The 114364-nt window shown below is 65.6% G+C and carries 102 protein-coding genes and 1 tRNA gene (2 of these 103 cut by a window edge); 28 read left to right on the top strand and 75 right to left on the bottom strand.

Translation table 11 applies throughout. From position 1 onward, the window contains the following. The 24 genes from EKG36_RS07110 to EKG36_RS07000 all read right to left on the bottom strand — a co-directional run. Window positions 1-767: the 5' portion of a polysaccharide deacetylase family protein gene (locus EKG36_RS07110; RefSeq protein ID WP_185827500.1), read on the bottom strand. Its footprint begins 259 nt before the window's first position; 767 of the gene's 1026 nt are visible here — the first part of the coding sequence; the start codon lies at window positions 765-767; its stop codon lies off the left edge, out of view. Then, window positions 751-1875, bottom strand: a complete 1125-nt coding sequence (locus EKG36_RS20450; protein ID WP_185827499.1) for an ATP-grasp domain-containing protein — start codon at window positions 1873-1875, stop codon at window positions 751-753. Before EKG36_RS20450 ends, EKG36_RS07110 begins: the two co-directional genes overlap by 17 nt. Continuing rightward, window positions 1856-2986 carry a glycosyltransferase family 4 protein gene (locus EKG36_RS07105; protein WP_126482487.1) on the bottom strand — a complete coding sequence of 377 codons (1131 nt, stop codon included), beginning with the start codon at window positions 2984-2986 and terminating at the stop codon, window positions 1856-1858. Before EKG36_RS07105 ends, EKG36_RS20450 begins: the two co-directional genes overlap by 20 nt. Further along, window positions 2983-4125: a hypothetical protein gene (locus tag EKG36_RS07100; protein ID WP_126482485.1), complete on the bottom strand. Its 1143-nt coding sequence runs from the start codon at window positions 4123-4125 to the stop codon at window positions 2983-2985. The genes EKG36_RS07105 and EKG36_RS07100 overlap by 4 nt, the downstream gene beginning before the upstream one ends. After that, the gene (locus tag EKG36_RS07095; RefSeq protein WP_126482483.1) at window positions 4122-5405 is read right to left on the bottom strand and encodes a DUF4910 domain-containing protein; all 1284 of its coding nucleotides are present in this window, start codon (window positions 5403-5405) and stop codon (window positions 4122-4124) included. Before EKG36_RS07095 ends, EKG36_RS07100 begins: the two co-directional genes overlap by 4 nt. Next, window positions 5402-6409, bottom strand: coding sequence for a polysaccharide deacetylase family protein (locus EKG36_RS07090; RefSeq protein WP_185827498.1), 1008 nt, complete (start codon window positions 6407-6409; stop codon window positions 5402-5404). The genes EKG36_RS07095 and EKG36_RS07090 overlap by 4 nt, the downstream gene beginning before the upstream one ends. Before the next feature lie 26 nt (window positions 6410-6435). Then, the gene (locus tag EKG36_RS07085; protein ID WP_126482478.1) at window positions 6436-7260 is read right to left on the bottom strand and encodes an SDR family oxidoreductase; all 825 of its coding nucleotides are present in this window, start codon (window positions 7258-7260) and stop codon (window positions 6436-6438) included. Further along, a complete protein-coding gene (locus EKG36_RS07080) occupies window positions 7257-8597 on the bottom strand; it encodes a polysaccharide pyruvyl transferase family protein (protein WP_126482476.1) in 1341 nt (446 codons plus the stop codon). The genes EKG36_RS07085 and EKG36_RS07080 overlap by 4 nt, the downstream gene beginning before the upstream one ends. After that, window positions 8590-9504, bottom strand: coding sequence for a Gfo/Idh/MocA family oxidoreductase (locus tag EKG36_RS07075; protein ID WP_185827497.1), 915 nt, complete (start codon window positions 9502-9504; stop codon window positions 8590-8592). Before EKG36_RS07075 ends, EKG36_RS07080 begins: the two co-directional genes overlap by 8 nt. Window positions 9505-9556: 52 nt before the next feature. Next, window positions 9557-10423 (bottom strand): class I SAM-dependent methyltransferase, encoded by an 867-nt coding sequence (locus EKG36_RS07070; protein ID WP_126482472.1) that lies wholly within the window; start codon window positions 10421-10423, stop codon window positions 9557-9559. A 57-nt stretch (window positions 10424-10480) separates the two neighbouring features. Further along, window positions 10481-11278 (bottom strand): SDR family NAD(P)-dependent oxidoreductase, encoded by a 798-nt coding sequence (locus tag EKG36_RS07065; RefSeq protein WP_126482470.1) that lies wholly within the window; start codon window positions 11276-11278, stop codon window positions 10481-10483. Beyond that, on the bottom strand, window positions 11259-11975 hold the full coding sequence (locus EKG36_RS07060; RefSeq protein ID WP_126482468.1) for an acylneuraminate cytidylyltransferase family protein: 717 nt from the start codon (window positions 11973-11975) through the stop codon (window positions 11259-11261). The genes EKG36_RS07065 and EKG36_RS07060 overlap by 20 nt, the downstream gene beginning before the upstream one ends. A gap of 51 nt (window positions 11976-12026) precedes the next feature. Beyond that, window positions 12027-13094, bottom strand: a complete 1068-nt coding sequence (locus EKG36_RS07055; RefSeq protein WP_126482466.1) for a nucleotidyltransferase family protein — start codon at window positions 13092-13094, stop codon at window positions 12027-12029. Between the two features lie 14 nt (window positions 13095-13108). After that, window positions 13109-14305, bottom strand: a complete 1197-nt coding sequence (gene neuC, locus EKG36_RS07050; RefSeq protein WP_126482464.1) for a UDP-N-acetylglucosamine 2-epimerase — start codon at window positions 14303-14305, stop codon at window positions 13109-13111. Next, window positions 14302-15321, bottom strand: coding sequence for an N-acetylneuraminate synthase (gene neuB, locus EKG36_RS07045; protein WP_126482462.1), 1020 nt, complete (start codon window positions 15319-15321; stop codon window positions 14302-14304). The genes neuC and neuB overlap by 4 nt, the downstream gene beginning before the upstream one ends. Next, window positions 15318-15944, bottom strand: a complete 627-nt coding sequence (locus EKG36_RS07040; RefSeq protein WP_126482460.1) for a NeuD/PglB/VioB family sugar acetyltransferase — start codon at window positions 15942-15944, stop codon at window positions 15318-15320. Before EKG36_RS07040 ends, neuB begins: the two co-directional genes overlap by 4 nt. A 34-nt stretch (window positions 15945-15978) precedes the next feature. Further along, complete coding sequence (locus EKG36_RS07035) at window positions 15979-16989, bottom strand: NAD-dependent 4,6-dehydratase LegB (protein WP_126482458.1); 1011 nt, start codon at window positions 16987-16989, stop codon at window positions 15979-15981. Window positions 16990-17102: 113 nt separating this feature from the next. Further along, a complete protein-coding gene (locus EKG36_RS07030; protein WP_126482644.1) occupies window positions 17103-18935 on the bottom strand; it encodes an ABC transporter ATP-binding protein in 1833 nt (610 codons plus the stop codon). A gap of 91 nt (window positions 18936-19026) precedes the next feature. Beyond that, entirely contained in the window at window positions 19027-19818 is a 792-nt protein-coding gene (locus EKG36_RS07025; protein WP_185827496.1) for a phytanoyl-CoA dioxygenase family protein, read from the bottom strand. Window positions 19819-19842: 24 nt separating this feature from the next. Next, window positions 19843-20274, bottom strand: a complete 432-nt coding sequence (locus EKG36_RS07020; protein WP_126482454.1) for a GNAT family N-acetyltransferase — start codon at window positions 20272-20274, stop codon at window positions 19843-19845. A 36-nt stretch (window positions 20275-20310) separates the two neighbouring features. Next, window positions 20311-21000: a WbqC family protein gene (locus tag EKG36_RS07015; RefSeq protein ID WP_126482452.1), complete on the bottom strand. Its 690-nt coding sequence runs from the start codon at window positions 20998-21000 to the stop codon at window positions 20311-20313. Then, complete coding sequence (locus tag EKG36_RS07010; RefSeq protein ID WP_126482450.1) at window positions 20997-22088, bottom strand: DegT/DnrJ/EryC1/StrS family aminotransferase; 1092 nt, start codon at window positions 22086-22088, stop codon at window positions 20997-20999. Before EKG36_RS07010 ends, EKG36_RS07015 begins: the two co-directional genes overlap by 4 nt. Further along, window positions 22085-22954 carry a glucose-1-phosphate thymidylyltransferase RfbA gene (gene rfbA, locus EKG36_RS07005; RefSeq protein WP_126482448.1) on the bottom strand — a complete coding sequence of 290 codons (870 nt, stop codon included), beginning with the start codon at window positions 22952-22954 and terminating at the stop codon, window positions 22085-22087. The genes EKG36_RS07010 and rfbA overlap by 4 nt, the downstream gene beginning before the upstream one ends. A gap of 113 nt (window positions 22955-23067) precedes the next feature. Next, complete coding sequence (locus tag EKG36_RS07000) at window positions 23068-25404, bottom strand: polysaccharide biosynthesis tyrosine autokinase (protein WP_126482446.1); 2337 nt, start codon at window positions 25402-25404, stop codon at window positions 23068-23070. A 611-nt stretch (window positions 25405-26015) separates the two neighbouring features. On the opposite strand from EKG36_RS07000, the gene EKG36_RS06995 reads away from it, so the two are divergent. Beyond that, window positions 26016-26276 carry a hypothetical protein gene (locus EKG36_RS06995; protein ID WP_126482444.1) on the top strand — a complete coding sequence of 87 codons (261 nt, stop codon included), beginning with the start codon at window positions 26016-26018 and terminating at the stop codon, window positions 26274-26276. A gap of 353 nt (window positions 26277-26629) precedes the next feature. On the opposite strand, the gene sthA is transcribed toward EKG36_RS06995, so the two are convergent. The 9 genes from sthA to EKG36_RS06950 all read right to left on the bottom strand — a co-directional run bounded on the left by sthA (window position 26630) and on the right by EKG36_RS06950 (window position 36337). Beyond that, complete coding sequence (gene sthA / locus EKG36_RS06990; protein ID WP_126482442.1) at window positions 26630-28021, bottom strand: Si-specific NAD(P)(+) transhydrogenase; 1392 nt, start codon at window positions 28019-28021, stop codon at window positions 26630-26632. 146 nt (window positions 28022-28167) lie between these two features. Further along, window positions 28168-28425, bottom strand: a complete 258-nt coding sequence (gene nqrM / locus EKG36_RS06985; protein ID WP_126482440.1) for a (Na+)-NQR maturation NqrM — start codon at window positions 28423-28425, stop codon at window positions 28168-28170. A gap of 171 nt (window positions 28426-28596) precedes the next feature. Beyond that, complete coding sequence (nqrF, locus tag EKG36_RS06980) at window positions 28597-29829, bottom strand: NADH:ubiquinone reductase (Na(+)-transporting) subunit F (protein ID WP_126482438.1); 1233 nt, start codon at window positions 29827-29829, stop codon at window positions 28597-28599. A 66-nt stretch (window positions 29830-29895) separates the two neighbouring features. Further along, window positions 29896-30513 carry an NADH:ubiquinone reductase (Na(+)-transporting) subunit E gene (nqrE, locus tag EKG36_RS06975; protein WP_126482436.1) on the bottom strand — a complete coding sequence of 206 codons (618 nt, stop codon included), beginning with the start codon at window positions 30511-30513 and terminating at the stop codon, window positions 29896-29898. A gap of 1 nt (window position 30514) precedes the next feature. After that, window positions 30515-31183, bottom strand: coding sequence for an NADH:ubiquinone reductase (Na(+)-transporting) subunit D (locus tag EKG36_RS06970; protein ID WP_126482434.1), 669 nt, complete (start codon window positions 31181-31183; stop codon window positions 30515-30517). Between the two features lie 2 nt (window positions 31184-31185). Then, window positions 31186-32004 carry a Na(+)-translocating NADH-quinone reductase subunit C gene (locus tag EKG36_RS06965; protein ID WP_126482433.1) on the bottom strand — a complete coding sequence of 273 codons (819 nt, stop codon included), beginning with the start codon at window positions 32002-32004 and terminating at the stop codon, window positions 31186-31188. Continuing rightward, window positions 32004-33230 carry an NADH:ubiquinone reductase (Na(+)-transporting) subunit B gene (locus tag EKG36_RS06960; protein ID WP_126482431.1) on the bottom strand — a complete coding sequence of 409 codons (1227 nt, stop codon included), beginning with the start codon at window positions 33228-33230 and terminating at the stop codon, window positions 32004-32006. The genes EKG36_RS06965 and EKG36_RS06960 overlap by 1 nt, the downstream gene beginning before the upstream one ends. Next, window positions 33230-34579, bottom strand: a complete 1350-nt coding sequence (locus EKG36_RS06955) for a Na(+)-translocating NADH-quinone reductase subunit A (RefSeq protein ID WP_126482429.1) — start codon at window positions 34577-34579, stop codon at window positions 33230-33232. Before EKG36_RS06955 ends, EKG36_RS06960 begins: the two co-directional genes overlap by 1 nt. 294 nt (window positions 34580-34873) lie before the next feature. Next, window positions 34874-36337, bottom strand: coding sequence for a glyceraldehyde-3-phosphate dehydrogenase (locus EKG36_RS06950; RefSeq protein WP_126482427.1), 1464 nt, complete (start codon window positions 36335-36337; stop codon window positions 34874-34876). 181 nt (window positions 36338-36518) lie between these two features. Here EKG36_RS06950 and mfd point away from each other — a divergent pair, with 181 nt between their 5' ends. Together mfd and EKG36_RS06940 are read left to right on the top strand one after the other, a co-directional pair. Next, the gene (gene mfd, locus EKG36_RS06945; RefSeq protein ID WP_126482425.1) at window positions 36519-39968 is read left to right on the top strand and encodes a transcription-repair coupling factor; all 3450 of its coding nucleotides are present in this window, start codon (window positions 36519-36521) and stop codon (window positions 39966-39968) included. Window positions 39969-40106: 138 nt separating this feature from the next. After that, a complete protein-coding gene (locus EKG36_RS06940; protein WP_246007448.1) occupies window positions 40107-41165 on the top strand; it encodes a L,D-transpeptidase family protein in 1059 nt (352 codons plus the stop codon). A 147-nt stretch (window positions 41166-41312) separates the two neighbouring features. Here the strand turns inward: EKG36_RS06940 and EKG36_RS06935 are convergent, their stop codons facing one another. Together EKG36_RS06935 and EKG36_RS06930 are read right to left on the bottom strand one after the other, a co-directional pair. Further along, complete coding sequence (locus EKG36_RS06935) at window positions 41313-41576, bottom strand: Lpp/OprI family alanine-zipper lipoprotein (RefSeq protein WP_126482421.1); 264 nt, start codon at window positions 41574-41576, stop codon at window positions 41313-41315. A gap of 176 nt (window positions 41577-41752) precedes the next feature. Beyond that, window positions 41753-42367: a L,D-transpeptidase family protein gene (locus tag EKG36_RS06930; protein WP_126482419.1), complete on the bottom strand. Its 615-nt coding sequence runs from the start codon at window positions 42365-42367 to the stop codon at window positions 41753-41755. Between the two features lie 171 nt (window positions 42368-42538). Between EKG36_RS06930 and EKG36_RS06925 the strand changes: the two genes are divergently transcribed. Next, window positions 42539-44953: a phosphoketolase family protein gene (locus EKG36_RS06925; protein WP_126482417.1), complete on the top strand. Its 2415-nt coding sequence runs from the start codon at window positions 42539-42541 to the stop codon at window positions 44951-44953. Here the strand turns inward: EKG36_RS06925 and EKG36_RS06920 are convergent. Continuing rightward, window positions 44937-46199 carry a GspE/PulE family protein gene (locus EKG36_RS06920; protein WP_126482415.1) on the bottom strand — a complete coding sequence of 421 codons (1263 nt, stop codon included), beginning with the start codon at window positions 46197-46199 and terminating at the stop codon, window positions 44937-44939. The genes EKG36_RS06925 and EKG36_RS06920 overlap by 17 nt on opposite strands. Window positions 46200-46273: 74 nt before the next feature. Beyond that, window positions 46274-46738, bottom strand: coding sequence for a 2-hydroxyacyl-CoA dehydratase (locus tag EKG36_RS06915; RefSeq protein ID WP_246007447.1), 465 nt, complete (start codon window positions 46736-46738; stop codon window positions 46274-46276). Between the two features lie 178 nt (window positions 46739-46916). On the opposite strand from EKG36_RS06915, the gene EKG36_RS06910 reads away from it, so the two are divergent. Continuing rightward, on the top strand, window positions 46917-47369 hold the full coding sequence (locus tag EKG36_RS06910) for an ion channel (RefSeq protein WP_126482413.1): 453 nt from the start codon (window positions 46917-46919) through the stop codon (window positions 47367-47369). Window positions 47370-47411: 42 nt separating this feature from the next. Here EKG36_RS06910 and EKG36_RS06905 read toward each other — a convergent pair whose 3' ends face one another. The 5 genes from EKG36_RS06905 to EKG36_RS06885 all read right to left on the bottom strand — a co-directional run bounded on the left by EKG36_RS06905 (window position 47412) and on the right by EKG36_RS06885 (window position 55994). Continuing rightward, the gene (locus EKG36_RS06905) at window positions 47412-49001 is read right to left on the bottom strand and encodes an ABC-F family ATPase (RefSeq protein ID WP_126482411.1); all 1590 of its coding nucleotides are present in this window, start codon (window positions 48999-49001) and stop codon (window positions 47412-47414) included. Window positions 49002-49093: 92 nt separating this feature from the next. Beyond that, window positions 49094-49558 carry a DUF6586 family protein gene (locus EKG36_RS06900; protein ID WP_126482409.1) on the bottom strand — a complete coding sequence of 155 codons (465 nt, stop codon included), beginning with the start codon at window positions 49556-49558 and terminating at the stop codon, window positions 49094-49096. Continuing rightward, window positions 49555-52200: a type I DNA topoisomerase gene (gene topA / locus EKG36_RS06895; protein WP_126482407.1), complete on the bottom strand. Its 2646-nt coding sequence runs from the start codon at window positions 52198-52200 to the stop codon at window positions 49555-49557. The genes EKG36_RS06900 and topA overlap by 4 nt, the downstream gene beginning before the upstream one ends. Before the next feature lie 238 nt (window positions 52201-52438). Beyond that, window positions 52439-54964 carry a DUF3141 domain-containing protein gene (locus tag EKG36_RS06890; protein ID WP_126482405.1) on the bottom strand — a complete coding sequence of 842 codons (2526 nt, stop codon included), beginning with the start codon at window positions 54962-54964 and terminating at the stop codon, window positions 52439-52441. A gap of 124 nt (window positions 54965-55088) precedes the next feature. Continuing rightward, window positions 55089-55994 (bottom strand): biotin carboxylase N-terminal domain-containing protein, encoded by a 906-nt coding sequence (locus EKG36_RS06885; RefSeq protein WP_185827495.1) that lies wholly within the window; start codon window positions 55992-55994, stop codon window positions 55089-55091. 94 nt (window positions 55995-56088) lie between these two features. Between EKG36_RS06885 and EKG36_RS06880 the strand changes: the two genes are divergently transcribed. Together EKG36_RS06880 and lipA are read left to right on the top strand one after the other, a co-directional pair. Then, window positions 56089-57075 carry a LysR family transcriptional regulator gene (locus EKG36_RS06880; RefSeq protein WP_126482401.1) on the top strand — a complete coding sequence of 329 codons (987 nt, stop codon included), beginning with the start codon at window positions 56089-56091 and terminating at the stop codon, window positions 57073-57075. Between the two features lie 147 nt (window positions 57076-57222). Further along, window positions 57223-58284 carry a lipoyl synthase gene (gene lipA, locus EKG36_RS06875; protein WP_126482399.1) on the top strand — a complete coding sequence of 354 codons (1062 nt, stop codon included), beginning with the start codon at window positions 57223-57225 and terminating at the stop codon, window positions 58282-58284. A 127-nt stretch (window positions 58285-58411) separates the two neighbouring features. On the opposite strand, the gene lipB is transcribed toward lipA, so the two are convergent. From lipB to EKG36_RS06820, 11 genes are all read right to left on the bottom strand, one after another. Beyond that, entirely contained in the window at window positions 58412-59053 is a 642-nt protein-coding gene (lipB, locus tag EKG36_RS06870; protein ID WP_126482397.1) for a lipoyl(octanoyl) transferase LipB, read from the bottom strand. Window position 59054: 1 nt separating this feature from the next. After that, the gene (locus EKG36_RS06865) at window positions 59055-59369 is read right to left on the bottom strand and encodes an HP0495 family protein (protein WP_126482394.1); all 315 of its coding nucleotides are present in this window, start codon (window positions 59367-59369) and stop codon (window positions 59055-59057) included. An 83-nt stretch (window positions 59370-59452) separates the two neighbouring features. Further along, the gene (locus EKG36_RS06860; protein WP_246007446.1) at window positions 59453-60670 is read right to left on the bottom strand and encodes a D-alanyl-D-alanine carboxypeptidase family protein; all 1218 of its coding nucleotides are present in this window, start codon (window positions 60668-60670) and stop codon (window positions 59453-59455) included. Between the two features lie 59 nt (window positions 60671-60729). After that, on the bottom strand, window positions 60730-61731 hold the full coding sequence (locus EKG36_RS06855; protein ID WP_126482390.1) for a septal ring lytic transglycosylase RlpA family protein: 1002 nt from the start codon (window positions 61729-61731) through the stop codon (window positions 60730-60732). Continuing rightward, window positions 61728-62792, bottom strand: a complete 1065-nt coding sequence (gene mltB, locus EKG36_RS06850; protein WP_126482388.1) for a lytic murein transglycosylase B — start codon at window positions 62790-62792, stop codon at window positions 61728-61730. Before mltB ends, EKG36_RS06855 begins: the two co-directional genes overlap by 4 nt. Window positions 62793-62837: 45 nt before the next feature. Continuing rightward, on the bottom strand, window positions 62838-63992 hold the full coding sequence (gene rodA, locus EKG36_RS06845; RefSeq protein WP_425459580.1) for a rod shape-determining protein RodA: 1155 nt from the start codon (window positions 63990-63992) through the stop codon (window positions 62838-62840). 7 nt (window positions 63993-63999) lie between these two features. Then, a complete protein-coding gene (mrdA, locus tag EKG36_RS06840) occupies window positions 64000-65904 on the bottom strand; it encodes a penicillin-binding protein 2 (RefSeq protein ID WP_126482384.1) in 1905 nt (634 codons plus the stop codon). A gap of 33 nt (window positions 65905-65937) precedes the next feature. After that, window positions 65938-66405 carry a 23S rRNA (pseudouridine(1915)-N(3))-methyltransferase RlmH gene (rlmH, locus tag EKG36_RS06835; RefSeq protein WP_126482382.1) on the bottom strand — a complete coding sequence of 156 codons (468 nt, stop codon included), beginning with the start codon at window positions 66403-66405 and terminating at the stop codon, window positions 65938-65940. Then, on the bottom strand, window positions 66402-66770 hold the full coding sequence (gene rsfS, locus EKG36_RS06830; protein ID WP_126482380.1) for a ribosome silencing factor: 369 nt from the start codon (window positions 66768-66770) through the stop codon (window positions 66402-66404). The genes rlmH and rsfS overlap by 4 nt, the downstream gene beginning before the upstream one ends. Window positions 66771-66846: 76 nt before the next feature. Beyond that, complete coding sequence (gene nadD / locus EKG36_RS06825) at window positions 66847-67473, bottom strand: nicotinate-nucleotide adenylyltransferase (protein ID WP_126482640.1); 627 nt, start codon at window positions 67471-67473, stop codon at window positions 66847-66849. A gap of 29 nt (window positions 67474-67502) precedes the next feature. Next, a complete protein-coding gene (locus EKG36_RS06820; RefSeq protein ID WP_126482378.1) occupies window positions 67503-68801 on the bottom strand; it encodes a glutamate-5-semialdehyde dehydrogenase in 1299 nt (432 codons plus the stop codon). 82 nt (window positions 68802-68883) lie between these two features. Between EKG36_RS06820 and EKG36_RS06815 the strand changes: the two genes are divergently transcribed. Genes EKG36_RS06815 through EKG36_RS06805 form a run of 3 tightly spaced genes read left to right on the top strand, consistent with a single transcriptional unit; the run spans window position 68884 to window position 72121 of the window. After that, complete coding sequence (locus EKG36_RS06815) at window positions 68884-69753, top strand: hypothetical protein (protein ID WP_126482376.1); 870 nt, start codon at window positions 68884-68886, stop codon at window positions 69751-69753. After that, entirely contained in the window at window positions 69746-70681 is a 936-nt protein-coding gene (locus EKG36_RS06810; RefSeq protein ID WP_126482374.1) for a diguanylate cyclase domain-containing protein, read from the top strand. The genes EKG36_RS06815 and EKG36_RS06810 overlap by 8 nt, the downstream gene beginning before the upstream one ends. Before the next feature lie 36 nt (window positions 70682-70717). Continuing rightward, on the top strand, window positions 70718-72121 hold the full coding sequence (locus tag EKG36_RS06805) for a bifunctional DedA family/phosphatase PAP2 family protein (protein WP_126482372.1): 1404 nt from the start codon (window positions 70718-70720) through the stop codon (window positions 72119-72121). 4 nt (window positions 72122-72125) lie between these two features. Here the strand turns inward: EKG36_RS06805 and EKG36_RS06800 are convergent, their stop codons facing one another. The 3 genes from EKG36_RS06800 to mpl are packed head-to-tail and all read right to left on the bottom strand — an operon-like array spanning window position 72126 to window position 74787. Further along, window positions 72126-72749 (bottom strand): LysE family translocator, encoded by a 624-nt coding sequence (locus EKG36_RS06800; RefSeq protein WP_185827494.1) that lies wholly within the window; start codon window positions 72747-72749, stop codon window positions 72126-72128. 51 nt (window positions 72750-72800) lie between these two features. After that, window positions 72801-73415, bottom strand: coding sequence for a flavin prenyltransferase UbiX (locus tag EKG36_RS06795; protein ID WP_126482370.1), 615 nt, complete (start codon window positions 73413-73415; stop codon window positions 72801-72803). Continuing rightward, window positions 73408-74787 carry a UDP-N-acetylmuramate:L-alanyl-gamma-D-glutamyl-meso-diaminopimelate ligase gene (mpl, locus tag EKG36_RS06790; protein ID WP_126482368.1) on the bottom strand — a complete coding sequence of 460 codons (1380 nt, stop codon included), beginning with the start codon at window positions 74785-74787 and terminating at the stop codon, window positions 73408-73410. Before mpl ends, EKG36_RS06795 begins: the two co-directional genes overlap by 8 nt. A gap of 244 nt (window positions 74788-75031) precedes the next feature. On the opposite strand from mpl, the gene EKG36_RS06785 reads away from it, so the two are divergent. Next, complete coding sequence (locus EKG36_RS06785) at window positions 75032-76291, top strand: 6-phosphofructokinase (RefSeq protein WP_126482366.1); 1260 nt, start codon at window positions 75032-75034, stop codon at window positions 76289-76291. Between the two features lie 81 nt (window positions 76292-76372). On the opposite strand, the gene EKG36_RS06780 is transcribed toward EKG36_RS06785, so the two are convergent. After that, on the bottom strand, window positions 76373-78088 hold the full coding sequence (locus EKG36_RS06780; protein WP_126482364.1) for a bifunctional protein-serine/threonine kinase/phosphatase: 1716 nt from the start codon (window positions 78086-78088) through the stop codon (window positions 76373-76375). A gap of 220 nt (window positions 78089-78308) precedes the next feature. On the opposite strand from EKG36_RS06780, the gene ppa reads away from it, so the two are divergent. Beyond that, on the top strand, window positions 78309-78839 hold the full coding sequence (ppa, locus tag EKG36_RS06775; RefSeq protein ID WP_126482362.1) for an inorganic diphosphatase: 531 nt from the start codon (window positions 78309-78311) through the stop codon (window positions 78837-78839). A gap of 68 nt (window positions 78840-78907) precedes the next feature. Here ppa and EKG36_RS06770 read toward each other — a convergent pair whose 3' ends face one another. Next, complete coding sequence (locus tag EKG36_RS06770; protein WP_126482360.1) at window positions 78908-80146, bottom strand: DUF2333 family protein; 1239 nt, start codon at window positions 80144-80146, stop codon at window positions 78908-78910. A 190-nt stretch (window positions 80147-80336) separates the two neighbouring features. Between EKG36_RS06770 and dsbD the strand changes: the two genes are divergently transcribed. From dsbD to purH, 7 genes are all read left to right on the top strand, one after another. Further along, window positions 80337-82202 carry a protein-disulfide reductase DsbD gene (gene dsbD / locus EKG36_RS06765; RefSeq protein WP_126482358.1) on the top strand — a complete coding sequence of 622 codons (1866 nt, stop codon included), beginning with the start codon at window positions 80337-80339 and terminating at the stop codon, window positions 82200-82202. 205 nt (window positions 82203-82407) lie between these two features. Further along, a complete protein-coding gene (gene accB, locus EKG36_RS06760) occupies window positions 82408-82872 on the top strand; it encodes an acetyl-CoA carboxylase biotin carboxyl carrier protein (protein WP_126482356.1) in 465 nt (154 codons plus the stop codon). Window positions 82873-82900: 28 nt separating this feature from the next. Then, window positions 82901-84241: an acetyl-CoA carboxylase biotin carboxylase subunit gene (accC, locus tag EKG36_RS06755; RefSeq protein ID WP_126482354.1), complete on the top strand. Its 1341-nt coding sequence runs from the start codon at window positions 82901-82903 to the stop codon at window positions 84239-84241. 84 nt (window positions 84242-84325) lie between these two features. Further along, on the top strand, window positions 84326-85240 hold the full coding sequence (prmA, locus tag EKG36_RS06750) for a 50S ribosomal protein L11 methyltransferase (protein ID WP_126482352.1): 915 nt from the start codon (window positions 84326-84328) through the stop codon (window positions 85238-85240). Between the two features lie 96 nt (window positions 85241-85336). Further along, entirely contained in the window at window positions 85337-86395 is a 1059-nt protein-coding gene (gene dusB, locus EKG36_RS06745) for a tRNA dihydrouridine synthase DusB (protein WP_126482350.1), read from the top strand. After that, complete coding sequence (gene fis / locus EKG36_RS06740; protein WP_126482348.1) at window positions 86392-86727, top strand: DNA-binding transcriptional regulator Fis; 336 nt, start codon at window positions 86392-86394, stop codon at window positions 86725-86727. Before dusB ends, fis begins: the two co-directional genes overlap by 4 nt. 83 nt (window positions 86728-86810) lie before the next feature. Continuing rightward, window positions 86811-88388, top strand: coding sequence for a bifunctional phosphoribosylaminoimidazolecarboxamide formyltransferase/IMP cyclohydrolase (gene purH, locus EKG36_RS06735; RefSeq protein ID WP_126482346.1), 1578 nt, complete (start codon window positions 86811-86813; stop codon window positions 88386-88388). A gap of 242 nt (window positions 88389-88630) precedes the next feature. On the opposite strand, the gene EKG36_RS06730 is transcribed toward purH, so the two are convergent. From EKG36_RS06730 to folE, 3 genes are all read right to left on the bottom strand, one after another. Next, window positions 88631-90091, bottom strand: coding sequence for an NAD-dependent succinate-semialdehyde dehydrogenase (locus EKG36_RS06730; protein WP_126482344.1), 1461 nt, complete (start codon window positions 90089-90091; stop codon window positions 88631-88633). A 118-nt stretch (window positions 90092-90209) separates the two neighbouring features. Beyond that, on the bottom strand, window positions 90210-90620 hold the full coding sequence (folX, locus tag EKG36_RS06725) for a dihydroneopterin triphosphate 2'-epimerase (protein WP_126482342.1): 411 nt from the start codon (window positions 90618-90620) through the stop codon (window positions 90210-90212). Window positions 90621-90631: 11 nt separating this feature from the next. Further along, window positions 90632-91189, bottom strand: coding sequence for a GTP cyclohydrolase I FolE (folE, locus tag EKG36_RS06720; RefSeq protein WP_126482340.1), 558 nt, complete (start codon window positions 91187-91189; stop codon window positions 90632-90634). Between the two features lie 278 nt (window positions 91190-91467). Between folE and EKG36_RS06715 the strand changes: the two genes are divergently transcribed. Further along, entirely contained in the window at window positions 91468-91995 is a 528-nt protein-coding gene (locus EKG36_RS06715; RefSeq protein ID WP_126482338.1) for a TraB/TrbI/VirB10 family type IV secretion system protein, read from the top strand. Window positions 91996-92067: 72 nt separating this feature from the next. Here EKG36_RS06715 and EKG36_RS06710 read toward each other — a convergent pair whose 3' ends face one another. Together EKG36_RS06710 and EKG36_RS06705 are read right to left on the bottom strand one after the other, a co-directional pair. Continuing rightward, window positions 92068-93057, bottom strand: coding sequence for a serine/threonine protein kinase (locus tag EKG36_RS06710; RefSeq protein WP_126482336.1), 990 nt, complete (start codon window positions 93055-93057; stop codon window positions 92068-92070). 68 nt (window positions 93058-93125) lie between these two features. Then, window positions 93126-93842: a ComFC family protein gene (locus tag EKG36_RS06705; protein WP_185827493.1), complete on the bottom strand. Its 717-nt coding sequence runs from the start codon at window positions 93840-93842 to the stop codon at window positions 93126-93128. Between the two features lie 70 nt (window positions 93843-93912). Here EKG36_RS06705 and bioB point away from each other — a divergent pair, with 70 nt between their 5' ends. From bioB to bioD, 5 genes are read left to right on the top strand one after another with little or no spacing between them, the layout of a single operon-like run. Next, window positions 93913-95010 (top strand): biotin synthase BioB, encoded by a 1098-nt coding sequence (bioB, locus tag EKG36_RS06700; protein ID WP_126482334.1) that lies wholly within the window; start codon window positions 93913-93915, stop codon window positions 95008-95010. 6 nt (window positions 95011-95016) lie between these two features. Then, complete coding sequence (gene bioF, locus EKG36_RS06695) at window positions 95017-96177, top strand: 8-amino-7-oxononanoate synthase (RefSeq protein ID WP_126482332.1); 1161 nt, start codon at window positions 95017-95019, stop codon at window positions 96175-96177. Then, the gene (locus EKG36_RS06690) at window positions 96174-96908 is read left to right on the top strand and encodes an alpha/beta fold hydrolase (protein WP_126482330.1); all 735 of its coding nucleotides are present in this window, start codon (window positions 96174-96176) and stop codon (window positions 96906-96908) included. The genes bioF and EKG36_RS06690 overlap by 4 nt, the downstream gene beginning before the upstream one ends. Beyond that, complete coding sequence (locus tag EKG36_RS06685) at window positions 96905-97708, top strand: methyltransferase domain-containing protein (protein WP_126482328.1); 804 nt, start codon at window positions 96905-96907, stop codon at window positions 97706-97708. The genes EKG36_RS06690 and EKG36_RS06685 overlap by 4 nt, the downstream gene beginning before the upstream one ends. Before the next feature lies 1 nt (window position 97709). Beyond that, window positions 97710-98456: a dethiobiotin synthase gene (gene bioD, locus EKG36_RS06680; protein WP_126482326.1), complete on the top strand. Its 747-nt coding sequence runs from the start codon at window positions 97710-97712 to the stop codon at window positions 98454-98456. A gap of 275 nt (window positions 98457-98731) precedes the next feature. Here bioD and EKG36_RS06675 read toward each other — a convergent pair whose 3' ends face one another. The 4 genes from EKG36_RS06675 to EKG36_RS06660 all read right to left on the bottom strand — a co-directional run bounded on the left by EKG36_RS06675 (window position 98732) and on the right by EKG36_RS06660 (window position 101978). Beyond that, window positions 98732-100492 (bottom strand): potassium channel family protein, encoded by a 1761-nt coding sequence (locus tag EKG36_RS06675; RefSeq protein WP_126482324.1) that lies wholly within the window; start codon window positions 100490-100492, stop codon window positions 98732-98734. A 66-nt stretch (window positions 100493-100558) separates the two neighbouring features. Beyond that, window positions 100559-100942: a DUF6394 family protein gene (locus EKG36_RS06670; RefSeq protein WP_126482322.1), complete on the bottom strand. Its 384-nt coding sequence runs from the start codon at window positions 100940-100942 to the stop codon at window positions 100559-100561. Window positions 100943-100998: 56 nt separating this feature from the next. After that, on the bottom strand, window positions 100999-101244 hold the full coding sequence (locus tag EKG36_RS21000) for a hypothetical protein (RefSeq protein ID WP_126482320.1): 246 nt from the start codon (window positions 101242-101244) through the stop codon (window positions 100999-101001). Window positions 101245-101893: 649 nt separating this feature from the next. Then, a tRNA-Leu gene (locus EKG36_RS06660) sits at window positions 101894-101978 on the bottom strand. Window positions 101979-102199: 221 nt separating this feature from the next. Here EKG36_RS06660 and bioA point away from each other — a divergent pair. Further along, complete coding sequence (gene bioA / locus EKG36_RS06655; protein WP_126482318.1) at window positions 102200-103471, top strand: adenosylmethionine--8-amino-7-oxononanoate transaminase; 1272 nt, start codon at window positions 102200-102202, stop codon at window positions 103469-103471. Between the two features lie 139 nt (window positions 103472-103610). On the opposite strand, the gene EKG36_RS06650 is transcribed toward bioA, so the two are convergent. Together EKG36_RS06650 and EKG36_RS06645 are read right to left on the bottom strand one after the other, a co-directional pair. Further along, window positions 103611-105632 (bottom strand): CocE/NonD family hydrolase, encoded by a 2022-nt coding sequence (locus tag EKG36_RS06650; protein WP_126482316.1) that lies wholly within the window; start codon window positions 105630-105632, stop codon window positions 103611-103613. Between the two features lie 36 nt (window positions 105633-105668). Then, window positions 105669-106970, bottom strand: a complete 1302-nt coding sequence (locus EKG36_RS06645) for an ATP-grasp domain-containing protein (protein WP_126482314.1) — start codon at window positions 106968-106970, stop codon at window positions 105669-105671. Window positions 106971-107195: 225 nt separating this feature from the next. Between EKG36_RS06645 and EKG36_RS06640 the strand changes: the two genes are divergently transcribed. Then, entirely contained in the window at window positions 107196-107489 is a 294-nt protein-coding gene (locus EKG36_RS06640) for a winged helix-turn-helix domain-containing protein (protein ID WP_126482312.1), read from the top strand. A gap of 18 nt (window positions 107490-107507) precedes the next feature. On the opposite strand, the gene EKG36_RS06635 is transcribed toward EKG36_RS06640, so the two are convergent. Then, entirely contained in the window at window positions 107508-107855 is a 348-nt protein-coding gene (locus EKG36_RS06635; protein ID WP_126482310.1) for a GFA family protein, read from the bottom strand. A 163-nt stretch (window positions 107856-108018) separates the two neighbouring features. Here EKG36_RS06635 and EKG36_RS06630 point away from each other — a divergent pair, with 163 nt between their 5' ends. Further along, window positions 108019-108567 carry a thioredoxin family protein gene (locus EKG36_RS06630; RefSeq protein ID WP_126482308.1) on the top strand — a complete coding sequence of 183 codons (549 nt, stop codon included), beginning with the start codon at window positions 108019-108021 and terminating at the stop codon, window positions 108565-108567. A gap of 59 nt (window positions 108568-108626) precedes the next feature. Here the strand turns inward: EKG36_RS06630 and EKG36_RS06625 are convergent, their stop codons facing one another. The 5 genes from EKG36_RS06625 to EKG36_RS06600 form a co-directional block, all read right to left on the bottom strand. Beyond that, window positions 108627-109661, bottom strand: a complete 1035-nt coding sequence (locus tag EKG36_RS06625) for an HTH domain-containing protein (RefSeq protein ID WP_126482306.1) — start codon at window positions 109659-109661, stop codon at window positions 108627-108629. A 24-nt stretch (window positions 109662-109685) separates the two neighbouring features. Next, on the bottom strand, window positions 109686-110186 hold the full coding sequence (locus EKG36_RS06620) for a 2-thiouracil desulfurase family protein (protein ID WP_126482304.1): 501 nt from the start codon (window positions 110184-110186) through the stop codon (window positions 109686-109688). A gap of 228 nt (window positions 110187-110414) precedes the next feature. Continuing rightward, on the bottom strand, window positions 110415-112226 hold the full coding sequence (locus EKG36_RS06615) for an acyl-CoA dehydrogenase C-terminal domain-containing protein (RefSeq protein WP_126482302.1): 1812 nt from the start codon (window positions 112224-112226) through the stop codon (window positions 110415-110417). Window positions 112227-112686: 460 nt separating this feature from the next. After that, the gene (locus EKG36_RS06605; protein WP_126482298.1) at window positions 112687-113454 is read right to left on the bottom strand and encodes an SDR family NAD(P)-dependent oxidoreductase; all 768 of its coding nucleotides are present in this window, start codon (window positions 113452-113454) and stop codon (window positions 112687-112689) included. 16 nt (window positions 113455-113470) lie between these two features. Beyond that, a protein-coding gene (locus EKG36_RS06600; protein ID WP_126482296.1) for an AMP-binding protein crosses the window boundary here: on the bottom strand, window positions 113471-114364 show its 3' portion. Its footprint extends 780 nt past the window's final position; the window shows 894 of its 1674 coding nt (coding positions 781-1674); its start codon lies beyond the right edge, outside the window — the gene reads right to left on this strand; its stop codon occupies window positions 113471-113473.

Below are 114364 nucleotides of genomic sequence, written 5' to 3'. Positions count from 1 at the left end.
TGAAGCCCGAGGAAGTGCTCCAGATCCGCCCGACAGCGGGCAATCTCGCGCCGGGCCTCGGCAAGCGAGACGCGCCCCAGCAGGGCATGCGAGTAGCCATGGCCACCGATCTCGATGCCATTGGCCTGCAGCAGACGGGCGTCGTCCCAGTTAAGCATGCGGTCGCTGGGGGGCTCGATGCCCAGCCGTTCCGCCAGCGTCTCGATCACGGCATCCCGATCTTCGCGGCCTCGGGTGACGATGCCCGCCTTGACGCGCTGACAGGCGGCGCGACGCTGCACGGGGCGGGTCAGGGGCCAGGGTCGCCCCCCCAGCAGGGGGTGCGTTATCGCCGGTACCCGCGTGCGCTGGAAGAGCACACCCAGACGCTCCGACCAGGGCAACTCACCGGTGGTCAGCGACCGCGTCACCACGAAGATAGTCGCCGGGACACGATAACGTTCCAGCAGCGGAAAGGCGTGCTCCAGATTGTCGCGAAAGCCATCGTCGATGGTCAGCACCACGGATCGGGCCGGTACGGCACGGCCTTGCTCCAGGCAGCCAACCAGGGTCGACAGCGGAATGATCTCGTAATGACGGGTCAGGTAGGCCAGCTGGGCCTCGAACCAGGCCGGATTCAATCCCTGCAGGTAGCCCTCGTCATCGTCACGGAAACGATGGCCATAAAGGATCATGGTCCCCTCGTCGCGCCTCAGCCGCCGTCCCAGGGCGCTGAGGCCGACGCCCACCACGCCGCGACTGGCCAGGTCTCTAATGAGCTCTTTCATGACGGTATCGCTCCAAGGCGTAGCGCAGACGTTCATTGGCACAGGCGTTACGGGCATAGTCACCAGCCTCGAAGCGCCACCCATCGGCGCCGTCGCGTACCATGCGGCCGGGCCTGCCATCCAGGCGCAGCTGGTCGATGCTGACGCTGGCGCCAAAGATGGTCTGCAGCTCGTTGACCAGCAGGGTGCCATCCGGCGTTTCGAAGAGGTCAATGTCCATGCTGCGGAATCCCGCCGCTTCGGTGATCGCGTGCAGCAGCTCGAGATGGCGGTGTTCCGGTGGCGCCCACTCCACCCGCCCGGAGCCACTGTGTAGCCCTCCCACGCTGCCCTTGAGATGGCCGAAATAGGAGTCGCCGATGCGCACCATGCGCCATTCGCGCACCTCGGGCAGGTATTCCTGCAGCAGCAGGCTCCCCCACTCGCGATCGCGCCTGTCATGACCGGCCGGGACGTGCCCCCCGGCGAAGGCGCACCTGACGATCCGCATCAGGTCCCGGCGGCGATGCACGATGCGCACGCCGCAGGCCGCCGCGCCGAAACGGGTCTTGAAGACGATCGGCAACGGGCAGTCGAGTGCAAAACGGCGTGCTTCGGCAACGTCGAAGAAGATCCAGGTCCGAGGGTGAGCGATGCCATGCACCACCAGCCAGTCGCGTGTACGGATCTTGTCCTCGTACATCCAGGCCTCGGCGACGCCGGGCATTACAGGCAACCCCAGCGCCTGCTCGATGAGCGCGCAGCGATCCTTGTAGAGCCGCGCGTAAGGCCCCAGGCTGGCGTCCGGCCAGGCCAAGAAGAGCCCGCAGCCGCTGGCCCCGACCCGCTCGAACCAGTCGTCACAGGCGATGTCGATCACCCGGAACGGCACGCCCATTTCCTGACAGGCACGCACGTAGTGGGTATGCCGCTGAACGCGGTTCTTGAAAATGCCGACGCGCACCGGGCTGCCGTAGCGGTTGACGTCGCCGGCGGTCACACCGGACAGCGGGTCGCGCCGGGCGAAGTAGCGACGTTTGACCTCCGTCAGCGAGACGTGATGCTGCACGGCACGCCGGAGATCGCGCGGCACCCAGCGCCGGGCCAGGTCAACCCAGTCGACGGACATTCTCGCTCCCCAGCATATCCGTATAGAGATTCAGGTAATCATCGATGAAGCGCGCCTGGTGAAACCAGTCAATGGCCAGGCGCCGGGACTGCCGCCCCATCCGCTGACGCTCGTCCGGCGCGGTCAGCAGCATCCGCTCCATGGCGTCGGCGATCGACTCGGGATCGGTCTCGTCGAAGACGAAGCCGTTGTCGGCGCGCTCGACGATCATCGGCAGGTCGGACACCCGCCCGACCAGCAGTGGCAAACCGCAGGCCATGCCCTCTGCCACGGCATTGGGAAACCCCTCCTGAAGCGACGCATGAATCAGCACGTGGGCCCCCTGGTACGCTCGCTCGACATCGCGTGTCTCGCCATGGAAGGTGACCAGCCGCGCGATACCCAGCCGCTCGGCCAGCCCCCGGGCACGGCGATAGGCCGCCGATGGGTGATGGTCGCCCTCCAGCCCCAGGCGTCCATACCAATCGAGCCGGAACACCGCGCCACAACGCCGGTATACCCGCCCGGCGGCCTCGACGACGCGTTCCGGGTTCTTGACGGCATAGGCGCTCCCCACTGCACAGAATCGCAGGGGGGATGTCGGCAGGCAGGTGGGCGGTGGCTGAAAGCGCGCCAGATCCAGGCCATTGCGCACCACGGCCACGCGTCCGCGCAGCCAGGGAGCCAGGCGCTCGAGGCTGCGACGATTCATGTCGGTCTCGGTGACCACTCCATCGGCGAACCCAAAGAGACACAGCGCGATCCACAGCGACGGCTTGCGCCGTCCATAGGTGGCGGTAGAGAAGTCGCTCACCAACACCCGGCACGGCATCCGCGCATGCCGGGCCAGGACGGCAACGCCGGAGGCCCGTTTCATGAAGGCGTGCACAACCTGGGGAGCGAACGCGTCCAGCCAGCGTCGCGTCAACGCGATGCTCTCCAGGCGACTGCTGGCCTCGGCGGTGCGCACCACCACGCCTTGAGCCACGAGCTCCGCGTCGAATGCCGACGCGCCCCGGTAGCAGAGCACCTCCACCCGGTGGCCCTGCTGTGCCAGTCCCGCGGCGAGGCGCATCAGCTGGCGCTCGGCCCCCCCCTGCTCGAGCCGCGCAACCACCAGGCCGATCTTCATGCGTTCTCCCCCAGCAAGTCGTCCTGCTCGGTCCCCGCCTGCGCCCAGTCGAGCGCGGCGTCCTGATGAAAGAAGCGATGCGGGTCTCTGACATGCGCGCGGAAATAGGCATAGCAATCGCGCATGATGCGAGTCTCCCCATTGCAAGGCTTCAGCTGCCTCTCATCGGGTTCAAAGACATCGAAGGGAACCGCGCCGGCGAAAATCGTATGACAGGTCTGGAAGGCGCTCGAGTAGAGCATCCCGACCCTGGCCGGCGGGCATTCACAGCGAATCAGCTCGATCTCGACCGGTCCCGAGCGCTTGGCCAGCTCGATCCCCGCGGCGGCGGCGAGGCTGCCGAGGCAGGTGGGCCACTCTCGCGGATGGGGCAGGTAGCGCAACCGACGTCCTCGATAGACGTTCGTGGCGATGCTGCGGATGAGCTCGGCGTAGGCCGTGGCGGATATCACGCCGAATTCGACCAGTGGCTGGCCAAGGAACCAGATATCGTCGGCGCCCCGCGAGCTGTCATAGCGTCGCGACACTTGCGCGCGCAGATAGGAGTAGGTATTCAGCAGCAGGCGGTGCTGCCTGCGCCCCTGCGGATAGGCGGTGTACCACCAAGCATGTGCCAGCGGATCATGCCGAATGCCGATCATGCGCTTGCGCAGCTGGCGGCTGCGCGAATTGACGGCGGGATCGAAGACCGCGCTCGCTGTGCCGTCGTCGCAGATCAGCAGTTCGTCCGCTGCGCTCTGGGCCGCGAAGTCCTGATGGATGACCTCGTAGGGATTGCCGATGACCACCAGCTCGAGCGGCGGCCAATCCTCGAGCATGAGGCCGATCCGGCGATGGGCCTGCCGATCTGTGAGCAGATCGACCAGGCAGCGCACATAGCGACCGGCGCGCTGCTCCGGCAACTGCGTGCCGGCCGGCACCACCTCCACGCGCCGCCAGCTGGCGAATCCGGGGAGATCGGCGAAATCGAGAAGGTTGTAGAACGCTTCCTGTATTGCTAAGTAACGCTCCCGACACGCCAGCTCCTCGACCAGCTCCAGGGCGTTCAAGTATTGCAGGGGTGTCGAGACAATCACCCCGACGGTCCGCTGCTTCATGGCCGCAGGCATTGCCATGATGCCGGCGTATCGACTGTTCATGACAACTCCACCAGGCCGCGCCGGGCCCACTCGCCGAGGTATTCCTCGACCGTCGAGACCGGCAGGCCCACCCGCTCGGCCAGCAGGGCCACTCCGGTGGGTCGCGTCAAGGTGGGCACCAGCTCCATCAGTTGGCGCAGCTTTCGGCGCCGCTCGTCTGGAACGTCGCCGAAGGCCACCTGCCCGGGATCGACGTAGAGATCGTAATCGGGGTGTGACAGGCAGATGTTGCCGGTGAAGCGCTTGCGGACCACCGCTCCCGACTCGAGCAACTCGACCGCCTCTTGCAGAACCGCGACCGCCTCCTCGAGGCGCTCGGGCCGGATCCGCTCGACGCTGTCGCGATCACAGTGGTACTCGGGATACGGATAGCGCGAGAGCGAGGCCATCGGGATGCCATAGGCCTCCCAGATGTACTCATCATTGATCAGCCAGCGGGCGAATGCGCCGGTACGGTGGCGGCAGTCTCGCCTTTCCAGTACCGCGGCCAGGGCGAGCTCGAGGTTGGACTGCTGTCCCCGGGAGAACTGCAGCGTCAGCTCGGTGGATGAACCGAGCATCTCCAGCATCACCCCCTCGAGCAGGCACTCGCGCTGCTCGCGAGGCAAGTGTCCAAGATAGTATTCGTTGCCCATGATCCCCGGCGCCAGCACCAGCCGGTAGCCGAATCGGGCCGGCTCCCGACGCCGTATCAGCGCCTCGAACAGGGCGATGCCCACCGCCACCCCCGACAGGCCGTCATTGGCGACGCCGGGATGATCCAGGTTGGCACCGAAGACGACGGTATCACTGGTGCGTCCGGGCAAGTCGAGGGTCAGCGCCTTGAGGGTACCCGCGCCCTCCTCCGTCTCGATGATCACTTCATAATCGCCCTCGGCCAGCTCATCGTAGAAGGTCTGCGGAACGCAGAACCCCCAGTCGCGCTGCCAGCTGCGGAACAACTGCCGGAAATGGAACGGGATGGCGTCCGGATAGCGATGGTCATAATGCAAATGGCGTCGCAGCTCCTCGCGGTCAACCGTGCCCTCGAACGAGGTCGAGAGCGATATCACCGCCAGCGGATGGTGACGACCGTCATAGATCACGCGTCCCCGGTGGATGATCTGCGCCCGCCTGACGTCCCAGCTTGGCGGGATCACCCAGCCGTTATAGGGTACGTCGGCGGGATAGGTATGCTCCTGGAACGGCAAGCGCTCCTTCAGGTAGGCCACGGTGACATCCATGTCGCGGGAACAGATCACCCGATTGAGGGGGGTCAGATCCCTGAGCAACGTCATCATGACGAGACTCCCGCTCCCCAGCGGCTCGAAGAGGCTGCCACCCAAGCCCACTCCCCGGGAACGGCATCGGCCTGTGCCGGCAAGTCATTGGTATCCACCCGTGGCAGCCGCAGCGGATCGTGGCGCCAGACATCGGCCAGGTCGACTTCCACGGTCAGCCCCAGCGCACAGCCACGCTCACGCAGCATCGCCAGCAAGCCGTCGTCATAACCTCCATAGGGGTAACACATCACCCAATCGTGTCGTGGCACCCCCAATTCGCCCAGAAACGCCAGACTGGCGTCGACCTCCTGGCGCTGCCATTCACCAGGCAGGGTGTTCAACCAACGATGCCGATCGCCGTGACTGCCGATACACATACCCATCGCGTGAATTTCGCGCAATTGATCGACGCTCATGTAAAGATCGGCCGCGAAGTCAGCCTCGTCGGTGGTCACGAAACGGCGGAACAGACGTTCGATGACCCGTTCCCGCAGGCCGTCGGGCAATCCCTTCTGCAACATCCGTTTTACGAAGGTGACCTCAGGGCCGTCGTAGCGGCTCTCGTGGGCATAGGTCCCGAAGTAGGCGGCATTGTCGGCCAGGTCATGCTCGCCGCGATGCTCGTCCAGCGCCGCGAAGATTGCCTCGACCAGGCACCCCGGCTCCTCGACGCTGGCGAGGGTGAAATGGACCTTGTTGACGTCGAGCACCCTGCCCTCACGCACCGCACATGCCGGCGGGAAGAAACTGCCTTGCCAGCCCCTTTCCACCAGCAGCGGCACCACATGCTCGTAATGGTCCCGATAGCCGTCATCGAAGGTCAGCAGCAGGGGCCGAGGTGGCAGCGGCTCGCCCCGTGTGGCAGCGATTACCTGCTCCATGTCGACGACCGTATAATGGCGGCCGATGAAGTCGAGCTGACCGCGGAAGCAGGACAGTTCCAGCGCCTTGAGCTCGGGATAGCGGCTCCTGTGCAGCGGACGCACGTAGTGGTACATCACGATGGTCAATGGGTTCGACATCGGGCATTTCTCCCTGGGTCGTGTCATTACCAGGCGCTGAGGCCGCCATCCACGAACAGGTATTGGCCGGTGACGTAGCACGAGGCGTCGGAGGCGAGATAGAGCAGCGCACCGACAAGGTCGTCGGCCTCGCCCATCCGGCCCAAGGGCACACGTTGCGAGTAACGGGCGACGAACTCGTCGTTCTGGCCGCTGCGCACGCCGCCGGGCACCAGCGTATTGACGCGGATCCCGTGTGCCGCCCAGGCGGTCGCCAGGTAGCGCGCCAGTCCCGCCACCCCGGCCTTCGAAGCCGCATAGACGGGTGGGGTGTTGATCGCTTGCCCCAGGTACTCGGAGCCTGCATAGATACGAGCATCGGCTCCCAGCTGGCCATAGATGGAACCGGTATGAATGATGCTCCCGCCTCTTCCCTGCTCGATCATGCGCCGCCCTACCGCCTGCGAGACCAGGAACACGCCATCCAGGTTGACCGCCATGATCCTGCGCCACTCGTCCAGCGAGTAGTCCTCGGCCGGAGAGAAGAAGGCCGACAGGTCGTCGGACTTGCTGGCGGCGTTGTTGTGCAGGATGTCGATGCCGCCGAAACGCCCTACCGTGCGCGCGACCAGCTCATCGACAGACGCGGGTTCGGCAACGTCGCATGCCCAGCCGGCGCAGGCGACCCCGGTGATCTCGCTCAACTCGTCGGCCCAACGCGCGGTGTCCTCTCCGTCGAGGTCCGCGACCACGACATGGGCGCCGAACTCCGCCAGGGCACGACTGAAGTGCCGGCCGAGAACCCCTACGCCCCCGGTGACGACGGCGACTCGCCCCCGAAGATCGAAGAGCCGGTGATAGGGAGCGCTCATGAGATCACCATGGAGTGGGAGACACGCTGGGCATGTCGGGCGGCGAGGATGCCGACGTTCTGCTCGGCATAGCAGGCACTTCGCCTGGCAGTGGCCCGAAGCCTCTCGCGCAGTGCCTCGCCCTGATCGATCAGGTCCCGCGTCTGGCGAATGATCGCCGCCGACTGAGACGCCAGTGCGAAGGGGTCGAAGGGCTCGCCAGGCAGCCCGGCATGATGCAGGAGTGCCTGCATCTTGGGAGTGTAGGCGCCCAGGGCGACGGTGGGCGTGCCACCGGCATGGGCAAAGACGCCGGAGTGCCAGCGCCCCCCGACATAGGCCAGGGCGTTACCGATGATGTCGATGGCCTGCTGCACGGGGGTGGCGATCCCCACCAGCGGCATGTCCAGTTCGGCGGCGACCGCCCGAAAGATGCGCTCGTCCTGCCAGGAGGCGGCCACCAGCAGCACCGGTGCTATATCGGCCGCCAATCTCCGGCATAGCGCCACATAACCGGCCACGGGATCGATCGATCGGTGTCCCCGGCGCAGATAGCTGGAACTACCGCCGACGCATACATAGGGCCGTGCGGGGTCGAAGCGTGCGGCCCGGGACGGCCAGCCATCGAAGTAGCCCGGACGGGCGGCAATCGGCAACCAGGCCTCAGGCGGCGCCGGCGTCAGCCGATAGGCGGCATCGGCCGCGATTCGCGGGCGGCACCAGTCGCCGCAGGCGCGGGCGGAATCCGCCTCGCGGAAGACCACCTCGTCGAGGCGGGGATAGACCTCCCGGGCAATCGCGGACAGCACTGGATGTGCCAGATCCGCGCTGTGGTTGACCAGTGCCGTTTCCTTGTCCAGCCAGCATCTGGCCAGGTAGGCGATGAAAAACAGCATGCGGCTCTGTCGCAGGTTGCCATAGATACATCCCTCGCCGCTGATCATTACCAAGTCGCTGTTCGTCAGCGCCTGGCGAATATCCCGCAAGGCTCGTCCGTCCATCACCGCTCGCGCCTTGGCATCGAACTCTGCCCAGCATGCGGGTACCGCGTCCGGGTAATAGCGGGCCAGGCGATTCAGCACGCCCCGCCCGATACGCCGGGGGGCGGCACCGCCGGGAAGGCGGCCGGCCACACCATCCAGGCTGCGACGGTCGGCGTATTGCGGTGCCGTCAGGCGCGACTCATAGAGCGTGTGTTCGACGGTCCCGCCTGCCTCATGGATCAGCGTTCTCAGGGCCTGCGACGTGGCCCGTGCTCCCCAGTTGTGGGTATTCGAGGTGTCGTTGACCAGGCATACCCGAATGCGGTGGGATGGCTCGTGCTCCTGCCGATTGGGTGACGATGTGTTGTCATTCATGGATCAGGACCTCACGACGGCTATCCAGCGCTTCCTGACCGGCGATCAGTGTGCGGAGGATATCGAGCGTATTGACGGGATCGATGATGGGTATCCCGCCACGCACCTGGTGGGCAAACGCCCACAGCATTCGCCGAAACATGCCGAAGTTGTCGGTGATCGCATGGCGAGTGATTCGCTCGCTGCCGTATAGCGCCAGCTCGAAGTGCGGTGGCACGCTGCCCAGCGCATCGACGGTTATCCGACTGCCATCCTGGAGCAGGATCGCCACCCCCTGATGGATGCCAGGCAGCGGCTGGACGCTCTGTGGCCGTGACGCCACCAGCGACAGACTGGCTTCCAGCATATGGATGCCGTATTTTTCCCAGTCGTTGAGAATAGTGCCGCACACCAGCTTCAGCTCGCCGTACTCGGCCAGCCGGCTGCGCGGGACATCGAGTTCGGTGGCGTAACGCATCGCCGAACAGGACATCAGCTGTCCGGCTTCGAGGTATGGCGTGAAATGGTCCAGGTCCCGGCGATCCAGTGTCAGGGGCTTGTCGATCAGCACCGGCATCCCCGCCTCGAGGAAGGGGTCGGCCAAGGAGCGATGGCTTTCGACATCGTCGCGGGCGATGATCACGGCATCCACCTCACCCAGCATGTCCTGGGGATGCCTCAACGCATGCTGGATATCAGCGGTGCGACACAGGGCCTGCGTCACTTCCTCCGCCTGGGTCCAGGCATGAGTCACACGGAGATCCGCCACCCCGAAATCGGCAGGATCGCGACAGGTGATATAGTCGTGGATGACCGGCCAGCCGGACTCCCTGAGGCCCGCATAGCAGTAGCCGTTGATGATGGCGGAATAGGAGAAGGGATGCCCATTGCCCGGACTGCACCCCAACATTCCGATCCGAATGCCCATGCCGTTTCGCTCCCTTGCTCGATCGAGCCAGTCCAGCTCGACGGTTCCAGCGCTACTTCGTACCCACCAGGCGAATGCCCAGCACCGCTCCGACCGCTCCCCCTCTGACGAGCGCCTTGCGCCAGGCATGGGGCAAGCCTTCCAGCAGCCGTTCGCAAGCGCCGACCAGACTCAGGGGGCACCGCAAATACCGACCTCGCGCGCCGATATAGACGGTGACGCGCGAGAATCCGACCTGCCGGAACAGCCGTTGCAACTCGATGGTCGTGTATTCCTTCAGATGGAGTCCTGTCGCCACGTCGTCGAAGTACTTCGAGACATCGTGCGGCCCGCTCAGGCGGTTGGGCGTGATACAGACGTAGTGCCCCCCGGCAGCCAGCGCCTCATATATGTTCCTGAGCTGCTGCCAGGCATCGTCCGGATGCAGGTGCTCCATCAGCTGATTGCTGTAGGCCACATTCACGCATCCCGGCGGTACCGGTACACTGCTGCCATCCGACAGGAAGAGCTCGAAGTTCTCGGGGCGAGTTGCATGTCGGGTGATCGCATCGGAGACATCCACGGCATAGACCCGCCGAACACGTCCAGCCAGTTCGAAGGAAAGCGCACAATCACCGGGGCCAATCTCCAGGAAGGTATGCGCTTTGTCCAGGAAGCGACTCAGGAAGGACAGCTGCGCCTCAACGGCCTGTTGGACTTCCGAGGGAGAAGACTTGCGAGTCAGCTGAGGGTGCTGCGGCACGCGCCGATAGAGTTCATCGTAGAGCGATGAGTACAGCACTCGCCGCTCCTCTGGCAAGGCGTCGCGCAACCGCCTTGCCAGCGCCTTCTCGACTTGATAGTGGGCTCGAATCATCTCCTGCGAACGCCGGTTCGTGCTCCTTGCTGGCCGGTGCTGCCCCATCGGCTGCTTCAGCATGACATTCCTCCTCCCCCCAGTACCCAGCTTCGTCCCTCAGCAACGTCCGAAGCCGCGTCACCAGACAGCCCACCCTCCATCCACGCAGATGTTCTGACCGGTCATGTAGGATCCGGCGTCACTGCACAGCAGCGCTACTACCCCTTTCAACTCATGGGGTTCGCCCAGGCGTCCCAGTGGGGCCTTGGCCTCGAGGCGTTGCATGAAGGCCTCGTTCTCGCGGGTCACTGCGTGGGGGAAGGCCCCCGGGCTAATGGCATTGACGCGAATGGCATCGGGCGAGAGGAAGCTTGCCAGATAGCGAGTGAACTGCAGTACGCCAGCCTTGGCCGCGCCATAACTGGGAGGATTGGCATGGTCGGTCCCGAGATAGAGCCGATAGTCCGGCGCCACATGCCCGTACATCGAGGCGATGTTGACAATGCAACCCGACCGCGCCTTGAGCAGGGGATAGCACCGCTTGACCATGCGGAAGACCGAATTCAGGCTGATGTCGATATCGAGGTACCAGTCGTCCTCCTCGATGCTTTCCCAACTGTTCTTGCGTCCCGACCATGCATTGTTGATCAGGATATCCAGGCCACCATAGTGATCCCGCACATGCTGGACAGCATCGGTGACTGACACCGGGCTCGTGACGTCCAACTCCAGGGCCAGGTGTCGTCCCTGAGGCCAGCTGTCCAGCAGAGATGCCACCTGTGCCCGGCAGCGTTGGCCGTCACGGCTGGCGACCACCACGTTGGCTCCGAGCTCGGCCAGAGCCTCACAGATGCTGCTGCCCAGGTAGCCAGCACCACCGCTCACCAGGGCAGTGCGTCCGCCGAGATCCAGTAGATCATGGAGTGACTTGGTCATGCTGCAGCTCCCTTGCCATGAGTTCTGCCAGGCAGAAGTCGCATTCGTTATCGATGTCCAGGGAATGCTTACCAGAAACCATCACGGCACCCGCATGGCCGAACAGCATACCGGGCGTAGAGGGGGTGAGGCGGTCTCGCCTAAACGCATAGACATCACCACTGAGCTGATAGGCCACGGGCAACTGCTGGCGAGGAAGCCAGGGTACGCTTCCCTCTATGTAGCTGCGCGGTACATCGTCATCGATGTGCCAGGCCCGGTGGGGATTGAGCTCCGCAGGCTTGAAGGTCGCAACGGAGTCGAGATTCTGTTCATGCAATCGACGGAGACAGCGCAAAACGTCTCGCTCCTGACGCAGGGGTGAAGTCGGCTCGAGCAGCAAGGCGTACCGAGCGCTCTCCCCTGCTCGGTCCAACCACTGGGAGAGCTCCAGGACGGTCTCTATCACCAGTGCCGTATCGCTGGCCAGATGGGAACTCCGTTCATGGATTTCGGCTCCATGTGCCTCCGCGATGTTGGCAATATCGCCGCAATCTGTGGAGACAATGATGCGGTCGATCGCGTCGATGTGTCTGGCAAGATCGATCGTCCAGGCGATCAGCGGCTTTCCCAGAAGGGGCCGGATATTCTTCTGGGGTATATTTTTGCTTCCACCCCTGGCTGGGATGATGGCTATGACTCGTTCGCTATCGATCATCATGGTAATCCTTAACTGGCAAGTCTTCAGGCACCAGGAGAGCAGAAACGATCAGGCCGGTGTAGACCTTAGCTGAGCCATCGTGTCACAGTACTGCTGCCACTCGCCGGTATCCAACCATGCCTTGTCACTGATCGGATAGACACCGACGCGTCCACCGCGTTGTTTAACGCTTTCGATCAACTCGGTGAGGTGGTAGAAACGATCTGAAGGAATGTCATCCAGAACCGAAGAATTCAACACATACAACCCTGTGTTAACCAGAAAGTTGTAGCGAGGCTTTTCACGCATTCCACACAGCTGCCCATTATCGACGATCTCACAAATCCCATAAGGAATATCATAGTTCCTCAGAGACACGACCATCGTAATGTCATTTTGTTCACGCCTGTGATGCTCCACCAATGCATGATAGTCCGTCTTTATGATGACATCGCAGTTGGTAACAATTAGATCACCTTGAACTCTACCTGCCAAGGCATGAAGGCCACCACCAGTACCCAGAGGCTTATCTTCATAAAGATAATTAAGTCGATATGAAGGCTCAAGCTCCTCGAAAAAGGCCTGAATCAGTTTCGATTTGTAGTTAACCGATAAATAAAACTCATCGATACCATAGTCGGCGAAGGAGTCGATGATGACTTCAATTGCCGTGCGATCACCAACTGGAATCAATGGTTTGGGCAGCACATTGGTAAAGGGTGCCAGGCGCGTCCCTTTTCCTCCAGCCATGACCACAACGGGCATACTCAATGAGACGCTGGTTTTTAACGGCTCTTCCTCCTTGAAGAGATGATCCCAGAACAGGACACTCAAGATATGACCATCATCGTCCAGAATGGGAACGGACGTGATATGCTTTTCTAACATGGTTTTCTTGATCAGGGACTGATCTTGCTCCTTCGTTGCAGCGTATGGCGCACGATTACAGACATCCCCAACGATACCGTCCAGGTCTCCTCCTCCAAGAATCCAACGTCTTACATCTCCATCGGTCAGGGTGCCCAGTAGGCGTCGGTCTTGGTCTGTGACGTAAAGAATCTTTCTTTGCGTCTCTTCGAGTTGGTGCAAGGCATCCAGAACATTTCGGCCTTCCGCTATCAGTATTGAATCAAGCATGATTGTCTCCCCCTTCACTCCAGGAAATCAAAGGGCTCAAGATCAAAGAATGATTTGATCCTCAATGACTGTCCCAGTGGCGTCTTCTTCAGGGCATCCTTAATTGCCTGTGAGACGTTCCCCTTACTGTCACCTTCATAAGGGTTATGCATTCCCTCCAGGCTTTTTCGAAATTCTACACTCCTTGCCCGAACAACCCCCTGACGAATACTCTCTGGATCGCAGGTGACAGAGATGATATTATCGGCCTGAATTCTTCCCTCCTGACGCCTTCCAATATTGACAACCGGCAGACCGAAGGATGGTGCCTCCAATAAACCACTGGAAGAATTTCCGACCATCAAGTCCAGATGAAGAAGGCAGCTCATGTACCATCGGTGCCCCAAGTTATCGAACAGCCGGCTTCGATATGGGAATAGCGCACACCACTCTTCCAGCCTTGCATTGATCATCCGCCCCTGAGTATCGGCATTGGCCTTGGAAAAAACGACAAAGAGGTCATCGACGGCTTCCAACGCCTCTAACAACGCATCGATCTGCTGTTCTGCGGCCCCGTCGGCTTCACCCGTAACCGGGTGATAGGTTACGATGGCAGTGGGCTGATCAAGAGGCAGTTGCAGAGCATCACGTAATGCATCTCGATTCGGCAATGCCGTACGGTGCAAATGATCAAGTCCCGGCGCGCCGAAATTGAACGTCAGGTCTGGATTCTCCCCCATCTGCAAAATCCGGCGTCGATAGGCCTCGGTGGCCACGAAGTGGATACTCGCCAGCTTTGTCACGGCATGCCGGAAGTATTCGTCCAGCGCTCCACGGCTGGTCTCTCCCCCGTGCAGATGCGCCACGGGGATCCCCTCGACCACCGCTGCCAACGCCACCGGCACGATTTCGAAGCGGTCTCCCAATACCACCACCAGGTCGGGTCGATCCTGCGCCAAGGCATCGCCGAAACTGGTCATGGCCAGGCCCATGGCCCGCGTCATGGCAGTGCGAGTGTCCGATGCCAGCAAAATCTCGATACGCCGATGAATGCGGAAACCGTCGTTCTCGATTTCCCGGACCGTCAATCCGAACTCCGTGGACAGGTGAGAGCCTGTCACCACCAGCTGAAGCTCGAGCTCAGGATCCTCGTCGATTTCACGCATCAGCCAGTACAGGAGTCCATAGTCGGCCCGTGTGGTAGTCACTACATACAGACGTCGATGATTCATGCCAGGTCACCCCAGTCGATGAGCTCATCTGCCTCGATTCGGCGCGATGCGCGGCGTCCAACTACGGCGTCCAGGCATTGGGGTGACAGCCCCGAGCCGGGGCGCTTCAAGGTCAGGTGCGTACGTGTAATGACCTCCCCCTGCACGATCTCTCGACTCGCGGTAACGCTCTTGCGTACGACTTCGAGATTGAGCATTTCGCAGGGTGCTGGACGCTTGCGACCATCCCCCCTGGCACTTTCGACATGCCGGATGGCCTCCACCATGCGCCTGAAATCGCCGGGAGGCAGAGAGGCGGCATGGTCCGGTCCCGACATGTCCGGATCGAGTGTGAAATGCTTCTCGATCACGGAGGCTCCCATCGCCACAGCAGCAAGAGGAATCTCGATTCCAGCCGTGTGATCTGAATATCCCACTCTTGTCCCGAAACAGGCACCAAGAGTCTGCATGGCCGACAGATTGATTTCGTCATAAGGGGCCGGGTATTCGGTGACACAGTGCAGCAAGTCGATCCTGCCTGCACCGGTCCGGGACAAGGTCTCGACGGCGGCTTCGATCTCGCCCAGCCAGCTCATGCCCGTTGAGAGGATCACTGGCTTTCCAAACCGGCCGATGGTCTCCAGCAAGGGAAAATTGGTGATTTCCCCCGACGGTACCTTGAACAAGCGCATTCCCAGTCTATCCAGGAAGACTGCGCTCTGCTCATCGAAGGCACTCGACAGGAATTCGATGTTACAGGCACGACAATGGGCCTCGATAGCCACAAAGTTGGCTTCCGACATTTCCAGGGCTTTCAGCATCTCATACTGTGACCTAGCCTGCGGGACGGCGCGATACTGATAAGTGGCACTGGTGGCTTCTTTGGTGACCATCAGATCCGTACTGAAGGTCTGAAACTTGACGGCATCCGCGCCGCACTCCCGGGCCTGCTCCACCAGTTCCAACGCCAGGTCCAGCGACCCATTATGGTTCACCCCAGCCTCAGCGATGATGAAACAGGCAGCGGTATCGTTCATGCGATCCTCCTGGCAGGTATCCCAACGTAGACCCCGGGTGCGGTGATATCCTGAATCACGGTGGCCCCTGCACCGATCATGCAGTCCGCGCATACACGGACAGCGTGAATGAGATTGGCTCCAGTGCCAATCATGCAGTGATCGCCTACTTCGACACCGCCGCTGAGTGTTGCTCCTGGCGCGACATGCACGTCATCTCCCAACACACAGTCATGATCGACCGTGGCATTGGTATTGATGATACAGGCACGTCCAAGCTGACTCCCAACTACGACGACGGCGCCATCGAGCACCACAGTGCCATCTCCCAAGCAGACGCCGGCATGACAGAGCGCACCAGCTGAGACAACCGGAGGCAAGCGGATACCCACGGCCTGTATTTTTTCGAACAGCGCTAAGCGCTCACTCTCGATCACCGTCTTTCCCACGCCCAGGGCAGCACAGCTCGGAAGCATCACATGTAGCGATGCGAGAACATCGTCGTTCCCCAGATAAGGGGTCTGAACCAACTCTCCCTCGTCAGCCAATGCCGTATACCCACGAACGTCATGACCAAGAGCCTTGAGGGTATAAATCAGCACGCGAGCATGACCGCCGCCGCCAATCACCAGGAAATCACTCACGTTATTCAATGATCCTAAGGGGCCATCACATCAGCTAGAGGCTATAAAGATGCGACTTGTACCGGGCCAGATGATCGGGATCTCGGAACCACTCAATGGTCTTTCCAAGGCCATGGCGCAGGCCCGCCACGCCCTCGTGTTCGGGCCTGTGGTCCAGAAGACGTTGCGCCTTATCAGTGCCGGCCAACAAGCGATCGACCTCGCTTGCTTCTGGCCGCAGACGTTGGGCATCGGTCTCGATCATGATCTCGCATTCCATCAGTTCGGCAATCAGTTGTGCCGTCTGTCCGATGCTGATCTCGAAACCACTGCCGATATTGACGACTTCCCCCACGGCATCGTCGCACTGGGCGACACGTATGAATCCGGCGACCGTGTCGGAGACATAGCTAAAGTCGCGTGTCGGGTGAAGCGCCCCCAATTGCAGGCAATGGTTGCCTGAGGCCAACTGGGTAATAATGGTGGGGATCACGGCCCGCGCAGACTGGCGAGGCCCATAGGTATTGAATGGGCGGATCAGAGACACCGGTGTCGAGAAGGAGCGATGAAACGACAGGGCAAGCTGATCTGCTGCTATCTTGGAGGCGGAATAAGGGGATTGGGCCTGCAGCGGATGCTCCTCTGTGATAGGAACGAAGTGGGCGGTACCATAGACTTCACTGGTGGAGGTATGAATCACCCGAGACACTTCCAGCTCACGCGCCGCCTGGAGGACGTTCAAGGTACCCAAGATATTGGTATCCACGTAGCTGTCGGGGGAGCGGTAGGAGTATGGTATGGCAACCAGCGCGGCGAGGTGGAACACGACATCGCAGTCACACATGGCCTGGCGGATACCATTCGGGTCGCGAATGTCACCCGCAATGACCTCAATATCACGTCGAACCAGTGGTGAGGCCTGCTCAAGCCATCCCCAGCTGTTGAAGGCGTTGTACATCACCAAAGCCTTGACGTCGTGGCCGCCCTCCACGAGCGCCTCGGTGAGGTGTGAACCGATGAATCCATCGGCTCCCGTGACTAAGATCCTTGCTTTCTTCAAGTCCATACTCCCTTCTCCCGGTCACTTCTTTGATCACCTTATGTAGACTTGTTCCGTGGGGAGCAAATCCGGATCCCGTAAGGCCTTTTGACCAACAACCTGACTAGGGAAAATCGGCGTTATACCAGCTTGGCCATGCGCTTGAAGGTGTCATTACGTTCGGCCAATTCGTCATACCGCCCTTGATCTATAACCCGACCATCCGAGAGCAGGTAGATACAATCACACTGACTCACCGTCGCCAGACGATGCGCAATCAAGACGATCGTCTTGCTGCCGGAGAATGCATGAATGGCATTCATCACCTGTTTTTCGGTAATTCCATCGAGCGCACTAGTTGCTTCATCCAGGACCAGGATGCTGGCATCGAAATACAAGGCCCTGGCAATACCGATACGCTGGCGTTGTCCCCCGGACAGCTGGATACCGCGCTCGCCGACGGGCGTGGCAAGCCCCTGCGGCAAAGAGGCAATCAATTCATCGAGATACGCCAGACCTGCGGCCTTCTTGACACGGCTCTCGTCGATCGCCTCCGGCGCGATCCCGAAGGCGATATTCTCAGCAATACTGGCATCCGACAGGAAGATACTCTGGGAAACATAGCCGATAGTGTATCGCCAGGCCCGCTTGTCGACTTCGGGGAGGGGAACACCGTCGACCAAAACCTGACCATTATCCGGGTAGATGAGTCCTAGCAGAATATCGACGGCCGTGGACTTTCCGGACCCTGAGGCGCCGACCAGACCGATCACCTTATTGGCGGGAATATCGAGGCTCAGGCCATTCAAGGCCGGTTCATCCTTTCCAGGGTAGTGAAAGACGATATTAGACAGCCGAATGCCGATGTTCAGTGTTAACCTATGACATGCCACATCATCATGACATGGAACGTGAGTTTCTTCAGGTTGTTGCTGATCGTTTCCCGAAGATTCTCGGGAAGCCATCAGGTCATCGTGAATGACTTCGAATGCCGCAATATTACTGCGGATACTGGAAACTCCCTGATAGATCTGCTGGAAGGCGGGCAAAATTTTAAAACCAGCCAATGCATAGACTGACATGATCGGCAGCATTTTTCCCAGATCACCCTCGTGAACGGACAACAAATACAAGACCAGAAAGATGATAGAGCCGAATGCGATCAGTTCCATCGCGTAGCGTGGCAGCTGAGTCAACAATTGAGTAATACCGTTGACGCGGGCAAAATCATCGCTTGTCTGACGGAATCTTTCGATAAAGCTATGCCCCCTACCCAACACGAGGGCGTCTTTTATACCACCAAAGCCGTCAGACATGGTCTTGTAACGTAATGTCTGGATGCGCGATATCGACCTACCATTGTTCGTGAGCTTACGTCGTACCGTCACATAAAGTAGAAAATAGGAAGAGGAGAAAATCAGGAGACCGAACAACGCCACTCCAGGATTGTATATGACAAGCGTCAGGGCCATCATTGAACTCATCAAAAGCTTGGCATTGACATCGATGACAGGCTTGATGATACCCAGGCTGACACGTTGGCATTCCTGTGAAATATGTTTCGTCAGAGTACTGCTGCTTCCCTGTACATGAAACAACCAAGGTTGCCTCATGTAATAATCAAACAATCGGCTACTGATATCGACACCTATCTTGGCACCGTACATACACATGCGCCAAGTCGTATATATGGAAATCAGCGCCGCCGATACCAGAATCGCCAAGACCACGACGCCCAGCCAGAACAGGAAATCCAAGGGATTGCTGATCCCAGAGGCATGATAGATATCGGCCAGGACACCCTGCCCTTTGAGACGCTCAATATCGCCGACAATGGCCATGAAGGGGCCAATTGACAGCACACTGAGAATCTGGGCAATCGACATGATGACAATCAGAATTTGCAAGCGCAGCAATTTATTCCGCTGCTCTCTGGTCAGCAGGGAATAGAGAATCCTGAGTGAACCCAACATAGTCTTCAATAAGTTCCACGTTGAAGCCGGTGAGGTGACAATGTCATAGAAGGCGATACAAAGAAGCATCAACACTGGGAGAATTCAGAAATTAGCCCTGGCCTGCCTTGTACAAACGTTGATCCACCGGCTTGTACCACTCTTCATGACTCGTCGGAACTCTGCAGTTATAACCCAGTACCTGACGAGTGAGTTCCGTTAGCCCTTCGCCATATTCTTCACCCAGCATCCTGGCATAATCCAGCTGCGGTTTCAGGAAGGCACGCCCAAAACTCAAGGTGAGGGCTACCCTGTTGCGGCTTGTGATGTTTATACCTCCCTTATGCCATAAGTAGGAATTGAACAATGCCACTGAACCGCCGGTTGCCAGCAGAGCATCACACTTGGCGTCGAATTCTTCGTCGGTGGGTTTTTCTTCTTTCATATGCGAACCGGTCATAACCTTGGTGGCACCATTGTCGAGATTAAAGTCATCCAACATGACCAACATATTGACTCTCAGTGAATATCCTGGAATGAATGAGCCGACATCACGGTGAAGCTTGTGAATGTAAATATTTGTATCAGGAAAGCCTCCTACCGGGGTACAGGCATTGAGCGCATATGGCTTTCCATCAAAAAATCGAGACAGGTAATCATGGAAAAGATGACTATCCAGAAACTCATCTATGCTGTCCTGACCTCCCACTGCCTGGTGGGCTGTACCATCCCCCACTTCATTTATCTTATTCACAACCTGATAGTAGGTACAAATATCGATCCATTTTAGACAGTCTTTTCTCAGCCGATCGACAAACTCCTTGTCAATGACATTATTGAATATCACCCAACCATCGTCGCTCATTTTCTTGTCAAACAAAGTGCTATCCATAAACTCAGACATTGGCTTCATCCTCATTTATGAAACCTACTTGGATACCGATTCACATACGGGCAACTCGAGACCATAGATGTCTAGCTCCTCATATTTGACCTCGAAGCCACGGTTCTCATAAAAATGCAGGGCTCGTTCATTGCCTTTCCTAACTTCAAGAGCAAGGGCTTCCATCTGGTTCTTTCTTGCCCAACCAATCGCCTGATCTAGCAACACATCTGCCAGGCCGCTTCCACGCGACTCGGGTGAAACGATGATCAGGCTCAAGAATGCTGTTCGTGTCTGGCTGTTATTACAGTAATAGGCGATACAACCGATCATTCGACCACGACTGTAATGTGTCAATATCTCCGCCATGCTCACCAGTTTTTTCACGTAAGCATCGACATCCGATATTGCAATGAAGTCTTCTTTACGAGCGGCCAATTCATTTTTGACCAGCAGCTTTATATCGTCTTCCAGCATACTTGATGGCGACCAAATCCTTCAGGATTGAAAGAGCTATACAATATCGTACTCATCGAGAAGCGCCATCGCCTGATCCTTGGAACACCACATCAAAACGTCGATCATTGACAAGTTGGGAACGAACTCGTTCTTTCCTTGATTATAGTGGACTTCTCGAGGCTCCAGGAATGAAAGGTTATAGCCACAAGAAGAAAACTCTTTCTTATCGTAAATCAATCTACCGCCAGGACTGTTCACGTATTCACACGCACCCAGTGAAGAACATATTTCCATCAAGTTTTGCGATCTCCCTGGATGTTTATTGTATTCCATACGACTGGATCTGAGCAGCGGAGTCCCAATCTCCAAGTAATCGAGCACCTCTCTAATGCCACTGCTGCACATGTCCGTTATGTCTCTATCCTCTCTTTCCAACACCTCCTCTACCATGGGAAACACTGCATCAAAATACGGGGCTTTGGAATACGCATGCCGAATGCTCTGCAATACACCACTGACGTTTCTTGAAAAGCTCAATGTGTAAATTTTCTTGTGAATGGAAGCTCCCATAACCGGCACCGTGAATCGCCATTTACGACCTTGGTAGAGTATGTAGTTGCGATTGATATACCCTCTAGGTATATAATTGACATCATCGTAAAGAACAAGCGTATCAACACACTTGGCCAGTTGATAATAACCCAAATAGGGAAACAAGTAAGGTTGCATGACTGCAACTTTCATTTCACTGCCTGACGCGTCAGCTCAATGATACTCTCTACATCGCCTAGTCCAAGCTCAGGGTACAGTGGCAGACAAAGCACCTTCTCGGACACCGCCCTCGAGTTGCTCAAGCAATCCTTACCAATTTTGTTCGAAAGCGTTTCAAGAGATGGGTAGAAATATCGCCTTGGGAAATAACCCGCTGCTTCAAGGATGGCTTTCGCATCACACAGAATGGCTTCATTCTCGAAGACGATGGGAAAATAAGAGTAATTGATCTCACAATTCGGAGTTATTTCTTGGAGTTGAAAGGTGTCCTTGAGCCCGGCCTGGTACCGCCCCCAGATTTCGGCGCGTCGCTCCAAGATATCTGCCATGTCATCCAGCACGCAAAGTCCCATAGCCGCTTGGAACTCATTCATCTTGGCATTGATTCCCAATCCTTCCACCTTGCCATCGCTGGACTGGCCATGATTGATCATATGACGTGCACGTTCGAAGTCTTCCCGGTTCCGGAAGACAATGGCACCACCCTCAATCGTATGAAACAGCTTAGTGGCATGAAAGCTCAGGGTCGTCGCATCTCCGTACCGCAAAAGACTTTTGCCGCGATACTTGACGCCGAAGGCATGGGCACCGTCATAAATGAGCTTGAGTTCATGGCTGGCAGCGATCTGCTCCAATGTCTCCACGTCGCAAGCATTACCGAACACATGGACAGGCACCAAAATCCTGCTGGACTGATCCAGGGCCGCGGTCACCCGACGAGCGTCCAGACACCAGCCTCGCGCGTCAATATCAACATATATCGGGTCGATGCCTTCCCAGCGGAGTGAACTGGTGGTGGCAATGAAACTGAAAGGCGTCGTGATTGCCGTCGCATCTTTCGCCCGGGAGGGAATGGCTACAGCGCGATAGGCGATCTGCAATGCGAGAGTTCCGTTGGCCACCAACAGGAGGTTCTCGACGGACAAGTGGGATTCCAGTCGGGATGTCAACTCCTCGACCAGAGGGCCCTGATTGGTCAGCCTGCTACGTGAATAGATCCCGTCGACGTAGCGGGCGAACTTCTCCTGGCTCGGCAGGTACGGTTTTGTAACAGGAATCATTGCTCTTTCACCAGCTCAAGCAAATACTTGCCATAGCCATTTTTGGCATAATCGTTTCCCGCTCTTGACAGCGCATTGGCCGACAACCAGCCATTATTGAATGCAATCTCTTCCAGGCAGGCTATCTTGAATCCTTGTCGCTTCTCGATTGTCTCGACAAACTGGGAAGCTTCCAGCAAACTTTCATGCGTACCGGTGTCAAGCCAGGCAAAGCCACGCCCTAAAAGCTCTACCCTCAAGTCACCGCGATCCAGATAGGCTTGGTTGATGCTGGTGATCTCCAGTTCGCCCCTCTCGGACGGCATCACCTGCTTGGCGAACTCCACCACGTCATTGTCATAGAAATACAAACCAGTCACTGCATAACGTGATTTGGGATTTTTTGGCTTTTCCTCAATCGAGATGGCTCGCCTGTCTCGATCGAACTCTACGACGCCGAAGCGTTCAGGATCCTTTACCTGATAGCCAAAAACTGTCGCACCGGCTTCCCGCGCGGCCGCTTTCTGCAGTATCGGCGAGAACCCATGCCCATAAAAGATATTGTCTCCAAGAACCAGACAGACACTGTCGTCTCCAATAAATGACTCACCGATAATGAAAGCCTGGGCTAGGCCATCGGGATTCGGTTGAACTGCATACTCCAGTGTCAAGCCGAACTGACTGCCGTTACCAAGTAGGCGCTTGAAGCAATATTGCTCTTCCAAGGTCGTGACAAGCAATACCTCACGAATGCCAGCCAGCATCAATACGGAAAGCGGATAGTAAATCATCGGCTTGTCATAAACAGGCAGAAGCTGCTTGGAAATCCCCATGGTTATAGGGTACAGGCGAGTACCGGAACCTCCAGCGAGTATTATCCCCTTCATGAGAACTCCTTGACGCCCAGCGCCTGTTAGACACAGACAGCAAACATTCACCTAAACTAGTGCTGTGCCAAAGTGAATCTACCACTCATAAATCAGACAAGCCCCGTCCTTAATCAAACCACCCTCTTCCTTTCAGAAGCATGCCTCCTTGTTAAATATTGATAGTGATAATATCCATAACCATATGTCGTTGCAGCTTTCCGCTGAACACCATTGATTATGCAACCTTTCACTTCAACACCAACATGTTCGAGGCGACTGTAAGCAAGCCTGATTTCTTTGGGTGGATTCACTTGAAAGCGCGCAACCATCAGCGTCGTTCCCGCATGTCTGCCAATGATGCCCGCATCGGTGACTGCCAGCACAGGAGGCGTATCCATGATCACCAAGTCATAATCGCTACTGACTTTACTTATCAGGTTCGAGAACCGGTTGCTCATCAATAACTCTGATGGATTGGGTGGGGCGATGCCGCGTGACAGGAAATCCCACCCCTCGATCCCGGTGGATTTGATGGCCTCCTCTACTTCTATCCTTCCGCTAATCACCTCGGAAAGACCTTGAGTAGAATCATAACCGAATGCACGATGTAGATTCCCTTTTCTCAAGTCCGAGTCAATAACCAGTACATTTTGCCCGCCCTGCACGCAGACAGCACTCAAATTCAAGGTAACGAAGCTTTTCCCCGCATCTGGACTCGGTCCACATATCATCAGGCAGTTATTGCTAGCATCCATCATCGCAAAGTGCAGTGCTGTGCGAAGACCTCTGATTGCCTCAACTGCCGTATCCTCAGGATGAAGATTAGCCAAAACCCCCGAGTTAGCCGAGCTTGACTTGTTTATGCGTCGTTTATATCTCGGCTGCTCAGAAGATAATGGGATGGCAGCATAAACTGGAAATCCTAAGTTTTCCAATTGATCGGGGCTTTCCACACCACGATTAAACAGCCCCCGGACTATCACTATAAAGACGGCCATCACAAACCCCAGCAAAGAAGCAATGGCCACCATGCTGAATTTATTAGGGTAGATCGGTGCCCGCCCAACTTCAGCTTTGTCGATAATCCTCAGGGTTCCAACGGTGCCGGCCATGGCCAATTCCAACTCTTGCAACTTATTCAGGACATTGACATAAATTGCTTGGGTCACCTCAACATCCCTGGTTCGGCGAATTACCTCTTGCTGTGCCGCGGGCATCTGGTTCACCCGTTGGTCCAGCCGATCTCGCTCCTCTGAAAGATATGCCTTCTGCCGCAGTATCGACTGATAAGTAGGATGATTGCGTGTGAAGCGTTGGGCCACCTCAGCTTCCTGGATGGTCAATTCATTGAGCTTTCTTTCAATTTCAATAAACTGCTCGATGACTGAAAGGCCCTCTGCATCCAAGTCGATACTATCAACACTGGCCCGATACTCACTCAAACGATTTTCGGCACTCGCCAACTGGGCACGCAATTCAGGTGCTTGCTTCTTGAGAAATTCAAGGCTTTGTTGAGTGGCTTCAGCTTGGCGCTCTACATTCTGAAGCAGGAATGTATCAACGATTTCATTCAAGGTAAGCCGAAGTTCTTCCGGGTCAGTACCTGTCAATGTAACTTCCAACACCCCGGTGCTGCCAATCCTGGCACCGGCCCCAACCTCGGAAATGGTTAACCGTGATGACAAAGCGTTGATAGCCGCGAGCCTGGATGATTTCACAAAAGTAAATTCCGCTCCTTCATGCGCTTCAATTGAATGAATTTTTATAGAGATTCCTCCATCTAGCAAGAGGACCTCCTCGCCAACATGGCCTTCTCCCAACACCTCGCCATCCATATAAATCAGATACCGTTCGCCACCAACGACTTTTAGTGTTATTGGCTGTCCTCGCAGTTGGTCACTCACATCGAAGTGTGCAACTCTGATCTTTTCACCGCCCCATACAGCCGGATAATGATCGATAGCTTCCTGAAGACCTATACCGCTTTTTTCTAACAAGCCACCGACTAAAGGCATTTCACTAACATTCGGCCTGGAAACATTATTCCTCAAAACATAGTCGCCAATGACCGGCAATTTCCTCGGTGACACCCGAGTGTCAAGAGACCGCTTTTTGACAACTTTACCCAGCACCATGCGCGAACGCAGAATCTCGATCTCGGCTGCTATATTGTTTCCTTGATTCAATATGCCTGCAGCTTGGTCTGTATTACCTATTGGACTGACAGTCCCTCTTTTTTCAACTTGCACTAAAGCATCACTTCTATAAACCGGCACTTGCAGTTCGGCATACACGATGCCTCCGATGGTGAGCAACATAACGGTCAATATAATCAGCCACTTGTTATCCAGCAACATCCCTAACAAGCGGCCAACATCTATGACATCATTTGCCGGCCTTGGAGAATAATTAAAGCCTGGTTCACCGGGCGGGAAATCCCCACCACCCTTACGTGAAAAGCTGTTCATATAACGTTAGTCACTCATTTTGAAGTTTGAGGGAAAATCTTCCACACGTAAACTCCATCTCAACACTCAAGATAATGACACACACTTTGCATTATGGAGAGAAACCATTGTTCAAGTTTGTTATTGAAACCAGGAGGTGGGGGAGCACAACAACAGGCCTAGACATATGATTTCTTATTCTCATTGCGTGAACTCACGCTACCGCCCCAGGGGGTCATGCCTGACGCATCCCTGTAGCCTTGTCGATAGTGATATGCCGCCCAAGCCGGCGGGCCTATATAGCATTGATGACAAATGCAGCGAATTTACTGAATCACATGTATCGCTACGTTCCATTCACAAGGTTAATTTATGTAACTTTGTCTGCATCACCATTTTTTTCACTGACTAATGTGAAAACAATGACTGAATCTGCAGGACGCAAGTACGAGATTAACCATACTGCAATTAGTTTGACTCCTCCTTGGGGAGAGGATGACGTTTTTCGTGGTCGATTAGCTTCATTGAGGGCGTGAGGAGACGACTCGAGGGACCTCGAGCAGGCGGCAGGCCGAGGGAAGATATAATCGTGCCAATGATGCCGCTACTACAACGAGTTCAAGACGACTGTCATGCATGTAGAAGCGGCAAGGGTAGTGGCTAGCGATGCCGAGGAGAGGCTGGTGTATGTGTTGGCGGTTGAGACGTGGGAGATCACGCCACTAGTACTTACCAGCGCTGATCAATGGCTGGATGGTGCCGGACAAAAGGGCGACAGCTGCGGCACGTCGCCTGGGAAAGCCATGAACGTGGCCGAGACAATCTTCACTGCGAAGAATCATCGGCTCACTATCCTGGCCTTTCTTGTTTTCGATTCGCTATTGTGTCAATAGTCAGGATGTTGTCATGACAGATCCGGTCATCGCTGCAGTGAACAGGCAAGACGGTTGTCCGCGGGCTGGTCATGAGCCAATGGGAGGCCGTGAAGCAGGCAGGCCTTTCGACCAACAGCCTGCAATGCTTGCTGGAGGTCATGGACATCAATCCTCAGTCCATCGAAAAGACTCACCCGGAGTCAGTCGGGTCGGTCGATCGCCTAGCGCCGAAAGTGGCTGACGCACGCGCCAACCCGGCTCGCTCCAGTGAGCCAACAGCGCGATGTTCTCATCGCCTGATCACGATGGGACGATGCTGCCTCCGTGTCGCTAGTACCCATGACCAGGTGGTGCGCCTCCGGCACGGCTGACTAGAAGACCCGATTCAACCCGTTCTGCGCCGCCACCCGGTAGGCCTCGGCCATGGTCGGGTAGTTGAAGGTGGTGCTGACGAAGTACTGGAGGGTGTTGGCCGCCCCTTCCTGCTGCATGATGGCCTGGCCGATATGCACGATCTCCGAGGCCTGATCGCCGAAGCAGTGGATGCCGTAGATCTCCAGGGTGTCCTGATCGAAGAGAATCTTGAGCATGCCCACGGTGTCACCGGTGATCTGGGCGCGGGCAGTATCCTTGAAGAACGCCTGGGCGACCTCGTAGGGCACGCGGGCCTCGGTCAGCTCCCGCTCGTTGCGGCCGAAGGAGCTGATCTCGGGGATGGTGTAGATCCCGGTGGGTACGTCGCTTACGTAGCGGTAATCACGGTCGAGCAGCTCGTCACAGGCGTTGAGGCCCTGGTCGTAGGCGGCGCTGGCAAGGCTCGGCCAGCCAATGACATCCCCGGCGGCATAGATGTGCGGGATGGCGGTGCGATAATGATCGTCGACCTGCAGCTGTCCGCGGCCATTGGCCTCGAGGCCGATGGTCTCGAGGCCCAACTCGTCGGTATTGCCGGTGCGACCGTTGGCCCACAGGAAGGCATCGGCGCGCAGCCGCTTGCCGGACTTCAGGTACACCGTGACACCGGACTCGTCGCCCTCGACGCGCTCGTACTCCTCGTTGTGACGGATCAGTACGCCATGCTTGCGCAGGTGGTAGGAGAGCGCATCGCTGATCTCGTCGTCGAGGAAGGACAGCAGGCTACCGCGGTTGTTGATCAGGTCCACCTTGACCCCGAGCCCGGAGAAGATCGAGGCATACTCGCAGCCGATCACCCCCGCGCCGAAGATGATCAGGGTGCGCGGGGTATGCGACAGGCTGAGGATGGTATCGGAGCAGTAGATGCGCGGATGCCGGAAGTCGATGTCCGCGGGTCGGTACGGTCGGGAGCCGGTGGCGATGATGACCTTGCCGGCAACCAGCTCTTCCAGGCTCTCGCCCTCCCCTCTGACGACCAGCGTATGGGCATCCTTGAAGCGAGCCACGCCGCCGTAGAGGTCGATACGGTTGCGGGCATAGAAGTTGGTGCGCATCGCCACCTGCTGGTCGATGGTGACCCGGGAGCGCTCCATGACCTTGGGGAAGGAAAACCAGCGGGGCTCGCCGATATCCCGGAACATGCGGTTGGTGTTGAAGGAGAGGATCTGCTTGACCTGGTGGCGCAGGGCCTTGGAGGGGATGGTGCCCCAGTGGGTGCAGTTGCCTCCCACCATGGGCTGCTTCTCGACCACCGCCACGCGCCTGCCATGCTTGGCGGCGTTGATGGCGGCGCTCTCGCCGGCCGGGCCGGTGCCGATCACCACCACGTCGTAATTGTGGACTGCCATGGATCCTGCTATCTCCTGTTAGCCATGGATACGAGGGGCAAGGTCGGGGGGGCAAGGGGCGAGGGGTCAGGCGCTACTCCTCTCATCGCGCAGCAAGCGGCTCTCCCGCCACCTCGAACCTCGCCCCTAAAACCTCGAACTTCGCGTCAGCGCTTGGTGGCGTCGTAGCCGAGGTCGGCCCCGCGGCTCTCGTCGCTACGACGACGTGCCCCACCGCTGCGCTTGCGGTTCTCTTCTTCGCATACCTCATCCTTGCCGCCGCAGACCTCGCAGCCTTCCTTGAGGCCGAGCTTGTTGAGGCCGCCGCAGCTGCCGGCGATGGGCTTCTGACCGAGGATGACGCCGATCGCCATGGCGGCCATGATGACCAGCATGAAGGCAAGTACCACGAGAAAGGTGCTCATTGGAGTGCTCCGTCGCTATCGCTGAGATGGTGCCACCCTTGGGACAACGACAGTTACCGTCGCGCTCCCTAAGGTACCGTCGCCTGATATGCCGCCCCGAAAGCGGCATATCGGGCGGCGGAATCAAGCAGGGCTGGCCCGTGGGCCAGCCCTGCAGGTCGCCGGGGCCGATCAGCCGCCGAAGTCGTCGAGCATGATGTTCTCCGGCTCGACGCCGAGATCCAGCAGCAGCTTGATCACGGAGGCGTTCATCATGGGCGGCCCGCACATGTAGTACTCGCAGTCCTCGGGCGCCGGGTGGTCCTTGAGGTAGTTGTCGTAGAGGACATTGTGGATGAAGCCGGTCGGCCCCTCCCAGTTGTCCTCCGGCTGCGGGTCCGACAGGGCCAGGTGCCACTCGAAGTTGTCGTGCTCCTCGGCCAGCTGGTCGTACTCCTCGTTGTAGAAGGTCTCGCGCCAGGAGCGCGCACCGTACCAGAAGGAGATCTTGCGCTTGGTATCGAGGCGCTTGAGCTGGTCGAAGATATGGCTGCGCATCGGCGCCATGCCGGCACCGCCGCCGATGAACACCATCTCGGCGTCGGTGTCCTTGGCAAAGAACTCGCCGAAGGGCCCCATCACCGTGACCTTGTCACCCGGCTTCAAGGCGAAGACATAGGTGGACATCAGCCCGGGCGGGTGACTGGTGTTGGGCGGTGGGGTGGCGATACGGATGTTGAACTTGAGGATGCCCTTCTCTTCCGGGTAGTTCGCCATGGAATAGGCGCGGATGACTTCCTCGGTGTTCTTGTGGGAGACGTCGAACAGGCCGAACTTCTCCCAGTCGCCCCGGTATTCCTCTTCGATATCGAAGTCGGAGAACTTGATGTCGTAGGGCGGGGCCACCAGCTGCACGTAGCCGCCGGCGCGGAAGGCCACTTCCTCACCCTCGGGCAGGCGCAGGTTGAGCTCCTTGATGAAGGTGGCGACGTTGGGGTTCTCGATGACCTCGCATTCCCACTTCTTGACGCCGAAGACCTCCTCGGGGACCTCGATCTTCATGTCCTGCTTGACCGGCACCTGGCAGGACAGGCGCCAGCCGTCCTTCTTCTCGCGCAGGGTGAAGTGCGATTCCTCGGTGGGCAGTATGGAGCCACCGCCCTCCTCCACGCGGCACTTGCACTGGGCGCAGGAGCCACCACCGCCACAGGCAGAGGACAGGAAAATGCCGTTGGCGGCCAGGGTATTGAGCAGCTTGCCGCCGGCCTGAGTGGTCAGGGTGTGGTCGGGGTCGCCGTTGACCTCGATGGTCACATCCCCGGTGCTGACGAGCTTGCTGCGGGCGGCCAGGATCACCGCCGTCAGACCGATGATGATCACGGTGAACATGACCACACCGAGCAAGATGACTGTTGTATCAACCATGTCGGTTTCCTATTGCTTGCGTTGCCTGGTCACCGGCGGCGCGGCGCGCCGCCGGCAGCACACGACTCAGAGCTGGATGCCGGAGAAGGACATGAAGCCCAGTGACATCAGGCCCACCGTGATGAAGGTGATCCCGAGGCCCTGCAGCGAGGCGGGCACGTCGCTGTACTTGAGCTTCTCGCGGATACCGGCCAGGGCGGTGATCGCCAGGGCCCAGCCCACGCCGGCGCCGAGGCCGTAGACCACGGATTCGCCGAAGTTGTAGCTGCGCTCGGACATGAACAGGGTCGCGCCGAGGATCGCGCAGTTCACGGTGATCAGCGGCAGGAAGACACCCAGGGCGTTGTAGAGCGCCGGCACGTACTTGTCGAGGAACATCTCGAGGATCTGCACGATGGCAGCGATGACGCCGATGTAGCTCAGGTAGCCGAGGAAGGAGAGATCGATGTTCTCGGCCCCGCTGATGCCGGTCCAGGACAGGGCGCCCTCCTTGAGCAGGAAGGTCAGTAGTAGGTTGTTCACCGGCACGGTAATCACCAGCACCACCACCACGGCGATGCCCAGGCCGATGGCCGAGGACACCTTCTTGGACACGGCCAGGAAGGTACACATGCCCAGGAAGAACGCCAGGGCCATGTTCTCGACGAAGACCGAGGCGATGAACAGGCTCAGATAATGTTCCATGTTACACGGCCTCCTTCGGCTGGGTGTTTTCCTTCATCTGGAACTCGTTCTCCTCGACCTGCTCCGGGTTGACGGCACGCAGTACCCAGATGATCAGGCCGATGATGAAGAACGCGGACGGCGGCAGCAGCAGCAGGCCGTTGGGCACGTACCAGCCGCCGTTCTGCACGGTCTCCAGCACGGTGACGCCGAACACGCTGCCGGCACCCAGCAGCTCGCGCACGAAGCCGACGGTCATGAGGATGAAGCCGTAGCCCAGACCGTTACCGACGCCATCCAGGAACGACAGCCCCGGAGTGTTGGTCATGGCGAAGCCCTCGGCACGGCCCATCACGATGCAGTTGGTGATGATCAGGCCGACGAACACCGACAGCTGCTTGGACATCTCGTAGGCGTAGGCCTTGAGGATCTGGTCCACCACGATCACCAGCGAGGCGATGATGGTCATCTGCACGATGATGCGGATCGAGGACGGGATGTGGTTGCGGATCAGCGATACGAACAGGTTAGAGAAGGCCGTGACGAAGATCACCGCCAGTGACATCACCAGCGACACGCTCATGCTGCTGGTCACCGCCAGGGCGGAGCAGATCCCCAGGATCTGCAGCGCGATGGGGTTGTTCTTGAAGATCGGCGTCGTCAGGACGCCCTTGGGAGTCGGTGCTGACATCATCAGGCTCCTTCGGTCTGGTCACTGTCGGTGGAAGCGTCCTGCACTTCTTCCCGGGCGATGTCATTGCGGAACCGGGCGAGATACTCGCCGAAGCCCTCGGGGCTGAGCCAGAACTGCAGGAGATTGGTCACCCCTTTGCTGGTCAGCGAGGCACCGGACAGGGCGTCGACCTCGGTCTCCTCGCTGGCACCGCCCTTGACCAAGGCGATGGCCGGCTGGGCGCTGTCCGCGTCGGCAAAGATCTCCTTACCCTCCCACTGGGCCTTCCAGCGGGGGTTGTCGACCTCGCCGCCGAGACCGGGCGTCTCGGAATGGGAGTAGAAGGTGATGCCTTCGATGGTGTTGCCGTCGCCCTGCACCGCCAGGTAACCGCGCATCAGTCCCCACAGGCCCTGGCCGCGGATCGGCAGGATCACCTGCTCGGGATCGTCCGGGTCGCCCACCAGGTAGACGGTGCTGTAGTTCTCCTGGCGCGACAGGCCGGCGATGTCCTTCTCCCCCGACAGGGTCCGGGACTGGGCCGGATCCTTGGCCGCCTGGAAGCTGTTGTATTTTTCGGCATCGAACTGGTCGGTGTACTCGCCGGTGCGTAGGTCGACCACGCGCGGCGTGATCTGCTCGAACGCTTCCTTGATGTCGTCACCGGGCTCGTAGAGGCCGGCCACGGCCAGGATGTTGGTCTTGCGATCCAGCTCCTGGTTGAGCTGCTGCTTGGAGCGCAGCGCCACCGCGGCGGTGGAGACGATGATCGAACACACGATACAAAGTGCGAACGCCACCGTCAGGATCTTCTTGATGGAGTTGTTGCTCTGTGCCATCAGGCAGTCTCCTCGGCCGGGACGCCGGTACGCTGCATCCGGCGCTTGATGTTGGCCTGAACAAAGAAGTGGTCGATCAGCGGGGCGAACAGGTTGGCGAACAGGATCGCCAGCATGATGCCTTCCGGGAAGGCCGGGTTGACCACACGGATCAGCACGGTCATGACACCGATCAGGGCGCCGAAGATCAGCCGCCCCGGGTTGGTCATGGAGGCGGACACCGGGTCGGTGGCCATGAACACCATGCCGAAGGCGAAGCCGCCCACCACCAGATGCCAGTACCAGGACATGGCGAACATCGGGTTGGTGTCGGAGCCGAGCAGGTTGAACAGGGCGCTGGTCGCCACCATGCCCAGGAAGGTGCCCAGCATGATCCGCCAGGAAGCGATCTTGGTCCACAGCAGCACCGCGGCCCCGATCAGGATCGCCAGCGTCGAGGTCTCGCCCACCGAGCCGGGAATGAAACCGAGGAAGGCATCCCACCAGCTGTACTGCTCGCTCAGCACGCTCATGCCGCTCTGAAAGGCGGTGGACAGCGCGGTGGCGCCGGTGTAGCCGTCCGCGGCGACCCACACCGCGTCACCGGAGATCTGCGCCGGGTAGGCGAAGTACAGGAAGGCCCGGCCGGTCAGCGCCGGGTTGAGGAAGTTCTTGCCGGTACCGCCGAAGATCTCCTTGCCGATCACCACGCCGAAGGTGATGCCCAGCGCCACCTGCCACAGCGGGATGGTAGCCGGCAGGATCAGGGCGTAGAGCACGGAGGTGACGAAGAAACCCTCGTTGACCTCGTGACCGCGCTTGATCGCGAACAGCACCTCCCAGAAACCGCCCACCACGAAGGTCACCAGGTAGATGGGCAGGAAATAGGTGGCACCGAGCACGAAATTCGCCCACAAACTGCCCGGGTCATGGCCGCCGGCGAGCGTCATGACGATGGCCTCGCGCCAGCCGCCCATGGCACTGAAGCCCTCGGCGATGGCCAGGTTGGCCTGCCAGCCGGCGTTCCACATGCCGAACAACATGGCCGGGAAGGTGCACAGCCAGACCGTGATCATGATCCGCTTCAGGTCGATGCCGTCGCGCACATGGGCGGTGGTCTTGGCCACGCTCGGCGGGGTGTAGAAGATGGTGTCGACCGCTTCGAAGAGCGGATAGAACTTCTCGTACTTGCCGCCCTTGTGAAAGTGCGGCTCGATATTCTCGAGTGTCTGTCGGATACCCATCATCAGGCCTCTTTCTCGATCATGGTGAGGTTGTCACGCAGGATGGGACCGTATTCGTACTTGCCGGGGCACACGTAGGTGCACAGCGCCAGGTCCTCCTCATCCAGCTCCAGACACCCCAACTGCATCGCCGTCTCGATGTCGCCGACGATCAGCGAGCGCAGCAGCTGGGTGGGCAGGATGTCCAGTGGCATCACTTCCTCGTAGGCCCCCACCGGCACCATGGCACGCTCGGAGCCATTGGTGGAAGTGGTCGGCGCATAGTTGCTCAGCCCCTTGATCTTCGAGAGGTAGATGCCGAGCACCGAGTGGCGGTTGGAACCGGGCGACATCCAGCCCATGAAGACACGCTTGTTGCCTTCCTCGAGCAGGCTGACCTGGTTGTGGAAGCGGCCCAGGAAACGCAGGCTGCCCTCGGCGGTGACCCCGGAGAACACCGACCCGGAGATCACCCGGGTGTCCTCGGGCTCGATGACTTCCCCGGCGAGCAGTTCATCGGTGCTGGCGCCCAGGCGGGTGCGCAGCAGGCGCGGCTTCTCGGCGCGCGGGCCGCCCACGGCCACGACCCGGCTGACATCCAGCTGGCCCTGGGCAAACAGCTTGCCGAAGGCGATGACGTCCTGGTAGCCGATATGCCAGACGCGCTTGTGGAGGGCGACGGGCGAGAGGTGATGAATATGGGTGCCGACCAGGCCGGCGGGGTGCGGGCCGCCGAAGGTCTCGACCTGCACGCCCTTGACGTCGCCACCGGGCACACGGGTGTCGGGGGCGGTGCACAGGAAGACCTTGCCCTCTGTTAGCCTGGCGAGCACCTTGAGGCCGTCCTCGAAGGCCTCGGGCTGCTCATTGATGATCCCGGCGGGATCGGCGGCCAGCGGATGGGTGTCGATGGCGGTGACGAAGATGGCCTCCGGCGTTCCATCGATGGCGGGGGTGCGCGAGTAGGGACGCGTGCGCAGCGCCGTCCACAGCCCGGAGTCGACCAGCTGGTCGACCACGGCCTGGCGCTCCAGGGATTCCAGCTTGTTACGGCCGTGGGCGGTGAACTCCAGGGCATCCTCGGTCTCGTCGACCTTGATCACCACCGACAGCAGCTTGCGCTTCTCGCCGCGGTGAATCGACACGACCTCGCCGGCGGCCGGCGCGGTAAAACGCACGCCGTCGATCTTCTTGTCGGTGAAGAGCAGCTGGCCCAGTTTGACCTTGTCCCCTTCCCGGACCTCCATGGTCGGCTTCATGCCGATATAGTCGGTACCCAGGACGGCCACATGGCGCACCGGACGCGCATCCTCGATGCGCTGCTCCGGGGCTCCCGTGATGGGGAGATCCAGGCCTTTCTTGACTTCGATCATAGTCTCGCCCAGTTGATGGATCGGATATACGAAGGAAAGGGGTGCGAATGGATTAGAATTCTATTGCTTGTCAGAATGTTACCAGTCGGGCCCGAGGCGAGCTCGAACCACCCCGAAAAATCCCCGGTATTATAAAGAGAAGCCAATGCGATGGCCACCTGCCATAAGGTCGCAAAGGGGTCGCCGCGGCAAGGGGCGAAGTGTCGCAGAGGGTGAAAAAAACGTTGAGCGAGGCGGCCTTAGGGCCGGAGCGAAGGAAAGGCGTCCCCGCCGGGCGGCAGGGACGGCAGGCGATCAGCCCTGAGTGCGCGGCAGCTTCAGGAAGTTCACGTTGGAGATCTGCTGCAGGATACGGATGACCTGGCAGCTGTAGCCGAACTCGTTGTCGTACCAGACGTAGAGCACGGCGTGCTGGCCATTGGCGATGGTCGCCTTGGCATCGACGATGCCGGCATGGCGGTTGCCCACGAAGTCGGTCGAGACCACTTCCGGCGAGTCGACGTAGTCGATCTGCTTCTGGAAGGTGGAGTCGACGGACATCCGGCGCAGGTAGTCGTTGAGGGCGTCGACGTCGGTCTCCCGCTCCAGGGTCAGGTTGAGGATGGCCATGGAGACGTTGGGCGTCGGCACGCGGATGGCGTTGCCGGTCAGCTTGCCGCCCAGCTCCGGCAGTGCCTTGGCCACCGCCTTGGCCGCGCCGGTCTCGGTCAGCACCATGTTCAGCGGCGCACTACGGCCGCGGCGGTCGCCCTTGTGGTAGTTGTCGATGAGGTTCTGGTCATTGGTGTAGGAGTGCACCGTCTCGACGTGGCCGTGGGCGATGCCGTACTCGTCGTTGAGCACCTTGAGCACCGGCACGATGGCATTGGTGGTACACGACGCCGCCGAGATGATGCGATCCTCGGCGGTGATGTCCTGGTGGTTGATGCCATAGACGATGTTCTTGACGTCGCCCTTGCCCGGCGCAGTCAGCAGTGCCTTGGCCACGCCCTTGCAGGCCAGGTGCTGACCCAGGCCGTCCTCGTCGCGCCAGATGCCGGTGTTGTCGACCACCACGGCATTGTCGATGCCGTAGGCGGTGTAGTCGACCTCGGCCGGCGAGTCGGCATAGATCACCTTGATGACGTTGCCGTTGGCGGTCAGGGTGCGCGCTTCGGCATCGACGCTGATGGTGCCGTCGAAGGGTCCATGGACACTGTCACGGCGCAGCAGGCTGGCGCGCTTCTCCAGGTCCTTGGCGATGTCCCCGCGGCCCCGCACCACGATGGCCTTGAGGCGCAAGAGATTGCCGCCGCCGGCCTTCTCGATCAGCACCCGAGCCAGGATGCGGCCGATGCGGCCGAAGCCGTACAGCACCACGTCCTTGGGCTCGCCGTTGCCGGCATCCGGGTCGTGGGAATCGACGATCTCGGCCAGCTCCTCGCGCAGGAAAGCCACGGCATCGCCGCCACCGCGCTTCTTGAAGGCCACCCCCAGCTTGCCGACGTCGACGTGGGCCGGCCCCAGGTTGAGCTCGGACATGGCCTTGACCAGCGGGAAGGTGTCCTTGACGGAGAGCTCGGTCCCCTCGATCTTGCGAACGTAGCGATGGTCCTTGAGGATCCGGATGACGCTGCGGTTGAACAGCGAGCGGCCGTACAGAGTGGTCACGACGTTGTTGTGGCGGTAGAGGCTGCCGATCAGCGGGATCATCTGCTCGGCGATCGCCTGGTTGTCATGCCATTCCTGGAAGACGGTATCGAGGGGTTGCTGACTCACGAGAGGCCTCTCTATGGGAATTGAGATACGGGCGTATTATCCGGCCCCCCGTTCGCCAGGGCAATCACGGGATGGTCGCAGGGGCTGTAGGGGTTTTACAGGAATCCACGTTTCACTACATGGCGCCCTCGGGCTGGTATGATGCCTCCTGTCACCCCATCGACACGACGCAAGCGACGCCATGCCGACTTTCTCGCCTCTCGACCCCGCGCGTCCCCAGGGACTGCGCGACACCCTCTACTGGCAGACGCCCCCCGGCAGCGCCACGGCCCTGTCCCTGGCCCACCTCGCCGAAGACGCACCCCTGCTGGTGGTGACCGCCGACACGGCCCAGGCCCAGCGCCTGGAGGGCGAACTGGGGTTCTACTCGTGCCTGCCGGTACTGCCCTTCCCGGACTGGGAGACCCTGCCCTACGACAGCTTCTCCCCGCACCAGGACATCGTCTCGGCCCGCCTGCGCACCTTGCGCCGCCTCCAGGACGGCGAGCACGGCATCGTGCTGGTGCCGATCAACACCCTGATGCAGCGCTTGCCGCCGGTGGATTATATCGCCGGCCGGGTGATGACCCTCGAAGTCGGCATGACCCTGGACCGGGAACGCTTCCGGGAGAGCCTGTCGCGGGCCGGCTACCGGGCCGTCGAGACGGTCTTCGAGCCCGGCGAGTACGCCTTGCGCGGCGCCCTGATCGACCTCTTCCCCATGGGCAGCGACGCGCCCCTGCGCATCGACCTGTTCGACGACGAGATCGACACCCTGCGCCATTTCGACCCGGACACCCAGCGCAGCCAGGACAAGGTGGCGGAGGTCGAATTGCTGCCCGCCCACGAGTACTCGCTGTCCCGCTCGGCGGTCGCCTGTTTCCGGGAAGGCTTCGAGACGCTGTTCGACGTCGACCCTCGCCAGTGCCCGCTATATGTCGACGCCCTCAAGGGCATCCCCTCCCCCGGCCTCGAGCAGTACCTGCCACTGTTCTTCGACGAGACGGCCACGCTGTTCGAGCACCTCGCCGAGGGGACCCGGGTCGCCATGCTGCCGGGCGTCCTCGCGGCTGCCGAACACCACTGGGCCGCCATCGAGAGCCGCTACGAGAACCTGGGGGTCGATCCCACCCGACCGCTGCTGCCGCCCCACCGCGCCTTCGTGCCCGTGGCAGAGGCCTTCGGCGCCATCAAGCGTCACCCGCGGGTCGAGCTCACCGACGACCCGGCCCATCGTCATGCCCGGGTGCCGGCGGCCCAAGCGCCTCCCCAGGTCACCGTCAATGCCCGCGGCAAGCAGCCCCTGGCCGCCCTGACAGCCTTCCTCGACGAGCACCCCGAGAGCCGGGTGCTGTTCGTCGCCGAGTCACGCGGCCGCCGCGAGGCCCTCGAGGAGACACTGGCGCCCCTGGGGATCCCCCTGCCCCATGTCGATGACTTCGCCACCTTCCTCGCCGCTGGCGAGCGCACCGCCATCACTGAGGGGGCTATCGAGACCGGGCTGCGGCTGACCGACCCTGACCTGGTGGTGATCAGCGAGACCGAGCTGTTCGGCGAGGTGGTGCGCCAGAGCCGTCGCCGGGAGAAGGCCACCGACGATGGGGAACTGGCCATCCGCCACCTCTCCGAGCTCAAGCCCGGCGCGCCGGTCGTCCACCAGGCCCACGGCGTCGGGCGCTACCGGGGCCTCGAGACCCTCGAGGCCGGCGGCCAGGCCGCCGAGTTCGTGTGCCTGGAATACGCCGACGGCGCCAAGCTCTACGTACCGGTGGACAGCCTGCATCTGATCTCGCGCTATGCCGGCGCCGACGAGGAGCTGGCCCCGCTGCACCGGCTGGGCTCCGAGCAGTGGGAGAAGGCCAAGCGCAAGGCCGCGGAGAAGATCCGCGACACCGCCGCCGAACTGCTCGACGTCTATGCCCGACGCGAGGCCCGCGAGGGCTTCGCCTGTGCGCCGCCCGATGCCGAGTACGCCCGCTTCGCGGCCAGCTTTCCCTTCGAGGAGACTCCCGACCAGCGCGCCGCCATCCAGGCAGTACTGGGCGACATGACCGCCCCGCGCCCCATGGACCGGGTGGTCTGCGGCGACGTCGGCTTCGGCAAGACCGAGGTGGCCATGCGCGCCGCCTTCCTCGCCGTGCACTCGGGCCGCCAGGTGGTGGTGCTGGTGCCCACCACCCTGCTGGCGCGCCAGCACTTCGAGAACTTCCGCGACCGCTTCGCCGACACCGCGGTGAACATCGAGCTGATTTCCCGCTTCACCGCCGGCCAGGGCCAGAGCGCCGCCTTGAAGCGCATCGAGGAAGGCCAGGCCGACATCGTCATCGGCACCCACAAGCTGCTCTCGAAGTCGATGCGCTTCCCCAACATGGGCCTGCTGATCATCGACGAGGAGCATCGCTTCGGGGTCGCCCAGAAGGAGCGCCTGAAGAGCCTGCGCGCCGAGGTGGACATCCTGACGCTGACCGCCACCCCGATCCCGCGGACCCTGAACATGGCCATGAGCGGTATCCGCGACCTGTCGATCATCGCCACGCCGCCGGCTCGCCGGCTGTCGGTGAAGACCTTCGTCCAGCAGCGCGACGAGGCGGTGATCAAGGAGTCGCTGCTCCGCGAGATCCTGCGCGGCGGCCAGGTCTACTTCCTGCACAACGAGGTCAAGACCATCGAGACCGCCGCCGAGACGGTGCGCAGCCTGGTGCCCGAGGCGCGGGTGGCGGTGGCCCATGGCCAGCTGCCGGAACGCTCCCTGGAACGGGTCATGTCGGACTTCTACCACAAGCGTTTCAATGTGCTGGTCTGCTCGACAATCATCGAGACCGGCATCGACGTACCCAGCGCCAACACCATCATCATCGAGCGCGCCGACAAGTTCGGCCTGGCCCAGCTCCATCAGCTGCGCGGCCGGGTCGGCCGAAGCCACCACCAGGCCTATGCCTATCTGCTGGCCCCGCCGCCGCGGGCGATGACCCGGGATGCCGTCAAGCGCCTCGAGGCCATCGGCCAGGCCGAGGACCTCGGCGCCGGCTTCACCCTGGCCAGCCACGACATGGAGATCCGCGGCGCCGGCGAGTTGCTCGGCGACGAGCAGAGCGGCCAGATGGAGGCAGTCGGCTACAGCCTCTACATGCAGATGCTCGATCGCGCCGTGAAGGCGATTCGCGAGGGCAAGACACCCAACATCGAAGCGCCCCTGGACGAGGGCGTGGAGATCGGCCTCAACCTGCCGGCGCTGATTCCCGACGACTACCTGCATGACGTCCAGCAGCGCCTGGTGATGTACAAGCGGATCGCCAGCGCCGAGAGCGAGGCCGAGCTCAAGGAGCTCCAGGTGGAGATGATCGATCGCTTCGGCCTGCTGCCGGCGCCGGTCAAGACCCTGCTGCGCCAGACCCGGCTGCGCCAGCGGGCCGAGCGCCTGGGCATCGCGCGCCTCGAGGCCGGCCCCGAGCGGGGGCGGGTGATCTTCGCCGGCCATACCCGGGTCGACCCGCTGATCCTGGTCGAGCTGATCCAGCGCGAGCCGCAGCGCTACCGCCTGGAGGGCGCCGACACCCTGCGCTTCGAGGCCGACATGGCCGACGAGGCGGCCCGCTTCGCCGTCGTGGAACAGCTGCTCGATGCCCTCAACCGCAAGGCCGAGGCGGCATGACCCTCGGCCCTTGAACCTCAATCGTGGCCCCACTCTAGCGAACCGGCCGTGTCTCGGGCACTCTAACCTCACACGGCGCCCCAGGGACGCGATCGCCGCCCGGCTCCTTGACGAATGACTTCAGAGACGATGACTGCAATGACCCCTTCCCCACTGCTCGCGCATGCCGCCCGCGCCACCCTGGCGCTAGGGCTCTGCGGCGCCCTCGCCGTCCCGCTGCAGGCCAACGAGGATCTGCCTCGCGGCTACTATTTGCTTCCTGAGGAAGGCGACCTAGTCGGCGAGGTCTACACCGTCGAGGCCGACAAGGAAGACACCCTGATCGATATCGGCCATGAGCACGGTATCGGCTACCGGGCCATGGTGCGCGCCAACCCGGACGTCAGCGTCTGGTATCCCGGCGAAGGCACCGAGGTGACGATTCCCGGCCAGTTTATCCTGCCCGATGCGTCGCGTAACGGCATCGTGATCAATGTCGCCGAGATGCGCCTCTACTACTATCCCCCGGCCGCGGAAGGCGAGCCGCGCATCGTCCAGACCTACCCTCTCGGGGTGGGCCGCCAGGACTGGGAGACGCCGCTGGGCAACACCACCATCACCGAGAAGGTCAAGGATCCTGCCTGGTACCCGCCGGAGTCCATCCGCCGCGAACACGCCGAGGCCGGCGACCCCCTGCCCAGCGTGGTGCCTGCCGGCCCGGACAACCCGCTGGGCACCCGCAAGATGCGCCTCGGCATTCCCGGCTACCTGATCCACGGCACCAACAAGCCGGAGGGTGTGGGCATGCGCGTCTCCCACGGCTGCGTGCGGATGCTGCCGCAGGATGTGGAGCACCTGTTCGACCAGATCGCGGTGGGCACCCAGGTACGGCTGATCAACGAGAGCTTCAAGCTGGGCTGGTCCGACGGCACCCTCTATGTCCAGGCCTACCCCTATCTGGACGAGAAACAGGGCACCAGTATCCAGCGGGTCACCGAGGCACTCGGCCAGGTCGATGCCAGCACCGAAGGGCTCGAGTACCCGGTCGACTATTCCCGGCTGCGCGAGGTGGTGGAGATCCCCGGCGGCATGCCGGTGGCGCTCGAGGCCGCCCCCGAACCCGCCGAGCCGGCCCCGACCCCGGAAACCCTGTATGACCGCCTGGAGCTGATCGCGGCCCGGCCGAGCCTGTACGAACAGCTGCCGCCACAGGGCTGATGCCAACGGCGAGCCGGCCCGAGGACCGGCTCGCCGGGGCATGGCAGCCCCGTCATGGCGTCGGGACAAAAAAAACCACCCCTCTCAGGAGGAGTGGTTTCCGATACCGCATCGCCAGGCGGCGCGCCTGGCGTGGGAATCCGGGGATTACTTGCGCATGGAACGCTCGAACATGCGGTTCATCTCTTCACGGTTCTGCTGGGACATCTGCAGAGCCGCCTGAGCGTCACGCTGTGCCTGGTTAGCGGTGTTCTGTGCCTGGGTGGCGATGCTGCGCGCTTCGGCGGCGTCGGCCTGAGCGGACTCGGCAGTCATGCGGACTTCTTCCAGGGCGCTGGAAGAGGCACAGCCGGCCAGAACGGCGAGAGAGGCAGCAGCGGCGGTCAGCTTAAGAGTGGTCTTCATAGTCATGGTGTTCTCCTTGGGTCTTCCTTGGTACTGCGTTGGTGATGCCTGAAGAACAGGCTTCCTGCAATTGCAGGTCTTCCTACAGCAATGTCTGCTGCGTGTCACAGGAGTCAAACGCTGTTCTATAGCAAGACACAACGCTTGTCTACCGACTAGAGCGTCCCTAGCGCATATAAAGCCTAGCGGATCACGACTCGCGTGCCAATGTCGATCATCGACGACAGGCGCTCCACTTGGGCATCGGTGACCGCCACGCAGCCGTCGGTCCAGTGGAAGCGGCGGTGGATCTCGGGATCACCGACGCCGACCCCATGGATGCCGATATCCCCCCCCAGCACCGTGTCCTGGGGAGGCGCCCCGTGGCGGCGGTAATAGGAGAAGTAATCGTCATAGTCCTGCTGGCTGTAGAGCCCCGACGCCAGGGCCAGCCGGGCATGGGTCGGCGTGGGATAGTCCAGGCCGACGAAGATATGGAACTTGCTCTGACGGTTGAACCGGTTCACCCGGAACTCGCCCAGGGGGGTGGCCCGGTCGCCGCGCACGCGCTGGGGCTTGGCACCGCCCCGGCCCAGCGAGATCGGCGCATAGTGCTCCAGGCGCGCCTCGCCCCGGTAGAGGCTGAGCGATGCCTCGCGGTCGTCAACCAGCACCCAGAGCTCGCCGGGATGCCGCGGCGACGTGGCGTTCGCCAGCAGGTCGGTCATCAGGGTCGTGTCGGCCTGGGCGGGCGCCCATGGCCAGAGGGAGGCGCTCAGGGCCAGCAGGCCGAAGCGGCGACGGGAAAGGACTGGCATCTCCACCTTTTTCGTCATGGAAGCATCGTGGCAGGAAAGCGTGAGCGCCTTTATAGCGTATTCCGGCGTCTCTGTCAGGGGACGCCGGCTCCGTCTTGCCCTGAGGCAACGGCCAACTAGGCTGGGAGACATCCCGAGCGCTTGTCGCCGTCGCCCAGGACAGACATCACCATGTCGCAGCCCCTTCCCCCGTCGCCATTCGACGACAGTTCCGATATCTTCTCCTTCGCGCACTGGGCCCGGGGGCTCGGCGTGATTCGCCACGAACCCACCACCCGGGCGCGCATCGCCCAGCTGCTCGATCATCACGCGCCGGACGCCAAGACGCACCGGGATTGGCTGGCGCGGTTCCATGCCGCGGACCGGCTGGCCAGCATGGGCATGTGGCTGGTGGTTCATATGACCTACTGCCAACGCGTGCGCCTCGACGGCGGCGAGCTCGCCGCCGAGGACTTCAAGCCCGCGCCCCAGGGGCATACCGGCGGCGCGCTCAACATGGTCCCCGCCTATGTCGGCTACCTGCTGGCCAACAGCCTCTCCGGGCGCACCCGTTCCTGGACCATGGGCCAGGGCCATTGCGTGGCGGCCATCGACGCGGTGAACGTGCTGGTGGACAACATGACGCCAAGCCACGCCGCCCGCTACGGGCTCAGCGATACCGGCCTGAGCCGCCTGGTGACGGACTTCTACCGCAGCGCCGTCGATGCCGGCGGCCACCCCGTCTCCCCCCTCGGCAGCCACGTGAACCCGCATACCGCCGGTGGCACCGGCGAGGGCGGCTACCTGGGGTTCGCCGGCCTGCAGTATGCCCATATGCCGCTCGCGGGAGATTCGCTGGTGGCCTTCCTCAGCGACGGGGCCTTCGAGGAACAGCGCGGCTCGGACTGGGTCCCGCGTTGGTGGCGCGCCGAGGACAGTGGCGACCTGGTACCGGTGATGATCGCCAACGGCCGGCGCATCGACCAGCGCACCGGCATGAACCAGGCCGGCGGTACCGCCTGGTTCCAGGATCACCTCACGCTGAACGGCTTCTCGCCGCTGACCGTCGATGGCCGGGATCCCGCCGCGGTGGCCTGGGCGATCCTCACCGCGGAGGAGGAACTCGACGAGCAGGCCGGGCCCATTGCCACCGGCAAGACCCGCTACCCGGTGCGCATGCCCTATGTGATCGCCGAGACGATCAAGGGCTACGGGTTCCCGGGGGCCGGCACCAACGCCGCCCATAACCTTCCCCTGGGCGAGAACCCGGCGATCGATGCCGAGGCTCGCCGTCGCTTCCGTCAGGGGGCGGCACGACTGCATGTTCCCCGGGAGTCCCTGGTCGCCGCCGTTGCCCGGCTCAACGACCATGCCCGGACGGCACGCCCCCGGGAACGCGACCATGCCCTCGCCGCCCCCCACCCGCCCCTGCCAGAACTGCCCGCGCTGCCGACCTTCACACCGGGCGAGGCCGTCTCGCCCATGGCCGCGGTGGATCTCGCCTTTGTCGGCCTGGTCGAGGCAAACCCCGGGCTTCGCGTGCGCGTGGGCAACCCGGACGAGATGCGCAGCAACCGCCTGAATCACACCCTCGACCGTCTCCGTCACCGGGTCACTGATCCGGAACCGGAGGTGGCCGAGGCGCTGGATGGCGCCGTGATCACCGCGCTCAACGAAGAGGCCGTGGTCAGCGCGACCCTGGGCAACAAGCATGGCCTCAACCTGGTCGCCAGCTACGAGGCCTTTGCGGTCAAGATGCTCGGCGCGATGCGTCAGGAAATCATCTTCGCCCGCCACGGCCACGAGGCGGGACGCCCTCCCGGCTGGCTCACGGTCCCCATCCTGGCCAGCTCGCATGTCTGGGAAAACGGCAAGAACGAGCAGTCCCACCAGGACCCCACCCTCTGCGAGGCCTGGCTCGGCGAGATGGACGACGTGGCCCCCACCCTGTTCCCGGTGGACGCCCCCAGTACCGTCCAGGCGCTGTATTCTCTCTACCACAGCCGTGGCCGGGTCGCGGTGATGGTGGTCCCCAAGAACCCGGTCCCGGTACGACTCGATGCCGACCAGGCCCGGCGCCTGGAGCGTGACGGCGTGCTGTGCCTGCACGAGGCCGAGGCCCCTGCCCTGCAGCTATTCGCGCTCGGCGCCTACCAGCTGATCGAGATGGACAAGGCACTGGCCCGGCTGGACCGCGCCGGTATCGCGACCAGCCTCTATGCCATCCAATCGCCGGGGCGGCTGCGCCAGCCCCGTGACGCTCGCGAGGCCGGCGTGACACTCGAGGCCAACGCCCGGACCGAGCGGGTGGCCGACTGCCCCGCCCGAGTGTTCCTCTGCCATGGGCGCCCCGAGCCTCTGAACGGCGTCCTGCGGCCCCTGGACACCGGCGACGGCACGCGCTTTCTCGGCTATCGCAACCGGGGCGGGACCCTGGACACCTTCGGCATGCTGTTCGCCAACCGGGCCACCTGGGCCCACGTGCTGGCGGCGGCCAGCGAGGTGACCGGTGCTTGCCTGGCGTCACTGCTGGATGCCGACGAGCGCCGGGCCCTCGCCGGCGAGAGCGCGCCGGACGTGCTTCGCCAGGTCAGGCCGCGAGGATAGCGCCCATTCGCAATGCCTCGCGCAGGGTCGTTACCCCGGCCTCCGCCTTGGCCAGGCCGTCAGCGAGCATCAGGGTCTCGCCTCGCTCGACCAGGCCACGGCGCAGCTCGATCTCGTCGGCATGGCGCAGCAGGCGCCCCTGGTCCTCGGCGGACGGCTGCCAGACCTCGAAGACCCCGGTGCGGCCGTAATAGCCCAGGCCCTGGCAGCGTTCACAGCCCACTGCCGACCAGGCGCGCCGGGGCACCGCGGCGCCTACCGCCGACAGCCAGTCGGCCTCTTCGGGCGCCACGGGGCCCAGCCGACGGCAGGCCGTACAGAGCCGGCGCACCAGTCGCTGGGCGATCACCAGACCAAGGCTGGCCGCGATCTCGGCATCATCGAGACCCAGCTGGCGCAGCGTGGAGACCACGCCCACGGCATCGCGGCTATGCAGGGTGGCCATCAGCGAGCGGCCGCCGTTGGCGACACTGACCGCCGCCTGGGCGGACCCCGGATCGCGCAGCTCGCCGATCAGCACATAGTCGGGGTCCAGGCGTAGCATGGAGCGTGTGCCAGAGGCGAAATCGAGTCCGCTGCCCGCATCGACCTGCACCTGGTTGATGCCCGGCAGCTCGTACTCGACCGGATCCTCCAGCGTGACCACCTGGCTGTCGCTTAGCCGCAGCTGCTCCAGGAGGGTGTAGAGCGTCGTGGTCTTGCCGGCCCCGGTGGGGCCGGCGACCAGCAGCATACCCGCCGTGGCATCCAGCCAGCGTCTCAGTCCCCGCACCCCGTGCTCGCCCAGCCCCAGGGCCCCAGGATCCGGGAAGGCGGGCGGTGCGGCCAGAAAGCGCACGGCCAGCTTCTCGCCGGCCACGCACTTCACCGCCGTGACCCGCAGGAAGTGCTCCTCGACCTCGCCCGACTCGTCCGGTGACCAGCCGAAGCTACCCTCGGTCGTGGCCAACGACGGCACCGGGTTGAGCCCGGCGAGGACCTTGAACTGATTGATCAGTCGCTGGCCAAGGCCGGCTTCGACAGTGGCCGCATCGACGACATGGCCGTCGATGCGCAGGCGCAGGCGCAACCCTCCCTCGAAGGGATCCAGGTGAATATCGCTGGCCCGGGCCCTGAGAGCGTCGCCGAGAAGGGCATGAACCTCGAGCACTTCCTCGCCAGTGGGCGGGGTGTCGATGAGTCTGGACAGGCTTGGCAGAAAAGTCTCAGGAGACGGTGACGGGACAGGATGCGGGGACTGGCGCATGGGCTCTCCTGACAGGGGGCGAATGGACAGAACCTGCCCCCAGCCTAGTCAGCCTCGCCTCGGGCGTCGCCTGCTCAGTAGTCTTCGAGTCTCAGCATGTCCCGGGACAGGCGACGGACTTCGGCGTCCTGGCCCTCGGCCAAGGCCGTGAAGAATTCGCGCTCCGCCTGGCCACCGGCTAGTTCGGCACGGTGGCGATACAGATCCTGCAGGGTACGATGCATGGTGAGCGCCGTGGCCAGCACGTTCTCGACCCCGGTGGAACCGATATCGCCGGGCAGCCGCTCGAGGACCGGGGCATGGGGGAAGTCGTTGGGGTCGTCGAACCAGGTGTCGAGCACCTTGCGATGGTCGCTGCCGTCGGCGAGGTACTCCTCCAGATCGCGCTGCATGCGCCGCTCATGATCGGCCAGGTAATCCAGCGCCAGCCGGACCCGCTCCGTCACCTCTCCGCCGGCGAGCCGGCTGTAGGCCGCCTGAAGCCGACCATGATAGTCGGCCGCCCAGCTCACCAGTTCCCGGACCTGATGGAAGCGCATGGTCATCTCCTCCCTGCTGAATCGTCGCGACCAGGACCCGATGCCCTCGCCGTGCCCGTTGGGGGTTGCTACTGATATCCTAGCCAAGAGATGCCACCTCGGCATGATACAGATCAAGGCCATGGGCGCCGGACTCCCAAGGGCCCGCCCTCCCCCCCGCTGCGACAAGGAGCCCCGCTTGACCGATGCCCTGCTGGATATCAGCCACCTGACCGCGGCGGGTGCTACCATCATCCTGGTGGTGATCTGCGTGCTGCTGCACTATGAAGTATCGAGTGTCCTCAGCGGCTTGATGCGGCGGACGTCGCCGACCCGGCGGCGACGCTTTCTGGGCCTAATGTTCGGCCTGCTCGGCGCCCATGTGGTGGAAATCTGGCTGTTCGGCCTGACCGCCTGGTGGCTGGAGGCGACCACCTCGGCCAGCGTCGCCGGGACCGCCATCGTCAACGGCCTCGACTACATCTATCTCTCGGCCATCACCTATACCACCCTGGGCTACGGGGATGTGTATCCCGAGGGGCCGCTGCGCTTTTTGATGGGCACCGAGTCACTCACCGGCTTCATGCTGATCACCTGGTCGGCATCGCTGACCTTCCTCGAGATGCAGCGCCACTGGAACGACCGCCATTGATAGCGGGGCGACACCTCCACCCCGGCCCCGACGGTCCGCTCGCTAGCCGTAGAGCCCTTGGCTCTTCAGGTAGTCGTCATAGCTGCCGGTGAAGTCGCTGATGCCCTCTTCGCTCATCTCGATGATACGTGTCGCCAGCGAGGCAACGAACTCGCGGTCATGACTGACGAAGACAAGAGTGCCCGGATAGTGCGCCAGCGCCAGGTTGAGGGCCTCGATGGATTCCATGTCCAGGTGGTTGGTGGGCTCGTCCATCAGCAGCACGTTCGGCCGGGTCAGCGTCAGCTTGCCGAACAGCATGCGCCCCGCCTCGCCACCGGAGATGACCTTCACCGACTTGTCGATGTCGTCGCTGGAGAACAGCATGCGCCCCAGGGCGCCACGCACCACTTGTTCGCCGCCATCGGTCCACTGGGCCATCCATTCGAACAGGGTCGCGTCGTTGGCAAAGTCGTCGCCGTGATCCTGGGCGAAGACCCCGAGCTCGGCACTGTCGGTCCAGCGAACCTCACCCGCATCGGGGGCCAGCTCGCCGCCGAGGGTCTTCAGCAGGGTGGTCTTGCCGATGCCGTTGGGGCCGATGATGGCGATGCGCTCGCCGGCCTCGACGGTCAGCGAGAGCCGCTCGAACAGCGGGACGCCGCCGTAGCCCTTGGTGATCGCCTCGACGTTGACCGCATTGCGGTGGATCCTGCGGCCCTGCTCGAAGCGGATGAAGGGACTCACCCGGCTGGAGGGCTTGATGTCCTCGAGCTTGATCTTGTCGATCTGGCGCGCCCGCGAGGTCGCCTGCTTGGCCTTGGAGGCATTCGCCGAGAAGCGGCTGACGAAGGCCTGCAGCTCGGCGATCTGGGCCTTCTTCTTGGCGTTGTCGGCGTGCTGGCGCTCCCGCGCGGCGGTGGCGGCGGTCATGTAGTCGTCATAGTTGCCGGGAAACAGCGTGATCTCGCCATAGTCCAGGTCCGCCATGTGCGTGCAGACGCTGTTGAGGAAGTGGCGGTCGTGGGAAATGATGATCATGGTGCTGTTGCGCGCCCTGAGCACTTCCTCCAGCCAGCCGATGGTGCTGATATCCAGGTGGTTGGTGGGCTCATCGAGCAGCATCACGTCGGGGTCGGCGAACAGCGCCTGGGCCAGCAGCACCCGCAGTTTCCAACCCGGCGACACCGCGCTCATCGGCCCGCCGTGCTGGGCCAGCGGGATGCCCAGCCCCAGCAGCAGCTCGCCGGCCCGGGCCTCGGCGGTGTAGCCATCGAGTTCGGCGAAGCGCACTTCCAGATCGGCCACCGCCATGCCGTCCGCCTCGCTCATCTCCGGCAGCGAGTAGATGCGCTCGCGTTCCGCCGCGACCTCCCAGAGCTCCCGGTTGCCCATGATCACGGTGTCGATGACCCGCTCCTCCTCAAAAGCGAACTGGTCCTGGCGCAGCCGGCCGAGCCGGGCCCCCGGATCGACCATCACCTGGCCGGCCGAGGGCTCGAGGTCGCCGCCGAGGATCTTCATGAAGGTGGACTTGCCGCAGCCGTTGGCACCGATCAGGCCGTAACGGTGGCCGCGGCCGAACTTGATGGAGACGTTCTCGAACAGGGGCCTGGCCCCGAACTGCATGGTGACGTTGGCGGTAGCGATCAAGGGAGGGGTCCGGTCAGGGGAAAAGGGGCGAGAGTGTACCGGTTATGGCGGCATCTCTCATCCCCCTGGTAGCGGTGCTGGTCACCGCCCCGCTACCACTCCTCGCTGGTCTCGCGCAGCGCGGCGATCTCCCGCTTGGCCTCGTCCAGGCACTCGCGGAGTTCCTCGTGCAGGGCCGCGGCGCTGCCCACGGCGATCAGCCCCTGGGCGGCGCCACTGGAACGGCGAGCCACGCCCTCGCTGGAATGCAGGGCCTCGAGCCGGGAGAGCAGCCTGGCCAGCCAGCTCTCGGGCCGGACCGCCAGGCTGCGCAACCGTTCGAGCTCGGCCAGCGAGGCTCCCTGGGGATCCAGCAACTCGCGCCAGTCATGGCGCTCGAGGGCGGCATGCTCGGTCACCTCGCGCAGCAGCGACTCGAGGGCCAGCTCCAGCAGGGCCAGCGCGCCCTCCTCGCCGGCCATGCGCCGGGCCTCGCGATGCTCGTCGTCGCCGGATGGCGTCGCCAGCAGCAACTCGGCCTGGTAGAGGAGCTGGTTGGTACGCGATCGGGGCGTCACTTGCGCTTGTCCTCCACTTGCCAGCGGCCATCGGCGTAGGTTGCCTTCCAGCCAGTGGCCTTGCCGTTGTCGTCGGTCATCACGAACTGCTCCTTGAGCTTTCGCGAGAAGCGGATCTGGGCGGGCCGCCCGTCGGGGTCCTCGCTCGGTGCATCGAGCAGGTAGCGATACTTCTCCGGCAGCTCCTCGGCGTGAGCCTTGAGCTCCGCGACCAGCGGCGGACGAGTCTCGCGGTTCTTGGGGAACTTGCTCGCCGCCAGGAACAGGCCGCTCGCCCCGTCCCGCAGCACATAATGATCCTCGACCTTCTGGCAGGCCAGCTCCGGCATCGGGATGGGATCCATCTTGGGCGGCGCCACTTCGCCGCTGCGCAGTAGCTTGCGGGTGTTCTTGCAGGCCTCGTTGGTGCAGCCGAAGTACTTGCCGAACCGCCCGGACTTGAGCTGCATCTCGCTGCCGCACTTGTCGCACTCGATGGTCGGCCCGTCGTAGCCCTTGATGCGAAACTTGCCCTGCTCGACCTCGTAGCCGTCACAGTCCGGGCTGTTGCCGCAGATATGCAGCTTGCGAGTCTCGTCGATCAGGTAGCTGTCCATGGCGGTGCCGCACTTCGGGCAGCGATGCTTGGCCCGCAGGGCGTCGGTCTCGGCATCCTCGCCGGCGTCGGCCGCCACCGCCTCGTCCCCGGGCAGCAGGTCGATGGTGGTCTTGCAGCGTTCCTTGGGCGGCAGGTTGTAGCCGGAGCAGCCCAAAAAGACCCCGGTGGAGGCAGTGCGGATCTGCATCTTGCGCCCGCAGGTCGGGCAGTCGATGTCGGTGGGCACCGGCTGGTTGGGCCGCATGCCGTCCTCGCTCTCGGCCTGGGCCAGCTCCTCGCGGAATTCCGCATAGAAGGCATCGAGCAGCTCGCGCCAGCGTCGCTCGCCCTCGGCCACCTCGTCCAGGCTGTCCTCCATGCGCGCCGTGAACGAGTAGTCCATCAGGTCGGGGAAGGATTCCTTGAGGCGCTCGGTGACGATATCGCCGAGCTTCTCGGCGTAGAAGCGCCGGTTCTCCAGCTTGACGTAGCCGCGGTCCTGGATCGTGGAGATGATGGCAGCATAGGTGGACGGCCGACCGATGCCCTTCTTCTCCAGCTCCTTGACCAGGCTCGCCTCGGTGTAGCGCGCCGGCGGCTTGGTGAAATGCTGCTGGGGATCCAGGGCCTCGAGGCGCATGGGCGTGCCTTCGGCCAGATCCGGCAGGGACTGGTCCTCGTCCTTGCGCCCCATGGGCTTCATGACTCGGGTATAGCCGTCGAACTTGAGCACGCGCCCCTTGGCCTTGAGCTCATAGCCGTCGGCCTCCACCGTCAGGGTGGTGGAGAGATACTCGGCGGGGGTCATCTGGCAGGCCACGAACTGGCGCCAGATCAGCTCGTAGAGGCGCTCGGCATCGCGCTCCATGCCGGCCAGGTCGCTGGCGCGGCGGGTCACCTCGGAGGGACGGATGGCCTCGTGGGCCTCCTGGGCGCCTTCCTTGCTGGAATAGCGATTGGGGGCCTCGGGCAGGTAGCGCGCCCCGTATTCTTCGTCGATGAAATCACGCACCCCGGCCACCGCCTCCCCCGAGAGGTTGGTGGAGTCGGTCCGCATGTAGGTGATGTAGCCGGCCTCGTAGAGCCGCTGGGCCAGCGTCATGGTCTTCTTCACCGAGAACCCCAGCCGGCCGCTGGCGGCCTGCTGCAGCGTCGAGGTGATAAAGGGGGCGTTCGGCTTCGAGCGGGTGGGCTTGTCTTCCCGCGAGGTGATCGAAAGCGCCGCCTTACGCAGCGCAGCGATGCGTTCGAGGGTCTCGGCTTCGGAGGTCGGCCGAAAGGCCTTGCCATCCTGGCGGGTGAGCTCGAAGCGTACCGGGCCGACCGCGTCATTATCTGTTGCCGATGGCGCCAGGTCGGCGTGCACGTCCCAGAACTCCTCGGGGACGAAGGCGCGGATCTCACGCTCGCGTTCGACGATCAACCGCATGGCCACCGACTGCACGCGGCCCGCGGACAGGCCACGGGCGATCTTGGCCCACAGCAGCGGCGAGAGCATGAAGCCCACCACCCGGTCGAGGAAGCGGCGAGCCTGCTGGGCCTCGACCCGCGGCATGTTCAGCTGGCCCGGGTCCTCGAAGGCTTCCTGGATGGCGTTCTTGGTGATCTCGTTGAACACCACGCGCCGATAGCGGGCTTCGTCGCCGCCGATGGTCTCGCGCAGGTGCCAGGCGATGGCCTCCCCCTCGCGGTCAAGGTCGGTGGCGAGGTAGACGGTATCCGCCTTGTCGGCGAGTTTCTTGAGCTCGGCGACCACCTTCTCCTTGCCGGGCAGGACCTCGTAGTTGGCCTCCCAGCCATGGTCGGGATCGATACCCATGCGCCGGATCAGCTGGTCGTGGGCCTTGCGCTTGCGGTACTCGGCTTTCTCCTCGGCGGACATCTTGCGGGTCGCCGCGGCCTGGCGTGCACGCTCCTTGGGGTCCGAGGCCGCCTTGCCCGAGCCGCTGGTCGGCAGGTCACGAATGTGCCCCACGCTCGACTTCACGATGAAGTCGTTGCCGAGATACTTGTTGATCGTCTTGGCCTTGGCGGGCGACTCGACGATGACCAGTGACTTGCCCATAGTGCTCCACAATTCTGTAGGCGCGAGCCTGCGGTCTCGCGCCGGACGGTTTCGGCCCGCCCAGTCTCGACGGGTGAAAAATGCGCTTACCCTACCCCAGCGTCGGCCATCGCGCCAGTCACGACGGGCCGAGCCTATGACCCTAGACCGCTGATTCCACGGCGACAAGCCTGGGATGACAACGCAACGCCCCCGCCGGCGAACCGGCGGGGGCGTGAGGGTGGCCGAACGGACCTGGTCAGTCGTCTTTCTTGCCCGGGCTCCGGCGGCGTGGGGCCGCCTTGCGTTTGGTGCTGCGACGACGGCTGGAGACCGGCTTGTTGCTGGAAGTCGATGCCGGCCGGGCCGCTGGCTTGGTCTCTTCGGCCGGCGGGGCCGCGTCTTCCGGAGCCTCTGCCGGCTGGGCCGCAGGCTCGGTCTCTTTGGCCGGCGGGGCCGCGTCTTCCGGAGCCTCTGCCGGCTGGGCCGCTAGCTCGGTCTCTTCGGCCGGCGGGGCCGCGTCTTCCGGGGCTTCTTCCGGCTTGAGGTCCTCCGGTTCGCCATCGGCCGCGACGCCAGACGAGACCGGCCCGCTACCGACCGGCTTGGCCTGGCGGAACAGCGACTGGATGTGCGCGAAACGCACGGCGGCGCGCTCGCTGAGCTCGCCGCTGGCGGCCAGCACGTGCTCGATATGCGCCAGGTGCCCCTCGATCTGTTCGGCACTCTGCCCCGCCAGCAGCGAGGGTATCGCCGCCAGCGCCGCCTTGTGGTCCTGATTGAGGATGAAGAACTGTTCGCGGACCAGGTGCTTGAAGTCGGCCAGGCGGATTCCTGGCTCGAGTTCCGCACGGGAGGCCCGCAGGCGCTTGAAATTGCGCTCATCGCTGGCGGGCGCGCCCCCCAGCACGTGGATCACCGAGCGCATCACCGCCTCGTGGCTGCCGCCCTCGGCGACCAGGGCGTGGACCTCCTCACGGCGACGCTGGACGAAGCGGCGGTGTTCCGGCTCGGTACCGGGACGGCGGCGGTGCACATGGGCGTCACCGCCGAGGCCGACCAGGGCCTGCAGCAGGGGCTGACCATAGAAATCCAGGAAGACTCGCTCGCTGGTCCGGTCCCGCAGTTCGCGCCAGGCATCGAGGCCGTGGGTGATCTGGCTGGAGAGGATGCCCTCCACGGCCCGGTAGACATTGTCCTGGCCCACCTCATGGCGCTCGTGGCGCACCTTGTCGGCCATCACCGGTACCGGCACCATCAGCGGGTTGCGATCCGACAGCAGCCGGTAGGCCATGCGGTTGGGGTGCATCAGGCGCATCCAGTGGGCGGCCTCCTGGGTGGCCAGTGCCTGGACCCAAGGCTGCAGGAAGAGCCGATAGAGCCCCAGGTTGATCTCGGAAATGCGCGCCACGGTGGCGAAGCGCCGATCGTCCTCGGGGCGATGCTGGACCTCCCGGTCGAGCTCCTCGATGCTGCGGGTCTCGAACTCGAGCAGGTAGTCCCGCTCGACCAGTTCGGCATCGGGACGGTCCTCGGCCCGGGAAATCGAGGTCTCGTAGAGTCCCGGCGGCAGGACGTCGATATAGTCCATGTTGGCGGTGAACTCGGCATGCTCCTTGCGGGACACGCTGCCCGACACGAAGATCCCCAGGTGGCCCGTGGTGTCGTGGACGCAATACACCAGGGTCTGCTCGTTGGCGATGATGTCGTCGGTATCCTCGTAGAGGTCGCGGATCCAGCCCAGCGCCTGGGGCGGCGGCGTGATGTCATCGCCCCGGGAGCAGAACACCACCACCGGCGAGCGCAGGTTGCGCAGGTCGATGCGCCGGCCGTCCGAGGTGACCAGCTGGGCAGTGGAGAGCCGATTGCCGACGAACAGGTTGTCGACGATATACTGGATCTCCTGGGCTCCCAGCACCACGTGCCCGCCCCACCAGCGCTCGAATTCCAGGTAGCGATCGGCCTCGGTATCGACGTTGGCATAGAGCCGATACTGCTTGTTCCACCAGGTATTGGCCGGATTGAGCCGCTCGAAGTTCTGGACCAGCCAGGCTCCGTCGAAGTGTCCGGCCCCCAGGTCACCGAGCAGTGCGGTCACCCAGCTGCCGCCCGTCAGCCCACCGGTGTAGCGCATCGGCGCATGGCCGTGCTCGCCGGCCCAGTAGGACAGCGGCGCCCCGGCGATCAGGATCGGGCCGAAGACCTCGGGCTCCAGGGCCGCGGCCATCATGATCTGCCAGCCCGCCTGGCAGTTGCCGACGACCATGGGCTTCTCCGCGGTCTCGGCATGCCGGTCGATGATATGGCGCAGGAAGGCGACCTCTGCCTCGACCACGTCCTCGACGGTCTGGCCCGGCACGGGGTACGGCAAAAAGCCGATGAAGTAGCAGGGATGCCCGGCGCGCAGGGCCACGCCGAGCTCGCTATCGGGCTTGAAGCCGCCGATCCCCGGGCCATGACCGGCACGCGGGTCGACGACCACGAAGGGCCGCATCTGGGGGTCGGTCTCCATCGCCTGCGGCGGCAAGACTTGCAGCAGCTCGTAGTTCACCGGGCGCGGCAGATCACGCCCGTCGAGCAGCACCTCGGCCTCGAAGCCCAGCACATTGGGCTTGGTCTTCTCGATATGCTCCAGGTACTGGTTGCCGCGCTGGCGCATGACATCCAGGTAGAGGGTGCTGCGCTCCATGGCGTCGCGCCAGTAGTCGAAGGCGGCGCGACCGAAGCCGAAGGGGTCCATGAAGGACAGCGCGGCTGGCGGCAGGGTCGGCATCAGGGAATTCATCATTGGACTCCATGGGTGGCCATGGGAAGGCGAAGGGCATTCGCCGCGTGAGACTCGACTTTGTTGCAGTGCAATATAGCGAAAAAATTGGCTCCCGGCGAGATGCTGTCCGGAGACGCCGGGCTCAGATCAAGGTCAAGCGGGTCGCTTGCGCTTCTCCCAGCAGCTCGACCAGCCCCCGCCACGCCCGGTATCGGGCCTCCTCTGCCCGACGCCCCCAGGCCAGCAGGCGAGCGCTGGCCTCGCCGCGCGCCCGGTCCAGGCGCAGCCCCGGCCCACCACTCAGCCCGGCCTCCGGGGGCAACGAGAGGCGCCAGAGCCGGGCATGGCCATGTTGCGCGAGTCGTGATTGGCGCTCCCGCAGTCGTCCGCCGAGCAGTACACGCAGTTGCTCGACCACCGGATCCAGTCCGGTCAGGGCCTCGTCCAGGGCCTCGTCGCCGGTCGGTCCCGGCGCCATGGCGGCGAAGCCCGGACGATTGCCCTCGACGCGAAACCGCACCTCCACCAGGCCCGTCAACCCGAGGGCGGCGACGCCCTGTCCCGCCAGGCGGCCCAGGTAGGTGCTGCGCTCGGCGGTCAGCCAGTCAAGCGGCGCCACCGAGAGGGCCTCGTGCAGGCGCTGACGCGGCGCCAGGTAGACGACCCGGCCCTGGCCGTCGGCCAGCAGGGACATCCGCACTTCCCGGCCAGCGACTGCCGAGGCCAGCGGCAACCCGGCCTCGCGCATCCGCCGGCGCATGCCCCCGCCCTCGGCCATGGCCGCCAGCAGGGGGGCCGGCGAGCCGAGGAAGCGCAGGCCGGCACGCCGGCAGGCCTCGGCCAGCGCCAGCTGCTCGACGGCCTCCCCCTCGCCGGGGTGCAGGGCCTCGCAGCCCGCTTCGAGGGCACGGGCCACCAGTGCCTCGGCGCTGCCACTGGCCAGGATGGCCGTCAGGCCGAGCTCGGCACAGGCCTGGCGCAGGCGAAGACCGCCCGGGCCGGTCGCGACGACCAGCAGGCGGGAAACCGCAGGGGGGGATCCTGACATGGTCACTCCGGATGGCTTGCAAGAGAGAGGCGATGCTAGCATGTCGGGACGGCAGACACGGACGTCGCCGCGCCCCGCCCCACTGGACGATGCCATGACCACACCCAAACTGCTCAACCGCCTCACCTTCCGCCAGCTCCAGGTCTTCCGCGCCGTCCACGAACGCCAGTCCTATTCCCGGGCCGCCGAGGCCCTGGGACTGACCCAGCCGGCGGTCAGTGCCCAGATCCGCCAACTCGAACAGGCCCTGGGCCAGCCGCTGTTCCGCTATGCCGGGCGCACCCTGCACATCCTGCCCGCCGCCGATGCCCTGGCCGCTTCGGCGCGGGCCATCTTCGGCCAGGTCGCCCGGCTGCAGATGAGCCTCTCGGACCTCGACGGCACCATCAGCGGCGAACTCAACCTGGCGGCGGTGTCCACCGCCCAGTACGTGGTGCCGCACCTGCTGGCCCGCTTCCGCGCCCACTACCCCAACGTGCAGATCCGCCTGCGGGTATGCAATCGCGCCCAGGCACTCGAGCGCCTCGCCGAGCAGCGCGACGACCTGGTGATCATGGCCCGAGTGCCCCGGGACGAGGACCTGGTGTTCATGCCGATCCTCGACAACGAGATGATTCCGGTGGTCTGGCCGGGACACCCCCTGCTGGCGGCCCACCGGCCGACCCTGGAAGACCTGGCCCGTCACTACCTGCTGATGCGCGAACCCGGCTCCGGCGTACGGGGCGCCCTGGAAGAACTCGCCGCCGAGCAGGACGTGGCGCTGTCCCATGCCATCGAGATGGGCACCAACGAGGCGGTCAAGCAGGGCGTCATGGCCCAGCTCGGGGTCGCGGTGCTGCCGCGCCTGGCGGTGCGCCTGGAACTCGAGGCCGGGCTGCTTTCGCGCCTCGACCTGCCGGGCTTTCCGCTGCGCCACTCCTGGTGCACCGTCTATCACCGGGAGCGCTTCCCCACCCCGGTGACCGAGCTGTTCCTGCGCTTCGTGCGCGATCACCTCAACGAGCTGCAGGCCCACTTCAGTGCCGACCCCGCCCCGCTGCCCAGCCACGATGTGGCCTGCCTGCCCGAGGCCGCGAACTGAGCGCCTGTCCAGCCAGGCCGCGAATATGGTAACTTAGCGCGCCAAGACCGATACACGCCACGCCTGTCGCCGGCCGTCCCCCGCTTGCCGTCACCGGACGACGCACACGCCTGGCGACCCGACGCCGAGTGGAGAGGCTTCCAGCTGATGAGCAACAACACCTCCAAGCATGTGTCCAGCGGTGAGAAATATCGCAACGAACACGGCGCGACCGCCATCAAGGATGGCATGAAGCAGCGCCAGCAGACCGAAGAGAGCCCGGCCCTCGGCCGCAAGCCGAAGTGGCTGCGGGCCCAGATCCCCGGCGGCGAGCGCTTCGATGCCGTGAAGAAGAACGTCGCCCAGCACCGGTTGAGCACCGTCTGCGCCGAATCCCACTGCCCCAACATGGGCGAGTGCTGGAGCAACGGCACCGCCACCATCATGCTGATGGGCTCGGTGTGCACCCGGGCCTGCCGCTTCTGTGCGGTGGACACAGGCAACCCCAAGGGCTGGCTGGATGCCGAGGAGCCGGAGAATACCGCCAAATCCGTGGAACTCATGGGCCTGCGCTACATCGTGCTGACCTCGGTAGACCGTGACGACCTGCCCGACGGCGGCGCCGGCCACTATGCCGACTGCATCCGCGCCATCAAGGCCCGCACCCCCGAGGTCGCGGTAGAGGCCCTGACCCCCGACTTCGACGGGGCGCCGAGAGCCATCGAGCGGGTCGTCGATTCCGGCCTCGAGGTCTTTGCCCAGAACGTCGAGACCGTCGAGCGCCTGACCCGGCGGGTCCGCGACCCCCGCGCCGGCTATCGCAAGACCCTCGAGGTGCTGGCCCACGCCAAGCGCCATCGCCCGGACGTCATCACCAAGACCAGCCTGATGCTGGGGCTGGGCGAGACCGACGACGAGATTCTCCAGACCTTCGACGACCTGCGCGCCATCGGAGTCGACATCGTCACCCTCGGCCAGTACCTGCGCCCGACCCGCAACCACCTGCCGGTGGAACGCTGGGTCACCCCGGAAGAGTTCGAGCGCTATCGCCAGCAGGGCCTGGAGAAGGGCTTCATGGAGGTGCCGTCCGGCCCCCTGGTACGCTCCAGCTATCGAGCCGACCGGGTGTTCGAGAACAACAACCTGGGCCTGGAACTGGCCTCCCCCGCCGAGGTACCGGGCCAGCCGACCGACGACCCCAACCTCATCCCCGCGCGCAATGTGAGCTGACGCGGACAGGTTCGAGGTTCGAGCAGAAAAGCAAACGCAAGCATTTATCCCCATGCTAGCCACGGATCGGCGAGGCATAAAAAAATCCCGAGGCACTGGCCTCGGGATTTTTGTTCGGGGTCGCCCCCTACCTTTGTGTTGCTGCGTCGACCAGCTCTCTTCCCAACTCACGGGCCAGGCAGGCGGCCAGCGCCTCGGCGACCGTGTCCACGCCCGGCGAGGCTGGCGCCACATCGACCAGCCGCGTCATGGCCATGCCGGCATAGCCGCAGGGATTGATGCGGGCGAAGGGCGAGAGGTCGCCGTCGACGTTCAGGGCAATGCCATGAAAGCTCGCCCCGCGCCGGATACGCAGGCCCAGGGAGGCGATCTTGGCCTCGCCCACATAGACACCGGGCGCATCCGGCCGGGCATGAGCCTCGACCCCGTAGTCGGCGAGCAGGGCGATGGTCGCGTTCTCCAGGGCACTCACCAAGTCGCGCACGCCCAGCCGGGCGCGGCGCACGTCGAGCAGTGGATAGAGCACCACCTGGCCCGGCCCGTGGTAGGTCACCTGCCCGCCGCGGTCGGTCTGCACGACGGGAATGTCACCGGGCATCAGCAGGTGCTCGGGCTTGCCGGCCTGCCCTTGGGTGAACACCGGGTCATGCTCGACCAGCCACAGCTGATCGGGGGTCGCGGGGTCGCGGCCGTCGGTGAGATCGCGCATGGCCCGCCACACCGGCTCGTAGGGGCGGCGGCCCAGGCGATACACCTGCAGCGGCTCCACCTCAGACCACCATGTGCACGCGCCCGCTGGCCTTGAGCTCGGTGAACAGCGCCTTCAGCTGCACCTCGCCGGTGGCCCGCAGGGTCAGCCGCACGGACTGGAAGCGGCCATTGCGACTCGGCACCACCTGGATGCACTGCGCATCGAAGTCGGGTGCGTGGCGCGTGACCACCTGGCATACCATGGCGGCAAAGTCCTCGGCGGCATCGCCCACGACCTTGATCGGATAATCGCAGGGAAAGGTGATCTTCGGCGACTTGCCGGCACGACGGCCGGTGGACGGCTGGCGAAGATCACGCAGAGTCTTGTCGTTCATCCCTCACCCATCTGGAAGAATACCCGACCATTCTACTCAACCCGCGCCCTGCCACCAAGGGCGCGGGTAGGCGCCGGCCCGGCTCAGTCGAAGAAACCGCCCAGCAGGTTGGTGAAGAAGCGCTGCACCTTGTCGAACAGGCGCTTGAAGAAACCGCCCTCCTCGATGGCCTCCAGGGCCAGCAGCGGCCGCTCGCCGACTACCTCGTCGCCGAGCCGCACCTCCATCTGCCCGACCGTCTCGCCGGCGGCGATGGGCGCGGTGAGGTCCGCCTGGAGGTCGAGCTTGGCGGTGAGTTCCTGATTGCGGTCGCGGGGCACCGTCATGAAGACATTGCTGTCGACCCCGACACGCAGCTCGTTCTTGTCACCGCCCCAGACGCGCGGCGTGTTGAGCACGGCGCCCTGATCATACAGCTTGAGGGTCTCGTAGTAGCGGAACCCGTAGCTGAGCAGCTTCTGGGTCTCCTGGGCGCGAGCCTCCTCGGAGGCGGTGCCCATGACCACCGAGATCAAGCGCATGTCGTCGCGCTCGGCGGAGGACACCAGGCAGTAGCCAGCCTCCTCGGTCCAGCCGGTCTTCAGGCCGTCGACGCTGGCATCCCGCCACAGCAGGCGGTTGCGGTTGGGCTGCTCGATTCCACTGTAGGTGAACTGCTTCTGGCGGTAGATGCGGTAATGCTGGGGATAGTCGTTGATGATGTGCTGGGCCAGCAGCGACAGGTCGCGGGCCGAGGAGTAGTGGTTCTCGTCGGGCAGCCCGGTCGGGTTGACGAAGTGGGTATTGGTCATTCCCAGCCGTGCAGCGTGCTGGTTCATGATATCGGCGAAGGGTTCGGTGCCCCCGGCCAGGTACTCGGCCATGGCCACGCTGGCGTCGTTACCGGAGACGATGACGATGCCATGCAGCAGCTCGCTGACCGGCACCTGCTCGCCGACCTCGATGAACATCTTCGAGCCACCGGTCCGCCAGGCCTTCTCGCTGACCGGCACCAGGTCATCGGGGGCGATATTGCCGCTGTTCAGCTCACGCTCCACCAGGTAGGCGGTCATCAGCTTGGTCAGGCTGGCCGGCGGCAGGCGCTCGTCCGGGTTGTGCTGGGCTAGCACGCGGCCGCTGTCGGCGTCCATCAGGATCCAGGAAGTCGCGGCCAGCCGCGGTGGTGCCGGAATCATGGTCTGGGGCTGCGGTGGCTGCTGGGGCTGCGGCGTCTGGGCCAGCAGCGGCGACGCCACCAGCGACAGGCAGGCCAACAGGACCGGCACGAGCCGGCGGAAACGGAACGAACGCAGGACTTTCATGGATGGTGGTCTCTTCGGGTGCATCAGGGTGATCGATGGACGATGACGGGACGCCGAGCTCACTCGGCACCGTCGACGACAAAGGCCTTGTCGAAACCGGCGCGGCGCAGCTCGCCACGCAGCGGATCGAGCTGGGCCGAGTTCTCGAGGGGGCCGACCTGGACACGGTGCATGCCCGCCGCGCTGGCTACGCGCACCGGGCGATCCAGCGAGGCCTGGAGCCTGACCTTGAGGGCGCGAGCATTATCCGCCGAGCCCAGGGCGGCCACCTGCAGGTAGATCGGGCGGTGCCCCGCGGGGCCACCGTCCGCGGGATCTTGGGGCGCGGCGGGCCCGCCCGCCCCGCTGGCCGCGTTCACCGCGCCGCTGGCCGCTCCCTGCCCGGCCTCGGTGGAGCGGGCCTCGGGGGCGCTCGGTACGGTGGCAGCCGTCGCCGGCTGGTCGCGGCTGGCCGCGGCGTCGCCGCGCCGGGCCTGCCAGTCGCGGGCGTCGATGGCCTCGACCCGTACCCGGCCGGTGCCACGATCGAGGATGTCCAGTCGTGCCGCGGCGGCATAGGACAGGTCGATCTCCCGCTCGCTGTGGAAGGGCCCGCGATCGTTGACCCGCACGATCACCGAGCGGTTGTTGTCCAGGTTGGTGACCCGTGCATAGGTGGGCAGCGGCAGCGAGCGATGGGCGGCGCTCATCTTGTACATGTCGTAGATCTCGCCGTTGGAGGTCGCGTAGCCGTGGAACTTCTTGCCGTACCAGGAGGCGGTGCCCCGCCGCTCGTAGCCACTGGCATCGGGCAGCACGTGATAGGTCTTGCCCCACACCTCGTAGCTGGCCCGATTGCCCGCCCGGGAGGGTGCCTCCACCCGCGGTACCGCATCGGGCACCTGGCTGACGTCCGGCGGCTCCTCGGGATAGGCGTCGCTGCTCATGGCGTAGCGCTCGCCGTCGCCGGCAATCCCCGGCGCCCCGGCGGCACCCCCGACGTCGGCGGGACGGCTGCCGCCGCCCCCGGCACAGCCGCCGAGCCACAGGGCCGCGAGCGCGACCAGCCACCAGGCTTTCATTGGCTCCCCTCCCGATCGGCGGCGGTCGACTCGAACCAGCCGGGGGCGCGGCCCCGGGCCTCGGCGATCGCCTCGGCGAGTTCGGTCACCGCCATGGCATAGAGGTAGCTGTGGTTGTAGCGGGTGATCACGTAGAAGTTGTCGCGGCCCAGCCGGTAACGAGTCGTGCCGTCGACCATGGCCAGTGCCAGGGGCACCACGCGGGTCTCGGCGGCCAGCGTGTCCCGGGGCGTGATGCCCCGCTCGCGCAGCTCGGCCACGCTCATCGACGGCGGCTTCGCCTGGTTGAAGGCGATGCCCTCGGGCGGAGTCGCCGGCCCCTCGGCCTCGTGGTAGACGGGAGCGCCGGGCCGCCAGCGATGCTCGGCGAAGTAGTTGGCGATGCTGCCGATGGCATCCACCGGGTCGGTCCAGAGGTTGCGCTGGCCGTCGCCGTCGAAGTCCACCGCATAGGCGCGATAGCTGGTGGGAATGAACTGGGGATAGCCCATGGCACCGGCGTAGGACCCCTCGATGCTGTCCGGCGCGACCTCCTGGCGATAGGCAATCTCCAGGAAGGCGGCCAGCTCGCCGCGGAAGAAGTCACCGCGGCGGGGATGATGGAAGGCCAGGGTGGACAGCGAGTCGAGGACCCGGTGATCGCCGGTCACTTCCCCATAGCGGGTCTCGACGCCGAGGATGGCGGCGATGATCTCCGGTGGCACCCCGTACTCGGCCTGGGCGCGTTCGAAGGCGGCGGGATGGGCCTCGATGAAGGCCGCGCCCTTGGCGATGCGCTCCTCGCCGAGGAAGATATCGCGGTACTCGTGCCAGACCAGGTGGTATTCGGCCGCCTTGGACATGGCATCCAGCACCTCCTGGCGGAAATCCGCCTGTCCCAGTGCCGCCTCGAGCCAGCCGCGGGCCACGCCCCGCTCGGCCACCTCATCCACCAGCGCCCGGACGTCGCCCTGACGCGGGTCGAAGTCCCCCGCCGATACGCCCGCGGCCGCCAGGGCCAGCAGCCCGCCCAGCGCCAGGGCCAGCGTCCTGCGTCCCCGTGAAAGCGTCGTCACCGTCATCCCGTCTCTCCCTGAATCATGTGCCTGCCACCGGGGCGAAAGGGCCTAGCGCGGCAGCAGGCGGCGGTGCGCATGGATGGCCATGAGAATACCGAAACCGGCCAGCAAGGTCACGCTGGAGGTGCCGCCGTAGCTGACCAGCGGCAGGGGCACCCCGACCACCGGCAGGATGCCGCTGACCATTCCCACATTGACGAACACGTAGATGAAGAACGTCAGGATGATGCTCCCCGCCAGCAGGCGCCCGAACGTCTCCTGGGCGGCACCGGCCAGCCACAGGCCCCGGCACACGATCATCAGGTACAGGGCCAGGAAGGCGAGCATGCCCACCAGGCCGAACTCCTCGCCGAGCACGGCGACGATGAAGTCGGTGTGGCGTTCCGGCAGGAACTCCAGCTGGGACTGGGTGCCCTGCAGCCAGCCCTTGCCCCAGAGCCCGCCGCTGCCGATGGCGGTGGTCGACTGGATGATGTTCCAGCCGGCCCCCAGAGGATCGCTCTCGGGGTCGAGGAAGGTCAGTACCCGCTGGCGCTGGTAGTCGTGCATGTTCACCCACAATAGCGGCAGCGCCGAGGCCGCCAGCACCCCGAGCGCGAGGATGACGCGCCAGGACAGCCCCGCCAGCAGGATCACGAAGACCGCGGCCAGGGCCACCAGCAGCGAGGTGCCAAGGTCGGGCTGGCGGGCGATCAGCAGCACCGGGGCGCCGATCAACACGGCGCAGACCGCCAGATCCTGCCAGCCGGGCGGCAGCTCCCGACGACTCAGCCAGGCCGCCACCATCATTGGCACGGCGAGCTTCATCATCTCCGAGGGCTGGAAGCGCACCACCCCGGGGATCACCAGCCAGCGCTGGGCACCCATGCCCATGTCGCCCATGACCTCCACCGCCACCAGCATGGCCATGCCCGCCAGGTAGGCCGGCAGGGCCCAGCGCAGCAGGGTCGCGGGTGTGAACTGGGCGATGATCACCATCCCCGTCAGCGCGACCCCGAAGCGCACGGCCTGGGCGATCACCACGTCGAGCCGCTGGCCACTGGCGCTGTAGAGCACCACCAGACCGGAAAGCATCAGCAGCAGCAGCATGCCCAGCAGCCACGGATCCAGGTGGATGCGCTCCCAGAGGCTGCGCCGTCGCGACATGCCGCTCTGGGGGGGCTTGACGGGCCGCCCCCGCAACCCCCGAGTCAGCTCAGCCATCGCCATCTCAGCCATCCTCCGTAACGAAATCGTCGGGGGGCTCGCCCTCGCCGACCGGGGCCTTCCCGGCCTGGCGATCGAGCAGCCAGAAGTCGGCCATCTGACGGGCCAGGCCCGCGGCATGACTGCTGCCACCGCCGGCATTCTCGACGATCACCGAGATGGCGATCTGCGGATCCTCCACCGGCGCGAAGGCCATGAAGAGGGCATGGTCGCGCAGCCGCTCCTTGAGCTCCGCGGCGTTGTAGCGCTGATCCTGCCCCAGCGAGAACACCTGGGCGGTACCGGACTTGCCGGCCATGCGGTAGTCAAGGCCCACCCCCGAGCGCCGGGCGGTACCCTCACGCCCCGAGAGCACCTTCTCCATTCCCGCATAGACGCGATCCCACCAGGCCTCGTTGGCCAACTCCACGTCGGGGGGCGTCTCCGGCAGCGCGGTGGGCACCGGCTCGCCGCCGACTTCCAGGGCCAGGCGCGGTTGCACCCAGTCGCCGCGATTGGCCAACACCGCCGTGGCGGTGGCGAGCTGCAGGGGGGTGATCTGCAGGTAGCCCTGGCCGATGCCCACCGACAGCGTCTCGCCGGGATACCAGGGCTGGTTGTAGCGCGCCTTCTTCCAGTCGCGGGACGGCAGCAGCGCCCGGCTTTCGCCGGCGACGTCGGCGGCGACCCGCTGGCCGAAGCCGAACTGTGCCAGGCTGTCGTGTATGCGGTCGATGCCCAGCTCATGGGCCAGCGAGTAGAAGTAGGTGTTGTTGGAGACGGCCAGGGCCCGCTCCAGGTCCACCCGGCCATGCCCCCAGCGCAGCCAGTTGCGATAACGACGATCGTCGTTGGGCAGCTGATAGTAGCCGGGATCGTAGATGGTCGTGTCGGGGGTGATCACGCCCTCCTTGAGCCCGGTGATGGCCATGAACGGCTTGATCGTCGACCCCGCCGGGTAGCTGCCACGGATCGCGCGGTTGAACAGCGGCAGGTCGAGGTCCTGCTGCAGGGCCCGATAGGACGCCACATCGATGCCGGTGACGAACTGGTTGCTGTCGAAGCCAGGCACCGAGGCCATGGCCAGGATCTCGCCGCTCTGGGGGGCAACGGCCACGATGGCCCCACGGCGACCGTCGAGCAGGTCGACGGCCAGCTGCTGGAGCGACTTGTCGAGGGTCAGGGTGAGGGTCTCGCCGGGCACCGGATCGGTGCGGCCCAGCTCCCGCAGCACTCGCCCCCGGGCATTGGTCTCGACCTTGCGCAGCCCCGCCTGGCCGTGCAGCTGCTCCTCGTAGAAGCGCTCGACCCCGGTCTTGCCGATGAAATGGGTCCCGGCATAGTCGCCGGTGTCGAGGCGCTTGAGCTCCTCGGCATTGATGCGCCCGACATAGCCCAGCACATGGGACATGTCCTCGGCATCGGGATAGTAGCGCAGCAGCTGGGCCTCGACCTCCACCCCCGGCAGGCGGTGGCGGTTCACCGCCAACCGAGCGATCTGCGCCTCGTCGAGATCGCTCATCAGCAGCGCCGGCTGGAAGGGGCGCTGGCGCTGGCGCGAACGCTGGCGAAAGGCCTCGACCTCCTCCTCGGGCAACTCGAGCAGCTCGACCAGCAACGACAGCGTGGCATCCAGGTCATCGACCCGCTCGCGCACCAGGGTCAGGTTGTAGGTGGGACGATTCTCGGCCAGCAGGACCCCGTTGCGATCGTAGATCAAGCCACGGGTGGGCGGCAGCGGCTCGACCCTGACCCGGTTCTTCTCCGAGCGGGTGCTGTAGACCTCGTGCTGCACGACCTGCAGGTAGAAGAGCCGGCCGCTGAGCAGGCCCGTCAGGATGATCACCACCAGAACCGCCAGCAGCGCCCGCCAGCGGAAGACGCGCAGCTCCTGTTCGGTGTTCTTCAGGGTGTCGCGTTGCTGACGCATGCGGGACGATATCCTTGAGGACGCTAGAGCCGTTCAGCGGTGGTAGGGATGACCGACCATCAGGGTCCAGGCACGGTAGAGCTGCTCGGCGAGCAGGATGCGCACCAGCGGGTGAGGCAGGGTCAGGGGGGATAACGACCAGCGCTGGTCGGCGGCCGCCGACAGCGCCGGGTCCAGGCCGTCGGGACCGCCGACCAGCAGGGCCACGTCGCGGCCGTCGAGTCGCCAGCTCTCGGCCTGGCGCGCCAGCTGCTCGGTGCTCCAGGCCTTGCCACCGACCTCCAGGGCCACCAGGTGCTCGCCCCCCCGCAGGCGGGCGCGGAGGCGCTCGGCCTCCAGGGCCACCGCGCGGCGCGTGTCGGCGTTCTTGCCCCGCGGCCCCGGGGCAACCTCCTCGAGCTCGAGGGCGAAGTCCCGGGGCAAGCGCTTGCGGTACTCCTCGACGCCACGGGTCACCCAGTCGGGCATCTTGGTGCCCACCGCCAGCAGGCGCACCCTCATGAGGTGCCGTGCGCCTCTTCCTCCAGGGCGACCCCGTCGCTGGGCAGGTCTGCCCAGAGGCGTTCGAGGTCATAGAGCTCGCGGGTTTCGGGCAGCATGATGTGGACCACCACGTCGCCAAGGTCTACCAGCACCCAGTCGGCGCCGCTCTCGCCCTCGACCCCGAGCGGTGGCATCCCCCGCTCCTTGGCGGCCTGGATCACCTTGTCGGAAAGTGCTGCCAGGTGGCGGCTGGACGTACCGCTGGCCACCACCATCAGTTCGGTCACGCTGGTCAGCCGGGACACGTCCAGGACCGCGATGTCCCTGGCCTTGAGTTCCTCCAGCGCGTCTACCACCAGAGTCTTGAGTGCGTCGATGTGCATACCCTTTTTATCAGCCCCTCTCAGCGACAAATCGTCATGCCTACATTGTACCGACTTGAGCGCGAGGTGGCAGTGCCTAGTGGCGATACAGTCCCCGGGTAAGCAGGTGCGCCTCCACGGCCTCGGGCAGCAGGTAGCGCACGCTGGCACCGGTGGCCAGGCGATGGCGCACCTCGGTGGCGGAAATCGCCATCCGCGAGGGCAGCGAGAGGCGCAGCAGCCCTCCCGCGGGAGCGGCCATCAGTGCCGCCGTCGACGCGACCTCGCGATTCCCGATCAGCGCTGTCAGCGACGCCGGCAGACGCGCTTGATGGTCGGGACGCTCGATCACCACCACGTGGGCCAGCGCGAAGAGCCGCTCCGGCGCATGCCAGTCGGCCAGGCGCAGGAAGGCATCATGCCCCAGGGCCATCACCAGCCGGGCCTCGCGGCCGTACTCCTCGCGCAGCTCGGCCAGGGTGTCGGCGCTGTAGGAGGGACCCTCGCGATCGAGCTCCCGGGAGTCGGCGACCAGGCCCGGGGTGTCACCGATCCCCAGGCGCAACAGGGTCAGGCGCTCCTCGGGGGTCACCCGGGGCGTGTCGCGCAGCGGCGGCGAGGCCGCCGGCACCATGTGCACGCGATCGAGACCCAGCGCCTCGTGAAGCTCGACGGCACTGCGCAGGTGGCCCAGGTGGACCGGGTCGAAGGTGCCGCCCAGCATGGCGACCCGGGGCGGCGGCGCCGGCACGCTCACTGCCGGACCTGGCCGTCGCCGAGCACCACGTACTTGCGGGTGGTCAGCCCCTCGAGACCCACCGGCCCGCGGGCATGCAGGCGATCGGTGGAGATGCCGATCTCCGCGCCCAGCCCGTACTCGAAGCCGTCGGCGAAGCGCGTGGAGGCATTGACCATCACCGAGCTGGAGTCCACCTCGGCCAGGAAGCGACGGGCCAGGGTATAGCTTTCGGTGACGATGGCGTCGGTATGCCGCGAGCTGTAGCGCTCGATGTGCGCCATGGCCGCGTCGATGCCGTCGACGACACGGATCGCCAGCACCGGCGCCAGGTACTCGGCCGCCCAGTCGTCCTCGGTGGCCACGGCGATGGTGTCGAGGACCGCCCGGGTGCGCTCGCAGCCGCGCAGCTCGACGCCGTGCTCGTCGTAGGCGGCCGCCAGGCGCGGCAGCAGCGCCTCGGCCAGGGGCGCATCCACCAGCAGCGTCTCCATGGTGTTGCAGGTGCCGTAGCGCTGGGTCTTGGCGTTGACGGCGATGGCCAGCGCCTTCTGCGGATCCGCGGTGGCATCCAGGTAGACATGGCAGACGCCGTCGAGGTGCTTGATCACCGGCACGCTGGCCTCCCGGGTGATGCGCTCGATCAGCGACTTGCCGCCCCGGGGGATGATCACGTCGACGAACTCGGGCATGGTGATCATCCTGCCCACGGCCGCCCGGTCGGTCGTGGCCACTACCTGGACGGCACCCTCGGGCAACCCGGCCCGCTCGAGCCCGGCCTGGATGCACGCGGCGATCGCCGCATTGGATTCCCGCGCCTCGGAGCCGCCACGCAGGATACAGGCGTTGCCCGATTTCAGGCACAAGCTGGCCGCTTCCATGGTGACGTTGGGGCGGGATTCGTAGATGATGCCGATCACCCCCAGGGGAACGCGCATCTGGCCGACCTGGATGCCGCTGGGACGCGCGCGCAGGCCGTCGATCTCGCCGACCGGATCCGGCAGGGCCGCCACCTGGCCGAGCCCCTCGATCATGGCATCCAGGCGAGCATCGTCCAGGGCCAGGCGGTCGAGCAGGGCGTCATCCAGGCCGTTGTCCCGTCCCCGCGCCAGGTCGCGGGCGTTGGCGGCCAGCACCTCGGCACGTGCCTCGTCCAGGCGTTCGGCCATGGCCAGCAGTGCAGCGTTCTTGGCGGCAGTCTCGACCCGCCGCATGCGGGTGGTCGCCTCGCGGGCCTGCTGCCCCAGGCGCTGCATGTAGGCGTCGACGTCGCCGACGCCCTCGGCGTGATCGGAGTGGGTGGCGTGAGCTGTCATGCCGTAGAGTGTCTCCTGGATTAAGGGGGCCGCAGCACCGGCGGTCGAGTCGATTCGGGGAAAGGGACCATACTAAGTCACCATGCAGAGCAAGTACAAAATCGGACTCCTGCGGGTCAACCTGGTGACGGCGGCCGGCCTCACCGCCACGCTGGCGGCCAATGCCGGTGGCCTGGCGGATGCCCTGCTGCTGTGGCTGACCACGATCTGGCTGGGCGTCACCGCGACCCAGCTCGAGTTCAGCCATCGTCATCCGGCGACCGTGCCCTGGCAGCTGCTGCCGGGGCTGTTGCTGGCGGCCCTGCTGTGGGTGGCCCCGGAACGCCACCTCACCTGGCTATGGGCCTGGGCGATCCTGCTGATGCTGCCTCAGCCTCGCTGGATGCTGCTGTTCAACACCTTGCTGGCGATCATGAGCTGGGCGCTGCTGCCCGACCTGCTGGGCGCCGAGCAATGGGCACTGGCGGGGTTGTTGCTGGCCGGCATGATGCTGCTGGGGCTGTCTCGCTCGCTGGAGCTGCAGGCTCTGCGCCGGCGCATGCTCGACCGCGCCCGCCTGGTGCCGGGGCTACCGATCTGGCCCGGCCACCAGCTCCACCATGACCTCCAGCGGGAGCGTCGGCGCACCAGCCAGGAGCGGGTGCATGCCGAACTGCTGCTGCTGCGGACATCGCGCTGGCGGTTATGGCCCCTGGCCGAGCGCCTGTGTCGCCTGACCCGACGCTTCGAGCATTGCTACCGGCTCGACCGGCGCACCCTGGGGGTGCTGTTGATCAATCGCGACTCCGAACAGGCCGCCGCCCGTCGCCACCAGCTGCTCGCCGCCATCGAGGAACCGGTCACGGCCCGCGTCGTCGCCCTCCCCCGGCTGGGCTCGCTGGTCCGGGAGCGACGCGCCCTGGCGCATCAGGACACGCCCCTCGAGGTCAAGGAGGTCGCCCACCATGGATGAGCATCGCCCGCACGCCTCGCGGCTCTTCCCCGCCATCCTCGCCGTCGCCACCCTGCTGCTGCTGGGACAGGCCCTGTGGTTCTACCTGATGGGCGACTATGGACGCATCCTGATGCCGGCCCTGCTGTCGCCGGTGATGCTGGTGGCAACCCTGCTGGCGGCGGGGACCCATACCCCCTCCCGGGCATCGGCATACCTGGTGTTGATCTGCGGCTTCCTGCTGACCGCCGTGGAGCTGCCCCGCCAGGCTGGCCTGCCGGCTTTGTGGGTGGGCCTGCCACCGGTCCTGGCCCTGTTGCTGCTGCCGCTGGGGCCGGCCATGCTGCTCAACCTGGCCCTGACACCGATCTGGCTGGCCCTGCTGGGTAACGGTGATCTGGAGCGGGACCTGCTGTTCGTCTACCTGGCCCTGGTGGCGGTGGCCGCCCTGGTGCCCTGGGAGCGGCTCCGCCAGCAGGCGCTGCTGCTCGTCACCGACCCCTGGGAGCGCGAGTGCCGTGCCGTCACCCGTGACAGCCTCCACGAGCGCCTGGCCGGGGAGTTCGAGCGGGCGGAATTTCTCGAGCGCCCCCTGGCGGTGCTGCTGATTCACCTGCCCCAGGTCGACATGGCCGGCGAGCAGTTCGGCGCCAAGGCTCGTGCGGCGCTGCTTCAGGGACTGTGCCGGGGCATCATCAGCCGCTGTCGGGAACATGATGTCCTGGGCCGGGAGGGCGACGCCGTCTTCTGGCTGCTGCTGCCGGACACCACCGAGAGCGGGGCCCTGCTGGTGCGTCATCGCCTCACCCAGGCGCTGAGCCAGATTGTGCTGGTGGAGACCGGCCCCCTGCAGCTGCGTACCCGGCTGGCCTTTCCCCGTCGCGACGAGGCCTGGCCACACTTCGAGCAGCGCCTGCAGGCCATGAGCCATAGCCTGGCCGATGGGTGAACGTCGCCCCGCCGGCTCACGACTACGGAGAGTCACTTGAACCTTGCCGATGCCCTCTACCAGCTGACGCCCTCGCCGCCGCTGCTGATCGCGCTCATCGCCACCATTGCCCTGATCGAATCCCTCGCCCTGGTGGGCCTGCTGGTCCCCGGCGTGGTGCTGATCACCGCCGCCGCCTCCATGGCCGGCCACCAGGAGGTGGCCGTCGGCACGGTGCTGGCCGCCGCCTTTCTCGGCGCCGTGGTCGGCGACGGTCTCAGCTTCTGGATCGGCTACACCCAGCGTGAGCGCGTCACCGGCCTGTGGCCGCTGTCGCGCTATCCGGAATGGCTCGCCCGGGGTGCCCGTTTCTTCCAGCGCCACGGCCCGCTGTCGGTACTGCTGGGACGCTTCGTCGGCCCGGTACGTCCCGTGGTGCCGCTGATCGCCGGCATGATGCACATGCCGCCGCGCACCTTCACCTGGGCGAACATCGGCTCGGCGCTGCTCTGGGCGCCGGCCTATGTGCTGCCGGGCTACCTGCTGGGCCACGCCTGGCAGCGCCTGCCGGGGTTTCCCGAAGCGCTGCGGCCCTGGCTGGTGGGGCTCGGCGTCATGGTGGTGGCGCTGGCGCTGATCTTCTCCTGGCTGCGCCACCAGACCCATCGCCATGGCCTGGTCTACCGGGGACTGGCGCGTCTGTCACGCCGCCACCCTCGCAGCCGACTGGCCTGGCGCCTGCTGGCGCGCCCCCATGACCGGGAGCCGCCGCTGGGCACCTGGCTGCTGCTGGTGGCTTCGCTGACGGCGCTGTCGGCCTGGACCCTGGTGGTGCTGCGTCATGACGGCCCGCTGCCGATGGATACGCACCTGAACGCCGCCATGGCGGCGCTGGCGGTGCCCGGCCTGGCATGGCTGGCCGAACGGATGGCCGAGATCGGCGACCTCTATGGCGTGATCGCCCTGACCCTGCCCTGGGGCCTCTGGTTGCTGTGGCGGAGACACCTGGCAGCCTTCGGCCATATCGCCGCGGGCCTGACCGGCATCGCGCTGCTCAACACCCTGGGCAAGGCGACGATTGGCCGTGCCCGCCCCAGCGTGCCGGATTACCTGGCCGACTCCCTGGCCTATCCCAGCGCCCACACATCCACCGCCGTGGTGGTATTCGGCCTGGCGGCCGCCTTCACGGCACGGGAACTGCCGCTGGGCCGACGCTTCTGGGTCTACTGGGGCGCGATCGCCGTGGTGGTGCCCATGGCGCTATCGCGGCTGGTGATCGGCGTCCACTGGCTGAGCGACCTGATCGGCGGCGCCCTGCTGGGCCTGGTGGTCTGCGCCCTGGTGCAGCTGGCCTGGCAGCGCCATCCCCGCGCGCCCCTGGCTCCCTGCCCCTGGCCACTGCTGGTGGCGGCCTCTTTGGGCCTCACCGCCGCCCGGGTGGTCTGGCTGGGCCCGGCCTAGCCGATCAGCCGAGGGCCAGCCACGCACCGACCCCTACCATCAGGGTGCCGGCAATACGGTTGAGCAGCCGCACGTTACGGCTCCTGCCCAGCAGATGACGCAACGTCTGCCCCCCGGTGGCGTAGGTGACCAGTGCCAGGAACTCGATGGCCAGGATGATGGCGACCAGTCCAGTGAGCTGGCCTTCCAGGGCCCGCGAGGCATCGAGAAAGGGCGGCAGCAGGGCCACGAAGAAGGCCCAGCCCTTGGGGTTGGCCACTGCCGTGACGAACCCCTGGGCGACCAGCTCGCGGCGCCCCGCGGTCACTTGACCATCGAGCGTCTCGGGCACCGCCATGCGCCCCCGGGAGCGCCACATCATCACCCCCAGATAGACCAGATAGGCACCCCCGACCCACTTCAGGACCGCAAAGAGCCCGGGCTGGCGCAGCATCAGCGCCGCCACCCCGGCACCGGCGGCGACGGCCACCAGGCCCACGCCAGCCAATTCGCCGAGCATCATCCATAGGGTTCGGCGCACGCCATGGGTCATGCCCAGCACCATGGCCAGGGTCATGCACATGCCCGGGGTCAGCGAGACAAGCAGGAAGGTCGGCACGAACACCGAGAGCACAGAAAGCGAGATCATGCGGGTGACATCCTTGTCATGGCGGGTCGGCTTGCGCGTCGGCTATGGCGGTCACTCCCCCCAGCGCGGCATCAGGCGATGCTCGATGCCCAGCTGGTTGAGGATGCGCGCGACGATGAAGTCGATGAGGTCATCGAGTGTCTGGGGCTGATGATAGAACCCGGGTGCCGCCGGCAGTACCACGGCGCCGAGACGACTCAGCTCGAGCATGTGCTGCAGGTGGATCGCCGAGAGCGGCGTCTCCCGGGGCACCAGGATCAGCCGGCGGCGTTCCTTGAGGGCCACGTCGGCGGCGCGCTCGATCAGGTTGTTGCTGGCCCCGCAGGCCACTGCCGAGAGGGTGCCGGTGGAACAGGGGCAGATCACCATCGCCGAACTGGCCCCGGAGCCCGAGGCCACCGGGGCCATCCAGTCCTCGCGACCGAAGCAGCGAATCTGCCCGGGCCGCGCCCCGCTGCGCTCGCCGAGTGCCGCGGAGAGGCGCTCGGGGCGAGCCGGCAGCTCGGCCTCCGTCTCGGTGGCGATCACCAGATGAGCGGCCTTGGAGATCATCACCCAGACCTCGTGATCCGTCGCCACCAGAGCATCGATCAGGCGCAGCCCGTATTGGGCCCCCGAAGCGCCGGTGATGGCCACGGTGACAGGCGGACGAAAGGTATCAGCCATGGGCGACCTCCAGGGCGGCCAGCAGCCGCTCGTGGATGCCCCCGAAGCCGCCATTGGACATCACCACGATGCGGTCATGGGGCCTGGCCTCGGCGACCAGGGCGGCGACCAGAGCCTCCAGGTCATCGTACTTCCACCCCGGCACCGGGGCAGCCTCGATCACCGGTGCCAGCGACCAGTCGAGCCCCGCCGGCTGATACCAGTAGGCCGCATCGGCACAGGCCACACTCTCGGCGAGCCGGTCGCGCAGGGTGCCCAGGCGCATGGTATTGGAGCGGGGCTCGATCACCGCCAGCAGCCGCCCCCTGGCGGTGGCGGCCCGCAGGCCCGCCAGGGTCGCGGCGATGGCCGTGGGGTGGTGGGCGAAGTCGTCGATGACCTGGATGCCGGCCACCTCTCCGCGAACCTCCTGGCGTCGCCGGGGCGTCTCGAAGCGGGCCAGGGCGGCACAGCCTCGGGCCAGATCGACGCCGCAGGCGTGGGCGGCGGCCAGCGCCGCCAGGGCGTTGCGCGCGTTGTAGTCGCCGGTCAGCGCCCAGTCGACCACGGCGTCCTCCTCGACCTCGCCCTCCCGGTGGATGACCCGGAAGCGGCTGGCATCCTCGCGTTCCAGGACGAAGCGCCAGGGGCTGTCGGCCGCCTCGCCGATGCGCGACACCGGCGTCCAGCAGCCCTGGGCCAGCACCCGCTCCAGGGCCGGCTCCTTGTCGGCCACCAGCAGGCGCCCCTTACCCGGCACGGTGCGCACCAGGTGGTGGAACTGCCGCTCGATGGCCGCGAGGTCCGGGAAGATATCCGCATGATCGAACTCGAGGTTGCCCAGGATGGCGATCTCGGGCCGGTAGTGGACGAACTTGGAGCGCTTGTCGAAGAAAGCGGTGTCGTACTCGTCGGCCTCCACCACGAAGGGCGCGCCGGGAGCCCCGAGCCGCGCCGAGATGTCAAAGTTGCGGGGCACCCCACCGATCAAGAAGCCCGGCGAGAGGCCCGCCGACTCGAGCAGCCAGGCAGTCAGGCTGGCCGTGGTGGTCTTGCCGTGGGTACCGGCAACGGCGAGGACCCGCCGCCCCGGCAGCACCCGCTCGGCCAGCCACTGGGGCCCGGAGACATAGGGCAGGCCGGCGTCGAGCACGGCCTCGACCTCGGGATTGCCTCGGGACAGGGCATTACCGATGACCACCAGATCCGGCCGTGGCGCAAGATGGTCGGCCGAGAAGCCTTCCATCAGGGCGATCCCGGCCGCCTCGAGCTGGGTGCTCATGGGCGGATAGACGTTGGCATCGGAGCCGCTGACATGATGCCCCTGCTCCCGGGCCAGCAGGGCCAGGCTGCCCATGAAGGTGCCGCAGATGCCGAGAATGTGAAGATGCATGGAGTCTCCGCTTCCGAAAGATCTTACCGGCGGCCCGGCCGGTGGAAAGCGGCAGACTAGCATGGCCCCCGCGCGCCCTCCAGCGGCCCGCCCCGCCCGTCGCGGATCGCCGACAGGATGCAGCCGCAGGGCCGATAGGCTAGAATCTGCGGCCTTGTCCGGACCCGAACCGGAAGCGCCCGACCCGCCTGGCGAGACGGCCACCGCGCGCTTCCCTTGATGCGACCAGCAACAGGATAGCCCCATGGCTCAGCACAACGCCTTCTACGCCCAGTCCGGCGGCGTCACCGCCGTGATCAACGCCAGCGCCTGCGGCGTTATCGAGGCCTGCCGCCGCCACTCCGATCAGATCGGCAAGGTCTATGCCGGCCATAACGGCATCATCGGCGCCCTGACCGAGGACCTGATCGACGTCAGCCGCGAGAGCGATGAGGCCATCGCGGCGCTGCGCCATACTCCGGCCGGTGCCTTCGGCTCCTGCCGCTACAAGCTCAAGGACATCGAGACCCACCGCGCCCAGTACGAGCGCCTGATCGAGGTCTTCAAGGCCCATGACATCCGCTACTTCTTCTACAACGGCGGTGGCGACAGTGCCGACACCTGCCTGAAGGTCTCGCAGCTGTCCGAGAAGCTCGGCTACCCGCTCACTGCCATCCATGTCCCCAAGACCGTGGACAACGACTTGCCGATCACCGACAACTCCCCGGGCTTCGGCAGCGTGGCCAAGTACATCGCGACCTCCACCCTGGAGGCCTCCCTCGATATCGCCTCGATGTGCGCCACCTCCACCAAGGTCTTTGTCCTCGAGGTGATGGGCCGCCACGCCGGCTGGATCGCCGCCGCCGGCGCTCTGGCCGGTGAAGGCGAGGGCGAGCCGCCGCACCTGGTGATCTTCCCCGAGGTCGCCTTCGACCGGGCCGCGGTCATGGCCCGCGTCGAGGAATCCGTCAAGCAGTACGGCTACTGTGTGATCGTGGTCTCCGAGGGCGCCCGCTACGAAGACGGCACCTTCCTGGCCGACTCCGGCAATACCGACGCCTTCGGCCACCGCCAGCTCGGCGGCGTGGCCCCGACGCTGGCCGGCATGGTCAAGCAGGACCTGGGCTACAAGTACCACTGGGCGGTGGCCGACTACCTGCAGCGTGCCGCCCGCCACCTGGCCTCCAAGACTGACGTCGACCAGGCCTACGCGGTGGGCGAGAAGGCCGTGGAACTGGCACTGGCCGGACAGAACGCCCAGATGCCGGCCATCAGACGCACCGGCGATGCGCCCTATGGTTGGACCGTCGAGGCCGCCCCGCTGGCCGAAGTCGCCAACCGCGAGAAGTTCATGCCCCGCGAATTCATCCGCGAGGACGGTTTCGGCATCACCGAGGCCTGCCGCCGCTACCTGTCGCCGTTGATCCAGGGCGAGGACTTCCCCCCCTTCGTCAACGGCCTGCCCGCCGTCGCGCACCTGGCCAAGCACCGGGTCGAGCGCAAGCTGCCTACCTTCACGCTCTAGGCCGCCTCTTCCCACGATAGGCCGTCGACCGCACCAGCAGGCCCGGGCATACGCCCGGGCCTGTCGCTTGTGGCCGCCCGCTCACTTGAGCAGCCAGGAGAGTACCAGCAGCAGCAGCAGAACCCCCGCCACGCCCTGCCAGAACCGGGCGGGCTCGCCAAGCGTTCCCGAGGCATCGCGCTGCGGCTCGCCGCTCAGGCGCAGGGCGTGGAGGAACTCCGACAGGCGGCGAAAGCGCAGAGCGCGCTGCGGCGACAAGGCGCGGCGCAGCGCGTCATCCAGGGCCGGGGAGATCTCGGGGTTGAGGGTCCGGGCACTGCGGTAGACCATCCGCTCCAGGTCGGTGTGGCGCAGCAGCTCCTTGAGCGGCAGCTCGTAGGGCAGCGCCCCGGTGAGCAGCCAGTAGACGGTGGAGGCCAGCGAGAACTGATCGCTGCGGCGCCCCACCTCGTCGTCCAGGGCATATTCCGGGGCGCTGTGCTCGGTGATACCCACCTGGCGCAGCAGCCCCCGGGAACGGCGGTGGCCGTCCACGTCGCGCAGGTGGCAGGCACTGAAGTCGGCCAGCACCACCTGGCCGTGGGGATCGATCAGCACGTTGTCGGGATGCACCCGCTGGTGGAGCAGGTCACGGTGATGCAGTGCCTGGATGGCCTTGCCCAGCTGGATCGCGATATCGAGTCGCTGGTCGAGACCGGCCTGGGGGTGGTGACGCACCCACTCGGTGAGCGTCTCGCCCTCGACGTAGGCCATCAGGTAATAGAGGAAGCGCCGCGGCCGGGACGGCTCCATCACCCGCACCACGAAGGGCGAATGCACCCGCTCCACCACCCACTGCTGGAGCAGGAAGTGCTCGAGGTAGGCGTTGCGATTGGAGAGTTCAGGGCTCGGGGCCTTCATGACCAGATCGCGTTCGGTCCGCACGTCGCGGACGCGATAGACCCGGGACTGGGCGGTGCGGGACAGCACCTCGCGCACCTCGAGGCCGTCGAGCCGCTCGCCCACGGCCAGTTCCGGGGGGATCGGCAGATCGCCGTAGACCTTGCCGGGGTAATCCTGCTCCTCCTCGGGCAGGGCATCGATGCGCACCAGCTGGAAGCAGAACTGGTCGCTGCCGTAGCCTCGCTCCTGGGCCCGCTCCCGGGCGGTCTGCGCCAACCGCTCGCAGGCGGCGTCCAGGTCGCTGGCATCCTCGCGGATCAGCCGTACGTAGTCCGACGGCATCAGGGTGCCCTGCACGCCCTGGGTGGTGAACAGGAAGATATCGCCCTGCTTGAGGGGCAGCCGGGCATACTCGATGTCGAGCCCGGCATCCATGCCGAGAGCACGGGACGGGTAGCGATAGCCACCGAGGTCGGTCACGTGGTCCCGGGACAACTGCTCGAACTCGGCGCCACGCAGCCGGAACACCAGGGTGTCACCGATGTGGAACAGGTGCGCCTCGCGCCCCCGAAAGATCATGGTCGAAATGGAACTGACGAAACCGCCGTCACTGACCTGGCGGCTCTGGCCGAAACACCAGCCGTTCAGCGCACGCAGCACCCGAGTGGCCGAGGTCTTCACGTCCCAGTGATCAGGCGTCGAAAAGTAGTCGGCCAAAAACCCCCGCACACTGATGTCACCGGCCTGCTTGGCCAGGGGGTTGCGAGAGGTGGAGTCACTGATCAGGGCGCAGGCGCCCTTCGCCGTCAGCAGCGGCCCCTCGGGCAGGCGCACGGACATGGAGCTGCGATGCCGGCGGCGCTCCGGTGCCACGAAGGCCTGGCCGTAACTCAGTGACAATTGTGCGGGTGCCAAGAACAGTCTCCTTGCGGTCGCGCGTCTCGCCGGCGGGCCGGCCCTTCCATCGGTGGCTCATGATACACCGCTGTCGCTACCACTGGCTCGTCCACCAAAGCCGTAGTGGCCTCCGCCCGCCTCGACACCTATGTCGGATTGGTAATCACCGACATGGCTTCGTATAATTCGCCGGATTTTTCTCCACTCGACTCGGCCATCCGCCAAGAAGGACGCGATCATGAACTTCGACAACATCCCCGCCGGCAAGGACCTGCCCAACGACATCTATGTGGCGATCGAGATCCCGGCCAACCACGCGCCGGTGAAGTACGAGATCGACAAGGACATGGGAGCGCTGCTGGTCGACCGCTTCATGGCCACGCCGATGTTCTACCCGGCCAACTACGGTTTCATCCCGCACACCCTCGCCGACGATGGCGACCCCCTCGACGCCCTGGTCGTGACCCCCTACCCGGTCGAGCCGGGCAGCATCATCCGGGCGCGCCCGGTCGGCATCCTCAACATGACCGACGAGGCCGGCGAGGACGCCAAGCTGGTGTGCGTGCCGCATCCCAAGCTGTCCAGCCTGTATGACGACATCCAGGAGGTCACCGACCTGCCCGAGCTGCTGCGCCAGCAGATCGCCCATTTCTTCGAGAACTACAAGGACCTCGAGAAGGGTAAGTGGGTCAAGGTGGAGTCCTGGGAAGGCGTCGAGGCTGCCCGCAAGGCCATCGAGAAATCCGCGGCCGCCTACGAGAAGGCCTGATCCCCGGCGACTCGACCGCACTCTCAGACGACGGGCCGCCCTCGGGCGGCCCGTCGCCGTTTAACGGATCAGTGTGCCGTCTCGCTCTCCGCGACCGGCTCGGCGCTTCCGGCAGGCGCCTTTGTCGGCGAACCGGCGGCCTCGTCCGCCGGCTCTGCCGCAGCCTCCGCGGCCGATTCGTCGCCCCCGGCAGGCGCTTCCGCCGCCGAGCCGGCGGCACCCGCGGCCTCGTCGGCCGATCCCGCCGCAGACTCCGCGGCCGCTTCGCCGCCCCCGGCAGGCGCCTCCGTCACCGAACCGGCGGTCACCGGCACGGCCTGCTCGAGCGTCCTGGCAAGTTCGCGGGTCAGGTCCCGGGCCCGCACCACATGATTGGCCATCACCAGGGAATGATTGGCGAAGATGCCGAAGCCGGAGCCGTTGAGCACCACCGGGCTCCACAGCCGCCGTTGGCTACGCTCGAGCTCGGCGACCAGCATCTCCCAGCGCCCCGTCAGGCCGGCGGCCTCCAGCACGTCGGCCTGGTCATGGCGCACCGCCTCGAGCAGGTGAAGCAGCGCCCAGGCCTGCCCCCGGGCCTCGAAGAAGACGTTGTCCACCCGATACCATGGCGTCTCGCGGGGCAGCCCCTCGGCCTCGATATCCAGGTCGGCCAGGGCCGCAGGACGAGCGACGCTCGCCGAGAGACGACTTCCCAGGTCATCGAGGCCCGCGGCCACCCCGGCCAGCCAGGGCGCCAGGCCTTGCCCGCCTTCGGCGAAGGCGGCCTCGCCGCCCTCCCCCACGCGCTCGAGGTAGGCGCCGAGGCCGCTCAGCGCCTGCTCGAGGCGGTGCTCGGTGGAGGGGTAGAACCAGTCGCGGCTGTCACCCTGCAGGTGCGTCTCGACCCGCTCGAGCTCACCCGCCTCGCCCTGGGCCATGGCCGGCAGGGCGCGTGCGAGGCGACGACTCTGGCTGAGCACGCCCAGCTCCCAGGCCGGCATGTTGTCGAGCCAAAGCCCCGGCGGGGCGATGTCGTTGCGCAGATAGCCGCCGGGCTTGTCGAGGAGCGTCTCGACCACCGCTCTAAGGCCGGCCGTGGTCACCGCCCCCCGGGCCGCCGGGGTCGCCTCGCGCTGCTCGGCCACGGCAGGCTCCAGGGCAAAGGGGGCCGGCGTGCGGCTCCACCAGATTCCCAGCCCCATCGCCACCAGCAGATAGATGACCAGTACCGCCAGAAGCGGCTTCCAGATCCAGCCATACTGCGGGCGCTCCAGCGCCTCGACCTTGCTGCGGCGCCTGTCGGCCGCCTTTCGCGTCAAAGCCATGTCCTTGTTTCCCTAGCTGCTGATGAGTCGCGGGCGCGACGATTCGGCGCGGCCTCGCGGGAAGGCGGTCATCCACAACCCCCGGCCGCTGCGATATCCTAGCATCTGATCATAGCGGTGCCCCCTGCGGAACCCCAGGACACTGCATGAGTCACAAGCCCGCCATCGCCGTTCGGATGAAGGAAGTCCCGTGATCAACGCCCGTCGCCTCGCCGCCGCCTTGCTCCTGTTGCTGATGCCCCTGGCCACCCAGGCTCAGTGGTTTGCCGACAGCGACGAGGCGGAGTTTTTGCCGGTCATGGAGGCCTTCGAGCCCCAGGCCTGGCATGACGGCGAGACGCTCAGGATCGGCATCGATAACGCCGAGGGCTATTACCTCTATCGCCACCGCTTCAGCGTGGAATCCCTCGAGGAAGGTGTCCGCCTGGGCGAGCCCCGACTGCCGCCCGGCGAGGCCAAGACCGACGAGTTCCTCGGCGACGTCAACGTCTTCTATGACCGGGTGGTGTTCGAGGTCCCCCTGACCACGCCCGTGGCGGGCCCCCTGGAGGTGGCCCTGACCTTCCAGGGCTGCGCCGATGCCGGGCTCTGCTACCCGCCGGAGCAGGTGACCCTGCAGGCCCCACAGGGACCGGCGCCCACGGCCTTCGTCGACGCCATCGGGGAGAACGCACCAGGCACTGCCGCCGTGGAGGGCAATTCGGCAGCGGCGGTCGCCGTACCCGCTGTGCCCCGCAGCGAGGACGGCCATTTCCGCGCCCTGATCCGCGATGCCAGCCTGCCGCTGGTGTTGGGGCTGTTCTTCCTCGCCGGCCTGGGGCTGACCTTCACGCCCTGCGTGCTGCCCATGGTGCCGATCCTCTCCTCGATCATCGTCGGCCAGCACCCCAGCCGATACCGAGCCCTCGCCCTCTCGGCCAGCTACGTCGCCGGCATGGCGCTCACCTATGCTGGCGTCGGGATGCTGATGGGAGTCTTCGGTGCCGGCCTGAACCTCCAGGCCCGCCTGCAATCCGCACCGGTGCTGATCACCTTCGCCGTGCTCTTCGCGCTGTTCGCCCTGGCCATGTTCGGCGCCATCGACCTGCGCCTCTCGCCGCGCCTGGCCGGGCGCATCGATGCCCTCCAGGCGCGCGCCCAGCAGAGCGGCCCGGCCGGCCTGGCCCTGGCCGGCGCTCTGTCGGTGCTGGTGGTCTCCCCCTGCGTCTCGGCGCCGCTGGCCGGGGCCCTGGTGTTCATCTCCTCCACCGGCGATGCTCTGATGGGCGGCACCGCCCTGCTTGCTTTGGCGCTCGGCATGGGGGTCCCGCTGCTGCTGGTGGGGACCTTCGGCACCACCCTGCTGCCGCCAACCGGCGCCTGGATGAACGGCGTCAAGGTCGCCTTCGGCATTCTGCTGCTGGGCATCAGCGTGTGGCTGGTCGAGCGCCTGCTGCCGCCGCCGGTCACCCTGCTGCTGTGGGCGGCGCTCGCCGTGGGCACCGCGCTGGCCCTGGGTGCCCTGAGCCTGCAACAGGCCCAGGGCTGGCCGCGGGTCCGCCAGGCCGCCGGCATCCTGCTGCTGGTCTGGGGGGTGACCCTGGTGATCGGCGCCTCCCGGGGCGCCCATGACCCCTTGCGCCCATTGGCGGCGATGCCGGCCGCCGCTCCCGCGGCGCCCGGAACCGAGGCCGGCACGCCGGCAAGCAATGTCACCGTGGTCGAGAGCCTTGCTGCGCTGGAGACGGCGCTGGCCGACGACCCGCGTCCCGCCCTGGTCAATGTCACGGCCGACTGGTGCATCTCCTGCAAGATCATGGAGCGCGAGGTCTTTCCGGCACCGCCGGTGGTCGCGGCGCTGTCGGACTTCCGCCGCATCGACGTGGACGTCACCGACACCGATGCCGAGAGTCGCGCCCTGCTCGACCACTTCGCCCTGTTCGGGCCGCCGAGCCTGCTATTCTTCGACGGCGACCGGGAGTTGCGCGAGGCCCGGGTCCAGGGCGAGGTCGACGCAGCCGGCCTGGCCAGCCATCTCGAGAGTGTCCGCGACTGGCTGACGGGCCGCCGCAGCTGAGCGCCCGGCCGGCCGTAGCGGCCACCGGCGAACGCCGTTCGAACCCCGCTGGACATCGCCGACGATTTTCGGCAAACTCCGCCGACAACGCTATTCAAGGCCGATAGAGGCGCCAAGAGTCGACATCTTGCCGCGATCTATTGCAAGTTGGCCCCGGTTGACAGCGCCGGGGCGACCCCCGAATCCACCCGAGCGAGACATCGTCATGGACATCCGCAAGGTCAAGAAACTGATCGAGCTGCTGGAAGAGTCGAATATCAGCGAGATCGAGATCCAGGAAGGCGAAGAATCGGTGCGCATCAGCCGTCACCCGAACGGCAGCGCCTACCCCCAACCCCAGGCCCCCGCCTGGCCGGCACCGGCCCAGCCAGCCCCCGCCGCGCCTCAGCCGGCGGCCTCGGCCGAGCCCCCGGCCGAGGAAGGCCCCGGCTACCAGGGCCAGGCCGTGCTGTCGCCCATGGTGGGCACCTTCTACCGTTCGCCCGCCCCGGGCGCCAAGGCCTTCGTCGAGATCGGCCAGAGCGTCAAGAAGGGCGAGACCGTGTGCATCGTCGAGGCCATGAAGATGATGAACCAGATCGAGGCCGATCGTGACGGCGTGATCGAGGCCATCCTGGTCGAGGACGGCGAGCCGGTCGAGTTCGAGCAGCCGATGGTCGTCATCTCCTGATCTTTCCACCAACCTGGCGGACCCCCTCATGCTGGACAAGGTTCTCATCGCCAATCGCGGCGAGATCGCCCTGCGCATCCTGCGCGCCTGCAAGGAGCTGGGCATTCGTACGGTCGCGGTCCACTCCAAGGCCGACCGCGAGCTGATGCACGTACGCCTGGCCGACGAGGCCGTGTGTATCGGCCCGGCCTCCTCCGCGCAGTCCTACCTGAACATCCCGGCGCTGATCAGTGCCGCCGAGGTCACGGATTCCAGCGCCATCCATCCCGGCTACGGCTTCCTCTCCGAGAACGCCGACTTCGCGGAACAGGTGGAACGCTCCGGCTTCACCTTCATCGGCCCTCGCGCCGAGACCATTCGCCTGATGGGCGACAAGGTCAGCGCCATCGAGTCGATGAAGAAGGCCGGTGTGCCCACCGTGCCCGGCTCCGACGGCCCGCTCGGCGATGACGAGGGCGAGATCGTGGCGACCGCGCGTCGCATCGGCTATCCGGTGATCATCAAGGCCGCCGCCGGTGGCGGTGGTCGGGGCATGCGCGTGGTGCACACCGAGGCCCACCTGCTCTCCGCAGTGACCGTGACCCGCACCGAGGCTCACTCGGCCTTCGGCGACGGCACCGTCTACATGGAGAAGTTCCTCGAGAAACCGCGCCACGTGGAAGTCCAGGTGCTCGCCGACGGCCAGGGCAATGCCATCCACCTCTATGACCGCGACTGCTCCCTGCAGCGTCGTCATCAGAAGGTGCTGGAGGAGGCCCCGGCGCCGGGGCTCGACCCGGAGGCCCGCGCCAAGGTCCTCGAGGCCTGTCGCGAGGCCTGCATCACCATCGGCTACCGTGGCGCCGGCACCTTCGAGTTCCTCTACGAGGACGGCCAGTTCTTCTTCATCGAGATGAACACCCGTGTTCAGGTCGAGCACCCCGTGACCGAGATGGTCACCGGCGTCGACATCGTCCGCGAGCAGCTGCGCATCGCCTCCGGCCTGCCGCTGTCGATCCGTCAGGAAGACGTGAAGTTGACCGGCCACGCCTTCGAGTGCCGGATCAACGCCGAGGACGCCAAGACCTTCATGCCCTCCCCCGGCAAGGTAACCCTCTACCACCCGCCGGGCGGCCTGGGGGTGCGCATGGATTCCCACGTCTACACCGGGTACTCGGTGCCGCCGCACTACGATTCCCTGATCGGCAAGCTGATAACCTGGGGCGTGGACCGGGAGACCGCATTGACCCGCATGCGCAACGCCCTGGACGAACTGCTGGTCGAAGGCATCAAGACCAACACCGACCTGCACAAGGACCTCGTCCGCGACGGCTATTTCCAGCAGGGTGGTGTCAACATCCATTACCTGGAGAAGAAGCTCGGCCTCTAGGCGCGGCGCCGATCCCTCCCCCACGGGGCGGCCGACGCCGCCCCGTCGTCGTTTCTTCCCCCTCCGATCCCCGGGAGTCCCCCCATGCCCTGGCTGCAACTCAAGGCCCGCATCGCCCCTGAGCAGGCCGAACTGCTCGAAGACCTGCTGCTGGCCGAAGGCGCCACTGCCATTACCCTGCAGGATGCCCATGACGCACCGGTCTTCGAGCCCGAGCGGGGTACCACCCCACTGTGGGACGAGACAGTGCTGACCGGCCTCTATGACGACCTGGCCGGCCTGGCGGCGATGCTCGAGCGCCTGGCGGCCGCCTGGGCCGAGGCCATGCCCGGAGAGCCCTGCCCGGAGATCGAGCATGAACTGCTCGACGACCGGGACTGGGAGCGGGCCTGGATGGAGGACTTCGCCCCCCTGCGGATGGGGGAGCGCCTGTGGATCGTGCCCAGCTGGCACGCGGCACCGGACCCGGCGGCGGTCAATCTCCACCTGGACCCGGGCCTGGCCTTCGGCACCGGCACCCACCCCACCACGGCGTTATGCCTGGAATGGCTGGACGGCCTGGCCATGGACGGCGAGCTTGAGGGCATCGAGGTCCTGGACGTGGGCTGCGGCTCCGGCATCCTGGCCATCGCCGCCCTCAAGCTGGGCGCTCGCCGCGCCACGGGCACCGACATCGACCCCCAGGCCCTGTCCGCCAGCCGCGACAACGCCCAGCGCAACGCGATCCCCGACACGGCCCTCGGGCTCTGCTATCCCGAGCAGCTGGCGACCGACGCCCGCTTCCCGCTGGTGTTGGCCAATATCCTGGCCGGGCCACTGGTCGAGCTGGCCGGGGAGATCGCCGGGCGCGTCGCGCCGGGCGGGCGACTGGCGCTGTCCGGCATCCTCGAGGGCCAGGCCGAGGAGGTGAAGGCCGCCTACTCGGGCCAGGGCCTGATCATGGACGAGCCGGTGGTGCGCGAGGGCTGGGTGCGGCTAACCGGGCGATGCGCCGGCTGACGATGTGCCGGCTGAGACGACCGCGACAAACAGTGCCTTCACCCAGAATCCCCGGGGGCGTATGATAGGTCCCCCTCCGAGCCACCGACCGTGACCATGCCCGATTCCCGTCCCCTGCCCCGCATCGGCCGCCACACCCTGCCCAACCGGGTGGTGCTCGCGCCCATGGCCGGCGTCACCGACCGGCCCTTCCGTGCGCTGTGCCGGCGCCTGGGGGCGGGACTGGTGGTCGGCGAGATGGTGACCTCGGACCCGAGCCTGTGGCACACGCGCAAGTCGCGCCTGCGCATGGATCACCGCGGCGAGCCCGGGCCCCGCGCCGTGCAGATCGCCGGCGGCGATGCCGAGATGCTGGCCGAGGCGGCGCGGCTCAACGCCGAGATGGGCGCCGAGATCATCGACATCAACATGGGCTGCCCCGCCAAGAAGGTCTGCAACAAGGCGGCCGGCTCGGCACTCCTGCGTGACGAGGCCCTGGTCGCCGAAATCCTCGCGGCGGTGGTCGCCGCGGTGCCCGTGCCGGTGACCCTCAAGATCCGCACCGGCTGGTGTGCCGAGAGCAACAACGGCGTTCGCGTCGCCCGGCTGGCCGAGGACGCCGGCATCCAGGCACTGGCCGTGCATGGCCGCCATCGCCAGCAGCGCTACGGGGGCCAGGCCGAGTACGACACCATCGCCGCGATCAAGGCAGCCGTGGACATCCCGGTGCTCGCCAACGGCGATATCGATTCTCCCGAGAAGGCGCGCCGCGTCCTCGACTATACTGGGGCGGATGCGGTGATGGTCGGTCGCGGGGCCCAGGGCAATCCCTGGATCTTCCGCGAGATCGACCACTACCTCCATTATGGTCGCCCGCTGTCCCCCCCCGGCGACGACGAGCGTGCCTCTGTATTGCGCGGCCACCTGTTGGCCCTGCACGACTTCTATGGTGAGCATATGGGCGTGCGCATCGCCCGCAAGCACCTCGGCTGGTACCTGGCCGGGGATGCCCGTTTCGACGATGCCGGCCGTCGCGCCCTGCGTGCCACCTTCAATGGCCTGGACAGCGCCGATGCCCAGTGCCGCTTCATCGACGAACTGTTTCGTCATGAGCCGGACACGGCCCCCCGCCGTGTCGCCCAGGCCATGACGCCGGATGGAACCTGTGCCGCATGACCAGCAGCCAAGCCTTTGACCAGAATCCCGCGCTGTCCGAGCTAGACGCCCGGGCCTCCCGTGATCTCGCCGAGGTCGCCGAAGGCGCCAGCCTGCCGCGGGACGACATGCCCCTGCGTGAGGCCGTCGAAGCCGCCATGCGCCGCTATTTCGCGCACCTGGACGGCAGCAGCGTCACCGACCTCCATGCCATGGTGATGGCCGAAGTGGAGGCGCCGCTGCTGGCCTCGGTGCTCGAACACGCCCAGGGGAACCAGACCCGCGCCGCCGAGATGCTCGGCCTCAACCGCGGCACCCTGCGCAAGAAGCTCAAGCACTACGATCTTATCTGATCCACAAGGGCGCCCGGGAGGCGCCCTTGCGCGTTCTCTTTCCTCGCTTTTTTGATCCCAACGCCCGCAATAGAGTGACGCCCATGTCTCAAGTCCCCTCTCCCACTCCGGTCCGCCGCGCCCTGATCAGCGTGTCCGACAAGACCGGCATCGTCGATTTCGCCCGCGGCCTCAGCGAACAGGGTGTCGCGCTGCTCTCCACCGGCGGCACCTATCGCCTGCTCCGGGAGCATGACATCCCGGTGACCGAGGTTTCCGAGCACACCGGCTTTCCCGAGATCATGGACGGTCGGGTCAAGACCCTGCATCCCAAGATCCACGGCGGCATCCTCGGGCGCCGAGGCCAGGACGATGCGGTCATGACCGAACACGACATCGCGCCGATCGATATGGTGGTGGTCAACCTCTATCCCTTTTCGGCCACCGTGGCGCGCCCCGACTGCAGCCTGGAAGAGGCCATCGAGAATATCGACATCGGCGGGCCGACCATGGTACGGGCCTGCGCCAAGAACCATGCCTACACCACCATCGTGGTGGACGCCGGCGACTATGACCGGGTCCTCGGGGAGGTTGCCCAGGGCGGCATGCAGCAGGCCACCCGCTTCGACCTGGCTGTCAAGGCCTTCGAGCACACCGCCGGCTATGATGCGGCCATCGCCGACTACCTGGGCCAGCGGGTCCCGGGGGGCGAGGACGGCTTCCCGCGCACCTACAACCTGCAGTTCAAGAAGAAGCAGGCCATGCGCTACGGCGAGAATCCCCACCAGTCGGCCGCCTTCTATGTCGAGACCGACTGCCGGGAGCCCAGTGTGGCGACCGCCGAGACCCTGCAGGGCAAGCCGCTGTCGTTCAACAATGTCGCCGACACCGACGCCGCCCTGGAGTGCGTCAAGACCTTCACCGACACCGCCTGCGTGATCGTCAAGCACGCCAACCCCTGTGGCGTGGCCGTGGGCGCCAGCCTGAAGGAGGCCTACGACAAGGCCTTCGCCACCGACCCGACCAGTGCCTTCGGCGGCATCATCGCCTTCAACCGGCCACTGGACGCGGACACGGCCCGGGCGATCATCGATCGCCAGTTCGTCGAGGTCATCATTGCCCCCGGAGTCGAGGAGCAGGCCCGAGCGATCGTCGCCGAGAAGAAGAACGTGCGCCTGCTCGACATCGGTGCCCACTGGCCCGGCGAGCGCGAGCATGCCCATGACTTCAAGCGCGTCACCGGCGGGCTGCTGGTCCAGGATCGCGACCTGGGCATGGTCGGCCGCGACGAGCTCACCGTGGTCACCGAGCGGGTGCCATCGGAGCAGGAGATGCGCGACCTGGCCTTTGCCTGGAAAGTCGGCAAGTACGTCAAGTCCAATGCCATCGTCTATGCCAAGAACGGCCAGACCATCGGCGTGGGCGCCGGCCAGATGAGCCGCGTCTACTCGGCGCGGATCGCCGGCATCAAGGCCGCCGACGAGGGCCTCTCGGTGCCGGGCTCGGTGATGGCCTCCGATGCCTTCTTCCCCTTCCGCGACGGCATCGACGCGGCGGCGGCGGCCGGCATCACCGCGGTGATCCAGCCCGGCGGCTCCATGCGCGACCAGGAGGTGATCGACGCCGCCAACGAGGCGGGCATCGCCATGGTGTTCACCGGCATGCGCCACTTCCGCCACTAAACGGAGAGGTAAACGCTGGAACCCGGCCATGCCGTCGTTGAAAATCGGCTTGAAGTGCTCATTTGCAAAAGCAAACTCCGCTTTCGCGCCGATTTTCACCTAGCCTGACCATCGTCCAGCCGTTTTCTCAGGTACCTTATAAAGAAACACCCCACCGAGCGTGCTCGGCGGGGTGTTTTTCTTGGTTCATCGCACTTTGCCGGGAAGCGGCGATCTTCAAGCTTACCGCTTGAGGCGGGGGTTTAGTCACCGAGATCGATGCACAGGTACTTGGTCTCGAGGAACTCGTCGAGCCCCTGGTGTCCCCCTTCGCGACCCAGGCCCGAGGCCTTGACCCCGCCGAAGGGGGCAGCGGCATTGGAGATCAGCCCGGTGTTGATGCCCACCATGCCGTATTCCAGAGCCTCGGCGACCCGCCACACGCGTCCCAGGTCGCGGGAGTAGAAGTAGGAGGCAAGACCGAACTCGGTGTCGTTGGCCATGCTCACGGCATCCTCCTCGTCCTCGAAGGGGAAGACCGCGGCCAACGGCCCGAAGGTCTCCTCCCGGGCCACCTTCATGGCACCGCTGGCATCGCTGATCAGGGTGGGGGTGAAGAAGCTGCCGCCCAGCGGATGGGCATGTCCGCCCAGCAGCAGTTCGGCCCCGTGGTCCACGGCGTCCTGGACATGCTCGGTCACCTTGGCCACCGCCTTGTCGTCGATCAGCGGTCCGATGTTGACGTCGGACTCGGTACCGTCGCCCACCTTGAGCTCGCTGTTCATGGCCACCGCCAGCTTCTCGCAGAAGGCGTTGACCACGCTGGACTGCACCAGGAATCGGTTGGTGCACACGCAGGTCTGGCCGGCGTTGCGGAACTTGGCGGCCATGGCGCCATCCACCGCTGCATCCAGGTCGGCATCCTCGAAGACGATAAAGGGTGCATTGCCGCCCAGTTCCAGGGAGATCTTCTGCACGTGACGGGACGCCTGGGCCATCAGCTCGCGCCCCACCTCGGTAGAGCCGGTGAAGGTGATCTTGCGCACCACCGGGGACTCGGTGAGGGCCGCGGCAATCTCCGCGGCGCGACCGGGCACCACGTTGAACACGCCGCGGGGCACGCCGGCCCGCTCGGCGAGAAGAGCCAGGGCCGTGGCCGAGAACGGGGTCTGGCTGGCCGGCTTGACCACGAAAGTACAGCCGGCGGCCAGGGCGGCGCCCGCCTTGCGGGTGATCATGGCGGCGGGAAAGTTCCAGGGCGTGATGGCGCCGACCACCCCGATGGGCTGCTTGGTCACCAGGATGCGCTGGTGGGGCTTGGCCGCGGGCACCGTCTCGCCGTAGACCCGCCGCGCCTCCTCGGCGAACCAGCGCAGGAAGCTTGCCGCATAGGCGATTTCCCCGGCGGCCTCCTTGAGCGGCTTGCCCTGCTCATGGGTCATGATCATGGCCAGGTCGTCCTGATGCTCGAGCATCAGGTCGTGCCATTTCATGAGGATATCGGCGCGCTCCTGGGCCGTGAGACTCCGCCAGGCCGGCAGGGCCGCATCGGCGGCCTCGATGGCTCGCTCGGTCTCGGCACGTCCCAGCCGCGGCACATTGCCCATCGTCTCGCCGGTGGCCGGATTGATCACGTCGATCTGCTCACCGCTATCAGCGGCGACCCAGCTACCGTCGATATAGGCGAAGGGACAGTAGAGCTGGGTTTCCTTCAGGGCTTCCATGGTCGACTCCTGGCTGCGAAGGCACATCGTGAGGGTTGATCCTCATGCTAAGCGCAAGGACCCCGATGCGCCAACCGCCACGGCCCCCCATCGTGCAATCGGCCAGCCGACGGTCGGCTCAGGCCCCGCGCCGCGGTTCCCGAGAGTCGGACAGGGTGATGGAGACCGAATCGGCAAAGCGCAATGCGTAAGGCTTGTCGATTTCGACCTGGGCCGTCAGCACCTGCTCGAAGCTCATGATCAGGTCGAGCACTTCCCGGGTCATGCGTTCGAGCAGCAGGAAGCGATTCTCCTCGACATGGGCAATCACCTGCTTGGTGATGGTGCGATAGTTGAGGGCCTGCTCGATATGATTGAAGGCCACCGCCTTCTCGGCCCGGTAGCGGATCACCGCATTGATCACCACGTCCTGGCGATTGCGGATCTCCTCCTCCTTGATGCCGATATGGGTGCGCAGCCGCAGGTTCTTGATACGGATCGTGGCCAGGTCGTGGTCGAGGTGCTGGTCATCCAGGGCATGCAACGGCATGGCGAGCTCCTTCAGCGGCCGTGAACCAGGGTCAGGAACTCCTGCCGGGTGCTCTGGTGCTCGCGGAAAGCGCCCAGCATCACCGAGGAGGTCATGCTCGAGTTCTGCTTCTCCACCCCGCGCATCATCATGCACAGGTGCCGGGCTTCAATCACCACGGCCACGCCGCGGGCCTCGGTCACCTGCTGGACGGCCTCGGCGATCTGGCGGGTCAGGTTCTCCTGGATCTGCATCCGCCGGGCATACATGTCGACGATGCGGGCGAACTTGGACAGGCCCAGCACCTTGCCCCGCGGCAGGTAGGCGATATGGCACTTGCCGATGAAGGGCAGGAGATGGTGCTCGCACATCGAATACAGCTCGATATCCTTGACCAGCACCATCTCGTCGGTGTCCGACTCGAACACCGCCCCGTTGACGATCCCTTCCAGGGACTGGGTATAGCCGTGATTGAGGAACTGCATGGCCTTGGCGGCCCGCTTGGGGGTATCGCGCAGGCCTTCACGCTCGGGATTTTCCCCCAGCTCCTCGATGATCCGGCGATAGTGGTTAGCGAGTTGTTCGGTCATGGTCAGGCCCCATGCAGTGTCGTTGTCGCGGTGCGTGGGCACAGGCCCGGCCACCACACCTTTATACGTAAACTATACAAAACCCAATGCATGTACAAGCAAATGGATCCGGAAGGTCACAATTCTAGCGCATGGCGCCGCCGGACGCAGTGGCCGCTTGACCCGGGCAGTGACAGAATGTCGCGCGTACCATGCCGGCGCACGGCTGCCCGCCCTCCCGCCGTGTGGTAAAGTAAAGTCACCTTCATGCTGTGCCCAAGTCACCCCCGAGAGCCGACATGATCAAGACCCCGACCCTGCTGCTGATGGCCACCGCCCTGGCACTGCCGAGCCTGGCCATGGGCGACACCCTCGAACTCCCCGCCGATGCCCAGGTCGAGATGGAGGTCGTCGACGACCTCGTGCTCGACGCCCAGACTCCGCGCCGGGACGATATCGTGCTGCGCCCGGTGGACAGCGGCACCGGCAGCCACCGGCTGCCTGACTACTGCGTGGTGACCGGCGATGCCCAGCGCGATGGCGACCGCATCCGCCTGACCACCCATTCCCTGACCTGCATCGAGGCCGAAGGCGGCGATAGCGAGATCTACAGTGGCGAACTCACGGCCGGCGCTTACGGCAGCGACGGTCATTTCGGCATCGCCGCCTGCGACGACGACCAATGTCGCCTGGCACCGGGCGACAGCTTCCTGCTGACCCTCACCAGCCCGATCCGCATCGAGCAGCAGGCCAACCCCTCGGCGCAGCTCAATGCCGAACGCCGCGAGGCCAATCCCGGCCAGGTCGACGACGCCGCTGGCGAATAAGCGCAGACTGGCAGGACGCCGCGATCTCCGACGCCCCCTGGCAGGGGGCCGTTGGGCCGCCCGGGGGACGGCTCACTGGGCAAGCCAGCGCGGCGCCCCCTCCAGTGCCTGGCGCTGCTGTTCCAGTTCGCGGATATGCGCCTCCCAATAGCCCGCATCGGCCAGCCAGGGGAAGGCCAGGGGAAAGGCCGGATCGTCCCAGCGGGCCACCAGCCAGGCACTATGGCGCAACAGGCGCAACGTGCGCAGGGGCTCCACCAGCGCCAACTCGCCGCGGTCGAAGTCGCGATGCTGCTCGTAGCCCTCAATCACTTCCGAGAGCTGCATCTGCCGCTCGCCTTCCTCCTGGGCAGTCAGCAGCATCCAGAGATCCTGTACTGCCGGAGCCATCAGGCAGTCGTCGAAATCGACCAGAGCGAAGTGCTCGTCGCGCCCCAGCATGTTGCCCAGATGGCAGTCGCCGTGCACACGCAGGTTCCACGAGGGCGACCAGGCCTGAGCGGCCAGGGCGGGACGCAGGGCCTCGGTCACCCGCTGGTAGGCGAGCCGCTGTCGCCGGTCCAGCCAGCGGCTTGCCAACACGCCCTCGCAGGCCTCCCCGACCATGGCATCCAGGTCCATGACCCGGCGATGGACGAAGGGGCGACGCGCGCCGACCGCATGCATGGCCCCGATGACTTCACCCAGGGCGAAAAGATGGGTTGGCTCCTCCAGCTCCGGCGCCTGGCCCGGCAGCTGGGGAAAGACCGCGAAACGAAAGCCTTCGGCGCAGTGGAGACTGGTACCGGCAGCATCGCGCCAGGGGGCGGCCACCGCCACGCCGGCGGTCTCGAGCTCGGCCAGGAAGTCGTGCTCCTCCTGGATCTGATCATCGCTCCAGCGCTCGGGACGGTAGAACTTGACCACCCAGCGTCGCCGCTCGTCATCGTGCACCAGGTAGACTCGGTTCTCGTAGCTGTTGAGCGCGAAGGGTTCACCGGGCAGCCAGAACCCCAGGGACTCCACCGCCGCCACCACCCGGGCGGGTGCGAGGCGGGCAAAGGGGTGCGTCGCGTCGTTCATGGGCACTCTCGTCGGGATCAAAGGCCCATGGTAGCAAAGCGAGCGGTCCCGCCGCGCTCCCCGGCGCCTCAGGGCGACTCCAGCGGCGTACGGGCGACCGCCCAGGCCTCGATCTGCTCGGCGCCCGCCCGGCGACAGGCACGCGCCAGGGCATCCAGGGTTGCGCCGGTGGTCATCACGTCGTCGAGCAGAGCCACCCGCGCGGGCAGCGGCCCGGTCACACTGAAAGCGCCACGCAGGTTGCCTCGCCGCCGCCGGCGATCCAGGCCGCGCTGGCTCGGCGTATCGCGATGACGCTGCGCCCGCAGCAGCGGGATCGCCTGGCGGGCCGCCAGTCGCTCGGCCAGCCAACGCCCCTGGTCGAAGCCCCGCTGGTGTGCCCGGTGCGGATGCAGGGGCACCGCCAGCAGGGCCTGGGGGGCCTGTCCCGACATTGGCCGACAGCCTACCTCCAATAGCGCCAGCAGCACCGCCCCGGCCCGCGGGGAGGCATGGAACTTGAAGCGTTGCAGCAGTATCGCCACCTCGTCCTCGTAACGCAGGGCCACCCGCGTCCGGTCGAAGGCTGGCGGATGCCGCAGACAGTGCCCGCAGACCCGGCCGACGGCCTGGCCGGGCTGGGGCTCGCCGCAGCGCGGACAGGCCGTGCGGTTCCAGGGAAGCGCTGCAAGACAGGCCTCACACCAGGGACGACTATCCTGGCTGACTCCCAGGCAGAACAGGCAACGCCCCGGCAGGGCGCGACGCAACCAGTCGTCAACCTCTCGACGGCGAAAGGTTGACATACCCAATTGCCCCCGTACCCTATCGGTCAACCCCGCGATCCGCGACCAGTTGACCAGAAGCGAGCCCGCCATGCCTGCCCAACGCCCCGACAATGCCCCGGATGCCTTGACCCTAGCCGGCCACCCGGCCATCCGCCACGACTGGAGCCTGGAGGAGATCGAGGCCCTGTTCGCGCTGCCCTTCAACGACCTGCTGTTTCGTGCCCAGCAAGTCCATCGGGCCCACTTCGATGCCAACGCTGTCCAGGTCTCCACGCTGCTCTCGATCAAGACCGGTGCCTGCCCGGAGGACTGCAAGTACTGCCCGCAGTCCGGCCACTACGCCACCGAACTGGAGAAGGAGAAGCTGCTCGAGATCGAGAAGGTGGTGGAGCAGGCCAGGTCTGCCAAGGAGGCCGGCGCCAGCCGCTTCTGCATGGGTGCCGCCTGGCGCAGTCCCCGGGAGAAGGATCTGCGAGTGGTGATGGAGATGGTCAGCCAGGTCAAGGCCCTGGGGCTCGAGACCTGCATGACCCTGGGCATGGTCGATGCCGACCAGGCCAGGCGGCTCTCCGAGGCCGGCCTCGACTACTACAACCACAACCTCGACACCTCCCCGGACTACTACGGCGAGATCATCACCACCCGCACCTATGCCGACCGGCTGGATACCCTGGCCAATGTCCGCGAGGCCGGCATGAAGGTCTGCTCAGGCGGCATCCTCGGCATGGGCGAGGCGCCGCGCGACCGTGCCGCCCTGCTCCAGCAGCTGGTGCGCCTCGAGCCGCATCCGGAGTCCGTGCCCATCAACATGCTGGTCAAGGTCCCCGGCACGCCCCTGGAGGACGTGGAGGACCTCGACCCGCTGGAATTCATCCGTGCCATCGCCGTGGCCCGCATCCTGATGCCGAAGAGCCATGTGCGGCTCTCCGCCGGACGCGAGCAGATGGCCGAATCGACCCAGGCCATGGCCTTCCTTGCCGGTGCCAACTCCATCTTCTACGGGGATACCCTGCTGACTACCGGCAATCCCCAGGTGGAGCGCGACCGGGCGCTGTTCGACAAGCTCGGCCTGCACCCGGAGCGCCGCGAGACCTGTGCCGACGACGGCCAGGCACAAGCCGCCCTCGAGGATGCCATCCAGCGGCAGCGGGGCAGCGAGCTGTTCTACGACGCGGCGCAGGCCTGATCGGCCATGGACGTCCGCGATGCCCCCTGGCAGCGTCGCCTGGCCGAGCATGCTGAGACTCGCCGGGCCGCGGGCCTGTGGCGATCGCGCCCCACCCTGGCCGTCGATGAGCCACTCATCGACTTCGCCGGCAATGACTACCTGGGCCTGGCCCGGGACCCGCGCCTGGCCGAAGCCCAGGCCGAGGGCGCCCGCCGCTTCGGTGCCGGCGCCCGCGCCTCGCACCTGGTAAGCGGCCACCTGACGGTCCACGAGACCCTGGAGCAGCGCCTGGCCGAACTCACCGGCCGCCCCCGGGCGCTGCTGTTCTCCACCGGCTACATGGCCAACCTGGGCACCCTCCAGGCCCTCTGTGACCGGCACTGCCGGGTCTTCCAGGATCGTCTCAACCACGCCTCACTACTGGACGGCACCCAACTCGCCGGCAGCCCCTCGCGGCGCTTCCACCACCGCGACCTCGATGACCTCGACGCCCTGTTGGCGCGCGTCCCCGGCGAGGCCCCGCGCCTGGTGGTCAGCGACGGCGTCTTCAGCATGGACGGCGACACCGCCGATATCGGGGGCCTCGCGACCACCTGCCGGCGCCACCGGGCCTGGCTGATGGTCGACGACGCTCACGGCCTGGGCGTGCTCGGGGAGCACGGCGATGGCTGCGTGGGCCGGGCCCATGGCATGGAAGAGGTGCCGGTGCTGGTCGGCACCCTGGGCAAGGCGCTGGGCAGCGCCGGCGCCTTCGTTGCCGGCAGCGAGGCGCTGATCGAGCACCTGATCCAGTTCGCCCGGCCCTACGTCTACACCACCGCCCAGCCCCCCGGTGTGGCCGCGGCGACCCTGGCCGCCCTCGACATCCTCGAGTCCGAACCCGAGCGCCGTACCCGGCTCCAAGAGCGCATTGACCGCTTCCGCCGCGAGGCTCGGCGACTCGGCCTGCCGCTGGGCGCGTCGACCACCCCCATCCAGCCCGTCGTGCTGGGCGACAGCGAGCGGGTGATGCGCTGGGCGGCCCGGCTGGGCGACCAGGGCCTGCGCGTCGGTGCCATCCGCGCCCCCACGGTGCCCCACGGCGAGGCTCGCCTGCGCATCACGCTGAGCGCCGCCCACGGTGACGATGCCCTGGACGCGCTGCTGGAGGCGCTGGCGACCTGCGCCCGGGAGGAGATGGCATGAACCGCCTGGTCCTGCTCTCCGGCTGGGGCTGCGACGCCCGTATCTGGCAGGCCCTGGATGGCCACTGGCCGCCGGGGATAGCGGTAAGCGCTCCCGACTGGCCCGGCTACGGGCAGCAGCCGGAGAGCCACGAGCCAGACTGTCTGGCCGACACGGCCCGGGGCATGGCCGAAGCGCTGCCGACCCAGGCCGTCTGGGTGGGCTGGTCCCTGGGAGGCCTGCTGGCCGAGGCACTGCTTGACCACCTGCCGGCCCCCCGCGCCCTGGTGGTCATCGGCATGGGCCCGCGCTTCTGCCACCCGGATGGCGTCGACGGCGAGGAGCTCGCCACCTTCCGACGCGCCTTCCGCCGCGATCCCGAGGCCACCCGCGCCCACTTCCTGCGCTGGCAGCTCCGCGGTGAACCATCGCCCCGGGCCGCCCATCGGCAGCTGCTGGGGCTGATCGGCCAGGCGCCACCGGCCGGCCTGACAACCCTGGCCGCCGGCCTCGACCAACTGGCCCGGCTGGACGCCAGCCGGCGACGGGGCGTGGCGCCGTGCCCGGTGTACCGCCTGGCGGGAGAGGCCGACCCGCTGCTCGCCCCCGCGGCCCGCGAGGCCGCCGACTGGCGCCTGGCGAAGGCCGGCCACTGCCCGATGCTCAGCCAGCCCGAGCGCCTGGCGGCGCTGTTGACCGCCGTCGCCAATGCCCCGGCCTTGCCACCGACTGCACCGGAGGCCCTGCCATGACCGCCCAACCGATGCTCGACAAGCGCCGTCCGGACGACCCTGCCTGGCGGGCACGGGTGGCTCGAGCCTTTTCCCGGGCCGCTCCCCATTACCAGGAGCGGGCCCAGGCCCAGCAGGCCATGGGTGACCACCTGCTGGCCCGCCTTCCCGCGCAGGCCCACAGTCTTCTCGACATGGGCTGCGGTCCCGGGGAAATGACCGCCAACCTGGCCCGGCGCTATGGAGAGGCCTGCCGGGTCACCGGCCTGGACCTGGCCCCGGGAATGCTGGACGAGGCCCGTCGTCGCCACCCGACGAGCATCCGCTGGCTGGTGGGCGACGCCGGCGCCCTGCCACTGGCCACGGCGAGCCTCGACCTGGTGGTCTCGAACCTGGCGATCCAGTGGTGCCCGGATCTCGACGCGGTGATGGCCGAGCTGCACCGCGTCCTGCGGCCCGGGGGCCGTGCTCTGATCACTACCCTGGGACCCGGCACCCTCGCCGAAGTGCACCAGGCCTGGTCGCGACCGCAACAGCCCGCCGCCCTGCTGGGCTTTCGCGATGTCGGGGCCCATCGCCTGGCCGCCCACCGCGCCGGCTTTCGCGGCGTGTCCGTCGAGGCGCGTACCGAGCGCTTCCACTACCCCGACCTGGCCGCGGTGATGGCCTCGATCAAGGGCGTCGGAGCCCAGGTGGCCCGCCCCGGGGCGCAACTGTCGCGGGCCGACGTGGCCCGCGCCGCGCGACGCTTCGAGGCCCTGCGTACCCCGGCGGGCCTACCCGTCTCCTATCGCCTGCTGACCCTGACCCTGGAGCACTGACATGGCCGTCTACTTCGTCACCGGCACCGACACCGATGCAGGCAAGACCCTGGTGACCAGTGGCCTGCTGGCCCTGGCCCGCCGGGAAGGCCTCACCACCCTGGGGCTCAAGCCGGTGGCGTCCGGCTGCGAGCCGACGGCGGCAGGGCTGCGCAATATCGACGCCCTGACCCTCCAGGCCCAGAGCATGCCCGCCCCGCCCTATGCCAGCGTCAACCCCTTCGCCTATGCCCCGGCCATTGCCCCGCACCTGGCCGCCCGTCGCGCCGGCGAGGTGCCGACTCTCGACGCCCTGGTCGAGTGCACTGCCGCCGCGCTGGCCGACGACCGCAACCTGACACTGATCGAGGGGGCCGGCGGCTGGCGGGTCCCGCTCAACGACAGCGAGGACCTCGCCGGACTGGCCCGGCGCCTGGAGTTGCCGGTGATCCTGGTGGTGGGCCTGAAGCTCGGCTGCCTGAGCCATGCCCGGCTCACGGCCGAGGCGGTCCGGGCCGATGGCCTAGACCTGGCCGGCTGGGTGGGCAATCTCGTCGACTCCGGCTTCGCCGAGGACGTGGCGCTCTACCGGGACAACCAGGCTACCCTGGAGCGCTGCCTGGAAGCTCCCTGCCTCGGCGTGGTGCCGAGGCTGGCAGGCGAGTCGCCGGACGCCCGGGCAGACACCGCCGCTAACTACTTGAAGCTACCGAGCACGCACTCACAGCCCTCTGCGCCGAGGCCAGCATCGGCCCGGGACAGGGTATAAATTACCGCTAAACAAAGGAATCCTTGATCGGCCGCCGTGGGGGGTGAAAGCGCTGAGCGCGGCACATGCACCACGCCTGCGACGAGGCCGGGTCGCACGCCTTAGCGCTTCTGAGCCTTGACGCCTACCGGATAGGCGCAGTCCCGCCAAACGGCGTGGCTGGTCGTCGGGGCCTCGGGGGCACCCGACACCGCGGTGGTCGGCACGCGCACGCCGTTGCGTTCACGCAAGCCCCAAACGCCGGATCCCGGCGCGCTCACGCGCCCGATGATTGCTCAGGGCCGGGGTCGGCGACCGTCCAGCTTGTGATCGCCGCGACGCCGCCATAAGCCTGTCTTCAGCCATGCGAACACGTACCCGCGCGGCTCATCGACCCCGGTTATGACATACCGAAGCGTATAGGGATTATGCAGCGTCGCCTGCAGGATCTGCTCCACCCACTGGACCCCGCAGAAGAGAATCTCGTCACCGGCCTCGAGCGAACAATCCTCATCCGGAAGCATGATCGAATGGCCCGCCCTGCGGATCGCGAGTGCCTCGCACGGGAGCCCCTCCGGAAACGTCCGCGCATCACGGCACAGCGCACCGAGCGTGATCACTCCCTCATTGTCCAGATAGTCGGTCACGGCCGGGGCCTCTCCCGGGACGAGCCTGACCGACCACAGATGCGGGGGTTCCGCCCCCATGGCCGCCTGCAGACGCCCCACCAGTTCTTCCGTCAGGGCCGGTTGGCGTTCCGCGAGCCAGTCGATCAGTTCCTGAACGAGGGGCGAGATCAGCAGCTTCAGGATCCGGCGCGCCGCTGTCAGGCTGTGCTGGAGGAGCAGATCGGCCCGCGCGGCATCGAACGCGACCTGATTCTCATGACTGTTCTGGCGCACGATGCGAAATGCATCCGAATTGAGCTCGGTCACCGACAACAAGGCACTGAGATTGTCAGAATCGCGGTTCGTCGCGACGACGACCCCGGCCGCGTCGTCAATCTCCGCCGTCACCAAGGCCGAATGATCGGCGTGAGCCTGGATCATGACCGTACCTTCTTCAGCCACGCTGGCGTCCATTTCCGGATCGATAATACGTACGCCGACTCCATGGCTCTGGAGGTAGTGATGGATCCAGTGCCCCATGCGTCCGTACCCGCACAGAATCCAGTTGCCCCGAGGCACCTGTATCGGTTCTCCCAGTTCGACACCATGTACGCCCACGAACCACGCATTGAGGTTGTGAAGTTCGGAGCGTGCGATTGCCCAGTAGACGAGCTGGGCGAAGATCTCGAACGGGTCGACGACCGTTACATTGTCCAGCGCCCGCAAATTGGTCTCGTGGCGGGCCGAGGTCGAACGACAGATGACCCGGAGCCGAGGATTCAGGTGCCGTGCCATCACCGCGATCTTGAGATTGACGTCGTCATCGTTGGTCAACGCGACCAGAGCCCGGCAAGCGGTGTGCTCTACCCCCGCGGCCAGGAGGTGTTTCGGTGTGCTGGCATCCGCACAGAGTCCCGGCATCGCGACCCGGTAATCGCGCACGCCCAATGCCTTGATGCGTTCCGGATCGGAATCGAGTATCACGGCGCGCATGTAGTGGTCGCTCAGGCCCCGGGCAAGCAGACTGCCGGTATCGCCGAACCCACAGAGGATGACGAAAGGCTCCACGTTGTGCGCGACCTTGCGGGCGAACCGGAACCCATCCATGGCCTGGATGAAATGGGGGTTCTGAACCAGACGAACCAGGGATCCGATCGCATAGAACCATGCAATGACACCGGTATAGAGGCAGAAGATGGTCCACAGGCGCTGCTCCTCGCTGAAGCCGTTGGGCAGCTCGCCGAAACCGGTCGTGGTCGCCGTGTAGGTGAAGAAGTAGAAGGCGTGGAAGAGGCTCATGTACGTCGTCTCACCATCGACGACCTGGCCTGGCATCAGGGCCATGCCCATGATGCCCACCGAGTACACGAACAGCAGCGCGAACAGCGGCCGGCGCATATAGCGCAGGACGATCATCGTCACGCGGTCAAGATCGGAGGTCGGCGCCACGCGTTCACTCCTCCCTCTGCCTGTCCCGGATCGCAGCTGCCACGCCGAGCCGGCCCGCGCGCCACCCTAGCGCCGGGAGAGCAGCGTATCGCCCACCAGAATCACCATCGCAACGATATTCGCGACCAGCGCTCCCGTTGCGATCGAGACGATATCGGCCATTTCCCCAGGCCCCGGCCCGCCCCCGCCACCGGGTTCCGCGACGATCCAGACGACGCGAGCCGTGATCAGCAGAAGGCCGGCAACCAGGCTGGACGCCAGCAGCAACGCCCCGGTCTGCGAGCGATCTCCCAGTTTCAGGCCGATCGCGACCAGGTTGACGATGATGGTGAACGTGAGAATCCAGACATTGTGGTGTGCGTGGATCTCGACGCCACCCACGACGAACGCGTAATTGAGGCTCAGGGTAAGGATGGTAAAAAAGCCGAATACGACGCGTTCGAAATTCATGGGCCTGCTCCTGGCCGGGACGCGCCGTCAGTATAGGCATCAGCCCGCGGTGACCGCTAACGCCACAGCCACCCCGCGTAGCTTGGCCAGGCCGCGCAGGCGACGAGCGCCCCCCCGGCGCACTGGGCGCCGGCAGCGACCTGACGCTGACCGAGGGGAAAGGTCAGCGGGTGCCGCTCCACGACGATGAGGACCTCGCCGGGCTGGCCCGGTGCCTCGCGCTGCCGGTGATCCCGGTGGCGGGCATGAAGCTCGACTCCCTGAATCAGGCCCGGCTCACCACCGAGGCTGCGGCGAAACATCGTCGGCCCGCGGCTTCAGATCGAGCCTGGCAACTGGGTTTTCCTCCAGTGGATACCTGGACTTCCAGGAGACTTGCCATGCCGCAAGGAGGGTGCTGAATACCCGGTGGCGGTCTCGTAACGTGCATGCTGACAAGCCGGGTCATCGGCGCACATTGTGTGGTGCGATCGTCAACATCTATCAGGGCAAAGCTGGCGCCCGGCGTTGCGCGCTCCCTCTCCTGGGCACATGCTCCTGGGGCACTGGGTTTGAACAAGACCGGAGGCAACTATCGATGTATTCAGGGTCATGTCAGGCACCACGGGCTTTGCACCGAACAGTTTGCCGGTCGCGCCTGGCGTCGCGGGCAAGCCAAACACTCACCTCGTCGTCCAGGTTCAGTCGCAGGTAGCCGCCTGTCGCCCCGAAGACGTCTTCAGCAAGAGTTGTTTTGTAGCATCCCCATCGAAGGGGCTACGCCGGCTGATGTCGAGGAGGGGGTTGCCTACCGCTGTGCCAACGGCCACGCCCCGATCTGGATGGGCCGCCCATCGATCACATCAACGGCATCAACAATCAACAGGAAGGAGCACTTGAGGTGTCGTTGCCCTGACTGCCATCAGCAGACAACAACATGGGCCAAGAGCAACGGGAGAGAGCCAATAGTTATGGTGCGTCGGGTGGGACTCGAACCCACACACCCGAAGGCACGAGGACCTAAACCTCGCGTGTCTACCAATTCCACCACCGACGCATCGGGCAGTATCCCGAAATAGGTGGCATATCATGCCAGTGGCCACCAATGGCCGCAAGTAGTACAGCCGGCCAAAGGTGAGTTGCCTGCAGATGCTGGCCAATCGCCCCGTCAACCACTTAACCCCACACAAGGTTTACATGTAAGGTAGGGAGCCAATCGGCGGCCCCACCTGCTCGAGCAGCCGCCCGTCCATTGTCCGCTTGCGCCCAGGAGGCCCGATGCCATCCCCCGTCTGGCACCCCTATGCCCACCTCAAGACCCAGTCTCCCGCCCCCAAGGTGGTCGGCGGCGAGGGCCCACGTTTCACCCTGGAGGGCGGCGAATCGCTGCTCGACGCCACCTGCTCCTGGTGGTGCATGATCCATGGCTACCGGCACCCGCGCCTGGTCGAGGCTATCCAGCGCCAGGCCGATGAGCTCTGCCACGTAATGCTGGGCGGGCTGACCCACGATCCCGCCGACCGCCTGGCTCGGGAACTCGTGCGTATCACTCCCGAGGGCCTGAACCACGTCTTCTTCTCCGACAGCGGCTCGGTGGGCATGGAAGTGGCCATGAAGATGGCCGTGCAATACCACTACCTGCGTGGCAAGCCCGGCAAGCACCGCATGCTGACACTGATGAAGGCTTACCACGGCGATACCGCCGGCTGCATGGCGGTGTGCGACCCCGAGGAGGGCATGCACTCGCTGTTCTCCGGCTTCCTGCCCCAGCATCATTTTGCCCCCGCCCCCACTGCCTCCTTCGAGGCCAGCGAGGAGGAGGTGACGGCCGATCTGGATGCCCTTCGCGAGGTTCTGGAGGCTCATCACGAGGAAATCGGCGCGCTGTTGATGGAGCCGCTGCTGCAGGCTGCCGGCGGGCTCAACATGACCTCGCCCCACTACCTGCGCGGCGCCCGAGCGCTGTGCGAGGAATTCGACGTGCTGCTGGTGTTCGACGAGGTGGCCACCGGCTTCGGCCGGACCGGGCGGCTGTTCGCCGCCGACCATGCCGACGTGACCCCCGACATCATGGTGCTCTCCAAGGGCCTCACCGGCGGCTACCTGGGCCATGCCGCGACCCTGGCCACCGACCGGGTCCATGACGCCTTCATCGGCGACAGCGAACTGCATGCTTTCATGCACGGCCCGACCTTCATGGGCAACCCGCTGGCCTGTCGGGTGGCCCTCGAGAGCCTGGCCGTCTTCGAAGAGGACGACTATCTGGGCCGCATCCAGCGTCTCAACGGCGTGCTGTGCGAGGAGCTGCGCGACGACGCGGCCCTTGCCGACCATCCGGCGGTCGCCGACGTGCGCGTGCTTGGCGCCACCGCGGTGATCGAGGTCCACGATTCCACGAGCCTCGAGGGCGCGGCCGCCTTCGCAAGGCAGCGGGGCGTCTGGTTGCGCCCCTTCGGCCGCTGGCTCTATACCATGCCGGCCTACATCACCGGCGAGGACGACATGCGCCGCATCACCGGGGCGATGAAGGACTGGTTCCTGTCGGCTTGACGCCCGAGGGCCTGGCGTGAAGAGACGACGCACGGAGGCAAGGCGGACTGGCGGTTAGCAACGGAGCCGCTTGACCAGGCTCATGCCCGCACGAAGGGGCAGCGCCGCCTTGCCGAGGCAGGCACGTCCCAGGGATTGCCTAGACCAGCCGACGAGGGATACGACGATCCCAGCTGCGACAGTGAACGCGGCGCTCCCCCTCGTAGGCGTCCAGGGTGGCATGCAGCCGGAAGTCTTCGGGCGTGGCGTCGAGCACGGTGCGGGTGATGGCGGTCACTTCCCAGTCGCCTCGCTTCAGCGAGCGCTCCCAGCAGGTAGTGCCTGTCGGCGAGTCGAAGTCATCGGCCCGGGAGCGGTAGGTCTCCACCGAACGGGTCTGCACCTCCAGCCCGGAATCCTCGAGCCGCAGCCGCCCCCGGTCGTTGACCACCTCCAGCGTCGAGAGATCCTCGGCCAGGTCACGGTGCACGTACCAGTTGTGGTGGTCGGGCTCGAGCCGGGTCGCGGGAATGGTCGGAGCCCCCTCCGGCTCGCCGAAGACGACAGCGGCGTCCTCGGCACGCGGCGGACGCCGAGGGAGCTCCAGCACGCTGCCCTCGTCATGAATGATCAGGCGGGTGCGCTGGGGAGGCGGCCAGGCCAGCGGCCAGTAGGAGGTGGAGATCGCCAGGCGCAGCCGGTGCCCTTGGGGAAACACCTGGGCCACGTCGTTGAGTCGCACCTCTACCCGGTAGCGTCGACCCGGCTCCAGGGCCTGGGGCGTGGCGTGGCCGTCCCGATGGGTAAGGTTAAGCAGGCCATAGGTCACCCGCGTCGCCTTGTCATCGGGGGCGACATCGGAGAGGCGCACCGCCACCATGGCGACGGGCCGATCGGCCGAAACGTCCAGCTCGAGCCGTGCACTGCCGAGGATCTCCACGGTCGCGCCCAGCGGCGGACTGTCGAAGACCAGCGCGCCGCCATCTTCCTGGCGCTGGTCATGGGCCAGATCGGGGCCGGCGGCATAGGAACACCACTTGCCGGCGAACAGCCCGCAGGTCAACGGCGACTGAACCGTCAGCGCCGAGTGCTCGCGACGACGCTTGCCGTCCAGCGACAGCCGGCGCGGCGCGAGGGGCAACCGCCAGGGCTCGATCGTCGGGGAGGGCCAGCGAGGCTCGGCGACCCAGCGCCCCGGACGATGCCCATAGCGGGTGGTGGGCAGCACGCTGTCCTGCATCCATACCCGAATCGCCGGCTCCTCGCGGACGCCCCGCTCTTCCCCCTTCAGCCACTGGTCCCACCAGCGCAGGCACGTCTGCAGGAAGCCGATGGCCGGTCCGGGTTCACCGAGATGGGGATACTTGTGGCTCCAGGGTCCGATCAGGCCCTGACAGGGGCCCGGCAGGTGCTCGACCAGACGCAACACGGCATTGGAATAGCCGTCCGCCCAGCCGCTGGCGGCCAGCACCGGCACCCGCACCCGAGAGAAGTCCTCGCAGATGGACCCATGCCGCCAGTAGTCGTCTCGGTGTGGATGCTCGAGCCAGGTGGCCAGCCAAAGGCCGCTGCCCTCCAGGCGCTGGAGCCACATGTCGCGCCAGGCCTCCCCCACCACGACGGGATCCGGGGGCAGGGAGTTGTAGGCAAACATGGTCGAGGCCCAGGACAGGTTGTCGCCCAGCAGACAGCCGCCCATGTAGTGCACGTCATCGGCATAGCGGTCATCCGTGGAGCAGACGCTGACCACTGCCTTGAGCTCCGGGGGCTGGCGCGCCGCCAGCTGCAAGCCGTTGAAGCCGCCCCAGGAGATACCGATCATGCCGACGCGGCCATCACACCAGGGCTGCTCGGCGAGCCAGCGCAGGATAGCCTCGCCATCCGCCAGCTCCCGCTCGAGGTACTCGTCCTCAAGCACGCCCTCGGAGTCCCCGCTGCCGCGCAGGTCGACCCGCACCCCGGCATAGCCATGCCCGGCGAAGTAATGGTGATGCACGGCATCCCGGCGCGCCGAACCGTCACGCAGGCGATAGGGGATGTACTCGAGGACGGCAGGCACCGGCTGACGACGGGCCAGCTCGGGCAACCAGATGCGGGCGTTGAGTCGCACCCCGTCGGCCATCGGAATCCACACGGGATCGAGACACTCGACGGCATGGGGAAAGTCGTTCACCTCTCTCATGCAAGCCTCCTCCTGCCCCGGGCCGGCAGCCCCCGCTCAAGCACCCTGCCCGGCAGGCGGCGAGATGACGAACGGCAGGCCTTCCCGGCACAGCCGTATCCGCTCCAGCAGGCCCCGATAGCTATCGGCGCCGGTGAACAGGACGCCCAGTTCCCAGGAAAAGGAGTCCTGGTGCAACAGCGAGTCCAGGGACATGCCTTCCCGCACATTGAGTTCGACGAAGGTGCCCGGATAGGCCTCCTCGACCAGGCGGATTTCCTCCGCCGTGGGCACCCGGCGCACGATGCCTCCCTGGAAGACCCGCAGCATCTGCTTCGCAGCGACCGCGTAGCGACCTTCCCGGTGGGGCATGCGTGGTGCCATGCCGAGGGCCACGTCCACCATCACCTGGTAGTGCGGGGCCCCGTCCACCAGCTGGAAGAGCGCCGCATGGGAGCGCGACAGTCGGGAGTTTATCTCGAGCAGCCAGATGCGATCGCTCTTGTCATCATGGTAGAACTCGATGTTGAAGGGTGCATCGTCATAGCCGATATGGCGCATGACCCGGCGACTCAGCTCAAACATGCGCTGCTGCACCGAGTCGGGCAAGGAGGAGGGGTACTCGTAGCGCATCAGCACGGAGCGGTGCAGGGTATCGCGGATGCTGTCGACGATGCCCGTCAAGTGGACCTCGCCCTGCTGCACATAGCCCTCCACCGTGCACTGGCGTCCCGCCGAGATGATCCCCTCGAGGATGCAGTGATGCCCCCCGATGCCGGCGACATCTTCGGGCAGGTCCAGATGGGCGCAGACCTCGGCCAGGGGCTTGCCGTAGGTGCCGATGCCCTGTCGAATCCTGGGCAGGACCTCCCGCAACTGCTGCGCATTCCGAACATGAAACCCCAGTTGCGAGGAATGGGCCTTTACCGGCTTGATCCAGAACGGATAGTCGATCTCGATCCGCTCGACGGCATGCGGGTCGAAGGGATCGAGGGCCTGGAAGGGCGGCACGCATTCGGGCACCACCCGCGCCTGCTCCAGGCGGCTCCAGTATTTGTGATCACACTTGAGCACCGCGGTCAGCGATGGTCCCCTCAAGCCCAGGGCCTCGTGAAGCACCGGCAGCAGTGCACTGGTGGGAAAGTCCCAGGCGCCGACGATGGCATCCACGCGCCCGGGGAAACGCTCTAGCTCGGCCAGGGCATCCGCCACCAGTCGATCGAAGTCAAAGCTATCGGCGAGGACCACCTCATCGAGGGGCAACAAGTCATGAAAGGCATAGTCCTCGACATGGCGCAGCCGAGGGAAAAGGCGCCGGCTCAGGTCGTCATACCCAATCACGAAGACATTCCACGCCATATCCCCCTCCCCGCGTCGTCAGCGTGGTCAGTTGGGCAGTAATCGGCGATTCACCATCACACCCCTATTATTGTAAGCATGATCCCTCTTCGCGGCGCTGCCTTGACCCAAGTCAGTCGCCCCCGCGGAGAATGCCGCCGACTGAAGATAGGGGGAGAGCAAAGCCTGGCGTTGGCCGGGTGGGGCTGTCAGGCTGGGAGGCTGACAGCGAGGCAGGACAACCGCATGGCACTCAGCAAGACACAAAGCAGCTTCTACCGGCGCCTCTACGTGGCCCACCTGGTCGCCACGGGCACCGCCAGCGTACCGGCCATCATGGCCGCCACCGGCATGCCCCGGCGCACGGCCCAGGATACGCTGACCGCCCTCGCCGAGCTGGACATCCGCTGCGAGTTCGAGCCGGCGCCAGGACGGCGCCACAACATCGGCCACTATGTGCTGCGCGACTGGGGCCCCATCGATCCCGACTGGGTCACCCGCCACGCCGAACGCCTGCGCGAGACCCTCGGCTACCCCTGAGGCATGCCCGGGCCCTTCTCAACGGTGCCCGAGCCGGGCGAGCAGCGCCTCGCCGTCGCCTTCGGCGCCCTCCACCTCCGGCAGGGCCGAGGCCGGCATCTCCACGATCCCGGCCTCGGCATGCTCGGTCAGCACGCTTTCTCCACAGTGCCGGCAGACCCGCTGCCAGCCTCCATGACTTGCCCGCCGACCGTCCAGCGCCTCCAGTCCTCCGGCGAGCTGTACGGCCGCCTCCGACCACAGCAGCCGGCGTTCGCCGCGACACAGGTCGCAGTCACAGTTCACCGCGGCCAAGGGCGCGCCAGTGGCTATCAGGGTCACCGCACCGCAGCCACAGCCGCCCTGGTAGAAGGGACCATTGCTCATGACGCCACCTCATCGAGACCAATCGGCCCAGTGTGGCAGCGGTGTCCGGACTGCCGCCAGCCCCCACGGGCCAAGCCGGCGCTGCCCGCCCTCGCCCGGGACGGCCATGCGCGGCGACCTCTGTTAGGCTGAAAGCCAGCCCCTAACCGCGTCAGGAGGCCCCATGTCCTTGACCCCCTCCACCATGATCGACCTGGGCAGCCCGCTGCCCTCCTTCCGGCTTCCCGATGCCGAGGGCCACACGGTGGGTAGCGACGACTATCCGGACCAGCCGCTGCTGGTGGTCTTCATGTGCAACCACTGCCCCTTCGTGAAGCACCTGGCCGACGCCCTTGCCGACTTCACCCGGGAGTACCAGGCCAAGGGACTCGCGGTGATCGGCATCAACAGCAACGACTTCCACGCCCACCCGGACGACCGTCCGGAAAAGATGGTCGAGGAGGCCGAGGCGCGGGGCTATACCTTCCCCTACCTAGTCGACGAGAGCCAGGACGTCGCCCGTGCCTTCGAGGCGGCCTGCACGCCCGACTTCTTCCTCTTCGACCGCGACCATCGCCTCGCCTACCGAGGGCAGTTCGACGACAGCCGCCCCAGCCAGGATACCCCCGTCGATGGCCGCGACCTGCGTGCCGCCGCCGACGCCGTGCTGGCCGACCGCGCGCCGAGCCCCGACCAGAAGCCCTCCATGGGCTGCAATATCAAGTGGAAGTGAGGGCGGCTTCATCAAGGCAGCCTCTGAGGCGCGATCGACCGCCCCGCGAACGCCTGGTGTCAGGTACCCTGCGCCAGGGCCTGTTCAACGCACGCTGCGCAGCGCAGGCGTGCCGGGCGATCCCTCAGGCCCGCCCAGTAGGCCTCGAATTCGGGACGCCGGGGAATCGAGCCGAAGTGCATGCCCCAGCCGAGATGGGAGCCGACATAGACATCCGCCGAGCTGAAGGCGTCGCCGGCGATGTAGCGCCGCCCGGCGACGGCGCTGGACAGGGTGTCGAGCACCGCCCAGAAGTCGCCGGAGCCCAGCTGGACCTGCTGCTCGGGTGTCGGGTAGACCCCCAGGGTGTTGAGCCCCACGCTGGCTTCGAGCGGCCCGGCGGCAAAGAACAGCCAGCGGTAGTAGTCGGCCCTGGCAGTAAGCGGCGGCGCCAGGCCGGCGTCGGGGAAGGCATCGGCGAGATAGGCGCAGATCGCGGCGGCCTCGGTGATCACGGTGTCGCCGTGGCGAAGCGCCGGCACCTTGCCCATCGGGTTGATGGCCAGGTAGTCCGGCGCCTGCATCGTGGTGCCGTACTCGAGGGTGACGGTGCGATAGGGCACCCCCAGTTCCTCGAGCATCCAGTGGACGATACCGCCTCGGGAGAGGGGGTTGGTGTAGAAGACGAGGTCACGCTGGCGGGTATCGGCGATCGCCCGTGGCCCGGCGGCTTGAGCCTCTTCCTGGCGTCCGCTCCTTGCCACCCCCTCCCCGAACGCCTCGGGGAGCGCCTCGGATACCCGCTCCAGCACCTCAGCAGCAGGCCGCGCCAGCGGCTCGGTGACATCGCCCCTGACGCGGGACAGGCCCAGCGCGAGCGCGTCGAACTGCGCCGCGGTCAGGCTCAGCGGGGGCAGCATGATGCCGGGGGCAAGGACATAGCCAACGCCGGGCTCGCTGGCGATCTCGACCCCCACCGCCCGGAGCACGGCGATATCCTGGTACAGCGACCGCAGCGATATGCCGAGCGCCTCGGCGAGGTCGGGCCCACTGATACGGCCATCGTGTTGACGCATTACCTGAAGCAGGTCGTGCAGGCGGGTACTTCGGGACATGGGTGACTCCTTGGTGGCTGGAACTCACGCCCTGGCTCGCTCACCCGCGGCGAGTGCCTCGGCCAGCGACTCGATCTGGTGTTGAGGGAAGACCCGCACCCCGTGTCGCTCCAGCAAGGCAGTCGTCACGCCCGCACCGGCGGCCCGCCGGCCGGCGAAGCGGCCATCGTGGATCTCTCCACTGCCGCAGGAGGGGCTGGTCTCGGTGAGCAGGGCGTAGCGGACATCATGCGCCCGGCACAGGTCTAGCGCCAGTCGGGCACCGCGCAGGAACGCCGGGGTGACGTCCCAGCCGTCAACGGTAACCACCCGGGCGTCTCCGTCCAGCACCTCCACGCCGCCACCGCCCTGGATCTCCGCCGGGGCACGGGGGGTAGCGAGGCCGGCCTGAACCTCGGGGCAGACCGCCACCAGGCGGCCTTCCCGACGCCAGCGGGCGAGGATGGCGCTATCCTGGGGCTTGGCGCGACCGTCGTAGCGCACCGGCTGCCCGAGCAGACAGGCACTGGTGAGGATCTTGTGCATCTGGGGTCATCCTGGCGGTTGGGTAACGGTGGGGCCTGGACGCGAGGCGCGAGGCGCGAGGCGCGCAGGTAGCATGGCAGCTTGCCCGGCGCGACACCAGCGGCGCGGGCCCTGGCTGGACGGGTGGCATCGGACTGCTCCATGCCCCACGGGCGAACAAAAAAGCGGCGGGCCGGGGCCCGCCGCGAAACCACCGATCAGCGCGACTGATCAGAGAGAATGCTGGATTCAGATCTCGAAACCGCGGCCGAAGTCCTCGGCGGAGAGCGCCATCAGCGACTCGGCGCCGGCCTGGATCATCTGGGCGTGGGCCCGGGTCCGCGGCAACAGGCGCTCGAAGTAGAAGCGCGCCGTGTTGACCTTGGTCCGGTAGAAGGCGGCGTCCTCGCTGCCGGCATCCAGGGCACTTCTGGCCTGCTTCACGGCCCGAGCGAAGAGGTAGGCGAGGGTCACGTACCCCGAATACATCAGGTAGTCGACGCTGGCCGCGCCGACCTCCTCGCGGTCGCCCATGGCCTTCATGCCCACGCCCATGGTCAGCTCGCCCCATTCCGTGTTGAGCTTGGCCAGGGGACGGACGAACTCGGCCATGGCGGGGTTCGCCGCCTCTGCCTGGCAGAACTTGTGGATCTCCTTGGTGAACACCTTGAGGGTCTCGCCCTGGTTCATCAGCACCTTGCGCCCCAGCAGGTCGAGGGCCTGGATGCCGGTGGTGCCCTCGTAGAGACGGGTGATGCGGGCGTCGCGTACCAGCTGCTCCATGCCCCATTCCTGGATAAAGCCATGCCCGCCGAAGACCTGCACGCCCTCGTTGGTGGCCTCGAAACCCACCTCGGTCAGGAAAGCCTTGACGATGGGTGTCAGCAGACCGAGCAGTGTCTCGGCACGCTCGCACTCAACGGCGTCCTGGCCATGCTCCACCACATCGACCATCTGGGCGGTATACAGCACCAGCATGCGCCCGCCCTCGGCGAAGGCCTTCTGGGTCAGCAGCATGCGCCGCACGTCCGGGTGGACGATGATCGGGTCGGCGGACTTGTCCTCGGCCTTGGCGCCCGACAGGGCGCGCATCTGCAGACGATCCCGGGCATAGGCCAGGGCGTTCTGAAAGCTGGCCTCGGTGAGGCCCAGGCCCTGGATGCCCACCCCGATACGGGCGGCATTCATCATGGTGAACATGCAGGCCAGGCCCTTGTGGGGCGCGCCCACCAGGTAGCCTCGGGCGGTGTCGAAGTGCATCATGCAGGTGGCGTTGCCGTGGATGCCCATCTTGTGCTCGAGCGAACCACAGCCGACACCGTTGCGCTCGCCGGGCTCACCGGCCTCGTCGGGCAGGTACTTGGGCACCACGAACAGCGAGATGCCCTTGGAGCCTTCCGGGGCGTCCGGCAGCTTGGCCAGCACCAGGTGGACGATGTTCTCGGCGAGATCGTGCTCCCCGGCGGATATAAAGATCTTGGTGCCGGTGATCTCGTAGGCTCCGTCACCCGTCGGCACGGCGCGGGACCTGATCAGGCCCAGGTCGGTCCCGCAGTGCGACTCGGTCAGGCACATGGTGCCGGTCCACACGCCCTCGACCAGCTTGGTCAGGTAGGTGGCCTTCTGGGCTTCGGTGCCATGGTGACGCAGGGCGTCGGCCGCCCCATGGGAGAGCCCGGGATACATGCCCCAGGCCAGGTTGGTGGCACAGATCATCTCGTTGAGCACCATGGCAAGCGAATGCGGCAAGCCCTGACCGCCCTGCTCGGGATCCGCCGCCAGGCTCGGCCAGCCGCCTTCCACGTACTGCCGGTAGGCCGCCTGGAAGCCGCTGGGGGTCTTGACCTCGCCGCCCTCCAGCAGGCACCCCTCGCGATCGCCGCTCTGGTTCAGGGGCAGCAGCACCTCGCGGGCGAAGCGTCCGCCCTCCTCCAGGATCGCGCCCACCACGTCCGGAGTGACTTCCTCGGCGCCGGGCAGGCGCGCATAGTGGGCCGGGTAGTCAAGCAGCTCGTCCATCACGAAGCGCAGGTCACGCAGGGGGGCCTGGTAGTCGGGCATCTCGTCTCTCCTCGAAATCGGGCAGCGGCAGCGACGTCAGCCGCTTTCAAACATGTGTTTGAAACTAGCTCCGAAGCCAGGCAATAGTCAAGCGTTCGTTTTATTTGAATACGAGGGTCGAGGGTCGAGGGTCGAGGGTCGAGGGTCGAGGGTCGAGGGTCGAGGGTCGAGGGTCGAGGGTCGAGGGTCGAGGGTCGAGGGTCGAGGGTCGAGGGTCGAGGGTCGAGGGCCGAGGGCCGAGGGCCGAGGGCCGAGGGTCGAGGGGCGAGGGCCGAGGGTCGAGGGGCGAGGGGCGAGGGGCGGGAAGCTGGAAGCTGGCATGAGCCCGACGACTGCGGGGTCAAGGGTTGGCTTCCAGCTTCCAGGCGCGGAGCGCCGCTCTTCACGCTTCAAGCTCCCGGACACCGTCCGGGCTCTTCCAGCCTAAAGCTTACGGCTTAGTGCTCCCGGCGAAGCCGGGTCACTGCATGCGAATGCCGCCGTCCAGGCGGATCACCTCACCGTTGAGCATCGGGTTGGTGACGATCTGCTCGGCCAGCCGGGCAAACTCGTCGGGCTTGCCCAGCCGCTTGGGAAAGGGCACCGCGGCCGAGAGTGCGGCCACGGCGTCCTCGGGGATATCGCTCATCATCGGCGTCTCGAAGACCCCCGGGGCGATGGCCATGACCCGGATGCCGTGCCGCGAGAGCTCTCGGGCCGCCGGTAGGCTCATCCCCACCACGCCGGCCTTGGAGGCACTGTAGGCGCACTGTCCCACCTGGCCGTCGAAGGCGGCCACCGAGGCGGTATTGATGATCACGCCGCGCTCGCCATCCTCGCCGGCGGTGTTGCCGGCCATGGCCGCGGAGGCCAGGCGCATGACGTTGAAGGTCCCCACCAGATTGATCTGGACGGTTCGCGCATAGGCCTCGAGATCCGCGGGGTTGCCCTCACGGTCGAGCAGCTTGGCCACGCTGACCACGCCGGCGCAATGCACCACCCCGGCCAGGCCCCGCTCGCCGCCGAGTGCCACGGCCGCGTCCACGGCGGCCTGGATGTCATCCGCGGAGGTGACGTCGCCACGCCAGGCCCGGGCGGCCTCGCCGAGGGCCTCGGCATGGGCCTCGACGGCCTCGCTGAGGTCGCACAGCACCACTCGGCCGCCGGCGGCGACGAGGCGTTCGGCGGTGGCGGCCCCCAGTCCGGAGGCGGCGCCGGTGATCAGAAAGGTGTTGTCCTTCACTTGCATCGATGGGTCTCCACGATCATTGGGCGGCCTCGGGCGCCGCCTTGTCGGCGGCATCCGCGCGCAGCTTGAAGCGCTGGATCTTGCCGCTGGGTGTCTTGGGCAGGGCATCGACGAATTCGATCACCCGAGGGAAGGCGTGGGTGGACAGCCGCTCGCGGACCTGCTGGCGGATCTCGTCGGCCAGCTCGTCGCTTGCCTCGAAGCCCTCGCGCAGCACCACGTAGGACTTGATCACCTCGCCGCGAATCTCGTCAGGCTGGCCGACGGCGGCGGACTCGGCCACCGCCGGGTGCGTCAGCACGGAGTTCTCCACGTCGGTGGGCCCCACCCGATAGCCGGCGGTGGTGATGATGTCGTCGTCACGCCCGGCGAACTGGAAGGTGCCGTCCTCGTTGCGCATCACCACGTCGCCGGTGAGGTAGTAGCCCTCGGCGAAGGGATGCTTCTCCTGCCAAGTGTAGCCGGCGAAGAAGTGCGCCGGGGAGCGGGCGATGTCCACGGCCAGCACACCGGGCTGGCCGGGAGGCAGCTCCTTGTACTCGGCGTCGAGGATCGCCAGGCGATAGCCGGGCATCGGCACGCCCATGCCACCGACGTGCTTGGGGTGGTCGAGGGCATGGTGGTTGCAGCAGGTCATGCCGGTCTCGGTCTGGCCATAGTGGTCCATGACCGGGCAGCCGAGCGCGCTTTCCACCCAGGTGACCACTTCGGTGTTGAGTGGCTCACCGGCGGAGCTGGCGCGACGCAGCTCGAGGGTCTCGTGGGCGTCGTCGAACAGCCCCGAGGCCTTCATCAGGCGGTAGGCGGTGGGCGCGGCGGCGAAGTTGGTGATGCGGTGACGCTGCATGAACCCCAGGGCCCCCTCGGCGCTAAAGCCGGCCTCGCAGAAGTGGGTGGTCACGCCCAGCAG

Source organism: Halomonas nitroreducens, from assembly GCF_003966155.1.
In the GTDB taxonomy this organism is placed as follows: Bacteria; Pseudomonadota; Gammaproteobacteria; order Pseudomonadales; family Halomonadaceae; genus Halomonas; species Halomonas nitroreducens.
The sequence above is the reverse complement of the archived record's forward strand: the minus strand, read 5'-3'. Positions and strand labels throughout refer to the sequence as shown.

Excerpts from the sequence above, each read along its gene's own strand:
- EKG36_RS07000 (WP_126482446.1), bottom strand. The coding sequence starts at position 25,404 with ATGAACAGCTTTTCACGTAAGGGTGGTGGGGATTTCCCGCCCGGTGAA.
- ppa (WP_126482362.1), top strand. The coding sequence starts at position 78,309 with ATGAACTTCGACAACATCCCCGCCGGCAAGGACCTGCCCAACGACATC.
- prmA (WP_126482352.1), top strand. The coding sequence starts at position 84,326 with ATGCCCTGGCTGCAACTCAAGGCCCGCATCGCCCCTGAGCAGGCCGAA.
- neuC (WP_126482464.1), bottom strand. The coding sequence starts at position 14,305 with ATGAATCATCGACGTCTGTATGTAGTGACTACCACACGGGCCGACTAT.
- EKG36_RS06960 (WP_126482431.1), bottom strand. The coding sequence starts at position 33,230 with ATGATGGGTATCCGACAGACACTCGAGAATATCGAGCCGCACTTTCAC.
- nqrF (WP_126482438.1), bottom strand. The coding sequence starts at position 29,829 with ATGGTTGATACAACAGTCATCTTGCTCGGTGTGGTCATGTTCACCGTG.
- EKG36_RS07100 (WP_126482485.1), bottom strand. The coding sequence starts at position 4,125 with ATGAACAGTCGATACGCCGGCATCATGGCAATGCCTGCGGCCATGAAG.
- accC (WP_126482354.1), top strand. The coding sequence starts at position 82,901 with ATGCTGGACAAGGTTCTCATCGCCAATCGCGGCGAGATCGCCCTGCGC.
- EKG36_RS06625 (WP_126482306.1), bottom strand. The coding sequence starts at position 109,661 with ATGTCCCGAAGTACCCGCCTGCACGACCTGCTTCAGGTAATGCGTCAA.
- EKG36_RS06920 (WP_126482415.1), bottom strand. The coding sequence starts at position 46,199 with ATGCGCCAGTCCCCGCATCCTGTCCCGTCACCGTCTCCTGAGACTTTT.
- EKG36_RS07080 (WP_126482476.1), bottom strand. The coding sequence starts at position 8,597 with ATGAATGACAACACATCGTCACCCAATCGGCAGGAGCACGAGCCATCC.
- purH (WP_126482346.1), top strand. The coding sequence starts at position 86,811 with ATGTCTCAAGTCCCCTCTCCCACTCCGGTCCGCCGCGCCCTGATCAGC.
- bioA (WP_126482318.1), top strand. The coding sequence starts at position 102,200 with ATGCCATCCCCCGTCTGGCACCCCTATGCCCACCTCAAGACCCAGTCT.
- EKG36_RS06925 (WP_126482417.1), top strand. The coding sequence starts at position 42,539 with ATGTCGCAGCCCCTTCCCCCGTCGCCATTCGACGACAGTTCCGATATC.
- EKG36_RS06880 (WP_126482401.1), top strand. The coding sequence starts at position 56,089 with ATGACCACACCCAAACTGCTCAACCGCCTCACCTTCCGCCAGCTCCAG.
- EKG36_RS06800 (WP_185827494.1), bottom strand. The coding sequence starts at position 72,749 with ATGATCTCGCTTTCTGTGCTCTCGGTGTTCGTGCCGACCTTCCTGCTT.
- EKG36_RS06710 (WP_126482336.1), bottom strand. The coding sequence starts at position 93,057 with ATGAACGACGCGACGCACCCCTTTGCCCGCCTCGCACCCGCCCGGGTG.
- EKG36_RS06605 (WP_126482298.1), bottom strand. The coding sequence starts at position 113,454 with ATGCAAGTGAAGGACAACACCTTTCTGATCACCGGCGCCGCCTCCGGA.
- fis (WP_126482348.1), top strand. The coding sequence starts at position 86,392 with ATGACCAGCAGCCAAGCCTTTGACCAGAATCCCGCGCTGTCCGAGCTA.
- mpl (WP_126482368.1), bottom strand. The coding sequence starts at position 74,787 with ATGCATCTTCACATTCTCGGCATCTGCGGCACCTTCATGGGCAGCCTG.
- EKG36_RS07060 (WP_126482468.1), bottom strand. The coding sequence starts at position 11,975 with ATGATCGATAGCGAACGAGTCATAGCCATCATCCCAGCCAGGGGTGGA.
- dusB (WP_126482350.1), top strand. The coding sequence starts at position 85,337 with ATGCCCGATTCCCGTCCCCTGCCCCGCATCGGCCGCCACACCCTGCCC.
- EKG36_RS06670 (WP_126482322.1), bottom strand. The coding sequence starts at position 100,942 with ATGAATTTCGAACGCGTCGTATTCGGCTTTTTTACCATCCTTACCCTG.
- bioD (WP_126482326.1), top strand. The coding sequence starts at position 97,710 with ATGGCCGTCTACTTCGTCACCGGCACCGACACCGATGCAGGCAAGACC.
- EKG36_RS06860 (WP_246007446.1), bottom strand. The coding sequence starts at position 60,670 with ATGAAAGTCCTGCGTTCGTTCCGTTTCCGCCGGCTCGTGCCGGTCCTG.
- nadD (WP_126482640.1), bottom strand. The coding sequence starts at position 67,473 with ATGCTGGGCGGCACCTTCGACCCGGTCCACCTGGGCCACCTGCGCAGT.
- mltB (WP_126482388.1), bottom strand. The coding sequence starts at position 62,792 with ATGACGGTGACGACGCTTTCACGGGGACGCAGGACGCTGGCCCTGGCG.
- EKG36_RS06940 (WP_246007448.1), top strand. The coding sequence starts at position 40,107 with ATGACCCCTTCCCCACTGCTCGCGCATGCCGCCCGCGCCACCCTGGCG.
- EKG36_RS06855 (WP_126482390.1), bottom strand. The coding sequence starts at position 61,731 with ATGAAAGCCTGGTGGCTGGTCGCGCTCGCGGCCCTGTGGCTCGGCGGC.
- EKG36_RS06865 (WP_126482394.1), bottom strand. The coding sequence starts at position 59,369 with ATGAACGACAAGACTCTGCGTGATCTTCGCCAGCCGTCCACCGGCCGT.
- folE (WP_126482340.1), bottom strand. The coding sequence starts at position 91,189 with ATGACCGAACAACTCGCTAACCACTATCGCCGGATCATCGAGGAGCTG.
- nqrM (WP_126482440.1), bottom strand. The coding sequence starts at position 28,425 with ATGAGCACCTTTCTCGTGGTACTTGCCTTCATGCTGGTCATCATGGCC.
- EKG36_RS07085 (WP_126482478.1), bottom strand. The coding sequence starts at position 7,260 with ATGAGCGCTCCCTATCACCGGCTCTTCGATCTTCGGGGGCGAGTCGCC.
- EKG36_RS06785 (WP_126482366.1), top strand. The coding sequence starts at position 75,032 with ATGGCTCAGCACAACGCCTTCTACGCCCAGTCCGGCGGCGTCACCGCC.
- EKG36_RS07010 (WP_126482450.1), bottom strand. The coding sequence starts at position 22,088 with ATGATTCCTGTTACAAAACCGTACCTGCCGAGCCAGGAGAAGTTCGCC.
- EKG36_RS06970 (WP_126482434.1), bottom strand. The coding sequence starts at position 31,183 with ATGTCAGCACCGACTCCCAAGGGCGTCCTGACGACGCCGATCTTCAAG.
- EKG36_RS07055 (WP_126482466.1), bottom strand. The coding sequence starts at position 13,094 with ATGCTTGATTCAATACTGATAGCGGAAGGCCGAAATGTTCTGGATGCC.
- EKG36_RS07105 (WP_126482487.1), bottom strand. The coding sequence starts at position 2,986 with ATGAAGATCGGCCTGGTGGTTGCGCGGCTCGAGCAGGGGGGGGCCGAG.
- EKG36_RS07035 (WP_126482458.1), bottom strand. The coding sequence starts at position 16,989 with ATGGACTTGAAGAAAGCAAGGATCTTAGTCACGGGAGCCGATGGATTC.
- EKG36_RS07025 (WP_185827496.1), bottom strand. The coding sequence starts at position 19,818 with ATGTCTGAGTTTATGGATAGCACTTTGTTTGACAAGAAAATGAGCGAC.
- rodA (WP_425459580.1), bottom strand. The coding sequence starts at position 63,992 with ATGGCTGAGCTGACTCGGGGGTTGCGGGGGCGGCCCGTCAAGCCCCCC.
- EKG36_RS06705 (WP_185827493.1), bottom strand. The coding sequence starts at position 93,842 with ATGTCAACCTTTCGCCGTCGAGAGGTTGACGACTGGTTGCGTCGCGCC.
- EKG36_RS06650 (WP_126482316.1), bottom strand. The coding sequence starts at position 105,632 with ATGAGAGAGGTGAACGACTTTCCCCATGCCGTCGAGTGTCTCGATCCC.
- EKG36_RS06810 (WP_126482374.1), top strand. The coding sequence starts at position 69,746 with ATGGATGAGCATCGCCCGCACGCCTCGCGGCTCTTCCCCGCCATCCTC.
- EKG36_RS07095 (WP_126482483.1), bottom strand. The coding sequence starts at position 5,405 with ATGATGACGTTGCTCAGGGATCTGACCCCCCTCAATCGGGTGATCTGT.
- EKG36_RS06820 (WP_126482378.1), bottom strand. The coding sequence starts at position 68,801 with ATGACAGCTCACGCCACCCACTCCGATCACGCCGAGGGCGTCGGCGAC.
- EKG36_RS06890 (WP_126482405.1), bottom strand. The coding sequence starts at position 54,964 with ATGAATTCCCTGATGCCGACCCTGCCGCCAGCCGCGCTGTCCTTCATG.
- EKG36_RS06715 (WP_126482338.1), top strand. The coding sequence starts at position 91,468 with ATGATCAAGACCCCGACCCTGCTGCTGATGGCCACCGCCCTGGCACTG.
- EKG36_RS06615 (WP_126482302.1), bottom strand. The coding sequence starts at position 112,226 with ATGCCCGACTACCAGGCCCCCCTGCGTGACCTGCGCTTCGTGATGGAC.
- EKG36_RS06995 (WP_126482444.1), top strand. The coding sequence starts at position 26,016 with ATGCATGTAGAAGCGGCAAGGGTAGTGGCTAGCGATGCCGAGGAGAGG.
- EKG36_RS06930 (WP_126482419.1), bottom strand. The coding sequence starts at position 42,367 with ATGCCAGTCCTTTCCCGTCGCCGCTTCGGCCTGCTGGCCCTGAGCGCC.
- EKG36_RS06885 (WP_185827495.1), bottom strand. The coding sequence starts at position 55,994 with ATGTCAGGATCCCCCCCTGCGGTTTCCCGCCTGCTGGTCGTCGCGACC.
- EKG36_RS07065 (WP_126482470.1), bottom strand. The coding sequence starts at position 11,278 with ATGACCAAGTCACTCCATGATCTACTGGATCTCGGCGGACGCACTGCC.
- EKG36_RS07090 (WP_185827498.1), bottom strand. The coding sequence starts at position 6,409 with ATGTCGAACCCATTGACCATCGTGATGTACCACTACGTGCGTCCGCTG.
- EKG36_RS06795 (WP_126482370.1), bottom strand. The coding sequence starts at position 73,415 with ATGGCTGATACCTTTCGTCCGCCTGTCACCGTGGCCATCACCGGCGCT.
- EKG36_RS07020 (WP_126482454.1), bottom strand. The coding sequence starts at position 20,274 with ATGCTGGAAGACGATATAAAGCTGCTGGTCAAAAATGAATTGGCCGCT.
- EKG36_RS06635 (WP_126482310.1), bottom strand. The coding sequence starts at position 107,855 with ATGAGCAATGGTCCCTTCTACCAGGGCGGCTGTGGCTGCGGTGCGGTG.
- EKG36_RS06620 (WP_126482304.1), bottom strand. The coding sequence starts at position 110,186 with ATGCACAAGATCCTCACCAGTGCCTGTCTGCTCGGGCAGCCGGTGCGC.
- EKG36_RS06935 (WP_126482421.1), bottom strand. The coding sequence starts at position 41,576 with ATGACTATGAAGACCACTCTTAAGCTGACCGCCGCTGCTGCCTCTCTC.
- neuB (WP_126482462.1), bottom strand. The coding sequence starts at position 15,321 with ATGAACGATACCGCTGCCTGTTTCATCATCGCTGAGGCTGGGGTGAAC.
- rlmH (WP_126482382.1), bottom strand. The coding sequence starts at position 66,405 with ATGAGGGTGCGCCTGCTGGCGGTGGGCACCAAGATGCCCGACTGGGTG.
- EKG36_RS07030 (WP_126482644.1), bottom strand. The coding sequence starts at position 18,935 with ATGTTGGGTTCACTCAGGATTCTCTATTCCCTGCTGACCAGAGAGCAG.
- EKG36_RS06645 (WP_126482314.1), bottom strand. The coding sequence starts at position 106,970 with ATGGCGTGGAATGTCTTCGTGATTGGGTATGACGACCTGAGCCGGCGC.
- EKG36_RS06690 (WP_126482330.1), top strand. The coding sequence starts at position 96,174 with ATGAACCGCCTGGTCCTGCTCTCCGGCTGGGGCTGCGACGCCCGTATC.
- EKG36_RS21000 (WP_126482320.1), bottom strand. The coding sequence starts at position 101,244 with ATGTTTCGCCGCAGCCTCGGTGGTGAGCCGGGCCTGATTCAGGGAGTC.
- mfd (WP_126482425.1), top strand. The coding sequence starts at position 36,519 with ATGCCGACTTTCTCGCCTCTCGACCCCGCGCGTCCCCAGGGACTGCGC.
- EKG36_RS07070 (WP_126482472.1), bottom strand. The coding sequence starts at position 10,423 with ATGCTGAAGCAGCCGATGGGGCAGCACCGGCCAGCAAGGAGCACGAAC.
- rfbA (WP_126482448.1), bottom strand. The coding sequence starts at position 22,954 with ATGAAGGGGATAATACTCGCTGGAGGTTCCGGTACTCGCCTGTACCCT.
- EKG36_RS06915 (WP_246007447.1), bottom strand. The coding sequence starts at position 46,738 with ATGCGCTTCCATCAGGTCCGGGAACTGGTGAGCTGGGCGGCCGACTAT.
- EKG36_RS06640 (WP_126482312.1), top strand. The coding sequence starts at position 107,196 with ATGGCACTCAGCAAGACACAAAGCAGCTTCTACCGGCGCCTCTACGTG.
- sthA (WP_126482442.1), bottom strand. The coding sequence starts at position 28,021 with ATGGCAGTCCACAATTACGACGTGGTGGTGATCGGCACCGGCCCGGCC.
- EKG36_RS20450 (WP_185827499.1), bottom strand. The coding sequence starts at position 1,875 with ATGTCCGTCGACTGGGTTGACCTGGCCCGGCGCTGGGTGCCGCGCGAT.
- folX (WP_126482342.1), bottom strand. The coding sequence starts at position 90,620 with ATGCCGTTGCATGCCCTGGATGACCAGCACCTCGACCACGACCTGGCC.
- topA (WP_126482407.1), bottom strand. The coding sequence starts at position 52,200 with ATGGGCAAGTCACTGGTCATCGTCGAGTCGCCCGCCAAGGCCAAGACG.
- EKG36_RS06630 (WP_126482308.1), top strand. The coding sequence starts at position 108,019 with ATGTCCTTGACCCCCTCCACCATGATCGACCTGGGCAGCCCGCTGCCC.
- EKG36_RS06730 (WP_126482344.1), bottom strand. The coding sequence starts at position 90,091 with ATGGAAGCCCTGAAGGAAACCCAGCTCTACTGTCCCTTCGCCTATATC.
- EKG36_RS06770 (WP_126482360.1), bottom strand. The coding sequence starts at position 80,146 with ATGGCTTTGACGCGAAAGGCGGCCGACAGGCGCCGCAGCAAGGTCGAG.
- EKG36_RS06955 (WP_126482429.1), bottom strand. The coding sequence starts at position 34,579 with ATGATCGAAGTCAAGAAAGGCCTGGATCTCCCCATCACGGGAGCCCCG.
- bioB (WP_126482334.1), top strand. The coding sequence starts at position 93,913 with ATGCCTGCCCAACGCCCCGACAATGCCCCGGATGCCTTGACCCTAGCC.
- EKG36_RS07015 (WP_126482452.1), bottom strand. The coding sequence starts at position 21,000 with ATGAAAGTTGCAGTCATGCAACCTTACTTGTTTCCCTATTTGGGTTAT.
- EKG36_RS07075 (WP_185827497.1), bottom strand. The coding sequence starts at position 9,504 with ATGGGCATTCGGATCGGAATGTTGGGGTGCAGTCCGGGCAATGGGCAT.
- EKG36_RS06965 (WP_126482433.1), bottom strand. The coding sequence starts at position 32,004 with ATGGCACAGAGCAACAACTCCATCAAGAAGATCCTGACGGTGGCGTTC.
- EKG36_RS06685 (WP_126482328.1), top strand. The coding sequence starts at position 96,905 with ATGACCGCCCAACCGATGCTCGACAAGCGCCGTCCGGACGACCCTGCC.
- bioF (WP_126482332.1), top strand. The coding sequence starts at position 95,017 with ATGGACGTCCGCGATGCCCCCTGGCAGCGTCGCCTGGCCGAGCATGCT.
- EKG36_RS06815 (WP_126482376.1), top strand. The coding sequence starts at position 68,884 with ATGCAGAGCAAGTACAAAATCGGACTCCTGCGGGTCAACCTGGTGACG.
- lipA (WP_126482399.1), top strand. The coding sequence starts at position 57,223 with ATGAGCAACAACACCTCCAAGCATGTGTCCAGCGGTGAGAAATATCGC.
- nqrE (WP_126482436.1), bottom strand. The coding sequence starts at position 30,513 with ATGGAACATTATCTGAGCCTGTTCATCGCCTCGGTCTTCGTCGAGAAC.
- accB (WP_126482356.1), top strand. The coding sequence starts at position 82,408 with ATGGACATCCGCAAGGTCAAGAAACTGATCGAGCTGCTGGAAGAGTCG.
- rsfS (WP_126482380.1), bottom strand. The coding sequence starts at position 66,770 with ATGCACATCGACGCACTCAAGACTCTGGTGGTAGACGCGCTGGAGGAA.
- mrdA (WP_126482384.1), bottom strand. The coding sequence starts at position 65,904 with ATGCGTCAGCAACGCGACACCCTGAAGAACACCGAACAGGAGCTGCGC.